At 72.0% G+C, this 111,796-nt stretch carries 104 protein-coding genes, 2 tRNA genes, 2 pseudogenes and 1 riboswitch (1 of these 109 cut by a window edge); of the genes and pseudogenes, 67 read left to right on the top strand and 41 right to left on the bottom strand.

Going from position 1 to position 111,796, the window contains the following annotated elements:
• The 5 genes from AC069K_RS32035 to AC069K_RS32015 form a co-directional block, all read left to right on the top strand.
• Nucleotides 1–265, top strand: partial view of an ATP-dependent DNA helicase UvrD2 gene (locus AC069K_RS32035; RefSeq protein ID WP_478622062.1) — the 3' portion only. 1,919 nt of this gene lie to the left of the window's left edge; 265 of the gene's 2,184 nt are visible here — the last part of the coding sequence; its start codon lies beyond the left edge, outside the window; it ends in the stop codon at nt 263–265.
• A gap of 180 nt (nt 266–445) precedes the next feature.
• Nucleotides 446–787: a hypothetical protein gene (locus tag AC069K_RS32030; RefSeq protein ID WP_406554554.1), complete on the top strand. Its 342-nt coding sequence runs from the start codon at nt 446–448 to the stop codon at nt 785–787.
• 159 nt (nt 788–946) lie between these two features.
• Nucleotides 947–1,315 (top strand): WhiB family transcriptional regulator, encoded by a 369-nt coding sequence (locus AC069K_RS32025; protein WP_358837513.1) that lies wholly within the window; start codon nt 947–949, stop codon nt 1,313–1,315.
• Complete coding sequence (locus AC069K_RS32020) at nt 1,312–1,635, top strand: hypothetical protein (protein WP_365108383.1); 324 nt, start codon at nt 1,312–1,314, stop codon at nt 1,633–1,635. The genes AC069K_RS32025 and AC069K_RS32020 overlap by 4 nt, the downstream gene beginning before the upstream one ends.
• Nucleotides 1,636–1,756: 121 nt before the next feature.
• Complete coding sequence (locus tag AC069K_RS32015) at nt 1,757–1,942, top strand: hypothetical protein (RefSeq protein WP_358837511.1); 186 nt, start codon at nt 1,757–1,759, stop codon at nt 1,940–1,942.
• Nucleotides 1,943–2,003: 61 nt separating this feature from the next.
• On the opposite strand, the gene AC069K_RS32010 is transcribed toward AC069K_RS32015, so the two are convergent.
• Both AC069K_RS32010 and AC069K_RS32005 read right to left on the bottom strand, forming a co-directional pair.
• Nucleotides 2,004–3,440, bottom strand: coding sequence for an ABC1 kinase family protein (locus AC069K_RS32010; RefSeq protein ID WP_478622058.1), 1,437 nt, complete (start codon nt 3,438–3,440; stop codon nt 2,004–2,006).
• Nucleotides 3,433–4,653, bottom strand: a complete 1,221-nt coding sequence (locus AC069K_RS32005) for a ThiF family adenylyltransferase (RefSeq protein ID WP_478622057.1) — start codon at nt 4,651–4,653, stop codon at nt 3,433–3,435. The genes AC069K_RS32010 and AC069K_RS32005 overlap by 8 nt, the downstream gene beginning before the upstream one ends.
• A gap of 237 nt (nt 4,654–4,890) precedes the next feature.
• On the opposite strand from AC069K_RS32005, the gene AC069K_RS32000 reads away from it, so the two are divergent.
• The 4 genes from AC069K_RS32000 to AC069K_RS31985 all read left to right on the top strand — a co-directional run bounded on the left by AC069K_RS32000 (nt 4,891) and on the right by AC069K_RS31985 (nt 8,778).
• Nucleotides 4,891–5,487, top strand: a complete 597-nt coding sequence (locus AC069K_RS32000; RefSeq protein ID WP_358832412.1) for a M48 metallopeptidase family protein — start codon at nt 4,891–4,893, stop codon at nt 5,485–5,487.
• Between the two features lie 115 nt (nt 5,488–5,602).
• The gene (locus AC069K_RS31995; RefSeq protein WP_478622055.1) at nt 5,603–7,312 is read left to right on the top strand and encodes a TerD family protein; all 1,710 of its coding nucleotides are present in this window, start codon (nt 5,603–5,605) and stop codon (nt 7,310–7,312) included.
• A gap of 13 nt (nt 7,313–7,325) precedes the next feature.
• Nucleotides 7,326–8,006 (top strand): AIM24 family protein, encoded by a 681-nt coding sequence (locus AC069K_RS31990; protein ID WP_358832410.1) that lies wholly within the window; start codon nt 7,326–7,328, stop codon nt 8,004–8,006.
• 16 nt (nt 8,007–8,022) lie between these two features.
• On the top strand, nt 8,023–8,778 hold the full coding sequence (locus tag AC069K_RS31985; protein ID WP_478622052.1) for an AIM24 family protein: 756 nt from the start codon (nt 8,023–8,025) through the stop codon (nt 8,776–8,778).
• 90 nt (nt 8,779–8,868) lie between these two features.
• Here AC069K_RS31985 and AC069K_RS31980 read toward each other — a convergent pair whose 3' ends face one another.
• Together AC069K_RS31980 and AC069K_RS31975 are read right to left on the bottom strand one after the other, a co-directional pair.
• A complete protein-coding gene (locus AC069K_RS31980; RefSeq protein ID WP_365108398.1) occupies nt 8,869–9,390 on the bottom strand; it encodes an NUDIX hydrolase in 522 nt (173 codons plus the stop codon).
• Nucleotides 9,387–10,805, bottom strand: coding sequence for a zinc-dependent metalloprotease (locus AC069K_RS31975; protein WP_358832407.1), 1,419 nt, complete (start codon nt 10,803–10,805; stop codon nt 9,387–9,389). Before AC069K_RS31975 ends, AC069K_RS31980 begins: the two co-directional genes overlap by 4 nt.
• Nucleotides 10,806–10,995: 190 nt before the next feature.
• On the opposite strand from AC069K_RS31975, the gene AC069K_RS31970 reads away from it, so the two are divergent.
• The 4 genes from AC069K_RS31970 to AC069K_RS31955 all read left to right on the top strand — a co-directional run bounded on the left by AC069K_RS31970 (nt 10,996) and on the right by AC069K_RS31955 (nt 14,190).
• Complete coding sequence (locus tag AC069K_RS31970) at nt 10,996–12,102, top strand: SDR family oxidoreductase (RefSeq protein WP_365108403.1); 1,107 nt, start codon at nt 10,996–10,998, stop codon at nt 12,100–12,102.
• 78 nt (nt 12,103–12,180) lie between these two features.
• The gene (locus AC069K_RS31965; RefSeq protein WP_478622049.1) at nt 12,181–12,645 is read left to right on the top strand and encodes a molybdenum cofactor biosynthesis protein MoaE; all 465 of its coding nucleotides are present in this window, start codon (nt 12,181–12,183) and stop codon (nt 12,643–12,645) included.
• Nucleotides 12,646–12,822: 177 nt separating this feature from the next.
• Nucleotides 12,823–12,993, top strand: a complete 171-nt coding sequence (locus AC069K_RS31960; protein WP_365108409.1) for a hypothetical protein — start codon at nt 12,823–12,825, stop codon at nt 12,991–12,993.
• 108 nt (nt 12,994–13,101) lie between these two features.
• Nucleotides 13,102–14,190 (top strand): YlbL family protein, encoded by a 1,089-nt coding sequence (locus tag AC069K_RS31955; RefSeq protein WP_365108412.1) that lies wholly within the window; start codon nt 13,102–13,104, stop codon nt 14,188–14,190.
• A gap of 48 nt (nt 14,191–14,238) precedes the next feature.
• Here AC069K_RS31955 and AC069K_RS31950 read toward each other — a convergent pair whose 3' ends face one another.
• On the bottom strand, nt 14,239–14,805 hold the full coding sequence (locus AC069K_RS31950; protein WP_358832402.1) for a PPA1309 family protein: 567 nt from the start codon (nt 14,803–14,805) through the stop codon (nt 14,239–14,241).
• 126 nt (nt 14,806–14,931) lie between these two features.
• Between AC069K_RS31950 and AC069K_RS31945 the strand changes: the two genes are divergently transcribed.
• From AC069K_RS31945 to AC069K_RS31930, 4 genes are all read left to right on the top strand, one after another.
• Nucleotides 14,932–17,853 carry a UPF0182 family membrane protein gene (locus tag AC069K_RS31945; protein ID WP_478622086.1) on the top strand — a complete coding sequence of 974 codons (2,922 nt, stop codon included), beginning with the start codon at nt 14,932–14,934 and terminating at the stop codon, nt 17,851–17,853.
• A gap of 69 nt (nt 17,854–17,922) precedes the next feature.
• Nucleotides 17,923–17,996 (top strand) — tRNA-Met (locus AC069K_RS31940).
• 172 nt (nt 17,997–18,168) lie between these two features.
• The gene (locus AC069K_RS31935; protein WP_478622046.1) at nt 18,169–19,983 is read left to right on the top strand and encodes an SEL1-like repeat protein; all 1,815 of its coding nucleotides are present in this window, start codon (nt 18,169–18,171) and stop codon (nt 19,981–19,983) included.
• Between the two features lie 72 nt (nt 19,984–20,055).
• Nucleotides 20,056–20,132: transfer RNA gene (locus tag AC069K_RS31930), tRNA-Met, on the top strand.
• A gap of 158 nt (nt 20,133–20,290) precedes the next feature.
• Here the strand turns inward: AC069K_RS31930 and AC069K_RS31925 are convergent.
• Nucleotides 20,291–20,707, bottom strand: coding sequence for a Fur family transcriptional regulator (locus AC069K_RS31925; RefSeq protein WP_365108418.1), 417 nt, complete (start codon nt 20,705–20,707; stop codon nt 20,291–20,293).
• 125 nt (nt 20,708–20,832) lie between these two features.
• Here AC069K_RS31925 and AC069K_RS31920 point away from each other — a divergent pair, with 125 nt between their 5' ends.
• Entirely contained in the window at nt 20,833–22,302 is a 1,470-nt protein-coding gene (locus AC069K_RS31920) for a catalase (RefSeq protein WP_365108421.1), read from the top strand.
• Between the two features lie 134 nt (nt 22,303–22,436).
• Here AC069K_RS31920 and AC069K_RS31915 read toward each other — a convergent pair whose 3' ends face one another.
• Together AC069K_RS31915 and hisN are read right to left on the bottom strand one after the other, a co-directional pair.
• Nucleotides 22,437–22,838: a CBS domain-containing protein gene (locus tag AC069K_RS31915; RefSeq protein ID WP_190090052.1), complete on the bottom strand. Its 402-nt coding sequence runs from the start codon at nt 22,836–22,838 to the stop codon at nt 22,437–22,439.
• 212 nt (nt 22,839–23,050) lie between these two features.
• A complete protein-coding gene (gene hisN, locus AC069K_RS31910) occupies nt 23,051–23,851 on the bottom strand; it encodes a histidinol-phosphatase (RefSeq protein WP_478622042.1) in 801 nt (266 codons plus the stop codon).
• Between the two features lie 153 nt (nt 23,852–24,004).
• Here hisN and AC069K_RS31905 point away from each other — a divergent pair, with 153 nt between their 5' ends.
• A complete protein-coding gene (locus AC069K_RS31905) occupies nt 24,005–24,643 on the top strand; it encodes a TetR/AcrR family transcriptional regulator (protein ID WP_478622040.1) in 639 nt (212 codons plus the stop codon).
• 42 nt (nt 24,644–24,685) lie between these two features.
• Here AC069K_RS31905 and AC069K_RS31900 read toward each other — a convergent pair whose 3' ends face one another.
• The 4 genes from AC069K_RS31900 to AC069K_RS31885 form a co-directional block, all read right to left on the bottom strand.
• Nucleotides 24,686–25,009, bottom strand: a complete 324-nt coding sequence (locus tag AC069K_RS31900; RefSeq protein WP_358832395.1) for a DMT family transporter — start codon at nt 25,007–25,009, stop codon at nt 24,686–24,688.
• 69 nt (nt 25,010–25,078) lie between these two features.
• On the bottom strand, nt 25,079–26,092 hold the full coding sequence (gene rsgA / locus AC069K_RS31895; protein ID WP_365108430.1) for a ribosome small subunit-dependent GTPase A: 1,014 nt from the start codon (nt 26,090–26,092) through the stop codon (nt 25,079–25,081).
• Nucleotides 26,093–26,107: 15 nt separating this feature from the next.
• Nucleotides 26,108–27,433, bottom strand: coding sequence for a 3-phosphoshikimate 1-carboxyvinyltransferase (gene aroA, locus AC069K_RS31890; RefSeq protein ID WP_365108433.1), 1,326 nt, complete (start codon nt 27,431–27,433; stop codon nt 26,108–26,110).
• 26 nt (nt 27,434–27,459) lie between these two features.
• Nucleotides 27,460–28,164, bottom strand: coding sequence for a M50 family metallopeptidase (locus AC069K_RS31885; protein WP_365108436.1), 705 nt, complete (start codon nt 28,162–28,164; stop codon nt 27,460–27,462).
• 49 nt (nt 28,165–28,213) lie between these two features.
• Between AC069K_RS31885 and AC069K_RS31880 the strand changes: the two genes are divergently transcribed.
• From AC069K_RS31880 to def, 8 genes are all read left to right on the top strand, one after another.
• A complete protein-coding gene (locus AC069K_RS31880) occupies nt 28,214–29,035 on the top strand; it encodes an SOS response-associated peptidase (RefSeq protein ID WP_478622036.1) in 822 nt (273 codons plus the stop codon).
• A gap of 132 nt (nt 29,036–29,167) precedes the next feature.
• Nucleotides 29,168–29,803, top strand: coding sequence for an alpha/beta hydrolase family protein (locus tag AC069K_RS31875; protein WP_478622035.1), 636 nt, complete (start codon nt 29,168–29,170; stop codon nt 29,801–29,803).
• Between the two features lie 239 nt (nt 29,804–30,042).
• Nucleotides 30,043–30,687, top strand: a complete 645-nt coding sequence (locus tag AC069K_RS31870) for a sigma-70 family RNA polymerase sigma factor (RefSeq protein WP_180357259.1) — start codon at nt 30,043–30,045, stop codon at nt 30,685–30,687.
• On the top strand, nt 30,684–30,977 hold the full coding sequence (gene rsrA, locus AC069K_RS31865; RefSeq protein ID WP_358832388.1) for a mycothiol system anti-sigma-R factor: 294 nt from the start codon (nt 30,684–30,686) through the stop codon (nt 30,975–30,977). The genes AC069K_RS31870 and rsrA overlap by 4 nt, the downstream gene beginning before the upstream one ends.
• 253 nt (nt 30,978–31,230) lie before the next feature.
• Nucleotides 31,231–32,613 carry an HD-GYP domain-containing protein gene (locus AC069K_RS31860; RefSeq protein ID WP_478622033.1) on the top strand — a complete coding sequence of 461 codons (1,383 nt, stop codon included), beginning with the start codon at nt 31,231–31,233 and terminating at the stop codon, nt 32,611–32,613.
• A gap of 17 nt (nt 32,614–32,630) precedes the next feature.
• Nucleotides 32,631–33,926: an HD-GYP domain-containing protein gene (locus tag AC069K_RS31855; protein WP_478622084.1), complete on the top strand. Its 1,296-nt coding sequence runs from the start codon at nt 32,631–32,633 to the stop codon at nt 33,924–33,926.
• Nucleotides 33,927–34,039: 113 nt separating this feature from the next.
• Nucleotides 34,040–35,029 carry a tetratricopeptide repeat protein gene (locus AC069K_RS31850; protein WP_358832386.1) on the top strand — a complete coding sequence of 330 codons (990 nt, stop codon included), beginning with the start codon at nt 34,040–34,042 and terminating at the stop codon, nt 35,027–35,029.
• A gap of 59 nt (nt 35,030–35,088) precedes the next feature.
• Nucleotides 35,089–35,721, top strand: coding sequence for a peptide deformylase (def, locus tag AC069K_RS31845; RefSeq protein ID WP_358832385.1), 633 nt, complete (start codon nt 35,089–35,091; stop codon nt 35,719–35,721).
• Between the two features lie 66 nt (nt 35,722–35,787).
• Here the strand turns inward: def and AC069K_RS31840 are convergent, their stop codons facing one another.
• The 5 genes from AC069K_RS31840 to AC069K_RS31820 all read right to left on the bottom strand — a co-directional run bounded on the left by AC069K_RS31840 (nt 35,788) and on the right by AC069K_RS31820 (nt 42,439).
• On the bottom strand, nt 35,788–36,801 hold the full coding sequence (locus AC069K_RS31840; RefSeq protein WP_478622030.1) for a ribonucleotide-diphosphate reductase subunit beta: 1,014 nt from the start codon (nt 36,799–36,801) through the stop codon (nt 35,788–35,790).
• On the bottom strand, nt 36,801–39,179 hold the full coding sequence (locus AC069K_RS31835; protein ID WP_478622028.1) for a ribonucleoside-diphosphate reductase subunit alpha: 2,379 nt from the start codon (nt 39,177–39,179) through the stop codon (nt 36,801–36,803). The genes AC069K_RS31840 and AC069K_RS31835 overlap by 1 nt, the downstream gene beginning before the upstream one ends.
• Before the next feature lie 130 nt (nt 39,180–39,309).
• A riboswitch (cobalamin riboswitch) is annotated at nt 39,310–39,449 on the bottom strand.
• A gap of 233 nt (nt 39,450–39,682) precedes the next feature.
• Nucleotides 39,683–41,290 carry a monocarboxylate uptake permease MctP gene (gene mctP, locus AC069K_RS31830; protein ID WP_365108477.1) on the bottom strand — a complete coding sequence of 536 codons (1,608 nt, stop codon included), beginning with the start codon at nt 41,288–41,290 and terminating at the stop codon, nt 39,683–39,685.
• A gap of 20 nt (nt 41,291–41,310) precedes the next feature.
• The gene (locus AC069K_RS31825) at nt 41,311–41,565 is read right to left on the bottom strand and encodes a DUF3311 domain-containing protein (RefSeq protein WP_358832381.1); all 255 of its coding nucleotides are present in this window, start codon (nt 41,563–41,565) and stop codon (nt 41,311–41,313) included.
• A 109-nt stretch (nt 41,566–41,674) separates the two neighbouring features.
• Nucleotides 41,675–42,439 (bottom strand): GntR family transcriptional regulator, encoded by a 765-nt coding sequence (locus tag AC069K_RS31820; RefSeq protein ID WP_358832380.1) that lies wholly within the window; start codon nt 42,437–42,439, stop codon nt 41,675–41,677.
• Between the two features lie 283 nt (nt 42,440–42,722).
• On the opposite strand from AC069K_RS31820, the gene AC069K_RS31815 reads away from it, so the two are divergent.
• From AC069K_RS31815 to AC069K_RS31800, 4 genes are all read left to right on the top strand, one after another.
• Nucleotides 42,723–44,006 carry an extracellular solute-binding protein gene (locus AC069K_RS31815; RefSeq protein WP_478622025.1) on the top strand — a complete coding sequence of 428 codons (1,284 nt, stop codon included), beginning with the start codon at nt 42,723–42,725 and terminating at the stop codon, nt 44,004–44,006.
• A gap of 81 nt (nt 44,007–44,087) precedes the next feature.
• Entirely contained in the window at nt 44,088–45,083 is a 996-nt protein-coding gene (locus tag AC069K_RS31810; protein WP_358832378.1) for a carbohydrate ABC transporter permease, read from the top strand.
• 5 nt (nt 45,084–45,088) lie between these two features.
• Entirely contained in the window at nt 45,089–45,946 is an 858-nt protein-coding gene (locus AC069K_RS31805) for a carbohydrate ABC transporter permease (protein WP_365114602.1), read from the top strand.
• A 9-nt stretch (nt 45,947–45,955) separates the two neighbouring features.
• Complete coding sequence (locus AC069K_RS31800) at nt 45,956–47,587, top strand: glycoside hydrolase family 3 N-terminal domain-containing protein (protein ID WP_478622023.1); 1,632 nt, start codon at nt 45,956–45,958, stop codon at nt 47,585–47,587.
• A 531-nt stretch (nt 47,588–48,118) separates the two neighbouring features.
• Here AC069K_RS31800 and nagB read toward each other — a convergent pair.
• Nucleotides 48,119–48,904, bottom strand: a complete 786-nt coding sequence (gene nagB / locus AC069K_RS31795) for a glucosamine-6-phosphate deaminase (protein ID WP_478622021.1) — start codon at nt 48,902–48,904, stop codon at nt 48,119–48,121.
• A 204-nt stretch (nt 48,905–49,108) separates the two neighbouring features.
• On the opposite strand from nagB, the gene AC069K_RS31790 reads away from it, so the two are divergent.
• Nucleotides 49,109–50,182: an SIS domain-containing protein gene (locus tag AC069K_RS31790; RefSeq protein WP_365114344.1), complete on the top strand. Its 1,074-nt coding sequence runs from the start codon at nt 49,109–49,111 to the stop codon at nt 50,180–50,182.
• Between the two features lie 330 nt (nt 50,183–50,512).
• Nucleotides 50,513–51,979: a sensor histidine kinase gene (locus AC069K_RS31785; RefSeq protein ID WP_365114358.1), complete on the top strand. Its 1,467-nt coding sequence runs from the start codon at nt 50,513–50,515 to the stop codon at nt 51,977–51,979.
• Between the two features lie 155 nt (nt 51,980–52,134).
• Here the strand turns inward: AC069K_RS31785 and AC069K_RS31780 are convergent, their stop codons facing one another.
• Together AC069K_RS31780 and AC069K_RS31775 are read right to left on the bottom strand one after the other, a co-directional pair.
• Nucleotides 52,135–52,392, bottom strand: coding sequence for a WhiB family transcriptional regulator (locus AC069K_RS31780; RefSeq protein WP_004937597.1), 258 nt, complete (start codon nt 52,390–52,392; stop codon nt 52,135–52,137).
• A 316-nt stretch (nt 52,393–52,708) separates the two neighbouring features.
• Nucleotides 52,709–53,677, bottom strand: a complete 969-nt coding sequence (locus AC069K_RS31775; RefSeq protein WP_365114347.1) for a diacylglycerol/lipid kinase family protein — start codon at nt 53,675–53,677, stop codon at nt 52,709–52,711.
• 104 nt (nt 53,678–53,781) lie between these two features.
• Between AC069K_RS31775 and AC069K_RS31770 the strand changes: the two genes are divergently transcribed.
• Nucleotides 53,782–54,237: a hypothetical protein gene (locus AC069K_RS31770; RefSeq protein ID WP_365114349.1), complete on the top strand. Its 456-nt coding sequence runs from the start codon at nt 53,782–53,784 to the stop codon at nt 54,235–54,237.
• A 127-nt stretch (nt 54,238–54,364) separates the two neighbouring features.
• Here AC069K_RS31770 and AC069K_RS31765 read toward each other — a convergent pair whose 3' ends face one another.
• The 3 genes from AC069K_RS31765 to AC069K_RS31755 form a co-directional block, all read right to left on the bottom strand.
• Complete coding sequence (locus tag AC069K_RS31765; protein ID WP_358833054.1) at nt 54,365–55,312, bottom strand: RNA polymerase sigma factor SigF; 948 nt, start codon at nt 55,310–55,312, stop codon at nt 54,365–54,367.
• A gap of 14 nt (nt 55,313–55,326) precedes the next feature.
• Nucleotides 55,327–55,740, bottom strand: coding sequence for an ATP-binding protein (locus AC069K_RS31760; protein WP_067163834.1), 414 nt, complete (start codon nt 55,738–55,740; stop codon nt 55,327–55,329).
• Between the two features lie 303 nt (nt 55,741–56,043).
• Nucleotides 56,044–56,304: a UBP-type zinc finger domain-containing protein gene (locus tag AC069K_RS31755; RefSeq protein WP_358833055.1), complete on the bottom strand. Its 261-nt coding sequence runs from the start codon at nt 56,302–56,304 to the stop codon at nt 56,044–56,046.
• A gap of 40 nt (nt 56,305–56,344) precedes the next feature.
• On the opposite strand from AC069K_RS31755, the gene AC069K_RS31750 reads away from it, so the two are divergent.
• A complete protein-coding gene (locus tag AC069K_RS31750; RefSeq protein ID WP_478622017.1) occupies nt 56,345–57,943 on the top strand; it encodes a Na+/H+ antiporter in 1,599 nt (532 codons plus the stop codon).
• Nucleotides 57,944–57,978: 35 nt separating this feature from the next.
• On the opposite strand, the gene AC069K_RS31745 is transcribed toward AC069K_RS31750, so the two are convergent.
• A complete protein-coding gene (locus AC069K_RS31745; RefSeq protein WP_478622015.1) occupies nt 57,979–58,887 on the bottom strand; it encodes a 1-aminocyclopropane-1-carboxylate deaminase/D-cysteine desulfhydrase in 909 nt (302 codons plus the stop codon).
• Between the two features lie 51 nt (nt 58,888–58,938).
• Nucleotides 58,939–59,529: an N-acetylmuramoyl-L-alanine amidase gene (locus AC069K_RS31740; protein ID WP_365114356.1), complete on the bottom strand. Its 591-nt coding sequence runs from the start codon at nt 59,527–59,529 to the stop codon at nt 58,939–58,941.
• A 376-nt stretch (nt 59,530–59,905) separates the two neighbouring features.
• Between AC069K_RS31740 and AC069K_RS31735 the strand changes: the two genes are divergently transcribed.
• From AC069K_RS31735 to AC069K_RS31725, 3 genes are all read left to right on the top strand, one after another.
• Nucleotides 59,906–61,303 (top strand): family 2B encapsulin nanocompartment shell protein, encoded by a 1,398-nt coding sequence (locus AC069K_RS31735; RefSeq protein WP_478622013.1) that lies wholly within the window; start codon nt 59,906–59,908, stop codon nt 61,301–61,303.
• Between the two features lie 140 nt (nt 61,304–61,443).
• On the top strand, nt 61,444–62,475 hold the full coding sequence (locus AC069K_RS31730) for a family 2 encapsulin nanocompartment cargo protein polyprenyl transferase (protein ID WP_365111498.1): 1,032 nt from the start codon (nt 61,444–61,446) through the stop codon (nt 62,473–62,475).
• Nucleotides 62,476–62,614: 139 nt separating this feature from the next.
• Nucleotides 62,615–63,241 carry a GNAT family N-acetyltransferase gene (locus AC069K_RS31725; protein WP_478622011.1) on the top strand — a complete coding sequence of 209 codons (627 nt, stop codon included), beginning with the start codon at nt 62,615–62,617 and terminating at the stop codon, nt 63,239–63,241.
• Between the two features lie 29 nt (nt 63,242–63,270).
• On the opposite strand, the gene AC069K_RS31720 is transcribed toward AC069K_RS31725, so the two are convergent.
• Nucleotides 63,271–63,843 (bottom strand): TetR/AcrR family transcriptional regulator, encoded by a 573-nt coding sequence (locus tag AC069K_RS31720; protein ID WP_478622009.1) that lies wholly within the window; start codon nt 63,841–63,843, stop codon nt 63,271–63,273.
• A gap of 113 nt (nt 63,844–63,956) precedes the next feature.
• Between AC069K_RS31720 and AC069K_RS31715 the strand changes: the two genes are divergently transcribed.
• Nucleotides 63,957–64,532 carry a dihydrofolate reductase family protein gene (locus AC069K_RS31715; RefSeq protein ID WP_478622007.1) on the top strand — a complete coding sequence of 192 codons (576 nt, stop codon included), beginning with the start codon at nt 63,957–63,959 and terminating at the stop codon, nt 64,530–64,532.
• A gap of 58 nt (nt 64,533–64,590) precedes the next feature.
• Complete coding sequence (locus AC069K_RS31710; protein WP_478622005.1) at nt 64,591–65,034, top strand: DUF6304 family protein; 444 nt, start codon at nt 64,591–64,593, stop codon at nt 65,032–65,034.
• Between the two features lie 112 nt (nt 65,035–65,146).
• Here AC069K_RS31710 and AC069K_RS31705 read toward each other — a convergent pair whose 3' ends face one another.
• A complete protein-coding gene (locus tag AC069K_RS31705) occupies nt 65,147–65,554 on the bottom strand; it encodes a VOC family protein (protein ID WP_365111510.1) in 408 nt (135 codons plus the stop codon).
• Between AC069K_RS31705 and AC069K_RS31700 the strand changes: the two genes are divergently transcribed.
• Entirely contained in the window at nt 65,553–66,233 is a 681-nt protein-coding gene (locus AC069K_RS31700; protein WP_478622003.1) for a diadenylate cyclase, read from the top strand. The genes AC069K_RS31705 and AC069K_RS31700 overlap by 2 nt on opposite strands.
• A 152-nt stretch (nt 66,234–66,385) precedes the next feature.
• Here the strand turns inward: AC069K_RS31700 and AC069K_RS31695 are convergent, their stop codons facing one another.
• Nucleotides 66,386–66,919, bottom strand: a complete 534-nt coding sequence (locus AC069K_RS31695) for an NUDIX domain-containing protein (RefSeq protein WP_478622001.1) — start codon at nt 66,917–66,919, stop codon at nt 66,386–66,388.
• A 1-nt stretch (nt 66,920) separates the two neighbouring features.
• Nucleotides 66,921–68,276 (bottom strand): tetratricopeptide repeat protein, encoded by a 1,356-nt coding sequence (locus AC069K_RS31690; protein ID WP_478621999.1) that lies wholly within the window; start codon nt 68,274–68,276, stop codon nt 66,921–66,923.
• Nucleotides 68,277–68,496: 220 nt separating this feature from the next.
• Here AC069K_RS31690 and AC069K_RS31685 point away from each other — a divergent pair, with 220 nt between their 5' ends.
• The 4 genes and pseudogenes from AC069K_RS31685 to AC069K_RS31670 form a co-directional block, all read left to right on the top strand.
• Entirely contained in the window at nt 68,497–69,246 is a 750-nt protein-coding gene (locus tag AC069K_RS31685) for a hypothetical protein (RefSeq protein ID WP_478622081.1), read from the top strand.
• An 80-nt stretch (nt 69,247–69,326) separates the two neighbouring features.
• Nucleotides 69,327–70,237: pseudogene (locus AC069K_RS31680) on the top strand (phosphotransferase family protein).
• 1 nt (nt 70,238) lies between these two features.
• A complete protein-coding gene (locus tag AC069K_RS31675) occupies nt 70,239–70,931 on the top strand; it encodes a class I SAM-dependent methyltransferase (RefSeq protein WP_478621997.1) in 693 nt (230 codons plus the stop codon).
• 31 nt (nt 70,932–70,962) lie between these two features.
• Nucleotides 70,963–71,493 (top strand): annotated as a pseudogene (locus AC069K_RS31670) (HAD domain-containing protein); the annotation flags it as partial.
• A gap of 152 nt (nt 71,494–71,645) precedes the next feature.
• Here the strand turns inward: AC069K_RS31670 and sodN are convergent.
• Entirely contained in the window at nt 71,646–72,041 is a 396-nt protein-coding gene (gene sodN, locus AC069K_RS31665) for a superoxide dismutase, Ni (protein WP_067163856.1), read from the bottom strand.
• A 166-nt stretch (nt 72,042–72,207) separates the two neighbouring features.
• On the opposite strand from sodN, the gene sodX reads away from it, so the two are divergent.
• On the top strand, nt 72,208–72,633 hold the full coding sequence (sodX, locus tag AC069K_RS31660) for a nickel-type superoxide dismutase maturation protease (RefSeq protein WP_358833073.1): 426 nt from the start codon (nt 72,208–72,210) through the stop codon (nt 72,631–72,633).
• Here sodX and AC069K_RS31655 read toward each other — a convergent pair.
• The 4 genes from AC069K_RS31655 to AC069K_RS31640 all read right to left on the bottom strand — a co-directional run bounded on the left by AC069K_RS31655 (nt 72,537) and on the right by AC069K_RS31640 (nt 76,092).
• Nucleotides 72,537–73,166 (bottom strand): CGNR zinc finger domain-containing protein, encoded by a 630-nt coding sequence (locus tag AC069K_RS31655; protein WP_365111515.1) that lies wholly within the window; start codon nt 73,164–73,166, stop codon nt 72,537–72,539. The genes sodX and AC069K_RS31655 overlap by 97 nt on opposite strands.
• Nucleotides 73,167–73,357: 191 nt before the next feature.
• Nucleotides 73,358–74,119: an amino acid ABC transporter ATP-binding protein gene (locus AC069K_RS31650; RefSeq protein ID WP_358833075.1), complete on the bottom strand. Its 762-nt coding sequence runs from the start codon at nt 74,117–74,119 to the stop codon at nt 73,358–73,360.
• Nucleotides 74,119–75,057, bottom strand: coding sequence for an amino acid ABC transporter permease (locus AC069K_RS31645; RefSeq protein WP_365111519.1), 939 nt, complete (start codon nt 75,055–75,057; stop codon nt 74,119–74,121). Before AC069K_RS31645 ends, AC069K_RS31650 begins: the two co-directional genes overlap by 1 nt.
• 72 nt (nt 75,058–75,129) lie before the next feature.
• Entirely contained in the window at nt 75,130–76,092 is a 963-nt protein-coding gene (locus AC069K_RS31640; RefSeq protein ID WP_365111522.1) for an ABC transporter substrate-binding protein, read from the bottom strand.
• Between the two features lie 544 nt (nt 76,093–76,636).
• Between AC069K_RS31640 and AC069K_RS31635 the strand changes: the two genes are divergently transcribed.
• From AC069K_RS31635 to AC069K_RS31625, 3 genes are all read left to right on the top strand, one after another.
• Nucleotides 76,637–77,851, top strand: coding sequence for an NAD(P)-dependent malic enzyme (locus AC069K_RS31635; RefSeq protein ID WP_358833078.1), 1,215 nt, complete (start codon nt 76,637–76,639; stop codon nt 77,849–77,851).
• A gap of 894 nt (nt 77,852–78,745) precedes the next feature.
• Nucleotides 78,746–79,711: a zinc-binding dehydrogenase gene (locus AC069K_RS31630; RefSeq protein ID WP_468903752.1), complete on the top strand. Its 966-nt coding sequence runs from the start codon at nt 78,746–78,748 to the stop codon at nt 79,709–79,711.
• Between the two features lie 64 nt (nt 79,712–79,775).
• Nucleotides 79,776–81,137 carry a cellulase family glycosylhydrolase gene (locus AC069K_RS31625; protein ID WP_478621992.1) on the top strand — a complete coding sequence of 454 codons (1,362 nt, stop codon included), beginning with the start codon at nt 79,776–79,778 and terminating at the stop codon, nt 81,135–81,137.
• A 6-nt stretch (nt 81,138–81,143) separates the two neighbouring features.
• Here AC069K_RS31625 and AC069K_RS31620 read toward each other — a convergent pair whose 3' ends face one another.
• The 4 genes from AC069K_RS31620 to AC069K_RS31605 form a co-directional block, all read right to left on the bottom strand.
• Nucleotides 81,144–82,010: an MBL fold metallo-hydrolase gene (locus AC069K_RS31620; protein WP_478621990.1), complete on the bottom strand. Its 867-nt coding sequence runs from the start codon at nt 82,008–82,010 to the stop codon at nt 81,144–81,146.
• Nucleotides 82,011–82,251: 241 nt separating this feature from the next.
• On the bottom strand, nt 82,252–83,217 hold the full coding sequence (locus tag AC069K_RS31615; protein ID WP_478621988.1) for a PadR family transcriptional regulator: 966 nt from the start codon (nt 83,215–83,217) through the stop codon (nt 82,252–82,254).
• Nucleotide 83,218: 1 nt separating this feature from the next.
• Entirely contained in the window at nt 83,219–84,082 is an 864-nt protein-coding gene (locus AC069K_RS31610) for a DUF4097 family beta strand repeat-containing protein (protein ID WP_358836626.1), read from the bottom strand.
• Between the two features lie 676 nt (nt 84,083–84,758).
• Nucleotides 84,759–84,941: a DUF6104 family protein gene (locus AC069K_RS31605; protein ID WP_101390066.1), complete on the bottom strand. Its 183-nt coding sequence runs from the start codon at nt 84,939–84,941 to the stop codon at nt 84,759–84,761.
• Between the two features lie 134 nt (nt 84,942–85,075).
• Between AC069K_RS31605 and AC069K_RS31600 the strand changes: the two genes are divergently transcribed.
• The 17 genes from AC069K_RS31600 to AC069K_RS31520 all read left to right on the top strand — a co-directional run bounded on the left by AC069K_RS31600 (nt 85,076) and on the right by AC069K_RS31520 (nt 108,392).
• Complete coding sequence (locus AC069K_RS31600; protein ID WP_478621986.1) at nt 85,076–85,474, top strand: CU044_2847 family protein; 399 nt, start codon at nt 85,076–85,078, stop codon at nt 85,472–85,474.
• Entirely contained in the window at nt 85,467–87,440 is a 1,974-nt protein-coding gene (locus AC069K_RS31595; RefSeq protein ID WP_478621984.1) for a VMAP-C domain-containing protein, read from the top strand. The genes AC069K_RS31600 and AC069K_RS31595 overlap by 8 nt, the downstream gene beginning before the upstream one ends.
• A 232-nt stretch (nt 87,441–87,672) precedes the next feature.
• Nucleotides 87,673–88,674 (top strand): AAA family ATPase, encoded by a 1,002-nt coding sequence (locus AC069K_RS31590; RefSeq protein WP_365111541.1) that lies wholly within the window; start codon nt 87,673–87,675, stop codon nt 88,672–88,674.
• A 4-nt stretch (nt 88,675–88,678) separates the two neighbouring features.
• Nucleotides 88,679–92,122 (top strand): SAV_2336 N-terminal domain-related protein, encoded by a 3,444-nt coding sequence (locus AC069K_RS31585; protein WP_478621983.1) that lies wholly within the window; start codon nt 88,679–88,681, stop codon nt 92,120–92,122.
• Nucleotides 92,119–92,391, top strand: coding sequence for a hypothetical protein (locus AC069K_RS31580; RefSeq protein WP_365111548.1), 273 nt, complete (start codon nt 92,119–92,121; stop codon nt 92,389–92,391). Before AC069K_RS31585 ends, AC069K_RS31580 begins: the two co-directional genes overlap by 4 nt.
• Nucleotides 92,388–93,626, top strand: a complete 1,239-nt coding sequence (locus tag AC069K_RS31575) for an FxsB family cyclophane-forming radical SAM/SPASM peptide maturase (protein WP_365111550.1) — start codon at nt 92,388–92,390, stop codon at nt 93,624–93,626. The genes AC069K_RS31580 and AC069K_RS31575 overlap by 4 nt, the downstream gene beginning before the upstream one ends.
• Before the next feature lie 94 nt (nt 93,627–93,720).
• Complete coding sequence (gene fxsT, locus AC069K_RS31570) at nt 93,721–96,708, top strand: FxSxx-COOH system tetratricopeptide repeat protein (protein ID WP_478621980.1); 2,988 nt, start codon at nt 93,721–93,723, stop codon at nt 96,706–96,708.
• A gap of 351 nt (nt 96,709–97,059) precedes the next feature.
• Entirely contained in the window at nt 97,060–98,313 is a 1,254-nt protein-coding gene (locus AC069K_RS31565; RefSeq protein WP_365111555.1) for an acyltransferase family protein, read from the top strand.
• A gap of 60 nt (nt 98,314–98,373) precedes the next feature.
• On the top strand, nt 98,374–99,084 hold the full coding sequence (locus AC069K_RS31560) for an SDR family oxidoreductase (RefSeq protein ID WP_478621977.1): 711 nt from the start codon (nt 98,374–98,376) through the stop codon (nt 99,082–99,084).
• Nucleotides 99,085–99,138: 54 nt separating this feature from the next.
• On the top strand, nt 99,139–99,597 hold the full coding sequence (locus AC069K_RS31555; protein ID WP_365111558.1) for a carboxymuconolactone decarboxylase family protein: 459 nt from the start codon (nt 99,139–99,141) through the stop codon (nt 99,595–99,597).
• A gap of 158 nt (nt 99,598–99,755) precedes the next feature.
• The gene (locus AC069K_RS31550; RefSeq protein ID WP_358835030.1) at nt 99,756–100,634 is read left to right on the top strand and encodes a sigma-70 family RNA polymerase sigma factor; all 879 of its coding nucleotides are present in this window, start codon (nt 99,756–99,758) and stop codon (nt 100,632–100,634) included.
• A gap of 410 nt (nt 100,635–101,044) precedes the next feature.
• Complete coding sequence (locus AC069K_RS31545; protein WP_365111560.1) at nt 101,045–102,565, top strand: MFS transporter; 1,521 nt, start codon at nt 101,045–101,047, stop codon at nt 102,563–102,565.
• A gap of 146 nt (nt 102,566–102,711) precedes the next feature.
• Nucleotides 102,712–103,128 carry a pyridoxamine 5'-phosphate oxidase family protein gene (locus AC069K_RS31540; RefSeq protein ID WP_365111563.1) on the top strand — a complete coding sequence of 139 codons (417 nt, stop codon included), beginning with the start codon at nt 102,712–102,714 and terminating at the stop codon, nt 103,126–103,128.
• Nucleotides 103,129–103,333: 205 nt separating this feature from the next.
• Nucleotides 103,334–104,821: an FAD-dependent monooxygenase gene (locus tag AC069K_RS31535; RefSeq protein WP_478621974.1), complete on the top strand. Its 1,488-nt coding sequence runs from the start codon at nt 103,334–103,336 to the stop codon at nt 104,819–104,821.
• Nucleotides 104,822–104,935: 114 nt separating this feature from the next.
• The gene (locus AC069K_RS31530; protein ID WP_478621972.1) at nt 104,936–105,772 is read left to right on the top strand and encodes an NAD(P)H-binding protein; all 837 of its coding nucleotides are present in this window, start codon (nt 104,936–104,938) and stop codon (nt 105,770–105,772) included.
• An 88-nt stretch (nt 105,773–105,860) separates the two neighbouring features.
• A complete protein-coding gene (locus AC069K_RS31525; protein ID WP_478621971.1) occupies nt 105,861–106,850 on the top strand; it encodes an alpha/beta fold hydrolase in 990 nt (329 codons plus the stop codon).
• A gap of 75 nt (nt 106,851–106,925) precedes the next feature.
• Complete coding sequence (locus AC069K_RS31520) at nt 106,926–108,392, top strand: FAD-dependent monooxygenase (protein WP_478621970.1); 1,467 nt, start codon at nt 106,926–106,928, stop codon at nt 108,390–108,392.
• A gap of 163 nt (nt 108,393–108,555) precedes the next feature.
• On the opposite strand, the gene AC069K_RS31515 is transcribed toward AC069K_RS31520, so the two are convergent.
• The 3 genes from AC069K_RS31515 to AC069K_RS31505 form a co-directional block, all read right to left on the bottom strand.
• Entirely contained in the window at nt 108,556–108,690 is a 135-nt protein-coding gene (locus AC069K_RS31515; protein ID WP_478621969.1) for a hypothetical protein, read from the bottom strand.
• 94 nt (nt 108,691–108,784) lie between these two features.
• The gene (locus AC069K_RS31510; RefSeq protein WP_358835022.1) at nt 108,785–109,606 is read right to left on the bottom strand and encodes an AfsR/SARP family transcriptional regulator; all 822 of its coding nucleotides are present in this window, start codon (nt 109,604–109,606) and stop codon (nt 108,785–108,787) included.
• Between the two features lie 88 nt (nt 109,607–109,694).
• A complete protein-coding gene (locus tag AC069K_RS31505) occupies nt 109,695–110,528 on the bottom strand; it encodes an AfsR/SARP family transcriptional regulator (RefSeq protein WP_478621966.1) in 834 nt (277 codons plus the stop codon).
• 563 nt (nt 110,529–111,091) lie between these two features.
• Here AC069K_RS31505 and AC069K_RS31500 point away from each other — a divergent pair.
• Entirely contained in the window at nt 111,092–111,553 is a 462-nt protein-coding gene (locus AC069K_RS31500; protein WP_067163869.1) for a carboxymuconolactone decarboxylase family protein, read from the top strand.
• The last annotated feature ends 243 nt before the right edge of the window (nt 111,554–111,796 follow it).

Below are 111,796 nucleotides of genomic sequence, written 5' to 3'. Positions count from 1 at the left end.
GGACTGCCCCTCCGACATGGACGAGGGTCTGTACGAGCGCCTTCGCGAGTGGCGGGCGGGGCAGGCGAGCCTGCTGGGGCAGCCGCCCTACTGCGTCTTCACCGACAAGACGCTGATGGCGATCGCGGAGGCCGTGCCGTCCAGCGGCGGCGAGCTCGCGGTGATCTCGGGCGTCGGCGCCCGCAAGCTGGACCGCTTCGGCGCCGATGTCCTGGCCATCTGCGCTGGTCAAGAGGTTGGTGGGAGCGGGGACGAGCCGTCGTGAAAACTCGTGGGAAAAATAGTTTGCGCCCGCCCGGGCAAGCCCCATAGGTTCTTAACCACGGAAACAGCGGCTTCTCAGAGGCCCTGCGTCCGTGCTCTACTTGCTGTACTTATCCGAATACGCATGGGATCAGGGCCCCCGGGCCCCAGCTCCCCGAGACGCCGAGAGGAGGCGAGACCAGTGACCAGCTTCATGAACTTCACCAGCATCAGCACCACCAAAATGACCGATCGCTCGGTCGTCGCCACCTGCCCGCTCGGCTCCTCGTTCCAGGGCACCGGTCTGTCCACCGGTGTCTCCGGTCTGCTCGGCCTCTCGGTCGTCATTCCGTCCTCCCTGGCGAGCTTCCCCGTGCGGACCGGCAATGAGCGACCGACCCAGGCACCGGAAGCAGTGGTGGCGAAGGGACAGGCCCAGGCCTATGCCTTTGCGGCTGCCGGTGCCGGAGCCGAGAAGCAGACGACGCAGCACCACACCATGTGGGCCTTCCGTGGGCTCGAACCCTGGAGCGATCCAGCCTGATCCAGGATCAGGCAGGCGCCTTCAGGGCCGCGGAACCCCACCAGGGATCCGCGGCCCTTCTGTTTGCCCTGAACAGGGAGAACAGCGCGAAGGGGTCTCGGTACCAGCCGAAACCCGGCCGACCGGCCGGACCGACAACAAGACGAGGAAGAAAACACCGTGCAACTCGAAGCGCACGCCCCGTCCGTACCGCCCGCCCAGACGATCCCCCCGCCCGGTCTCACGGAGGACCCCGCCTTGACTCCCCTCACCGCGCTCACCGCGCTCGACGACGCCATCGAGAACCTCGGCGTACCCGTCCCCTGCCGCTCGTACGACCCGGAGGTCTTCTTCGCCGAGTCCCCGGCCGATGTCGAGTACGCCAAGTCCCTCTGCCGTACCTGCCCGCTGGTCGAGGCCTGCCTCGCCGGAGCCAAGGAGCGGCGCGAGCCGTGGGGCGTCTGGGGCGGCGAGCTCTTCGTCCAGGGCGTGGTCGTGGCCCGCAAGCGGCCCCGCGGCCGCCCGCGCAAGAACCCGGTCTCCGCATGAACCGCCCGGGAACCATCGACCGCCCCCTCACGAACGACCCCCAGAAGCAGGCCCCGATGACGACGTCCACCAGCGAGCCCAAGGGCTCCGCGACCCCAGACTTCACCACCACCGGCGCGAACGCCTCGCGTCAGAACAGGACCCACGAAATGCAACTCATGCCAGAAGCCCTCGCCCGTGCCCATATGCACGAGCGCATGCGCGAGGCCGAGGCCGAGCGGCAGGCCATGCGCCTGATCGCCGCCCGGCGGATGCAGCGCCGCGCCGAGCGCGTGTCGATGCGTGCCCGCCGCGCCCTGGCCATGGCCGTCATGCAGTGACGACCGCACCGCCAGACCGCGGGTGAAGTGACGAATCAGCTCCCCGGGGGCCGGTCCGAACGGACCGGCCCCCGCGGTGCGTTGTGCCCGCAACCCCCGGCCTTGGCGGTATCGTCACGAAATGGACGACCCGACTCAGCCGACTGCCGAGACCGTTGTGTGCTCGCGCTGCGGCACCCCCGCCGAGAGCACTCCGCCCACGTGGACCTACTCCGTGGAGAACGGCCACCGTCTCTACTTCTGCGACGCCTGCGCGCGCGCCAACATCCGGGCGATCGAGAGCAGACTCGACTCCGTGTGGTGGTGACCGGTGGGGGGCGCCCCCCGCCCCCGCCCCCCCGCCCCCCCCGCCCCGCCACCCCTGGACCTCACGCCCCGGCGGGCTGCTCGTCCACCTCGTTCTCCGGCTCCCCGGCCCCCAGGGTCTCCCCGGGCTCCATGGCAGCCGCTGCTCCCGGCCCGACGGGCTCCTCGTCCCCGGGCAGGAATCCGGGCACCCACCGCTCCAGCTCGTCCCGCAGCCGGACCGTCGCGGCCAGTTGGCACAGCACCCCGATGGTGGAGAGCGTCACCCGGTGTATCAGCAGATACGCGGGCGGCAGGTTGAGCTGCTTGCCCAACTGGTGCGCGGGGGAGCGCGGGTCCGCTATCCGCGCCGCCTGCCCGCGCATCCAGGCGCGCGTGAAGGTGAACTCCTCCGCCTGCGCGGGCTCGATGATCGGCAGCAGATAGTCCAGGACGGCATCCGGGTCGAGGTCTATGGTCTCCTTCACGAAGCCCTCCTCGCACAGCAGCGCGTAGACCGCTTCCGCGTCGCCGTCGAGCGTCATCCGCAGCGATTCGCCGATCGTGCGGGGCAGCCCGCCCGGCAGCCGGTCCACCGTCCCGAAGTCCAGCACGCCGAGGCGCCAGGGACCGTCCTCCTTCTCCGGCGGCAGCAGCCGGAAGTTGCCCGGATGGGGATCCGCGTGCAGCAGCCCGGTCCGCGCCGGACCCGAGAAGAGGAACCGCGCCAGCAGCTGGCCGGCCCGGTCGCGCTGCTCCTCCGTACCGTCCGTGATCACCTCGGAGAGCGGGGTGCCGTCGATCCACTCGGTCACCAGGACCTGGTCGCGCTGGTGCACCACATCGGGCACCACCACATCGGGGTCGTCGGCGAACTCCGCCGCGTGCGCCCGCTGGGCCCGTGCCTCCAGCTCGTAGTCCAGCTCCTCCGAGACCCGGTCGCGCAGCTCCGAGATGAGCGGCTTGATGTCCATGCCGGGGATCAGCGGCCCGAGCAGCCGCGCGAACCGGCTGAGCTGCGTCAGGTCGGAGAGCAGCGCCTCCCCGGCGCCCGGGTACTGCAGCTTGACCGCCACGTCGCGTCCGTCGTGCCAGACCGCCCGGTGCACCTGCCCGATGGAGGCCGCGGCGGCGGGCTTCTCGTCGAACTCCAGGAACAGCTCGCGCCACTCCTCGCCGAGCCGCTCGGCGAGCACCGTGTGCACGGTCCGGGTCGGCATGGGCGGGGCCGCTTCCTGGAGCTTGGTCAGCGCGGCCCGGTAGGGTCCGGCGACCTCCTCGGGCAGCGCCGACTCGAAGACGGACATGGCCTGTCCGAACTTCATCGCCCCGCCCTTGAGTTCCCCCAGGACCTTGAAGAGCTGCTCGGCGGTGCGCTGCTGGAGCTCGCGGCCCACGATCTCGGCGGACTTGCCGCCGATCCGCTTGCCCAGGCCCCAGGTGGCACGTCCGGCGAAACCAAGTGGCAGCGCGGCCAACTTGGCGGTCCGGGTGACCGCCTTCCGGGGAAGATCAGACATGCGCCCCTCCAATTCCCAGCCGGCCGTGCCGCGCGCCTCGCGGCAGTGCGTCGTCGACAGCGGATACCGGGGCCATTGTGTCCTGCGTCCGGGCGCCCCCGGAGGTGTCCTCCCTCTCACTGTCGCCGGCGGCGCCGCAGGGACAGTCGAGCCGGGCCGCCAGACGCCGCGGCCGCCAGTCGAGTGTGGGCAGTGACGCCTCCCACCGCGTGCCCGTGCTCGCCGGGAGGTCGCCGTCGAGGAAGGCCAGCGCGTGCGCGGCGGCCAGGCCCGCCACGGCGGTCGCGAGCGAGAGGTCACAGGCGGGGACCGCGACCCGGCGGCGGCCCGAACGCCACTGCGCCAGCATCCGGGGCCAGCCGGGATCGCGCTCGGCCCGCTCCAGTGCCAGACAGCCCGCGCACCCGGTGCCGCCGGGCAGGACCAGCGGCCCCACCAGTCCGGTGGTCTCCAGGACTCCCGCGTACAGGTGGGGGACGCCCGCCGCCACCCACTCGGCGCCGGTCACCGGATCCGGCGCGTACACATCGAGGCCGTCCCTGGGGGCCACCACGATCAGTGACAGCCCTGTCGGCTCGTCGGCCTCGCCCGCCCGGGGCGGACGGGCCGGGGCCGCGCCCCGGACGAGCTGCCGGGCCGCCGGGCCCCGGCGCTCACCGACCGCCCGGCCGGGCAACCCGCCGGGCGCCACGTCCCAGGGCCGCACCGTCCCGCCGTCCAGCACCTCCACCCGTCCGACGCCCGACGCGGCCAGCACCGAGGCGATCGTCGCGCCGACCCGCCCGGCGCCCCGCACCTGCACCCGCAGGGACCGACGGGCGGCCAAGCGCCGGGCGCCGGCGCCCGGTTCGGGGTGGACCAGGCAGAGCGAGGCCAGGTCGGGCCCGGTCCGGTCGGACGCCTCGGTCCGCCCGCGCGCCGCCCGCGCCGCGGGGCCGCCTGCCGTGGCGTCGTCGACCACCCCGGCCTCGGTCAACCGCCCCACCAAGGCGTCCACTTGGCCGGGTGAGAGGCCCACCGCCCGCGCCTCCTCGTACAGCAGCGGCAGGCCGCGGGTGCCGTCCAGGAGCTCCAGGAAGCTCCCGGTCGCCGTGTCCACCGGCGAGAGCACCACCGCCCGTGCCGGAGTCACCCCGAACTGCACGGTCTGCCGGTCCCGCCATGCCCGGCGCAGTGCCGGTTTCAGCATGGGATGGGCGTCAATCGGATGCATGTCGATCCCCCGTCGTTCCGCGTGTGCGCGGCCGGGCGCGGGCCGTGTGGTGGCCGCCCGCCCGGTCGCGTCCCGTCCTGCGATCCGTTGCCAGAATGCCCGGTGCGGCGGACGCGTGCGGAAAGTTGTCCACAGGCGCGGGCGTTAGTCGTACTAATGGTGCAAGCGCCGAATGGATCATGGGCGAACCCTTCCGGAGGCGGGACTTCCCCCACTGACAGCGGGTAACGTCGGGGCGTGCCCGCCGACCCACTGCAGAGTGCCGGAAGCCCGCCCCGCAGTCCGACAAGTCCGCCGCCCCGCGGTCATGCGACGAGCGCGGTCGAGGTGCGCAGAAGCGCCCGGCGCAGCAGGACGGTCAGCGCGTACCGCGAGGGCGACCGCACCATCGTGCTGATCCCGGCCCGGATGTCCGAGGCGGAGGAGCAGCGCTGGGTGAGCGTGATGCTCGACAAGCTCGCCGCCCAGGAGAGCAAGCGGATGCTGGGCGACGCGGAGCTCACCGAGCGTGCCGAGCGCCTGTCCGACCTGTACTTCGAGGGTCGCGCGCGTCCCGCATCGGTGCGCTGGGTGACCAACCAGAACACGCGCTGGGGCTCGTGCACCCCGGCCGAGGGCAGTATCCGGCTCTCGCACCGGCTCCAGGGCATGCCCGAGTACGTCGTGGACTACGTCCTGGTCCACGAGCTGGCGCATCTGCTGGTGCCGGGCCACGGACCGCGCTTCTGGCGGCTGCTGGAGGCCTATCCCCGTACGGAACGCGCGCGGGGATACCTCGAAGGGGTGGTGGCCGCCGAGCGGCTGCCGCATCTGCCCGCCGCTCGCGGAGAGTGATCTCGGCGATCGTGTACCGAATGCGTACCGGTGCTTCCCGGCTTGGGTGATTGTCGCAGGCAGCCGTTAGCCTGGCGCGACCAATCACACTCGGGATGGGGGACGGTCGTTACGCATGGCCAGGGAATTCCAACGCGGCCACAAGGCCAAGATCAGTGACCTGACACCGGGGACGGATCTGTATGTAGGCGTGCAGATCGGCGCCCCCGGGCTGTCCTTCGACATCAGCTGCTTCGGCCTCGACGCCAACGAGCAGCTGTCCGACGACCGGTACTTCATCTTCTTCAACCAGCCCAAGTCACCCGAGGAGTCCGTCCAGCTGCTGGGCGCCCAGGCCGGTGACACCGAGTCGTTCCGCGTCACCCTGGACCGCCTCCCCGCCCACATCCACAAGCTGTCGTTCACCGCGACGATCGACGGCGCGGGCCAGATGTCGCAGATCGGCCCCGGGTACATCAGAGTCGTCGCCGGTGGCGAGGAGGTCGTCAGATACTCCTTCACCGGCGCCGAGTTCAGCACCGAGCGCGCGGTGATGCTGGGCGACTTCTACCTGAAGGACGTCTGGCGCTTCGCGGCCGTCGGCCAGGGCTTCGACGGTGGCCTGGAGGCGCTGCTGAAGAACTTCGGCGGCGAGGTCGCCGAGGAGGAGCCCGCGCAGCCGCAGCAGGCGCAGCAGCCGCAGGGCGCCGCCCCGGGCTTCGCCCCGCCCGCGCAGACCGCCCCCGCGCCCCAGTTCGGCGCGCCGGGGACGCCGCAGCAGCCCCATCCGCCGCAGCCGGCCCCCCACTTCCAAGCCCCGGCCCCGGCCCCCGCGCAGCACTACGCGCCGCCGCCGCCCGGGTCCACGCCGCCCCCGGCCCCGGCCCCCGCGCCCAGCCCGCAGATCCACGCGGCGCCGACCATCGTCGCGCCCCTGAACATGCCGCCGGGCACCGTGCCGCCCCCGGCCGCCCCGGCGCCGCCGTACGGGCAGCCGCCCCAGCAGCCCTCGTACGGCCAGGTCCCCGGCCAGTACCCGGGCCAGGTCCCGCCCCCCGGCGCGCCCGCCCCGTACGGCGGTCCAGCCCCCTACGGTCAGCCGGCGCCGTACGGTCAGCCCGCCCCCTACGGTCAGCAGCCCGGGCTTCCCCAGGGGATGCCGCCGCAAGGGATGCCGCAGTCCGGCGGCGGACTCGCGGGTGCCATCCAGCAGTACCGCGAGCTGCCCACCGGACAGCGCTGGACCCCGCAGAACAAGCAGCTCGTCCGGGTCGATCTCGGCGCCGGCGGCTCCCCGGTGCTGGCCCGTCAGGGCAGCATGGTGATGTACCAGGGCAAGGTCGACTTCGGCTACAAGGGCGCCGGGTTCGCCGGCCGGATCGTCGGCAACGCGACCGGCCAGGAGATGCAGCTGATGCGCTGCAGCGGCCGCGGCCAGGTCTTCCTCGCCGAGAACAGCGCCCATCTGCACCCCATCGAACTCCAGGGCGACGGCATCTGCGTCTCCGCCGAGCACGTCCTGGCGTTCGACGAGTCGCTCCAGTACGAGGTGCGTCGCATCGAGGGCCACGGCATCCCCGGCGGCGCGCTGTTCACCATGCAGTTCCAGGGCACCGGCACCCTCGTGGTGATGACCCACGGCACCCCGGTCGTGCTGCCGGTCACCCCGACCACGTTCGCGGACAGCGACGCGATCGTGGCCTGGTCGTCGGCCTCGCAGGTGATCGTCTCCAGCCAGGTCAGGCTGCGCCGCAACGCCTACCCCGGCCACAGCGGCGAGTCCGTCAACCTGCAGTTCCGCGGCGCGCCCGGGAACTTCATCGTCGTCCAGCCGTACGAGGTCTGAGGGAGCCGGGACCATGAACCAGCAGCTCGCGGGCTACGCCCCCGCCCCCGTCACCGCCCGGATGGAGAACCACGGCAGCGCCATGCTCAAGGTGGCCATGGCCACCGGGCAGGACCTCTTCGCGCGCGTGGGCTCGATGGTCGCCTACGAGGGCTTCATCCAGTACGAGCCGAACCCGCCGGCCGTGCGCCAGATCGCCCGTGACTGGATCACCGGCGAGGGCGCCCCGCTGATGAAGTGCACCGGCGACGGACTGCTCTACCTCGCCGACTACGGGGCCAACGTGGTCGTCGTCCAGCTCAACAACGACGCGCTGTCCGTCAACGGCACCAATGTGCTCGCCTTCGACGCGAGCCTCCAGTGGGGCGTCGAACGGGTCAAGGGCCTCGCCAAGTTCGCCGGCCAGGGCCTGTTCAACGTGAAGATCACCGGCACCGGCTGGGTCGCCCTGACCTCCCGCGGCACGCCGGTCGTCGTCGACTGCGGAAGCGGCGAGGACGAGACGTACGTCGACCCGGACGCCCTGGTGGCGTGGTCCCCGAACCTCAAGGTGAAGGGCAAGCGCAGCTTCAAGGCGTCCTCGCTGATCGGCCGGGGCAGCGGAGAGGCGTACCAGATGGCCTTCTCGGGCCAGGGGATCGTCGTCGTACAGCCGAGTGAGGACAGCACCGACCGCCTGCGGGCCCGGGGCTGAGGGGAGCGAGAACACCATGCAGAGCCCGCTTTTCAGCTACACCGAGCAGCAGTCCCCGGAGCGCTACAGCGCGCAGAACGCGCAGCTGCTGCGCGTGGTGCTCACCGGCCACGACGACATCCTCGCCCGCAAGGGCTCGATGGTCGCCTACCAGGGGCTGATGGAGTTCGACGGCGAGTACCAGTCGCGCGGCAACCAGAACGCCCGCGTCCGCACCGGCGAGGGCCTGGACCTGATGCGCGTCTCGGGCCAGGGCACGATCTACCTCGCCAACCTCGCGCAGTACGTCCACGTGGTGGACGTGGACCGGGACGGGCTGACCGTGGACAGCGGCTACGTCCTGGCGATGGACTCCTCGCTGCACTACGAGGTCGTCGCCGTGGACAGCCAGTACGGCATCTCCGGCACCGGCAAGTTCCAGCTCAACATCACCGGCACCGGCAAGGTCGTCCTGATGACCTCGGGGCAGCCGCTGATGCTCCAGGTCACCCCGGACAAGTACGTCAACGCCGACGCCGACGCGATCGTGGCCTGGTCCACCTCGCTGCGGGTGCAGATGCAGGCGCAGACGCACTCCACGGGCGTGTGGCGGCGCCGCGGCAACACGGGCGAGGGCTGGGAGCTGAGCTTCCTCGGCCAGGGCTTCGCGCTGGTGCAGCCCAGCGAGGTGCTGCCGCCGCAGAACGCGGTGATCGGCCAGGGCCTGCGGGCCCAGTACGGCGTGGGCCAGCAGGGCGCCCACGCGCAGAACCAGGGCAACGCCTGGAGCTGACCGGGCGTCGGTCATCGGTAAGGGGCGGCAGCCATGGGCGACCGCCCCTTACCCGTCCTCTCGTTCCCGGCCGGCCGGGGTGTCAGCCCGTCACAGCCGGGCCCGCGCGCCCTCCAGCAGCCGCACCACCGAGTCGTCGGCGACCCGCGCCACCTCGTCGTAGTCGAACCAGCGCAGGTCCAGCGACTCGTCACTGATCGCCTCGACCGCACCGGCCGGGGCCAGCGCCGCGTACTGCACGTCCAGGTGCCAGTTGCACGGCGAGGGGATCGGGTGCCGGTCGAGCCGGACGGGCCCGCCCGGCAGCAGGGTGAGACCGGCCACACCGGACTCCTCGGCCGCCTCGCGCAGGGCCGCCGCCGTCAGCGAGGTGTCCTGCGGCTCGCAGTGCCCGCCCATCTGCAGCCACATGTTCAGCTTGCGGTGCAGCGTCAGCAGTACCTGGCCGCGCTCCGGGGCGATCACCAGCGCGCTCGCCGTGAGGTGGCCGGCCTCGCAGGCCTTCCACATCCCGTCCGGGTGCGCCGAGAGATGGTCGAGGTAGGCCCGGCGCAGCTCGGGCTGGTCCTCGTACGCCTTCAGGACGAGGACCGCGTCGTCGTGCAGACTCACTTGCCGTCGTCGTCCTTGTCCTCGTCGCCCTTGGCCGCGGGGCCGTCCTGGGGCTCGTCCTTGCGGGAGGCGGCCTCGCCGAGCATCTTGTCGAGCTCCGAGAAGTCCAGCTGCTCGCGGTGGACGAAGCCGTCCGGGTCGTCCAGGTCGGAGGCGGTCGGCAGCATGTCCGGGTGCTCCCACAGGCCGTCGCGGCCGTCGACCCCGCGCGCGTCCGTGAGCGAGGCCCACAGGCGCGAGGCGTCCCGCAGCCGGCGCGGGCGCAGCTGGAGGCCGATCAGGGTGGCGAAGGTCTGCTCGGCCGGACCGCCGCTCGCGCGGCGCCTGCGCAGGGTCTCGCGCAGGGCGTCCGCCGAGGTCAGACGCGGCTTGGCGGCCTCGTGCACCACCGCGTCCACCCAGCCCTCGACCAGCGCGAGCGCCGTCTCCAGACGGGCCAGGGCGGCCTTCTGCTCCGGGGTGTCCTCCGGCTGGAACATGCCCTGCTGAAGCGCTTCCTGGAGCTGCTCGGGGTTGGACACGTCGAGCTGGCCGACCGCGTCCTCCAGCTTCGCCGTGTCGACCTTGATCCCGCGCGCGTAGCCCTCGACCGCGCCGAACAGGTGCGAGCGCAGCCACGGCACATGGGCGAAGAGGCGGTGGTGGGCCGCCTCGCGCAGCGCCAGGTAGAGCCTGATCTCGTCCTTCGGGACGCCCAGGTCCTTGCCGAACGCCTCGATGTTCAGCGGCAGCAGCGCGGCCTTGCCGGCCGGGCCGAGCGGCAGCCCGATGTCGCTGGAGCCGACGACCTCGCCCGCGAGGACGCCGACGGCCTGCCCGATCTGCTGGCCGAACATGGCGCCGCCCATGGAGCGCATCATGCCGATCAGCGGGCCCGCCATGGCCTGCATCTCCTCGGGCAGCACCCCGCCCATGGCCGCGCCGACACGCTCGGCCACCGGGTCGACGAGCTCCTTCCAGGCGGGCTGGGTCGCCTCGACCCACTCCGCGCGGCTCCACGCCACGGCCGTCGACGCGCCCGAGGGCAGCGACGTCACCCCGTCCAGCCACAGGTCGGCCAGGCGCACGGCCTCCTGGACGGCGGCGCGCTCGGCCGGCCCGACGCTCGCGTCCTTGCTGCCGTCCGCGGTGCCCTGGGCGACCGTCTGCCGCGCGATCTGCTTGGCCATGTCCCAGTTCACGGGACCGCCCTCGTAGCTGAGCATCTGGCCGAGCTGCTGGAAGGCCGCTCCCAGGTCGTTCGGGTTCAGCGAACCGAACATCGCCGCGAACGGGTTGTCCGCGCCACCGGCCCCGCCGCCGAACCCGAACGGATTCGCCGGGCCGCCCTGGTTGCCCTTGCCCTTCTCCTTGCCCTCGTCGCCGTTCTCCGGCTCCTCCGGCGGAAGGCCGAATCCGAATGGGTTGTCACTCACGGGTTTCCTCGGCTCCTAGGGCCGCCGGCTCCTGCCGACGGCGACTGCGCGACCAACACCACCAGCGTAGACATCCGCGCCGGATAAGGGCTCGGTGCTCCGCCGACTCCCGGCCTGCGGCAGGATGGACGTCACCTGGTCCGTACGCGTCATTCGTGTACGTACTGAAGACAACCGCTGGAGACGCCCGGTGAGTTCCCCAGATCCGCAGGTTCGCGCAGCGCGAAACCCTTCCCCCTCCGCAGCGCGGGGTCCCGTCGTCGCGGTCACCGGTGCCGCGGCGGGGATCGGCGCGCTCCTCACGGCGCGGCTCGCCGCGTCCGAGGAGATCAAGCAGGTCATCGCCATCGACGAGCGCCGGGGCGAGGTGACCGAGGCCACCTGGCACATCCTGGACGTCCGCGACCCGGCGATCGCCGAGAAGCTGCGCGGCGCCGACGTCGTCGTCCACCTGGCGCTCGACCTCGACCTGGAGTCCGACGCGGCCGCCCGCACGGCCTACAACGTACGCGGCACGCAGACGGTGCTCACGGCCGCCGCGGCGGCCGGGGTCCACCGGGTCGTGCTGTGCACCTCGGCCATGGTCTACGGGGCGCTGCCCGACAACGACATCCCCCTCTCCGAGGACGCCGAGCTGCGCGCCACCGCCGAGGCGACCGGTGTCGGCGACCTCCTGGAGATCGAGCGGCTTGGCCGCCGCGCCCCGCGCGCCCACCCCGGCCTCAACGTCACGGTGGTAAGGCCCGCCGTCCTGGTGGGCGGTACTGACACCGCCCTCACCCGGTACTTCGAGTCGCCCCGCCTCCTGGTGGTCGCCGGATCGCGTCCGACCTGGCAGTTCTGCCATGTCGAGGACCTGTGCAGCGCTCTGGAGTACGCGGCGCTGGGGAAGGTCGACGGGGAGTTCGCGGTCGGCTGCGACGGCTGGCTCGAACAGGAGGAGGTCGAGGAGCTCAGCGGCATCCGGCGCATGGAGCTGCCCTCGGCGGTCGCGCTCGGAGCCGCCGCCCGGCTGCACCGGATCGGGCTCACCCCGTCCCCGGCGGGCGACCTGGCGTACACGATGCACCCCTGGGTGGTCAGCGTCGGGCGGCTGCACGACGCGGGCTGGCGGCCGCAGTGGACCAACGAGGAGGTCCTCGCGGAGCTCCTGGAGGAGGCCGCCGGGCGACACACCGTGGCGGGCCGCAGGCTCGGCCGGAAGGACGCGACGGCAGCCGGGGCCGCCGGAGCGACGGTCGCCCTGCTGGGAGCGGCCGCGGCGATCCGCCGGGCCCGTAAGCGCCGGGGCCTGTAGGACCCTCCTACGGGGGGCGCCGGTGACGGGGTGAAAGAGCTATACCGCGATGTCAGTGCGGTACGGCACGATGGGGCCATGGCACAGACCCCTCAGGAGCACCCCGGCGAGCAGGGGGCGGACGACCCGATCCGGCTGCTCGAGATCCGTGACACCCCGCTCTCCCTGGACGAGGTGTTCCGCGCCGTGGGAGACCCCTCGGCCGGCGGCACCGCGCTCTTCGTCGGCACCGTCCGCGACCACGACGGCGGTGCCGACGTGGCGGCCCTGGGGTACTCGTGCCATCCGACGGCCGAGGCGGAGATGCGCCGAGTGGCCGACAAGGTCGTCGCCGAGTTCCCGGTCCGCGCGCTGGCGGCCGTCCACCGAGTGGGCGAACTGGGTGTGGGCGATCTGGCGGTCGTCGTGGCGGTCTCCTGTCCGCACCGCGGGGAGGCGTTCGCGGCCTGCCGCAAGCTGATCGACGACCTGAAACACGAGGTCCCGATCTGGAAGCACCAGCGTTTCTCCGACGGCACGGACGAATGGGTCGGCGCTTGCTGACCGCGGGGGCCGCCCCCCAGGGGTGAACGGTCCGCCCGAGGGGTGAGGCTGAAACCCTGTCGGGGGGATCCGCCCCGATTTGCGTAACCGCACCCCTGCCGCGAGCGTTGATCTCGCAGATGGTTAATCTGCTGATCTGTCAGTTGCGGTCGCTCATCTAGGGGACGGGAGGACGGAATGGCTGCGCTCACCTGGTTGCTGATTCCGCTTTTCGCTGCTGTCGGCGCGGCGATATGGGCGAGCTGGGCCGCCCGCAATCGCACGTCCGGCGACGTCGCTGAACTCGCCGGTTACAGCCGGTTCCGAGAAGCCATGGAGAAGTCCCAGGCCGGAACCGAGCCCGCCTGACCCCCTTCGGCGCGCCTCTCGCGCCCCCGGATGTACGCGGATGTCCACCCTCCCCGTACGGACCGGCCCCGGCGGTGCACCGACAGGCACGTCCCGTACTGTCGTTCCATGCCACGCCGCACCGCGACGATGCTCGCCTCCACCTTGATCCTGATCGCGCTGCTCTGCGCAGGCGTCCTCATCAAAGTGCCCTACTCGGAGATGTCGCCCGGCCCCACGGTGAACACGCTCGGTGAGGCGCGCGGCGAGCCCGTCCTGCAGATCTCCGGGCACAAGACGTACCCGACGACCGGCCACCTCAACATGACGACGGTCAGGGTCACCGGTGCGGACTACAACATGAACCTGGTCGAGGCCGTCTACGGCTGGCTGGCCCACGACAACAAGGTCGTGCCGCACGACACGCTCTACCCGGACGGCAAGACCGAGGAGCAGTCCTCGCAGGAGAACGCCGAGGAGTTCAGCCAGTCCCAGGAGAGCGCCAAGGTCGCGGCCCTGAAGGAACTGAAGATCCCGGTGAAGTCCCGGGTCGTCGTGGCGTCCGTGGTCAAGGGCAGCCCGGCCGAGAACAAGCTGCACGCGGGCGACGTGGTCAGGTCCGTCGACGGCTCGCCCGTCAAGGAGCCGGCCGACGTGGCGAAGCTGGTCACCAAGCACCGCCCGGGCCAGAACGTGGTGTTCTCCGTCGTCCCCGCCAAGGAGGCGGCCGCGGCGGAGAAGGCGGGCAAGGAGCCCGAGGGCGGCGAGAACGTCACGATCACCACGGAGAAGGCCAAGGACGGCGACCGGGCGATCGTCGGCATCCAGGCCGGGACGGACCACACCTTCCCGTTCTCCATCGACATCAAGCTCGCCGACGTCGGCGGCCCGAGCGCGGGCCTGATGTTCGCCCTCGGCATCGTCGACAAGCTCACCCCCGGCGATCTGACCGGCGGCAAGTTCATCGCCGGTACGGGGACGATCGACGACGCGGGCAAGGTCGGCCCGATCGGCGGCATCGAGATGAAGCTGATCGGCGCGCGCGGCGCGGGCGCCCGGTACTTCCTGACGCCCGCCGAGAACTGCGCGGCGGCCGCCTCGGACACCCCCAGCGGGCTCACCCTGGTGAAGGTCTCCACCATCGACGACGCCACCAAGGCGCTGGAGAAGCTCCGCAAGGGGGACACGGCCGGTCTGCCGAGCTGCTCGGCGAAGTGACCGGCCGCGTCCACGCGCGCGTGGACGCACCCCGCGCGTAGCGGTCCGCTACTCCGCGAAGGTCGCGGCGAGCGCCTCGGCCAGGCCCGGGACGAGCCCGGCGCCGGTGAGCACCTCGGTCGGCGAGTCCTTCTCGCGCAGCCGTACGGCCGAGTCGCGGGCGCCGTCGCGCAGCACCGCGACCGTCATCCGCACCTCCTGGCGGTCGGGGTGCTTGGCCACCCACTTCGCCAGCTGCTTCTCGCTCAGGCCCTCGGGCACGGACGCCTCGGCCGACGGCGGCAGCATCAGGCGCTCCACGGTCAGCGCGCAGCCGACCACCGCGTCCGGCCAGGCGATGGTGCCCAGGAACTCGTCGAGGGCCTGGCCGGCCGGGATCTCGTCCTGTTCGATCGGGGTCAGCGGGGCGGCCGCGTCGCCCTGGTCGAGGCCGAGCTGGGCGGCGAGCCCGGGCTCCTGGGTACGGAGCTTGGCGGTGTCGACGAGGGCGAACAGCCGGGCCGGCTGGTCCCAGCCGAGGCCGGAGGCGTACTCGTCGATTTCCAGCACTGCGCGGGTGAGGGGGCTCGCGGCCATCGGGGGGCCGGAGGGGGAAACGTTGGACATGAGCAACATCCTGCCCTCTTTCACCCCGGAATCGGGAACTGAGTAAAGCCTCAGTAAGTTGCATGAGTGGGCTCTACGATCGCGGGGCCTGCTCAATCGACAGCGAACTTCGAGGTGCGCACCTTGGCTTTCCAGATGCCGGACCGCGGCGGAGGCCCGTCCGGGCCACGGATCAGAGTCGGCCGGCCGTCCCGCCGGGTCCGGACCCTGCTCATGACATTGGGCATCCTGGCCGTACTGGCCATGGCCTTCGTCATGTTCGCCGGGTTCTGGACGGACTGGCTCTGGTACCGCTCGGTGCACTATTCGTCCGTCTTCACCACCACCCTGTGGACCAAGATCGGCCTGTTCTCCTTCTTCGGCGTCCTGATGGCCGTGGCCGTCGGGCTCAACATCTGGCTGGCGCACCGGCTGCGGCCGCCGCTCAGCGCGATGTCGCTGGAGCAGCAGAGCCTGGACCGCTACCGGATGGGCATCGCCCCGTTCAAGAAGTGGCTGCTCCTGGGCATCACCGCGCTCGTCGGCCTGATCGCCGGAGCCTCCGCCTCCGGGCAGTGGCGCACCTGGCTGCTGTGGGTCAACGGAGTGCCGTTCGGGCAGAAGGACCCCCAGTTCCACCTGGACGTGTCGTTCTACGCCTTCGACCTGCCCTGGTACCGGTTCCTGGTCGGCTTCGGCTTCGCGGCGACCGTGCTCTCCCTGATCGCCGCGGCCCTCACGCACTACCTCTACGGCGGGCTGCGGATCACCAGCCCCGGCGCGCGGGCCACCGGCGCCGCCACCGGGCACCTGTCGGTGCTGCTCGGTGTCTTCGTCGCCCTGAAGGCCGTGGCGTACTGGCTGGACAGATACGGCCTGGCGGTGAAGTCCAGCGACTTCAAGGCCAGCAGCAACTGGACCGGCCTGCGGTACGTGGACGCCAACGCCTATCTCCCGGCGAAGACGATCCTGTTCTGCATCGCCGTCATCTGCGCGCTGCTCTTCTTCGCGACGCTGTGGCGCCGCACCTGGCAGCTCCCGGTGATCGGCTTCGGCCTGATGGTCCTCTCGGCCATCCTGATCGGCGGGCTCTACCCGGCGATCGTGCAGAAGTTCCAGGTCCAGCCGAACGAGCAGGCCAAGGAAGCGCCGTACATCCAGAAGAACATCGACGCCACGCGCAAGGCGTACGGCATCGACCGCACCGAGGTGCGGGACTACCAGGGGACGACGGCGGCGGAGGACAACGCCAAGCTGCGCGCCGACGCCGACACGGCGGCCAGCTACCGTCTGATCGACCCCAATGTGGTCACCCCGGCCTTCCAGCAGCTCCAGCAGGAGCGCAAGTACTACCAGTTCGCCGTACCGCTGGACGTGGACCGCTACACGGACAAGGACGGCAAGGAGCAGGACACGGTCGTCGGTCTGCGTGAGCTGAACCTCAACGGCATCGACAAGCGCAACTGGATCAACGACCACTTCACCTACACCCACGGCTACGGAATGATCGCGGCCAAGGGCACCAGCGTGGACTCCACGGGCTCCCCGGACTTCACCGAGTCCGGCCTGCCCACCCGGGGCCAGTTCGACAAGAACACGTACGAGCAGCGGATCTACTACGGCGAGAAGACCGAGCAGTACTCGATCGTCGGCGGTCCGCAGAAGGAGCTCGACTACGAGGCCGAGGGCAAGGGCCAGAAGACGACGAGCTTCGCCGGCAAGGGCGGCGTCAGCCTCTCCAACCCGTTCAACCGCGCCGCGTACGCGGTGGCCTTCAGCGAGCCGCAGATCCTCTACTCGGGGGCCATCGGCGAGGGCTCGAAGATCCTCTACAACCGCACCCCGAAGCAGCGGGTGGAGGCGGTCGCCCCGTGGCTGACCATCGACGGCGATCCCTACCCGGCCAAGATCGGCCACCGGATCCAGTGGGTCGTCGACGCGTACACCACGACCAACGGCTATCCCTACGCCTCGCGCACCACGCTGGGTGAGACGACCGCCGACTCGCTGACCACCCGCCAGCGCGCGGTGGTGGCCCAGCAGAACCAGGTCAACTACATCCGCAACTCGGTGAAGGCCACCGTCGACGCCTACGACGGCACGGTCACGCTGTACCAGTGGGACACCCAGGACCCGGTCCTGAAGACCTGGATGAAGGCGTTCCCGCACACGGTGAAGCCGAAGGCCGCCATCCCCGAGGACCTGCTGGCCCATCTGCGGTACCCGCAGGACATGTTCAAGGTCCAGCGCGAGCTGCTGACGCGGTACCACGTCACGGAGCCGGTGCAGTTCTACAGCGGCAGTGACGCCTGGCAGGTGCCGGACGACCCGACCAACAAGGACGGCGTCGCGGTCCCGCCGTACTACCTGTCGATGAAGATGCCGGGCGCCGAGAAGGAGGGCAACAAGTTCTCCCTCACCACGACGTTCACGCCGAACGGACGGCCCAACCTGGGCGGGTTCATGGCGATCGACGCGGACGCGGCCAGCAAGGACTACGGCACGATCAGACTGCTCAGGGTCACGGACAACGTCCAGGGCCCGCAGCAGGTGCAGAGCAAGCTCAACGGCCTCCCCGAGGTCGCCGAGTTCGTCCGCAACCTGCGGGGCAGTGACTCCGAGATCGACTACGGCAATCTGCTCACCGTGCCCCTGGGCGGCGGGTTCCTGTACATCGAGCCGGTGTACGCGCGCGGTGGCTCCGCCAACTACCCGCTCCTGAAGAAGGTCGGCGTCTCCTACGGGGACAAGACCGTCTTCAAGGACACCCTGGCGCAGGCGCTGAACGCGGTGTTCGGCGTGGACGGGGCCGAGCCGCCCGCCACCAAGCCGCCGACGGACACCACCAAGCCGCCGGCCACCGGGACCGACGCCACGGTGGAGCAGGCCATCAAGGACGCCCAGAAGGCGTACGACGACGGCCAGAAGGCGCTGCAGAAGGGCGACTTCGCGGCGTACGGCAAGGCCCAGCAGGAGCTCCAGGCGGCGCTCCAGCGGGCCGCCGAGGCCGAGGCCAAGGCGAAGGGGTCCGCCCAGGGAGCCCCGGCCGGCGGCTCCGGCGGGGGAGGAAGCGGCTGAGCACCGGGCCCGGCCGGACGATTATCCGGTCGGGCTCCGCTCCGTGTCGTGATACGTTGTGTTCACCGACGCGGGGTGGAGCAGCTCGGTAGCTCGCTGGGCTCATAACCCAGAGGTCGCAGGTTCAAATCCTGTCCCCGCTACTCACGGACGAGGGCCCGGATCCATCAGGATCCGGGCCCTCGTCGATTTGCGCTGTCCGGATGTGCCCCTGCTGCGTTTGGCTTATCTCTCTGTGGGCATGTCGACAAAACGCCGAAGTGACCTCACTGGCTGCGGTATACCAGGTGTACGCGGGTAGCGGGTGGTGCGACGATGGTATTTATGGGGGACAGGGCAACTCTGTTGGAGACAGGGCGGTTTGCGCAGATGCGCTCCGATGACGCCGCCGATGCCGAGACCGAGGCACGGCACCGGCGTGCTGCCGACGGCGGCGACGCCGCGTCCATGAGCGTTCTCGGCTCCCTGCTGCTGCGCCGCGGCGACCTCGACAGCGCCGAGCCCTACCTGCGCGGCGCCACCGCCGAGGGCGACCGCGCCGCGGCCAACAACCTCGGAGTCCTGCTGCACCAGCGCGGCTACGCCGACGAGGCGGCCGGGTGGTGGCGCATCGCGGCCGTCGCGGGCTCCGCCGCCGCGGCCCACGCACTGGGCCGCCACTACCGCGAGCGCGGCGACGAGCCGGCGGCCGAGTACTGGCTGCGCCAGTCCGCCGAGCAGGGCCACGCGCTGGGGGCCTACGCCCTGGCCGACCTGCTGGAGCACCGCGGCGACGTGGGCGCCGAGCGGTGGCTGCGCGCCGCCGCCGAGCAGGGCCACCGCGAGGCCGCGTACCGCCTCGCCCGGCTCATCGACCAGCGCGGCGAGCGCGACGGCGCCGAGCCTGACATCGCTGTCGAGCCCGAGGCGGACGCCGGGGCCGGGAGCACCGAGGCCGAGCAGTGGTACCGCCAGGCCGCCGCGCGCGGACACCGCAGGGCCGCGCTGCACCTCGGCGCGATCCTGGAGAAGCGCGGCGAGCTGAAGGAGGCCGGGCGCTGGTACCTCACCTCGGCCAAGGACGGCGAGGCCAAGGCTGCCTGCGCGCTCGGCTTCCTGCTCAAGGACGCGGGCGACGAGGAGAGCGCGGCCGTGTGGTGGCTGCGCGCCGCCCAGGACGGCGACGGCAACGCCGCCAACGCGCTGGGCGCCCTGCACGCGGCCCGGGGCGAGACGCAGACCGCCGAGCGCTGGTACCGGGCGGCGATGGACGCCGGGGACGACAACGGGGCGTACAACCTGGCGCTGCTCTGCGCCGCCCAGGAGCGCACCGCGCAGGCCGAGCAGTGGTACCGGCGCGCCGCGTACGCGGGCCACCGCGAGGCGGCCAACGCGCTCGCCGTCCTGCTGCTCCAGGCCGGCGACGCGACCGGCGCCGAGCCGTGGTTCTCCAAGGCGGCCGAGGCCGGCAGCGTCGACGCGGCCTTCAACCTCGGCATCCTCTTCGCCAGCCGCGACGACGACCGGACCGCCCTGAAGTGGTACGAGCGGGCGGCGGCGGCCGGGCACACCGAGGCGGCCCTCCAGGTCGGCATGGCGCTGCTCCGGGACGGCGAGGAGGCCGCGGCCGAGCGGTACCTGCGCTGCGCCGCGGGCGGCGGCAGCGCGGAGGCGGCGTTCCGGCTCGCCACGGTCCTCGACGCGCGCCAGCCGCCGGCCGGCGCGCCGGTGCTCGGCGAGCCGGTGGCCGAGAAGACGGAGTGCGAGGAGTGGTACGAGCGTGCCGCCTCCCAGGGGCACCGGCGCGCCCAGGTCCGGGTGGGCATGCTCGCGGCGGCCCGGGGCGACCAGGAGGGCGCCGCGCGCTGGTACCGGGAGGCGGCCGAGGCGGGCAGCCGCAACGGCGCCTTCAACCTCGGGCTGCTGCTGGCCCGCGAGGGCCGCGAGCGGGAGGCCGCCCTGTGGTGGGCCCGGGCCGCCCAGGCGGGCCACGGGCGCGCCGCGCTGCGGCTCGCGCTGCTCGCCGCCCGGTGCGGGGAGCTGGCGGAGGGGCAGCGCTGGTGCGCGCGGGCGGTGGAGCTCGGTCCGGCCGAGGTGGCGGAGCGGGCGGCGCGGCTGCGGGAGGCGCTGCACCAGGAGCTGACGGCGTAGCGCCGCGCGAGCGGGGGGCGGCCGATCGGGTTTGCGCTGGTCCGCGCGGTGACGTACTGTTGGGTTCACCGACGCGGGGTGGAGCAGCTCGGTAGCTCGCTGGGCTCATAACCCAGAGGTCGCAGGTTCAAATCCTGTCCCCGCTACCACGTACTCAGGGCCCGGATCCATTGGATCCGGGCCCTGAGTCGTTTGCGTGTGAGGGGTACGGAGGACCGTGCGGCCCGGGCGGCGCGGTCTGCGGCCGGAACCGGTCTGCGACCGGAACCGGGCCACGCCGGGCCGTGGGCCGCGGCCCACGGCCGCCCTAGGCCTTCGCGCAGTCCGGGCAGAGGCCCCGGTAGGTGACCTCGACGTCGGAGACCGTGAACCCGAAGCGCTCCCCGGCGGGGAGGTCCGCCAGCGGGTCGCCCGTCGGGTGGACGTCGCGGATCGCGCCGCACAGGGCGCAGACCAGGTGGTGGTGCGGCCGGTGCGCGTTCGGGTCGTACCGCTTGGCGCGGCGGTCCGTCGAGACCTCGATGACCTCACCGAGCGTGACCATCTCGCCCAGCGTGTTGTAGACGGTCGCGCGGGAGATCTCGGGCAGCTTGGCCACCGCGCGCGCGTGGACCTCGTCCGCCGTCAGATGCGTGTGGTCCCCGTCGAGGACTTCGGCCACGACGCGTCGCTGAGCCGTCATGCGCCAGCCGCGTCCGCGGAGTCGTTCCAGCAGGTCACTCATAAGGGCCAGCCTAACAGTCGGGGGACCGTGTCCCGAACGGGTGTGACTTTGGATGCTTGCTTGACTTGGACAAAGTCCAATGTAGGATCGGAATCGGCACAGGCCAAGGGACAGGACTCGCAGGAATGACGCAGGAGGCGCACGTGACGCAGGGACCGCTCACCACGGAGGCCGGCGCGCCGGTGGCCGACAACCAGAACAGCGAGACCGCGGGCGTCGGCGGCCCGGTGCTTCTCCAGGACCAGGCGCTCCTGGAGAAGCTCGCGCACTTCAACCGGGAGCGCATCCCGGAGCGCATAGTCCACGCCCGCGGCGCGGGCGCCTACGGCACGTTCACGGTGACCCGGGACGTCACTCAGTGGACGCGCGCGAAGTTCCTCTCCGAGGTCGGCAAGCAGACCGAGACGTTCCTGCGCTTCTCCACCGTGGCCGGCAACCTCGGCTCGGCCGACGCCGTGCGCGACCCGCGCGGCTTCGCGCTGAAGTTCTACACGGAGGAGGGGAACTACGACCTGGTCGGCAACAACACGCCCGTCTTCTTCATCCGGGACGCCATCAAGTTCCCCGACTTCATCCACACCCAGAAGCGCGACCCGTACACGGGCTCCCAGGAGGCCGACAACGTATGGGACTTCTGGGGCCTGAGCCCCGAGTCGACGCACCAGGTCACCTGGCTCTTCGGCGACCGCGGCATCCCGGCCACGCTGCGCCACATGAACGGGTACGGCTCGCACACGTACCAGTGGAACAACGAGGCGGGCGAGGTCTTCTGGGTCAAGTACCACTTCAAGACCGACCAGGGCATCAAGAACCTCACCCAGGCCGAGGCCAACAAGCTCGCCGGCGAGGACCCCGACAGCCACCAGCGCGACCTGCGCGAGGCCATCGAGCGCGGCGACTTCCCGTCCTGGACCGTGCAGGTGCAGATCATGCCGGCGGCCGACGCGGCGACCTACCGCTTCAACCCGTTCGACCTCACCAAGGTGTGGCCGCACGCGGACTACCCGCCGATCGAGATCGGCAAGCTGGAGCTCAACCGCAACCCGGAGAACATCTTCGCCGAGGTCGAGCAGTCGATCTTCAGCCCGGCGCACTTCGTGCCCGGCATCGGGCCGTCCCCCGACAAGATGCTCCAGGGCCGCCTCTTCGCGTACGGCGACGCGCACCGCTACCGCGTCGGCATCAACGCCGACCACCTGCCGGTCAACCGCCCGCACGCCACCGAGGCGCGCACCAACTCGCGTGACGGCTATCTCTACGACGGCCGCCACAAGGGCGCGAAGAACTACGAGCCGAACAGCTTCGGCGGACCGCGGCAGACCGGCCGCCCGCTGTGGCAGCCGGTCCCGGTCACGGACGTGACGGGCAACCACCCCGCCCCGCTGCACGCCGAGGACGACGACTTCGTCCAGGCGGGCAACCTGTACCGGCTCTACTCCGAGGACGAGAAGACCCGGCTGATCGAGAACCTGTCCGGCTTCATCGCCAAGGTCTCGCGCGACGACATCGCCGAGCGCGCGATCGAGAACTTCCGCAAGGCGGACGAGGACTTCGGCAAGCGGCTGGAGGCCGCGGTCCAGGCCCTGCGCGGCTGAACAGCACTGGACCGCTTGCCGTGGGCAGTCGGAGGGCCGGTTCCCCCGGGGGGCCGGCCCTCCGCGCGTGCCCGGGTGCGGGTGCGTGCCCATGTGTGTGCCCGTGCGCGGTGCCGGTGCGCGCCCGTGGCGGTTCAGCCGACCAGTTCGGCCGGATGGCGCCGGGTGGGCGCCCAGCAGCGGATGATGTCCCGGACCGAGACCACGCCGACCGGGCCGGCCCCGTCCAGGACGATCAGGTGCCGGAAGCCGCCGTGGGACATCGCGTCGGCCGCCTCGTCCAGGGTCCAGCCCGGCGCCGCGAAGACGACGTCGGTCGTGGTGTGGGTGCTCGCGGTCTCCCGGTCCGGGTCCTGGCCCTGGCCGAGGGAGTTGAGGATGTCGCGCTCGGTGAGGATGCCGAGCCCGCTGGTGTCGGGGTCGAGGACGACGGCCGCTCCGACGCGGCGCGCGGCCATCAGCCGGGCGGCCTGACGGAGGGTGTGCGCGGGTCCGATGGTGAGGACCACCGTGCTCATGGCGTCACGGACGAGCATGGATGGAGCCACCTCCTTGGTGAACCCCCGTGGTCCCGTACGGAAGTACGGGAAACGAGAACGGTTTCACAAGTTCACAAGTGGGGGGACTCCTAGAGTCGCATCGGGGACGCGCGTCAACAAGAGGGTGGTAGAGGTCAGTTGAGGGGCGCGTAAAAGTACGACCCACGCCGCTCTCGCGCCCCAGGCGCGCGGCCGCGCCGGGCCGCGCCTCAGTCCGCGGTGCCCACGTGGTTCAACAGCTCGTCGTGGAGCAGCCCGTTGGAGGCCGCCGCGCTGCCGCTGTGCGGGCCCTCCTCGCCGTCCAGACCGGTGAAGACGCCGCCCGCCTCCTGCACCACGATGACGTTGGCCGCCATGTCCCACAGCGAGAGCTCCGGCTCGGCGCAGATGTCCACCGCCCCCTCCGCGACCATCATGTACGGCCAGAAGTCGCCGTACGCGCGCGTACGCCAGCACGCCCGGGTCAGGTCCAGGAAGTCGTCGAGCTTGCCCCGCTCCTCCCAGCCGCTCAGCGAGGAGTACGCGAACGAGGCGTCCGCCAGCCGGGAGACGTTGGAGACCCGCAGCCGGGACGCCTGCGACAGGCTGCGGCCGGTGTACGCGCCGTGCCCCTTCGCCGCCCACCAGCGGCGGTTGAGCGCGGGCGCCGACACCACGCCGACCACCGGCCGGTAGCCGCCCTCGCCCGCCTCCATCAGCGCGATCAGCGTCGCCCAGACCGGCACCCCGCGCACGTAGTTCTTCGTGCCGTCGATCGGGTCGATCACCCAGCGGCGCGGACCCGTGCCCTCCAGGCCGTACTCCTCGCCCAGGATGGCGTCCCGGGGCCGCGCCCGCTGGAGGTGGCCGCGGATCAGCTCCTCGGCGGCCTTGTCGGCCTCGCTCACCGGCGTCATGTCCGGCTTGGTCTCGACCTTGAGGTCGAGCGCCTTGAACCGGTCCATCGTGGCGGCGTCGGCGGCGTCCGCCAGGACGTGGGCGAGCCGCAGATCATCGTGGTAGTCGGGCATGGCCACACCGTATCGACCGGCACCCGCGGGGACCACATGGCCCGGGATGCGGACACCGGCCATGGTCCCCCTCCCGCCCGCCGCGGCTCTTGACAGTGCCGGGGCACGCGTCAACCCTGAGGACGGCCCGCTCGCACGGCCCGGGGAGGCGCGATGCCCACAGCGCGGGAAGCCCTACTGGACGCCGCCGTCTCGGCGCTCACGGCACGGCCCTGGTCGGCGGTGCGGATGGTGGACGTGGCCGCGGCCGCCGGGGTGTCCCGGCAGACGCTCTACAACGAGTTCGGCAGCAAGGAGGGCCTGGCCCGCGCCCTGGTGCGGCGCGAGGCCGACATCTATCTGCGCGGCGTCGACCGCGTCCTGGCCGAACGGGTGGGCCCGGCCGACCGGCTGGTCGCGCTAGTCGAGTGGACCGTGCGCTCGGCGCGCACCAGTGCGCTGATCCGGGCGCTGCTCACCGGCTGCCGGGACGAACGGCTGCCCGCCCCCCGCGCGCCCCGCACGCTGGGCGCGCACTCTCCCGTACCGGCGCAGCGGCGCGCGGACGCCGGGGTTCCGGGGCCGTCCGAGCTGGTGGCGACGGTACGGGACCGCTCGCTCGCGGCGCTGGAGAAGGAGCTGCCCGGGGTGGAGCCGGGGGAACTCGCGCGCTGCTGCGAGACGGTGGTGCGGCTCGCCCTCTCGTACGTGATGGCGCCGGATCCGGGGCCGCCCGCGGGGCCCGGCGGGACCGGCCACGCGGCCCATGTCCGGGCGGTCCTGGCCCGCACACCGGTACGGCCCGCGCTCTGAGCACGGGCGCCGGGGCGGGCAGGCGCGCGCCCGGCGCGGGCCTCAGTGCGCCGAGCCCGAGATCTGGAGGCCGATCACGCCCACGATCACCAGCGAGATGGACACCAGTTTCAGCGTGGAGACCACGTCGCCGAGGAAGACCATGCCGTAGATCGCGGTGCCGGCCGCGCCGATGCCCGTCCACACCGCGTACGCCGGGCCGACGTCCAGCTTCCTCAGGGAGAGGGTCAGCAGACCGAACGAGCCCAGCGCGAAGGCCGCGAAGGCGATGGTCGGGGCGATCCGGGTGAAGCCGTGCGACAGTTTGAGGCAGACGGCGAACCCCGTCTCCAGGATTCCGGCGACCACCACCAGCAGCCACGCCATGTCCAAGCCCTCCCGCAACACATAGGTGACTGCTCGTCATCGCTAGGGCGATTATGCACGCGGCGCCCGTCAGTCGCCCTCGTGGCGCTCCCGGGTGGCGAGCAGCCGGCGCAGCGAGTAGAGCCGCGCCGGGTCGGCGTGCCCCTCCGCGACCCAGGCGTCCAGCGCGCACTCCGCCTCGTCGTGGCTGCACGCGCGCGGGCAGTTCTCGGTGCCCGGCACCAGATCGGGGAAGGCCAGGATGACCCGGGACGGGTCGACGTGGTGCAGGCCGAACGACCGTACGCCCGGGGTGTCGATCACCCAGCCGCCGTCGCTGCTCGCCAGCGGCAGCGCGAGCGCCGAGGTGGTGGTGTGCCGGCCGCGGCCGGTGACCGCGTTGACATGGCCGGTGATGCGTCGGCGGTCCTCCGGGACCAGCGCGTTGACCAGCGTCGTCTTGCCGACACCGGAGTGGCCGACGAACGCGGTGGCCTTGCCGCCGAGGTGCGCGCGCACCCGGTCCGCCGCGTCGCCGCTGTAGAGCTCATCGCGCGAGGTGACGACGTGCGGGACGCCCAGCGCCCCGTACATCTCCAGGAGTTCGTCCGCCGGGGCCAGGTCCGACTTGGTGAGCACCAGGAGCGGGGTGAGCCCCGCGTCGTACGCGGCGACCAGGCAGCGGTCGATCAGCCGCGGGCGCGGCTCGGGGTCGGCGAGGGCGGTGACGATCGCCAGCTGGTCCGCGTTGGCGACGATCACCCGCTCGAAGGGGTCGTCGTCGTCCGCCGTGCGGCGCAGCACCGAGCTGCGCTCCTGGATGCGGACGATCCGCGCCAGGGTGTCCTTCTCGCCCGAGAGATCACCGACGATCATGACGCGGTCGCCGACCACCGCGGCCTTGCGGCCCAGCTCGCGGGCCTTCATCGCGGTGACCGTGCGGCCCTCGACGAGACAGGTCAGCCGGCCCCGGTCGACGGTGAGGACCATGCCCTCGCAGGCGTCCTCGTGCTTGGGGCGGATGGTGGTGCGGGGACGGTTGCCCTTGCGGTTCGGGCGGACCCGGATGTCGTCCTCGTCGGGGTTCTTGCCGTAGCGGCGCATCTGCTCAGGCCCCGCTCAGTTTCCGGCCCCGGTCAGCATCCCGGTCCACATCCGCGGGAAGTCGGGCAGCGTCTTGGCGGTCGTCGCCACGTTCTCGATCCCGACGCCCTCCACGGCGAGGCCGATGATCGAGCCGGCCGTGGCCATGCGGTGGTCGTCGTACGTGTGGAAGACACCGCCGTGCAGGGCGCGCGGGCGGATGTGCAGACCGTCGGCGGTCTCGGTGACGTCACCGCCGAGCTCGTTGATCTCCTTGGTGAGGGCCGCCAGGCGGTCCGTCTCGTGCAGGCGCAGATGGGCGACGCCGCGCAGCGTCGAGGGCGAGTCGGCCAGCGCCGCCACCGCCGCGATGCCCGGGGTGAGCTCGCCGACCTCGCTCAGGTCCACGTCGATGCCGTGGATCGCGCCCGAGCCGGCGAAGACCAGGCCCCGCTCGGTCAGCTCGCAGGAACCGCCCATCTCGGTGAAGATCCGCCGCAGCTGGTCGCCCGGCTGGGTGGTGCGCTCGGGCCAGTCCGGGATCGTCACCTTGCCGCCGGTGATCAGGGCGGCCGCCAGGAACGGCTGGGCGTTGGAGAGGTCCGGCTCGACGGTGAGGTCGCGGCCGAGCAGCGCGGACGGCGAGACCCGCCACACGTTCGGCTCGCCGCCGGTCTCCGGCTCGTCCACCTGCGCGCCGACCGAGCGCAGCATGTCGACGGTCATCCGGATGTGCGGCATGGACGGCAGGGTGGCGCCGGTGTGCCGCACCTCGACGCCCTGGTTGAAGCGGGGCGCGGAGAGCAGCAGCGCGGAGACGAACTGGGACGAGGAGGAGGCGTCGATCCGGACCCGCCCGCCGTCGAGGGCGCCGCTGCCGTGCACGGTCAGCGGGAGCGCGCCCCGGCCGTCGTCGTCGATCCGCGCGCCGAGCGCGCGCAGCGCGTCGATCACGCCGTTCAGGGGCCGTTCGTAGGAGCGGGGGTCGCCGTCGAAGCGGACCGGGCCGTCGGCGAGGGCGGCGACGGGCGGCAGGAAGCGCATGACCGTACCGGCGTTGCCCACGTCGATGGTGGCCGGGCCGTGCAGACCGGCCGGGATCACGCGCCAGGCCTCGCCCGAGCCGTCGGGGCCCACGCCCTCCTCGATGCCGACGCCGAGGGCGCGCAGCGCCTCGGCCATCAGCAGGGTGTCGCGGGAGCGCAGGGGGCGGCGCAGCCAGCCGGGCTCGGCGGCGAGGGAGGCCAGCACCAGCGCCCGGTTGGTGACCGATTTCGATCCGGGCACGGTGACCGTCGCGTCGACGGCTCCGCTTGCGACGGGGGCGGGCCAGAGGGCGGGGTGCACGGGCGTTTCGGTCATGGCTCTCACTTTAGTGGGGGGAGAACCTAGAGTCCGAGCAGCCACCGTCCGCCGCCGATGAGCGAGCAGACCGAGACGGCGTGGAAGAGGAAGAGCCAGAGCGCCGGTGGTACGGACGTGAGCCGCGCCAGCTGGTCGGCGTCGGAATCACCGCTGTTGTGCCGGCGCCGCTTGGCCTGGAGCTCGAAGGCCGGCCGGACGCCCCCGAGCAGCAGGAACCACACCACCGCGTACGCGAACGCGGACTGCACGTCGGGCGAGGTCAGCCAGGACACCAGCAGGAAGGCGGCGCCGCTGAGGACCACGGTGAGCACGCCGTACGCGTTGCGGATCATCACCAGCATCACGAGCAGCAGGGCGGTGGCGATCCAGAGCAGCAGGGTGACGCGGTGGGCCGCGAGCAGCCAGGCGCCGCCGAGGCCGAGCAGCGGGGGAGCGGTGTAGCCGGCGGCGGCGGTCAGGATCATGCCGAGGCCGGTCGGGCGGCCCCGGCTGACGGTGAGGCCGCTGGTGTCGGAGTGGAGCCGGATGCCGTCCAGCCGGCGGCCCGTGAGCAGGGCGACCAGGCCGTGGCCGCCCTCGTGGGCGATGGTGATCGCGTTGCGGGACAGCCGCCAGACGCCGTGCGGCAGCACGACGGCGAGGGCGGCCACGGCGGTGGCGACCACCAGCCACTGGGCGGGGGCGGCCTGGGTGTCGAACACGTGCAGATCGGGCAATGCGTCGGCCATTTCCGGGACGGCTCCTCGTGGTGGGCTGCCGCGTGGCAGGGTGACGGTCATGTGTGGGAGGTATGCGGCGAGTCGTGGCCCCGAGGATCTCGCGGACGTCTTCGGGATAGAGAAGTGGGACCCCGATCCGGGCGGGGCGCTGGCGCCCGACTGGAACGTGGCCCCGACCAAAGAGGTCTACGCGGTCCTGGAGCGTCCACTGAAAGACGCGGACGACCCGCGTCCGGTTCGCCAGCTGCGCAAGCTCCGGTGGGGGCTGGTGCCGTCCTGGGCGAGGTCGCCGGACGGGGCGGCCCGGATGATCAACGCACGGGCGGAGACGGTGCACGAGAAGCCGTCCTTCCGCCGCCCCTTCGCCGCCCGCCGCTGCGTCATCCCGGCGGACGGCTACTACGAGTGGGTCACCGGAGCGGACGAGCGCGAGCTGGAGGTCGAAGGGAAGCGGAAGCGGCCGCGCAAGCAGCCGTACTTCATCTCCCCGGCGGACGGGTCGGTGTTCGCCATGGCCGGGCTCTACGAGTTCTGGCGGGACCGGTCGCTGCCGGAGGACCACCCGGGCGCGTGGTGGGCGACGTGTTCGGTGATCACGACGGAGGCCGAGAAGGGGCCGCTGGGGGTGGCCCCGGCGGAAGGGCCGTCCACCCTCTACGCGATCCATCCCCGGATGCCGCTGATGCTGCCGCCCTCGCGCTGGGACGCGTGGCTCGACCCGTCCACGACGTCCCTTGAGGAGCTCCGGGGGCTGCTGGCCCCTCCGCCGGAGGGGCTGATGCGGGCGTACGCGGTGTCGACGGCGGTCAGCAATGTGCGGAACAACGGGCCGGAGCTGCTGAAGGAGCTGGCGGGCCCGGAGGAGGGGACGCTGTTCTAGGGGGCCTCGCCCCCGCCCCCGGGATGGGTTTCCTGGTCATCCCGGGCCGTCCGCCGCCGGTCGTGGGATGACCCGCGCCCCCGGGGGGGCCGGGAACGCCGTGGAGGTCGCGGCGCCCGGCAGGATGGGGGCGTGACCTCCACCGATCTTGTCGAGACACCCGCCGGGGACGCCCGGATCACCTGGCACCGCGCCCGTACCCCGCGGCTCCTCCTCGCCCTCGGCCACGGCGCGGGCGGCGGCATCGAGGCGCGGGACCTCGTCGCGCTCGCCGGTGCCCTGCCCCCGCTCGGCGTCAGCGTCGCCCTCGTGGAGCAGCCCTGGCGTGTCGCCGGGAAGAAGGTGGCGCCCGCGCCCAGGACCCTGGACACGGGGTGGCGGGCCGTGTGGCCCGCCCTCGCCGCCGCGGGGGTGCCCGTCGTCGCCGGAGGGCGCAGCGCCGGGGCGCGGGTCGCCTGCCGGACCGCGCGCGAGCTGGGCGCGCACGCCGTGCTCGCGCTCAGCTTCCCGCTGCACCCGCCCGGACGCCCCGAGAAGTCCCGCGCCGGGGAGCTGCTCGGGGCCGGGGTGCCCACCCTCGTCGTCCAGGGCGGCAACGACCCCTTCGGGCGGCCGGAGGAGTTCCCCGAGGGCGCCTACGAGCGGGTGGAAGTGCCGTCCGGGGACCACGGGTTCGCCGTGCCCAAGCGGGGCTCCCTGACCCAGGAGGAGGCCCTCGGGATCATCACCGACGGCGTCGGGCGCTGGGTGGGCGCGCTGCGGGAATGACACGTACCGGCCCGCTGTTGTGACGGACGTAAACATCCGCAGGGCCGTTATTTCGTGGACAGGGAGTCCGTCGCATGGGTTCGACCATCTGCCCCAGCCGCTCACGCGCCGCTGACCTGGACTGGACGGTGCTGTCGGCGCCCAAGACCGCTCCTATTGGAGCGGCGGCCGGACCGGATCGTCGTCTATTCTCCGATTCGAGCGGGTCCGGTTTCGGACTCGTCACACCGTTCGAGGAGGTGGGTCCGGTCACAGGGACCGACGACGGCCACGTGGAAGAGTCGACCGCCGAGCGCAACGCGCGCTTCGAGCGGGATGCCCTCGGCTACCTCGACCAGATGTACTCGGCCGCGCTGCGCATGACGCGCAACCCCGCGGACGCCGAGGACCTGGTGCAGGAGACCTACGCCAAGGCATACGGCTCCTTCCACCAGTTCCGGGAGGGGACGAACCTCAAGGCTTGGCTCTACCGGATTCTCACCAACACCTTCATCAACTCGTACCGGAAGAAGCAGCGCGAACCCCAGCGCAGCGCCGCCGAGGAGATCGAGGACTGGCAGCTCGCGCGCGCGGAGTCGCACATGTCGACCGGACTGCGGTCGGCCGAGTCGCAGGCGCTGGACCACCTGCCCGACTCCGACGTGAAGGAAGCCCTCCAGGCGATCCCCGAGGAGTTCCGCATCGCCGTCTATCTGGCGGACGTGGAGGGCTTTGCGTACAAGGAGATCGCGGACATCATGGGTACACCCATCGGTACGGTGATGTCCCGGCTGCACCGGGGCCGCCGCCAACTGCGCGGAATGCTGGAGGACTACGCCCGTGACCGCGGGCTCGTCCCGGCCGGCGCCGGCGAGTCGGACGAAGCGAAAGGCTCGGGCTCATGAGCTGCGGAGAGCCGCACGAGACGGACTGCTCTGAGGTCCTGGACCATCTCTACGAGTTCCTCGACCACGAGATGCCCGACAGCGACTGCAACAAGTTCGAGGTGCACTTCGAGGAGTGCTCCCCGTGCCTGGAGAAGTACGGTCTCGAACAGGCCGTGAAGAAGCTGGTGAAGCGGTGCTGCGGGTCCGACGACGTCCCCGCCGACCTGCGCTCCAAGGTCATGGGCCGGATCGACCTGATCCGCTCCGGCCAGGCCGTGCCGGACCAGGACATCGTCACCGAAGGCTGAACCGGGAACCGAACCGGGAGCCGTCCCCGGTTCCCTGACGTTCCCCGCGCGAAGAAGGGCCGCTGCCACGGGCGCGGCCCTTCTTCCGTGCCGCGGGGTCCCGCGCGATCGTGTCCCGCGAGATCCTTTCCCGCGCGCCTGTCACCCGAAGGTGCTAATCCACCGGGACCTGAACGGTTCAATCCGACAATGCGCCTACCCGCCGTCCCGCGCGGGCCTATCCTCCCGATCCGGAGCAGGAGGGAGGCGCGCCATGGACCGACCGCGGCGGCGGACCCTGCCCTGGGGGGCGCGTGCCGTTCTCCTGGGCGCGGTGGCGGGCGCGGGGGCGTGCGCCCTGCCCGTGGTGCGCGCGGACGTCCCCTGGGGCGCGCTGGGCCTGCTCGCCGGGCTGTACGCGCTGTGCGAATGGCCCGCGCGCTGCCCGTTCCTCGCGGGGCGCCTCACCGTCCCGAGCGCCTCCGGCTGCTTCTTCCCCGTGCTGCTCGCCGCCGCGTTCCTGCTGCCGCCCGCCGCGGCCGCGCTGGTCGCCGTCCCCGGCGCGCTCCTCACCAGGGCCGAACAGGAGCCGCGGTCCCTGCGCCGCCTGTGGCGCGCCGCTCAGCTGGCGCTCGCCGTGGGCGCCGCCGCCGAGGCGCACGCACGGCTCGGCGGACGCGCCCTGCTCGGCGGCACCCCGGCCGCCCCGGCCCCCGACTTCCCGTCCGTCCTGCTGCCCGCCGGGGCCGCCGCCCTGGTCTTCTGCGCGGTCCTGGCCGCCCTCGACGGGCTGATCCTGTGGACCGCCGAGCGGCTGCCCGCCCGGACCGCCTGGCGCGGGCTGCTGCTGCGCTCCCTGGGCCCGTACTGCGTCCACGGCCTCGCCGGGCTGATGATGGCGGTGCTCTGGCGCAGCCCGTACGGGCCGCCCGCCGCCCTGCTGGTGCTGCTCCCGATGTACGTCTCCTGCTGGGTCTTCGCGCAGTACCACCGCGAGCACGCCGCCCACCAGGCCACCATCCGCGCCCTGGTGCAGGCCGTCGACATCAAGGACGCCTACACGCGCGGCCACAGCGAGCGCGTCGGGCTCGCCTCGGTGCTCATCGCCCGCGAGCTCGGCATGGACGAGAGCCGCCTGGAGGTGCTGCGGTTCGCCGGGATCCTGCACGACGTGGGCAAGCTGGGCGTGCCCACCCGGCTGCTGCGCAAGGACGGGCCGCTCACCCCGCAGGAGCGCGCGGTGATCGAGCTGCACCCCGAGTACGGGCACGAGATGGTGCGCGGGATCGGCTTCCTCGGGGAGGCGCGCGCCGCGATCCTGCACCACCACGAACGGCTCGACGGCAGCGGCTACCCCTACGGCCTCGCCGGACCGCAGATCCCCGAGTTCGCCCGGGTGGTCGCCGTCGCCGACGCCTTCGACGCGATGACCTCGACGCGCTCCTACAGCCGCGCCCGGCCGGTGCGGACGGCGGTCGAGGAGCTCCAGCGGTGCGCCGGACGCCAGTTCGACCCGGCGATGGTGCGGGCCCTGGTGCGCGCCCTCGACCGGCACGGCTGGCACCCCGCGGTGACCGCGGACGAGCCGGACCGGGGCGCGGGAGGGGCGCGCGGAAACGTCTCGGCGTGCGACTCCGCCCCGGCCGGGCGCCCATGAGCCCGGGGCGGGCGCCCATGGGCCCGGCGCGGGCGCGCGCGGTGCCCTCCACCGTCGCCGGGGTGTACGGGGCCGCCGCGGCCCTCACCGCCTGGGCGCTGGCCGCCACCTTCTGGTCCGGGGTCGACGAACCGCGGGTCGCGCTCGCCTTCGGGGCCCTGGTCGCCGTCGGGGAGCTGGCCCGCTGGGGGGACGGGACGGACGGGGCCGACGGGGACACCGTCCGCGAGTGCGCGCCGCTCGGCTCGGCGGGCGCCCTCGCGTACGCCCTGCTCGGCCGGAACGCCGGGCACGCCACCCACCACGGCGTCCTTCAGGCCGTCGCCGTGGTGCTCGCCGCCGCCCTGGTCGGCGCGGTGCCGCACGTGGCACTCGGCCGCGGCCCGAGCCTGGACCAGATGGCCCGGCGGGTGCTGACCGTCGCCTTCGCCGCCGCCTGCTTCCAGCCGCTGTACAACTCGGGCGCGCTGGAGCTGTGGGTCGGGCACGGCCCGTACTACGCGCTCTTCCTGCTGCTCGTCCTGGTGCTCACCGCCCTGTGCGACGCGGTCCTCGCCGCCGCGCTGCTGCGGGCCCGCACCTCCTTCCCGTACGGTCCGCTGCTCCGCGACGAGCTGCGGGCGCTGCTCGGCGTCGGCTCGGCGGTCTGCGCCACCGGCGCCGTCATCGCCCTCGCGGTCGCCGTGGCGGGGCTGTGGGCGCTGCCGGTGTTCTGTGTGCCGCTGCTCCTGACCCAGCTGGCGTTCCGGCGGTACGCGGCGGTGCGCACCACCTACCGGCAGACCATCACCTCGCTCGCCCGCGCCACCGAGATCGCCGGCTACACCCAGCCCGGCCACGCCCGCCGGGTCGCGGTGCTCAGCCGGGCCGTCGGGCGCGAGCTGGGGCTCAGCGAGTCCGAGCTGACCGTCCTGGAGTACGCGGCGCTGATGCACGACATCGGCCAGCTCTCCCTGGTCGACCCGGTGCCCGCCGGGGCGACCGCGCCGCTGCCCGCCGCCGAGCAGCGCCGGATAGCGCTCCTCGGCGGGGCCGTGGTGCGCCAGACCGGGGTGCCCGCCGAGGTCGCGGTGATCGTGGAGCGGCAGGCCGACCCCTACCGCGAGCAGCCGCTGCCCGCGAGGATCGTGCGCGCGGTCAACGCCTACGACGACCTCGCGGGCTCTCCCGGCGGCCCGGGCGGCTCCCTGAGCTCCCTGAGCGCCCTGGAGCAGCTGCGGCTGGGCACCGGACGGGACTATCAGCCCGAGGTCGTCGAATCCCTCGCACGCGTCCTGGCCAGGGGCTGTCTGACCCTGGCGGCACCTGGGTAACCCAGGAGTAATGAGCGGCCTTCCGGCCGGGCATGGTTGGATGCGAAAGAACCCAGAAAACTGGGAGACCGAAGACCGGCTCGGAGGCAGGTCGGTCTGGGCAGGCGGGAATCGTGAGGATCTTCGGCAAGGGACGGCACCGGCCCTCCGCCTCGTGGCGGCAGGCCACGGACCGTGCGTTCACGCTGATCGGCGACGGCAGGTACGAGGACGCCGGCGCGCTGCTGACGCGCGCCGCGGACCTGGAACCGTGGCTCTCCGAGTCCTGGTTCAACCTGGCGCTGCTCCACAAGTTCCGGCACGACTGGGAGCAGGCGCGGGCCGCGGGCCTGCGGGCCGTGGCGCTGCTGGACAAGGAGACGGGCGCCCCCGACTGGTGGAACGTCGGGATCGCCGCCACGGCGCTCCAGGACTGGCCGCTGGCGCGGCGGGCCTGGCAGGCGTACGGACTGAAGGTGCGCGGCTACCAGGAGAGCGCCACCGGCACCGGTGAGCCGCTCGGGATGGAGCTGGGCAGCGCGGCCGTACGGCTCTCGCCCGAGGGCGAGGCCGAGGTGGTGTGGGGACGCAGGCTGGACCCGGCGCGGATCGAGGTCCTGTCGATCCCGCTGCCGTCCTCCGGGCGGCGCTGGGGCGAGGTGGTCCTGCACGACGGGGTGCCGCACGGCGAGCGCACGGTCGCGGCCGGGCCCTCCTTCCCCGTCTTCGACGAGATCGAGCTGTGGGCGCCCTCGCCGGTGCCCACCTGGGTGGTGCTCCTGGAGGCCGCCACCGAGGCCGACCGGGACGCCCTGGAGCGCCTCGCGGCCGACGCGGGCTTCGCCGCCGAGGACTGGTCGTCGTCGGTGCGGCTGCTGTGCCGGGCCTGCTCGGAGTCGACGATGCCCAGCGACGAGGGCGACGGCGAGCACCTGGACCCGCACGACCACAGCGAGCCGGGCCACCCGGGCCCGCTGGGCCACCGCACGGCCGGCGACCTGTGGGTGCCCGAGCGCGAGTGCGGGATCGCGGCGCCGCCCGGACTGGTGCGCGGACTGCTCGACGGCTGGGTCGCGGACAGCCCCGACAGCCGCGAGTGGCGGGATCTGGAGGAAGTCTGCTGACCGCCCCCGTAGGCTGTACGGGTTCGGAATCGGGTTTTTGAGGAAGGCGTACGGCGGACATGTCGCAGCAGGAGACGGACCAGCAGGTCGGACACGACGGGTTCGTCGTCGACACGGAGGACTGCGAGGAGCGCGAGCAGGCGTACCGCGCCCGGGGCACGTCCCGGCCCATCACGGTCGTCGGCAACCCGGTGCTGCACAAGGAGTGCAAGGACGTCACCGCGTTCGACGACGAGCTCGCCGCGCTGATCGACGACATGTTCGCCAGCCAGCGCACCGCCGAGGGCGTGGGCCTGGCCGCCAACCAGATCGGCGTGGACCTGAAGGTCTTCGTCTACGACTGCATGGACGACGAGGGCGTGCGCCACGTCGGCGTCGTGTGCAACCCGGTCCTGGAGGAGCTCCCCGCCGACCGCCGGGTCCTGGACGAGTCCAACGAGGGCTGCCTCTCGGTCCCGACCGCCTACGCGGAGCTGGCCCGCCCCGACTACGCGGTGGTCCGCGGCCAGGACGCCCAGGGCAACCCGATCCGAGTGCGCGGCACCGGCTACTTCGCCCGCTGCCTCCAGCACGAGACGGACCACCTCTACGGCTACCTGTACATCGACCGCCTCTCCAAGCGCGACCGCAAGGACGCGCTGCGGCAGATGGCGGAGAACACCCCGCGGTACGAGGTCGTCCCGAACGACTAGCGGTTCGCCCGTACGGCGAAGGGCCCCGCGCCACGGACGGTGCGGGGCCCTTCGCCGTATCCGGACCTAGAACTCCTCGTCGAAGCCCACCGAGCCCTCGACCGCCACCTGGTAGGCGGACGGGCGGCGCTCGAAGAAGTTCGTGAGCTCCTGGACGCCCTGGAGCTCCATGAACGAGAACGGGTTGGCGGAGCCGTACACCGGCGCGAAGCCCAGGCGCGTCAGACGCTGGTCGGCGACGCACTGGAGGTACTCGCGCATCGACTCGGTGTTCATGCCCGGCAGACCCTCGCCGCACAGGTCGCGCCCGAACTGGAGCTCCGCCTCGACGGCCTCCTTGATCATGTCGGTGACCTGCTGCTGGAGCGCCTCGTCGAAGAGCTCCGGCTCCTCCTTGCGGACGGTGTCCACGACCTCGAACGCGAAGTTCATGTGCATCGTCTCGTCGCGGAACACCCAGTTGGTGCCGGTGGCGAGGCCGTGCAGCAGACCGCGCGAGCGGAACCAGTACACGTACGCGAAGGCGCCGTAGAAGAACAGGCCCTCGATGCACGCCGCGAAGCAGATCAGGTTCAGCAGGAAGCGGCGGCGGTCGGCCCGGTTCTCCAGGCGTTCCAGCTTCTCGACCTCGTTGATCCACTTGAAGCAGAACTGGGCCTTCTCGCGGATGGAGGGGATGTTCTCCACCGCGTCGAACGCCGCCGCGCGGTCGTCCGGGTCGGGCAGGTAGGTGTCGAGCAGCGTCAGATAGAACTGGACGTGCACGGCCTCCTCGAAGAGCTGGCGGCTCAGGTACAGCCGCGCCTCGGGGGAGTTGATGTGCTTGTACAGCGTCAGGACCAGGTTGTTCGCCACGATCGAGTCGCCCGTGGCGAAGAACGCCACCAGCCGGCCGATCATGTGCTGCTCGCCCGGCGAGAGCTTGGCGAGGTCGGCGACGTCGGAGTGGAGGTCGACCTCCTCCACCGTCCAGGTGTTCTTGATCGCGTCCCGGTAGCGCTCGTAGAAGTCCGGGTAGCGCATCGGACGCAGGGTCAGCTCGAAGCCCGGGTCGAGCAGGTTCTTCTCGGTGGAGCTCATTACTGGCAGGCCTCGCAGGACTCGGGGTTCTCAAGGGAGCAGGCGACCGCGTCGGCGTCGGGGGCGGCCTGCTGGACGGGGATGGGGGCGCTGGCCTGCGCGGCGCGGGCGATGCGCGTGGCCGGGCGCGAGCGCAGGTAGTACGTCGTCTTCAGCCCCTGCTTCCAGGCGTACGCGTACATCGACGACAGCTTGCCGATGGTGGGCGTCTCCAGGAACAGGTTCAGCGACTGCGACTGGTCCAGGAACGGGGTGCGGGCCGCGGCCATGTCGATCAGGCCGCGCTGCGGGATCTCCCACGCCGTGCGGTAGAGCGCGCGCACGTCGGCGGGGATCCAGCTGAAGTCCTGGACCGAGCCGCTCGCCTCGCGCAGCGCCTCGCGGGACTGCGCGTCCCACACGCCGAGCCGCTTCAGGTCCTCCACCAGGTAGCCGTTGACCTGGAGGAACTCACCCGAGAGCGTCTCGCGCTTGAAGAGGTTGGAGACCTGCGGCTCGATGCACTCGTACACACCGGCGATGGAGGCGATGGTCGCGGTCGGGGCGATCGCGAGGAGGAGCGAGTTGCGCATGCCCACCGCGGCGATCCGCTCGCGCAGCGCCGCCCAGCGCTCCGGCCAGTTCAGCTCGACGTCGTAGTGGTCGGGGTGCAGCACACCGCGGGCCGTCCGCGTCTTCTCCCAAGCGGGCAGCGGGCCCGAGCGCTCGGCGAGGTCGCAGGACGCCTCGTACGCCGTGAGCATGATCCGCTCGGCGAGCTTCGTCGACAGGGCCTTCGCCTCGGGGGAGTCGAAGGGCAGGCGCAGCTTGAAGAAGACGTCCTGGAGGCCCATCGCGCCCAGGCCCACCGGACGCCACTTGGCGTTGGAGCGGCCGGCCTGCTCGGTCGGGTAGAAGTTGATGTCGACGACGCGGTCGAGGAAGGTCACGGCGGTGCGGACGGTCTCGTCCAGCCGCTCCCAGTCGATCTCGCCGGAAGCCAGCACGAAGGCGCCGAGGTTCACCGAGCCGAGGTTGCAGACGGCCGTCTCGCCGTCGTCGGTGACCTCCAGGATCTCGGTGCAGAGGTTGGAGGAGTGGACCGTGTGGCCGGGCTCCGCCGTCTGGTTGGCGGTGCGGTTGGAGGCGTCCTTGAAGGTCATCCAGCCGTTGCCGGTCTGCGCCAGGGTGCGCATCATCCGGCCGTACAGGTCCCGCGCCGGCATCGTCTTCTGGGCCAGACCCGCGGCCTCGGCCCTGCGGTAGGCGGCGTCGAACTCCTCGCCCCACAGGTCGACCAGCTCGGGCACGTCGGCGGGGGAGAACAGCGACCAGGTGCCGTCCGCGTCCACCCGGCGCATGAACTCGTCCGGGATCCAGTGCGCCAGGTTCAGGTTGTGCGTGCGCCGGGCGTCCTCACCGGTGTTGTCGCGCAGCTCCAGGAACTCCTCGATGTCGGAGTGCCAGGTCTCCAGGTAGACCGCCGCCGCCCCCTTGCGCCGGCCGCCCTGGTTGACCGCCGCCACCGAGGCGTCCAGCGTCTTCAGGAACGGCACGATGCCGTTGGAGTGGCCGTTGGTGCCCCGGATGAGCGAGCCGCGCGAGCGGATGCGGGAGTACGAAAGGCCGATGCCGCCGGCGTGCTTGGAGAGCCGCGCCACCTGGTGGTAGCGGTCGTAGATCGAGCCCAGCTCGTCCAGCGGGGAGTCCAGCAGGTAGCAGCTGGACATCTGCGGGTGGCGGGTGCCGGAGTTGAAGAGCGTGGGGGAGGACGGCAGGTAGTCGAGCCGGCTCATCAGCCGGTACAGCGAGGCGACCTCGTCCAGCGCGCGCACCGAGTCGTCCTCGGCCAGGCCCGCCGCGACCCGGAGCATGAAGTACTGCGGGGTCTCGATGACCTGGCGGGTGATCGGGTGGCGCAGCAGATAGCGCGAGTAGAGCGTGCGCAGGCCGAAGTAGCCGAAGCGGTCGTCGGCGCCGTCCGCGAGGGAGGTCTGGACCAGCGCGTCGAGCCGGGCCGCGTGCAGCCGCACGAAGTCGGCGGTGCGGTCCGCGATCAGCCCCTCGCGGTGGCCGACCTCGACCGACTCGGAGAACGAGACCGAGCCCTGGCCCGCGGCCTCCTCGGCGATCGTGAGCGTCAGCAGCCGGGCGGCGAGGCGGGAGTACGCCGGGTCCTCGGAGATCAGACCCGCGGCGGCCTCGGTGGCGAGCCCACGCAGCTCCGCCTCGTCCGAGCGCGCGTTGCGGCCGCGCAGCGCGGCGGCGGCGACACGGCCGGGGTCGGTGTCCGGCAGGTCGGCGGTGAGGTCGGTCAGGGTCCGCAGCAGGGCGGTCCCGGGGGCATCGACCGACTCCTCGGCGATCGCTGAAGCGGGATCCGCAGGGGCGATGGTCACGTGGGGGCACTCCTCGCTCGGCACGGGGCCTCGGGGAAGTGCGCGGGCACACGGACACACCCCCTCGGGGGTACGCCGCGTCCACTGCCCATTCCGCGAGGCCCGGACGTCTCGGCGCCCGGACCGGACGGTCAGGGCGGGCTGTTCGGCAGGTCCTCGGACTGAACACGTACGCAAACGCGTACGAGTACACCGTTGCGGGACAGTTCCGGATTTGCACCGGATTCCCCTGCGGCGACAGCGAGCACGAGCATACATCTTGTGCCGGGCGGTCGTGGCGCCCCCACATGTTGTGTCGCATCCGTACCGGAGTGTGTGTGCTGGGTAGTTGCTTCACCGCGGGCCGGTGGCGGCCTGTCGCGCGGTTCCCCGCGCCCCCGAGGGGGTTGCGGAGGCCGTGGGGCGGAACCGCGAGGCGGTCGTGGACATTCCCCGGAGCAGTCCCGGGAGCCACGAAAACGGGCCGCCGGGTTTCCCCGGCGGCCCGTCCCACGCTGTGCGGCTCAGTGCGCCGAGCCCGCCGTCGCCGGCGGCAGTTCGACCTCCACGCCCGGGTCGCCCGCGTCCGCCGTGTAGTCCTGCGGGGACGTCTCGTCGACCCCGTCGGGGGCCTTCACGGCCCGCAGGACGAGCGTGAGGACGACGGTGACGGCGACGTTCAGGACGAACGCGGTGAGGCCGATGTAGCCGATCTCACCGATGCCGGGGATGTTCTTGGAGCTGCCGCCGAAGTGCTTCTGGGTGGGGGAGGCGACCCCGTACGCGGCGAGCGTGCCGTACGCCATGCCGGCCGCCCAGCCCGCGAGCAGCGCCCAGCGGTGGAACCAGCGCGTGAACAGACCGCCCACCAGGGCGGGGAAGGTCTGGAGGATCCAGATGCCGCCGAGCAGCTGGAAGTTGATCGCGACCGTCTTGTCCATGGTCAGGACGAAGACCAGCGCGCCCACCTTCACCAGGAGCGAGACGATCTTGGAGACCTGCGCCTCCTGCTTGGGCGTGGCGTCCGGCTTGATGAAGTCCCGGTAGATGTTGCGGGTGAACAGGTTCGCGGCCGCGATCGACATGATGGCCGCGGGGACGAGCGCGCCGATGCCGATCGCCGCGAAGGCCACGCCCGCGAACCAGTCCGGGAACATGTCCTCGAAGAGCTGCGGGATGGCCAGCTGGCCGTTCTTGACCTTGACCCCGGCGGCGATCGCCATGAAGCCGAGCAGCGCGAGCAGGCCCAGCATCAGCGAGTACAGCGGCAGGATCGTGGTGTTGCGGCGGATGACCTCGCGGCTGCGCGAGGAGAGGGTCGCCGTGATGGAGTGCGGGTACATGAACAGCGCGAGCGCCGAGCCGAGGGCGAGCGTGGCGTAGGTCCACTGGCCCGCGTCGCCGGGCACCAGTGCGCCCGTGGGCTTGCCGGCCGCGTTGGGCGTCTCGAACTTGTGCCGGGCCGCCGCGAAGATGTCGTCGAAGCCGCCGAGCTTGATCGGGATGTAGATGATCGCCACCAGGATGACGATGTAGATCAGCGTGTCCTTCACGAACGCGATCAGCGCGGGGGCGCGCAGACCCGAGGAGTAGGTGTACGCGGCGAGCACCGCGAACGCGATCAGCAGCGGCAGGTCCTTGACGAACCAGTTGCCCGAGCCGCCGATGCCCATCACGTCGAGCACCGCCTGGATGCCGACGAGCTGGAGCGCGATGTAGGGCATCGTGGCGAGGATGCCGGTGACCGCGACCGCGAGCGAGAGGCCCTTGGAGCCGAACCGGCCGCGGACGAAGTCCGAGGTCGTCACATAGCCGTGCTTGTGCGAGACCGACCAGAGCCGCGGCAGGAAGGTGAAGATGAGCGGATAGACGAGGATCGTGTACGGCACCGCGAAGAACCCGGCCGCGCCCGCCGCGTACACGGCCGCCGGGACCGCGACGAAGGTGTACGCCGTGTAGAGGTCGCCGCCGAGCAGGAACCAGGTGACCCAGGTCCCGAAGGAGCGGCCGCCCAGGCCCCATTCGTCGAGGCTGTGCTCGTTCTCGGCGCGGCGCCAGCGGGCGGCCATGAAGCCGACGACCGTGACGGCGAGGAAGAAGAAGATGAAGACGCCGAGCGCGACGCCGTTCACCCCGTCGCCTGCTGCGAGAGTCACTTGCCCTCACCCGCCTTGCGGCCGTGCTGGTCGCGCTGCCACAGCTTGTACGCGAGCATCGTGAGCGCGGTCGAGATGACCACCCACAGCATCTGGTACCAGTAGAAGAAGGGGATCCCGGCCAGGGCCGGGTCGGCCTTCGCGTACGAACCGACCCACAGCATCGCCACGAAGGGCGCGATCAGGCAGAGCGCGATGACCACGCGCACCGGCGTGATCACCGCTCTCGGCGTTTGCGTTGTTTCCGGCATGGTGGCTCCGTCCCCTCGCTGTGCTCACCTGATGCAATGCGCACGAAATCTAGGGGACGGAATCCCGCCATGGAAGCCCTGTACCGGATACCGGACGGCGGATCGTGTGTCAGTCGGTGGGCCGCTTCAGCCGCGCGACGAACTTGTACCGGTCGCCGCGGTAGACCGAGCGCACCCACTCCACCGGCTCGCCGTCGCCGTCCAGGGAGTGCCGGGAGAGCATCAGCATCGGCAGGCCCACGTCCGTGCCGAGCAGTCCGGCCTCGCGCGGGGTGGCCAGCGACGTCTCGATGGTCTCCTCGGCCTCGGCGAGCCGCACCCCGTACACCTCGTTGAGGGCGGTGTAGAGAGAGGTGTACTTGACGAGCGAGCGGCGCAGCGCGGGGAAGCGCTTGGCCGACAGGTGCGTGGTCTCGATCGCCATCGGCTCGCCGCTCGCCAGCCGCAGCCGCTCGATGCGCAGCACCCTGCCGCCCGCGGCGATGTCGAGCAGCCCGGCGAGCGTGTCGTCGGCCGTCACGTAGCCGATGTCCAGGAGCTGCGAGGTGGGCTCCAGGCCCTGGGCGCGCATGTCCTCGGTGTACGACGTCAGTTGCAGGGCCTGGGAGACCTTGGGCTTGGCGACGAACGTCCCCTTGCCCTGGATGCGCTCCAGGCGCCCCTCGACCACCAGCTCCTGGAGGGCCTGGCGCACGGTGGTGCGGGAGGTGTCGAACTCGGCGGCCAGGGTGCGCTCGGGGGGCACGGGGGTCCCCGGCGGCAGGGTCTCCGTCATGTCGAGCAGATGCCGCTTGAGGCGGTAGTACTTGGGCACGCGAGCGGTCCGGGCGCCGGGGCCCGCCTCTGTCTCCGTACCGCTCCCGTCGGTGGCCATGGCCCGCCTTCCCGAGTGCTGCGCTGCTGCCGTCACCGGCTCCTCCGTCTGTCGCGGCTCACATGGTGGCACGGACCGGTCACGGGTCGTCGCCCTCCCTCAGGTGTCGGTCCGATAACGGACGCGACAGCCCTTCTTATACACCCTTGACACCCCTAAAGGTCTAGGCCAAGCTCCGGGTACTGGTCTAAACCATTAAAGACCAGGTCCCAGCCCCACAGGCAGTACACGTCGTATGGCTTCGCGGTGGGCGGGGGGTTGCAGCATCCCTGAGGAGGGTGGCGTGAAGCGCAAGCTCATCGCGGCGATCGGCGTCGCGGGCATGTTGGTCAGCATCGCGGCGTGCGGCGACGACGACAAGAAGGACGACGGCGCCAAGGGCGGCGACGCCAAGTCGCTGACGGTCTGGCTGACGGTCGACGCGCAGAAGAACTGGCCCGACCTGGTCAAGGCGGCCGACGACGCGATCGTGGCCAAGCACCCCGGTCTGAAGATCAACCACGAGTACTACGGCTGGCCGGACAAGAACGCCAAGCTCGACGCCGTGCTCGCCACCGACAAGGCCCCCGACGTGGTCGAGATGGGCAACACCGAGATGCTCGCCTACTCGGTCAAGGGCGCCTTCGCGGAGATCGACCCGTCGAAGTTCGACAACTCCTCGGCCTGGCTCGACGGCCTCAAGGCCTCGGTCACCTACGACGGCAAGACCTACGGCGTCCCCTACTACGCCGGTGGCCGCACCGCCACCTGGCGCAAGGACATCGCCGCCGAGGCCGGCGTCACCGCCGCCCCGAAGACGTACACCGAGCTGACCGCCGACCTGGACAAGATCCAGGCGAAGAAGGGCGACAAGTTCAGCGCCTGGTACCAGCCGAGCCGCGACTGGTACGCGGCCATGTCGTACGTGTACGACGCCGGCGGCTCCATCGCCAAGGAGGACGGCGGCCAGTTCAAGGCGAACCTGTCCTCGCCGGAGTCCCTCAAGGGCCTGAACGAGTACAAGAACATCCTCGGCAAGTACATGCACGGCGACAAGACGAAGGACGAGGCCGACCGCCCGATCGTCTACGGCCAGGGCAAGTCCGCGCTGATCTTCAGCGCCGCGTGGGAGGGCGGCAGCGCCGCGCTCCCCGAGAACGACAAGGTCGGCAAGCTCGCCGACAAGCTGGAGTCCTTCGTGATGCCCGGCCCGTCCGGCAAGGCCATGCCGGTCTTCCTCGGCGGCTCCGACCTCGCCGTCCCGGTCAAGTCCAAGGCGCAGGCGCTCGCCGCCGAGTGGATCAACGCGTTCACCGGCACCCAGGGCCAGAAGGGCCTGATCGCCAAGCAGAACCTGCCCAACAACAAGACGGCCCTCGCCCCGCTGAAGTCGGACCCGGAGACGGCCGTCCCGGCGACCGCGGCCGAGTCCAGCTGGTTCGTGCCCATGGCGCCGGGCTGGGGCCAGGTCGAGAAGGCCAAGGTCCTCCAGGACATGCTCCAGGCCATCGGTACCGGCAAGAAGTCGGTCGAGCAGGCCGCGAAGGACGCGGACGCCGCGATCGACAAGGTCATCAACACCAAGTGACCTGTGGGCGAGGGCCCCGTCGGAAGAGCGACGGGGCCCTCGCCCGGCCAGTGCCGAAAGAGGGACCGCTAGGAGCGCGCGATGAGTGCCGCAGAGACAACCACCGCCAAGGTGCCGCCGGCGCGGCGCGACCCACTACCGGGTGGGGGACCCGGAAAGCCGAAGAGGCCGGTCAGCAGACGCGGAGCGGGACAGGCGGCGGTGCCCTGGGCGCTGCTCGCCCCGTGCCTCCTGGCCCTCGCCCTGGTCCTCGGCTATCCGCTGGTACGCCTGGTCACCCTGTCGTTCCAGAAGTTCGGCCAGCCGCAGCTGTGGGGCTTCAAGGACCCGGAGTCGGTCGGCTTCGACAACTTCACCAAGGTCCTCGGCGACAGCGAGTTCTGGACCGTCGTCGTGCGGACCGTGCTGTTCGCCTTCACCGCGGTCGTCCTGACCATGGTGCTGGGCATGCTGATCGCCCTGCTGCTCCAGCGGGTCTCCGGCTGGGTCAAGACCCTGGTCAACATCGCCCTGGTGGCGAGCTGGGGCATGCCGATCGTCGTCGCCATCACCATCTTCAAGTGGATGTTCGACAGTGACTTCGGCGTACTGAACTGGCTGCTCAGCCAGGTGCCCGGGGTCGACATGATCGGCCACAACTGGTTCGCCAGCGGCACCCAGGGCCTCGCCGTGATCATGCTGCTCGTGGTCTGGGGGGCGGTGCCGTTCGTGGTCATCACCCTCAGCGCGGGCCTCACCCAGGTCCCCAAGGAGCTGGAGGAGGCCGCCCGGCTCGACGGGGCGGGCTCCTGGGGCGTGTTCCGGCACGTCACGCTGCCGATCCTCAAGCCCATCATCGTGATGCTGGCGACCCTGTCGGTCATCTGGGACATGGGGGTCTTCCCGCAGGTCTTCGTGATGCGCGGCAACCACCCCGAGCCGGAGTTCCAGCTGCTCACCACGTACTCGTACGACAAGGCGTTCGTGGTCAACGACTACTCGCAGGGCTCGGCGATCGCGCTGCTGACCGTTCTGCTGCTGCTCGGTGTGATCGCCGTGTACATGCGGCAGATGCTGAAGATCGGAGAGGTGGAGTAACAGAGATGGCTGCCTCCAACGCGCAGGCGCTCGCCCGCCCCCGCAAGAAGAAGTCCAAGCTCGGCTGGAACCTGCTCGGGCTGCTGGTCTTCGCCACCGCCGGCTTCCCGGTCTACTGGATGCTCAACACCGCGCTCAAGCCCGCCAAGGACGCGATCGACCCGGACCCGCACTTCTTCCCCCGGACGCTCACCACCGAGAACTTCCGCCGGGCGCTGGACATCGGGGACTTCTGGGGCGCGATCGGCCGCTCGCTGATCGTCTCCGTCGTGGTCGTGGTGATCGGCATCGCGGTCGGCCTGCTGGCGGCCCTCGCCATCTCGCGGTTCGCGTTCCGGGGCCGGAAGATCGTGATCATCGGCATCCTGGCGGTCCAGATGGTCCCGCTGGTCGCGATGATCATCCCGGTCTTCCTGCTCCTCAACGACCTGGGGCAGTACGACAAGCTGACTGGCCTGATCCTCACCTATCTGACCTTCATCCTCCCCTTCACGGTCTGGACGCTGCGCGGCTTCATCGTCAACGTCCCCAAGGAGCTGGAGGAGGCGGCGATGGTCGACGGGTGCAGCCGCACCGGCGCGTTCGTCCGCGTGGTCTTCCCGCTGCTGGCGCCCGGCATGGTGGCCACCTCGGTTTACGGCTTCATCCAGGCGTGGAACGAATACCTCTACGCCCTCATGCTGATGAGCCAGAACCACCAGACCGCCACCGTGTGGCTGTCGAACTTCACCACCCAGCACGGCACCGAGTTCGCCCCCATGATGGCCGGCTCCACCATGATGGCCGTCCCCATCGTGGCTCTCTTCCTCCTCGTCCAGCGCAAGATGGCCGCGGGTCTGACGGCCGGCGCAGTGAAGGGATAACGCCGCCCCATGACGACGATCGCACGCACCACCGACACACTCACGCGCGACGCCCTCACCGTCCTCCAGCCCGGCTTCGTCGGCACCACCGCCCCCGACTGGCTGCTGCGCCGGATCGGCGAAGGCCTCACCTCGGTGGGCCTGTTCGGCCGCAACATCGCCACGGCCGGCCAACTGGCCGCCCTGACGTCCCAGTTGCGGTCCGAGCGGGACGACGTCCTGGTGGCCATCGACGAGGAGGGCGGCGACGTCACCCGTCTGGAGGTCCGTACGGGCTCGTCCTTCCCCGGCAACCTGGCGCTCGGGTCGGTCGACGACACGGACCTGACCCGGGCGGTGGCGCACGAGCTGGGCCGCCGGCTGGCGGCCTGCGGGGTGGACCTCAACTGGGCCCCCTCCGCCGACGTCAACTCCAATCCGGGCAATCCGGTCATCGGGGTACGGTCGTTCGGCGCCGACCCGCACCTGGTGGCGCGGCACACCGCGGCGTACGTCGAGGGGCTCCAGTCCGCCGGGGTCGCCGCCTGCACCAAGCACTTCCCCGGCCACGGGGACACGGCGGTCGACTCGCACCACGCGCTGCCGCGCATCGACGTGGACCTCGACACCCTGCACGCCCGTGAGCTGGTGCCGTTCCGCGCGGCGATCGCCGCGGGTTCCAAGTCGGTCATGAGTGCGCATATCCTGCTTCCCGCGCTCGACCCCACCCGCCCGGCGACGCTGAGCCCGCGTGTCCTGACCGGACTGCTGCGCGAGGAACTCGGCTACGACGGGCTGATCGTCACCGACGCCGTGGAGATGCAGGCCATCGCCTCGACGTACGGGATCGAGCGCGGCTCGGTCCTCGCGATCGCGGCCGGTGCCGACGCGCTGTGCGTCGGCGGCGGTCTGGCGGACGAGGACACCGTGCTGCGGCTGCGCGACGCCCTGGTCGCGGCGGTACGCGACGGGGAACTGCCCGAGTCACGCCTGGCCGACGCGGCCGAGCGGGTACGCGCGCTCGCGTCGTGGACCCGGCGGGCCAGGGGGGATGGGGCGGGGCCGGGCGCGGAGATCCAGGAGGGGACCGCGCCCGGCACCGCCCTGGGTTCCGGCGCGGGCGCCGCTTCCGGCGTCGGCACCGGCTCGGGCGCCGCCTGCGGCTCCGGCTCGGGCACCGGTACAGGCTCCGGCTCCGGCTCTGCCCCCGGCGCCGATATTGGGCTTGTCGCGGCGCGGCGGGCGCTGCGGGTCACCGGGGACGCGCTTCCGCTGACCGCGCCGCCCCATGTGGCCGCCTTCACCCCCGTCGCGAACATCGCGGTCGGGGACGAGACGCCGTGGGGGCTGGGGGCGGAGCTCGTGGCGCTGCTGCCGGGGACGTCGACGGGCACCTACGGCCCGTCCGTGGACCCGTCCTCGGTGCTGGCCGCGGCCGGGTCCCGCCGGATCGTGGCGGTCGTCCGGGACGAGCACCGGCATCCGTGGATGGGGGCGACCCTGGACGCGCTGCTGTCGGCGCGGCCGGACACGGTGGTGGTGGAGATGGGGGTGCCGCAAGCCGCTGTGCGGGGGGCGGTGCATATCGCTACGCACGGGGCGGCGAGGGTGTGCGGCCGGGCGGCGGCAGAGGTTTTGTCCCCCACCCCGCCCCTCCCCTGAACCCCTCCGGCGGGGAGCCTTCTGGGCCGGGGGTCCGCCTGCGGCCCGGTGGGTGGCTGATCGCGCAGTTCCCCGCGCCCCTTCAGGGCCCGGACTTCGGCGGTCGGTCGTGGGTGGCTGAGCGCGCAGTTCCCCGCGCCCCTAGGTACTCAGGGGCGCGGGGAACTGCGCGAGCAACCCTCCACGGTCCGCAGGCGAAGGGGGGTTTGGGGGCGCGGGGAACTGCGCGAGCAGCCCTCCACGGTCCGCAGGTGAAAGCGGGTTTAGGGGCGCGGGGAACTGCGCGACCAGCCCTCCACGGCCGGTAGACGAAAGCGGGTTTTGGGGGCGCGGGGAACTGCGCGACCAGCCCTCCACGGTCCGCAGGTGAAAGCGGGTTTGGGGGCGCGGGGAACTGCGCGAGCAACCCTCCACGGTCCGCAGGTGAAAACGGGGTCAGGGGCGCGGGGAACTGCGTGGGCAGACCCGCTCGGCCGACCGTCGGCGGGGACGGGGGACGGGGTGCGCGCATCCCCGGGGGTGCGGTAGGGGCTACAAGCCCTGCCAGGCCGGCTTGTTCGCGTACGTGTGGCGGAAATAGTCCGCCAGCTTCAACTTCGACGCCGCCCCCTCATCCACCACCACCGTCGCATGCGGATGCAACTGAAGCGCCGACGCCGGCACCACGGACGCCACCGGCCCCTCCACGGTCTGGGCCACCGCCTCCGCCTTGCCCTCGCCCGTGGCGAGCAGCACCAGGTGGCGCGCCTCCAGGATCGTGCCGATGCCCTGGGTGATGACGTGGTGCGGCACCTGCTCGATGTCGTCGTCGAAGAAGCGCGCGTTGTCCACCCGCGTCTGCTCCGTGAGCGTCTTGATCCGGGTCCGGGAGGCGATGGACGAGCACGGCTCGTTGAAGCCGATGTGCCCGTCGGTGCCGATGCCGAGGATCTGGAGGTCCACGCCCCCGGCCGCCACCAGCGCCCGGTCGTACGCGTCGCACGCGGCCTGGACGTCCGCCGCCGAGCCGTCCGGCCCGATGAACGAGTCCGGGCTGAGCCCGAGCGGCTCCACGACCTGGCGGATCACGGTCGCCCGGTAGGACTCGGGGTGCCCGGCCGGCAGCCCGACGTACTCGTCGAGCTGGCACACCCGCGCCCGCGAGACATCCACCGCGCCCGCCGCGACCTTCGCCGTCAGCGCGTCGTAGATGGGCAGCGGGGTCGAGCCGGTGGCCACGCCGAGCAGGGCGTCGGGCTTGCGGCGCCACAGCGCCGCGATGGTTTCCGCGATGAGCTCGCCGCCCGCCTTGGCGTCCGGGACGATGACAACTTCCACGTGGGCCTGCCGATCTGGAGAGGACGTAACTGACCAGGGTGGTATAGACCAATCTAGCAGAGCGGGCGCCGCTCCCGCTGGCGGTCGGTCGACCAAGCGCCGGCCCGGCGGGCGCCGCCTCCGCTGGCGGTCGCACCGTCCGCCATGGTCGACTTGAGAGGTTGCGGCACCGCGTACAGAGACCGCCCCTGGGAGGCATTCCGTATGGCGTCGACACAGACCGGAGCACCCCACAGCGAGCAGCCCGGCCGGATCATGCGCGGGGAGATGGCCGAGCAGCCGGCCGTCCTGCGGCGCATCCTCGCCGAGGGCGCCCCGCGCATCCGCGAGGTGGCCGCCGCCATCGCCGCTCGCGCCCCCCGCTTCGTCCTGCTGACCGCCCGCGGCACCTCCGACAACGCCGCCCTGTACGCGAAGTACCTGCTGGAGATCCGGCTCGGGATGCCGTGCGGGCTCACCTCGATGTCCACGACCACCGCGTACGGTGCCAGCCCCGACCTCAGCGACGTCCTCGTCATCACCGTCAGCCAGTCCGGCGGCTCACCCGACCTCGTCGACTCCACCCGGGCCGCCCGCCGCGCGGGCGCGATCACCCTGGCCGTCACCAACAACGCCGACTCACCGCTCGCCGCCGTCTCCGAGTACCACATCGACATCCTGGCGGGGCCGGAGAAGGCGCTGCCCGCGACCAAGACGTACACCGCCTCGCTGCTCGCCCTCTACCTCTTCGTGGAGGGGCTGCGCGGCGGCGACGTCTCGGCGGCCGAGGCGCTGCCCGGGCTCGCGGACCGGGTCCTGGCGCGCCAGAGCGAGGTGCGCCGGCTCGCCTCCCGCTACCGCTTCGCCGAGCGCATGGTCATCACCTCGCGCGGCTACGGCTACCCCACGGCCAAGGAGGCCGCCCTCAAGCTGATGGAGACCAGCTACATCCCCGCCCTGGCGTACTCCGGAGCCGATCTGCTGCACGGTCCGCTCGCCATGGTCGACAACATCTCGCCGGTGATCGCGGTGGTCACCGACGGCCGGGGCGGCCAGGCGCTCCAGCCGGTGCTCGACCGGCTGCGCGGCCGGGGCGCCGACCTCTTCGTCGTCGGCCCCCAGCCGCAGGTGGAGGCGGCCTCGGCCGGGTTCGTGCTGCCGGTCGAGGGCGTCCCCGAGGAGCTCCAGCCGGTCCTGGAGATCCTTCCGCTGCAACTCCTCGCCTACGAGGTGACCATCGCCCGCGGCCAGGACCCCGACGCCCCGCGCGCCCTGGCGAAGGTGACCGAGACCCGCTGACCGTCCGCGAAGAGGGCCGAGGAGTGGAACGGGCTAGGCGTAGCGGCCCGCGCATGGCAGGCTCTACCCGCCTGGAGCAGGGCCGGCAAACGGATGGACAGCGATGAATGGTCTAGTCCACAATGGCCCAGCAGGCCCCCGGCCTCCCCGCACAGGAGGCCGGACCGAGGAACCCGGCGCTCTCTGCCCTGACAGCGCCGAGGACCTCCCGTAAGGCCGAGGGGCACCGCACACCCGTCGGCCGGCAGTTCCGGGCTGCGGTGCCGGACGGGCCGAGGGTCCCGCCCCGGCGCCGTAGCCCGCGCGGGTACCCTCGCTGACGTGCCCTCCATGAACGACCTCGTACGTCAGCACACCGCTCTCAGTGAATCCGACCTGGAGTGGCTCCATCTGCTGGTCTCGGAGTGGCAGCTGCTCTCCGACCTCTCCTTCGCCGACCTCGTGCTGTGGGTGCCCACCCTGGACGGCACCCGGTACGTCTCCGTGGCGCAGATGCGGCCCAACACCGGGCCCACCTCCTACCAGGACGACATGGTCGGCCACCTGGTCCCGCGCGGCCGGCGCCCGCTGCTCGACGCGGCCCTCGACGAGGGCCGGATCGTGCGCGAGGGCGATCCGGAGTGGCGCGAGGAGGTGCCGGTGCGGGTGGAGTCCATCCCCGTACGCCGCGAGGGCCGCGTGCTCGGGGTGATCGCGCGCAACACCAACCTGCTCACTGTGCGTACACCTTCGCGTCTGGAGCTCACCTACCTCCAGTCCGCCTCCGACCTCGCCCAGATGATCGCCGCCGGGTCGTTCCCCTTTCCCGGGCAGCAGGTCGACATGGACGCCTCCCCGCGTGCCGGGGACGGGCTGATCCGGCTGGACGCGGACGGCATCGTCCAGTACGCCTCGCCCAACGCGCTCTCCGCGTACCACCGTCTGGGGCTCGCCTCCGACCTGGTCGGCCAGCACCTGGGCGAGCTCACCGCCCAACTCGCCCCCTCGCGCGGCCCGGTGGACGAGGCCATCGCCAAACTGGCCAGCGGCTACGCCCCGCGCGAGACCGAGGTGGAGGGCAGCGGCGGGGTCATCCAGCTGCGCGCCATCCCGCTCAAGCCCAAGGGCACCCGGATCGGTTCGCTGGTGCTGCTGCGGGACGTGACGGAACTGCGCCGCCGCGAGCGCGAGTTGATCACCAAGGACGCCACCATCCGGGAGATCCACCACCGGGTGAAGAACAACCTCCAGACGGTGGCGGCCCTGCTGCGCCTCCAGGCCCGGCGGATCGACTCCGCCCAGGGGCGTGAGGCGCTGAACGAGGCGGTACGGCGGGTCGGCTCGATCGCGATCGTGCACGAGACGCTCTCGCAGAACCTGGACGAGCGCGTCGAGTTCGACGAGATCGCCGACCGGGTGCTCGCGATGGTGGCGGAGATCTCCCCGGGCAAGGTCGCCTGCCGCCGGACGGGCCGCTTCGGCATCCTGGACGCCGAGGTCGCCACCCCGCTGGCGATGGTCCTCACCGAGATCCTCCAGAACGCCCTCGAACACGCCTTCGCCCAGGGGGAGCAGGGCACGGTCGACGTCTCGGCGGTGCGCGGCGGCACCCGCGAGGACGCCCGGCTGCTGATCACGGTGCGCGACGACGGCCGGGGCCTGCCCGAGGGCTTCGACCCCCAGACGGCCGGGAACCTGGGCCTCCAGATCGTCCGCACCCTGGTCGAGGGCGAGCTCGGCGGATCGTTCGACATGGTGGCGGCGCCGGAGCGGGGCACCCAGGTGGTGCTCGACGTACCGGTCCGGGCCGACAAGTAACGCGCGGCCGCGCCGCACAGAGCAGCGAGCCCCGGACCGCGAACGGTCCGGGGCTCGAATGCTGTGGGTTACTTCTTCTGCTGCGCGCTGCGGCTCGGGGGGCGGTAAGTGCGTACTCGCTGTACGCGCCGCGCGGGCCTAGGCAGGAGGGGGGATCAGGCGGTCGCGTTGCGCGCCCGGTTGCGAGCGGCACGGCGCTTCATCGCGCGGCGCTCGTCCTCGCTGAGGCCACCCCAGACGCCGGAGTCCTGGCCGGACTCGAGCGCCCACTGCAGGCACTGCTCCATGACGGGGCAGCGGCGGCAGACGGCCTTGGCTTCCTCGATCTGCAGCAGCGCAGGACCGGTGTTGCCGATGGGGAAGAACAGCTCGGGGTCTTCCTCACGACAAACGGCGTTGTGACGCCAGTCCATGGCTGCTACCTCTCTTGGTGGTACGTATGGGTGCTTGTGAATGTGAACGCTTTCACGAATCCCCCCGCAAGGGAAGGGCCGACTTCCAGTTGGACTGGTTGTGGTCCGGAGTTTGAGGAGGGGTTCTGGCTTTCATGGAGGCTGGTGTTGCGGGCCGTCCCGATCGCCATGTAGAGATTCGCAAACCTCGGCGGCGGATACAACCCCTTCCGGAAAGTTTTTTTTGATTCCTCGGTGTCGACTGGGTCACAGTCGTACTTCTATGGGGTGGGGCCCAGCCCAAACGTTCGAGTTAAAGGACTTTCGGCCCTTCCACTCACACAATCACACGCAGTGCACGGCGTACGCCTGTGAACGTCACGCTCGTACGCAGACCCAGGTGGTCGCCGTCCATCTGGAAGGGCAGCGGGGCCTTGGAATGCAAGGTGAAGGCGGTGAGGTCATGCAGTGAAACCGCGTGTTTGCCGTGTGGACCCTTCTCGGGGGTCGAGGTCAGCAGCTGGGTGGCGTAGCGGGCCGCCGACGAGGTCGAGAGTCTGGAGAGCGAGAGCACGTCCAGGGCCGTCTCGAAGGATGCCTCCGGGGTGGCGTACACCGGGCGATTGCCCAGGTAGGTCCAGGGGGAGGTGTTGCAGACTATGGACATCACCAGGTCCTCGACCGGGTCCTGCCCGGGCCGTTCCAGGGTGATCGTGCCGTGCCTGCGGTGCCGCTCGGCGAGGAACTGCCGGGCCACCTGGCGCAGGTACAGGCTGTGGGTGGAGCGTCTGCCGCGCTCGCGCTGCTGTTCGACCCGGCCGACGACGCCCGCGTCGAACCCGAGTCCGGCACAGAAAGTGAACCAGCGGTCCGGGACGCCCTCGTCCTCGGTGCCCGCAGTGCCGGCCGCCAGGCCCAGGCTCACCGTGCGGCCGCGCCCCTCGCGCAAGGCGTCCAGCAGTATGCCGGTCGCCTCCACGGGCTCGTTCGGCAGCCCGATCGCGCGGGCGAAGACATTGGTGGAGCCGCCGGGGACCGCCGCGAAGCTCGGCAGGTTCTCCGGGTCGGGTCCGTTGTGCAGCAGTCCGTTGACGACCTCGTTGACCGTGCCGTCCCCGCCGAGCGCCACGACCAGGTCGATGTCGCTGCTCTCCGCCGCCCGCCGCCCGAGGTCGCGGGCGTGCCCCCGGTACTCCGTGGTCACGGCCTCCAGCTTCATCTCACTGGCCAGCGCGTGGATGAGGACATCACGGGTGCGGGCACTGGTGGTGGTAGCCGCCGGGTTGACCACGAGAAGTGCACGCATGGTCGCCAGAGTACCTACCGGGCGGTACCGGGCACAGTCCAGCCCCCTCGCCGCGGCCCCCCGGGGCCGGGAGGCGGGAGGGCGGCGAGGGCTACCCTGCTGGGGTGAGTACTGAGCAGCACCCTGACAGCGGGACCGGCACCGGCGCCCCCGAGGGGCCGCGTCCCCGGCGGCTGACCGCGGCCGCCGCGATCGCCGCGATCGAGGGCCTGGCCCTGGTCGGCGGCGGCGTCTTCATGTTCGTGATGGGCCTCACGGGCAAGCCCGACCAGCCCCGGCAGGCCGTGACGGGCGGCGTGACGCTGATCGTCCTCGGGCTGATCCCGCTGATCGCCGCGCGCGGGCTGCTGCTGCGGCGCCGCTGGAGCCGGGGGCCCGCGCTGATCACCCAGATCCTGGCGCTTCCGGTGGCCTGGATGTTCCTGACCTCGAACGGCCCGGCGATCCCGGTGGGGATCGTCATGGCCGTGCTCGCGGTGACCGGCCTCGTCCAGCTCGTCAACCCGGCCACGGCCGAGGCGCTCGGCGTGAGCGGGGCGGGCGGGACGCGCCAGCCGTAGGGGCCGCCGGCCCGGCTGCGACGCCGACCGGGAGCACCGACCGCGGGCTGCGGGCTGCGGCCGGGGCCTCGGGCGCCCGGCTCCTCGGCCGGACGCCGGGCGCGCGCCCCGGGGCGGGTCCGGCCGCCTACTCCTCCACCAGCAGCTTCTCCCGCAGCTGTGCCAGCGTCCTGGCCAGCAGCCGCGAGACGTGCATCTGCGAGATGCCGACCTCCTGCGCGATCTGCGACTGGGTCATGTTGCCGAAGAAGCGCAGCAGCAGGATCCGCTTCTCGCGCGGCGGCAGGTCCTCCAGGAGCGGCTTCAGCGACTCCCGGTACTCCACGCCCTCCAGCGCCTCGTCCTCCGCGCCCAGGGTGTCCGCGACGGCCGGCGACTCGTCGTCGGTGTCCGGGACGTCCAGGGAGAGCGTCGAGTAGGCGTTGGCCGACTCCAGGCCCTCCAGGACCTCCTCCTCGGAGATGCCCAGGCGCTCCGCCAGCTCGTGCACCGTGGGCGAGCGGCCGTGCTGCTGGGAGAGCTCGGCCGTGGCCGTGGTGAGCGCGAGGCGCAGCTCCTGGAGGCGGCGCGGCACCCGGACCGCCCAGCCCTTGTCGCGGAAGTGCCGCTTGATCTCGCCGACGACCGTGGGCGTCGCGTACGTCGAGAACTCGACCCCTCGCTCCGGATCGAACCGGTCGACCGACTTGATCAGGCCGATGGTGGCGACCTGGGTCAGGTCGTCCAGGGGCTCGCCGCGGTTGCGGAACCGCCGGGCCAGGTGCTCGACCAGCGGCAGGTGCATCCGGACGAGCCGGTTGCGCAGCTCGGCCTTCTCCGGCGAACCGTCGGGGAGCTTGCGCAGCTCGATGAACATCGCCCGCGCCCCGCTGCGGTCCTGCGGATCGTGCTGGTGGTGCGTGTGCTCGATGTGCTCGCTCATGTGGGCCGCCCGCTCTGCCTGCCGCGTCTGCTCCGCCACGGCCTCAAGGCCGTCAAGTCCGTCCACCGGGTGCGGCCGGGCCTGCTGCTCCGGGATACCGATGGAGAGCGGCTCCTCCGGGTGCGACTCGGGGATGCGCCTGTCGTCCCGCACCGGACCGTCCCCGCTCACGCCGGTCCGGGTCCCGCGCCGCGCTGTTTGTACAGGCTGATGGAGACCGTACGGTCGTCGGCGACCGAGGAGTCGACCTTGCCGGCGAGCGCGGAGAGCACCGTCCAGGCGAAGGTGTCGCGCTCGGGCGCCCGGCCGTCCGTGGTCGGGGCCGAGACCGTGACCTCCAGGGAGTCGTCGACGAGACGGAAGACACAGCTCAGCACGGAGCCGGGGACGGCCTGCTGGAGCAGGATCGCGCAGGCCTCGTCGACCGCGATACGCAGATCCTCGATCTCGTCGAGGGTGAAGTCCAAACGTGCCGCGAGACCGGCCGTGGCCGTACGCAGCACCGACAGGTAGGCACCCGCGGCCGGCAGCCGGACTTCCACGAAGTCCTGGTTCCCGGGCTCGCCTGCGATCTGGGACACCCTCACCTCCAAGGTGCACAAGCTCTCTCGGGCCCCGGCGGAGGGGACGCCTCCGGGGCCATGCGGTACGAAATGCGGTGATCGTGCGTCGTCCACGCGATCGTGGTGCTCGGAAGGGCGACGCTATCGCGATCCATGGTGCCGTGTCGCCGGGACCCCTCCCGGCAGGTGTCACTCATGGTAAGCATATGAGCACGGACAGTGGCTAGAGGTGTGCGGTGCCCAATTGCTGTGAACCGGCGCCGGGTTGACGTACCCAGCCCGAAGGGTGCCGAACCGTCCGGATTCCCCCGGCCTTCCTCCTCACACCAGCGCGTTGTCCACGAAGCACCAGCGCCAGTCCTCGCCCGGCTCCAGCGTGCGCATCACCGGGTGCCCGGTGGCGAGGTGGTGGGCGGTCGCGTGCCGCATCGGCGAGGAGTCGCAGCAGCCCACATAGCCGCACACCAGACAGAGCCGCAGCTGTACGTGATGGGTGCCCGCGGCCAGGCACTGCGGGCAGGTGTCCGTCAGCGCGGGGGGCTCGGGGCGCGGCAGTTCGGCAACGTGGGGGCACTCGCTCATGATTGCCAGGTTACGACGGTCGGGTTGTGAGGTGGCTGGGATGGACGCGTTGCCGCTGGTGGCACTGGTCGCGGGGAGCGCCGTGGTGGCCGGGGCCGCCCGCCGCACCCCGGTGCCGGCCCCTCTGCTGCTGGTCGCGGCGGGGCTCGCCGCCGCCTATGTGCCGGGTGTCCCGGACTACACGCTCGACCCGCACATCGTGCTGCCCCTGCTGCTGCCCCCGCTGCTGTACACGGCCGCCGTCGACAGCTCGTACCTGGACCTGCGGGCCAATCTGCGGCCCGTCGCGCTGCTCTCGGTCGGGTACGTCCTGTTCGCGACGGTGGCCGTCGGCTGGCTCGCCTATCTGCTGGTGCCCGACCTGCCGCTCACCGCCGCCCTGGTGCTCGGCGCGGTGGTCGCGCCGCCGGACGCGGTCGCGGCCACCGCGATCGCCCGGCGCCTGGGCCTGCCGGGCCGCATCACCACCATCCTCCAGGGCGAGTCCCTGGTGAACGACGCGACCGCCATCACCGCCTACAAGGTGGCGCTTGCGGCCGCGGTGGGGGAGGGGGCGACCTGGGCGGGAGGAATCGGGGAGTTCGCGCTGGCCTCGCTCGGCGGGGTCGGGATCGGGCTCGTGCTGATGGTGCCGATCCACTGGCTGCGCACCCGTCTGACGGAGGCGCTGCTCCAGAACACCCTCTCGCTGCTCATCCCCTTCGTGGCGTACGCGGCGGCCGAGGAGGTCGGGGCGTCCGGGGTGCTCGCCGTGGTGGTCGTCGCGCTCCATCTGGGCCACCGCTCCTGGCAGGTGGACTTCGCCACCCGGCTCCAGGAGGCGGCGGTCTGGAAGATGGTCGCCTTCGTCCTGGAGTCGTCGGTGTTCGCGCTGATCGGGCTCCAACTGCCGGTGGTGCTGCGGGGGCTCGGGGAGTACCGGGTGGGGGAGGCGGTGCTGTACGCCACCGGCGTCTTCGCCGCGGTCGTCGCGATGCGGTTCGTCTGGGTCTTCCCCGCGACCTTCCTGCCGCGCGTCCTGTCGGAGCGGATCCGCACCCGCGAGGCGGACACGGACTGGACGGCTCCGGTGATCGTGGGATGGGCCGGTATGCGCGGGGTGGTCTCGCTCGCCATCGCCTTCTCCATCCCGCTCACCACGCACGACGGCACCCCCTTCCCGGCCCGCAACCTCGTCCTGTTCCTGACCTTCACCACGGTCATCGCCACCCTCGTGGTGCAGGGCCTGACGCTGCCGCCGCTGATCCGGGCGCTGAAGCTGCCCGGGCGCGACGCGCGGGCCGCGACGCTGGCCGAGGCGCAGGCCCAGAGCGACGCCTCGCTGGCCGCCGAGCGCCGGCTGGAGGAACTCCTCGCGGACGAGGCGAACGCGCTGCCGCAGCCGCTGGTCGACCGGCTGCGCACGGTCCTGGAGCGGCGCCGCAACTCCCCGTGGGAACGGCTGGGCGGGGTGAACGCGGTGACCGGCGAGTCGGCCGACACCACCTACCGCAGGCTCTCGCGCGAGATGATCGGCGCCGAGCGCGAGGTGTTCGTGCAGCTGCGGGACGCGCGCCGGATCGACGACGAGATGCTGCGCACCCTGCTGCGCCGGCTCGACCTGGAGGAGGCGGCGGCGTACCGCGAGAGCGAGTCCTGAGCGCCCCCGGCGGCCCTACGGCCGCAACGGCGGCCCTACGGCCGCAACGGCGGCCCGGTGACGACGGCGGCGACCGAGCTCCCCTCGGGGAACGCGCCCTCCTGGGCGAGCGTCACCAGCCCGTACAGCATCTTGGCGACATACAGCCGCTCCAGCGGCAGACCGTGGCGGGCCTCGAAGTCGTCGGCGAAGGCGTCGAGCGCGGGGGCGGTACGGGCGTAACCGCCGCAGTGGAAGCGCTCGTCCAGCGACCAGTTGTCCCCGGCCGCGCCGAAGGCCTCCTCCTGCGAGCGCCGTATCTCGCGCGCGAGGAAGCCGCCGCGCAGCACCGGGAACCCGAGCGCGCGCCGGTCGCCCGTGAGTCCGGCGGCGAGTCCGGCCAGGGTGCCGCCGGTCCCGCAGGCCACCGCCACCACGTCGGCGCGGCCGTCCAGCTCGCGCCCCAGCTCCGCGCAGCCCCGCACGGCCAGGGCGTTGCTGCCGCCCTCGGGGACGGTGTAGGCGCCGGGCCCGAAGCGCTCGCGCAGCGCGGCCAGCACCTCCGGCTCGGCCTTGCGCCGGTAGGTCGCGCGGTCCAGGAAGTGCAGCCGCATGCCGTCCGCCGCGCACCGGGCGAGCGAGGGGTTCAGGGGCCGGTGGGCGAGCTCGTCGCCGCGGACCACGCCGATGGTGGGAAAGCCCAGGAGGCGGCCGGCCGCGGCGGTGGCGCGCAGATGGTTGGAGTAGGCGCCGCCGAACGTCAGCACCGGGCGCCCGGCCGCCTCGCGCAGGTTCAGCGCGAGTTTGCGCCACTTGTTGCCCGGCAGGGCCGGGTGGATCAGATCGTCGCGCTTGAGCAGCAGCCGGAGGCCGTGGCGGGCGAAGCGCTCGTCCTCGACCGGTTGCAGAGGCGAAGGGATACGCGGCCGCAGGGCGGTGGTGGGGTCGAGCGCTTCTTCGGTCACCTGTCCATTGTGACCGGGGCCGTCACTTCGGCCCGCTTCACTTCGGCCGCCTCACTTCAGCCGCTCGTGGACCCGCTCCCGCAGCCACTCCATGCCGAAGCCGCGCGGGTCGACCTTGCCGGGCTGCCACTCCCGGTGGCCGATCACCGACCGCTCGGTCCAGCCGTAGTGCCGGCAGACGGCTGCGGCGGCCTTCTCGATCGCCAGGAGCTGGGCCGGTGGCCAGGGGTCCTCGCCGTCGCCGAGGTTCTCGCACTCGAACCCGTAGAAGCGCGGGTTGCCGTCGGTGTCGGCCTTCTGGCACAGCGGCAGGCGTTTCTCCGCGATGACCGCGCGCAGCACGTCGCCGTCGCCCGCGCCGGCGTGGTTGGCGCGGCCGTTGCCGACCATGTGGACGGTGCCGTCCTTGGTGATCACGCCGTGGCAGAGCGGACCGGGCAGACTGTCGTAACCGTCGTAGCAGATGCGAACGGTCGCGTCCGCGCCCCGGGTGACGGTGTGGTGGATCATCACCCCGTTGAGGGGCCCCCAGGCGCCGTGCCCGGCCCGGTTGTGGGTGCGCCAGCCGTCGACCTCGACGACATGGAGTCCTTCGGCGCGCAGCGCGGAGAGGATCTGGTCAGCCGACATGGGTGGGGCCATGGCCGACTCCTTCGATGAGCGGTACCCCGGTTTGCGGTACCTGGTGCGGTTGAGCCGGAATGTGCTCTACCCGCTTCTACCGGAACTTCCCACTATGGGCGATCTGTTCGGGCCGCGTGCGAGCCGATCCGGACAGAACGCCCGATGACGGACAGTGCTGCGTGAGCCAGAGGTCGGCGCCGAACGCCTCGTACACGCAGGGGTGTCGGCGGGCGCGACGCCCCCGGCGAGGAGCCGGGTGCCGCGTGGGAGAGCGCAACCTGCCCCGCCGTGCGGGGTTCTAGTCCCACTCATTTGTGTAATGGCGCGCACACCGTCCGTGCTGGAAGGCTTCTCGCGCAGGTCAGCTCATGATCGGAAGATCGAGGGGAAACACATGTCGGTCGAGGCAGGGCCCGAGAACCGCGCGCAGCAGAGTCTTGGCACCGCCGCCGCGCGGAATCTGGCGACCACCACCAAGTCCGCCCCGCAGATGCAGGAGATCACCTCCCGGTGGCTGCTGCGCATGCTGCCGTGGGTGCAGGTCAAGGGTGGTACGTACCGGGTCAACCGGCGACTGAGCTACTCGGTGGGCGACGGCAGGATCACCTTCGTGCAGACCGGCCAGCGGGTGGCCGTGATCCCCGCCGAGCTGGGCGAACTGCCCGCGCTGCGCGGCTTCGAGGACGAGTCGGCGCTGACCGAGCTGGCGAACCGCTGCGAGCAGCGCGAGTACGCGGCGGGGGAGGTCCTCGCCACCGCCGGGGACCCGGTGGACACGGTCTATCTGATCGCCCACGGCCGCGTCGAGCGCATCGGCACCGGGCCCTACGGCGACGAGGCGGTGCTCGGCGTCCTCGCCGACGGGGCGCACCTGGGCGAGCAGGCGCTGGTCTCGGGCGATGCCACCTGGGACGACACCGCCCGCGCCGCGACCGCCTGCACCGTCCTGACGCTCAGGCGCGCGGACGTGCTCAACCTCGCCGAGCGCGCCACCTCCCTGGACGAGCACCTCACCGCCTTCGCGGCGATCCCGGAGCAGCGGACGAACAAGTACGGCGAGGCGGCCATCGACCTGGCCGCCGGCCATGTCGGCGAGGCGGTCATCCCGCACACGTACGTGGACTACGAGGGCGCGCCGCGCGAGTACGAACTCTCCGTCGCGCAGACGGTGTTGAAGGTCCACAGTCGGGTCGCGGACCTGTACAACCAGCCGATGAACCAGACCGAGCAGCAGTTGCGGCTCACCGTCGAGGCGCTGCGCGAGCGCCAGGAGGACGAGCTCGTCAACAACCGCGAGTTCGGCCTCCTCGCCAACTGCGACTACGGCCAGCGCCTCCAGCCCCACGACGGCGTGCCCAGCCCCGACGACATGGACGAACTGCTCGCCCGCCGCCGCGGCAGCAAGCTCTTCCTCGCCCACCCGCGCGCCATCGCCGCCTTCGGCCGCGAGTGCAACAAACGCGGCCTGGTCCCCGAGAGCATCGACGTCGCCGGCACCCGCATTTCGACCTGGCGCGGGGTGCCCATCTTCCCCTGCAACAAGATCCCGGTCAGCGACGCCCGTACGACCTCGATCCTCTGCATGCGTACCGGCGAGGACGAGCAGGGCGTCATCGGCCTCCAGCAGAGCGGCATCCCCGACGAGATCGAGCCGAGCCTGTCGGTGCGGTTCATGGGGATCGACGAGCAGGCGATCATCTCGTACCTGGTCACCGCCTACTACTCCGCCGCGATCCTCGTCCCGGACGCCCTCGGTGTCCTGGAGAACGTGGAAGTCAGCCGCTGGCGCTGACCCCCGGCCCCGGGCGGGCGGCCGGCGGTCGGGGAGGTCCCCCGGCCGCCCGTCCGGAAAAGACCCCCACCGCGCGCGGCGGGCCACGACGCGGGAGGGGCCGCGCAGTCGGACACGGCGAGAGGAGTGACGAGTTGGTCATGGGGGAAGCCGTCGAGGGACGCGAGGCCGTGGACCTGCTGGAACGGACCCGGGCGGCGGTGAACCCGATGCTGCGGGACACCGTGGAGTCGCTGCCCGGATCGATACGGCGGGTCGCGATGTACCACTTCGGCTGGGAGCACGCCGACGGCACCCCGGCCGCCGGACAGGCGGGCAAGGCGATCCGGCCCGCGCTCGTCCTCGCGGCCACCGCGGCGCTGGGCGGCGACCCGGGGCGGGCGCTGCGGGCCGCCGCGGCCGTCGAGCTCGTCCACAACTTCACCCTGCTGCACGACGACGTGATCGACGAGGACGCCACCCGGCACCACCGGCCCACCGCCTGGACGGTGTTCGGCACCCCGGACGCGATCGTCGTCGGGGACGCGCTGCTCGCGCTGGCGCTGCGGCTGCTCGCCGAGGACCCCCACCCGGCGGCCCCGGCCGCCTCCGCCCGGCTCGCCTCCTGCGTCATCGAACTCTGCGCCGGACAGCAGGCCGACTGCGCCTTCGAGCAGCGCGGCCCCCAGGAGGTCTCCCTGGAGGAGTGCCTGGACATGGCGATGGCCAAGACCGGGGCGCTGCTGGGCTGCGCCTGCTCGCTGGGCGCGCTGTACGCGGGCAGCGGGCCCGACGAGGTGTCCGCGCTCGACGCGTTCGGCCGCGAGGCGGGGCTGGCCTTCCAGCTCATCGACGATCTGATCGGCATCTGGGGCGACCCCGGCCGTACCGGCAAACCCGCCGGGGCCGACCTCGCCTCGCACAAGAAGTCGCTGCCGGTGGTGGCCGCCCTGACCTCGGCCACCCCGGCGGCGGCCGAACTCGCCGAGCTGTACCGGGGCCCGATGGGGGCGGCCGCGGTGCGGCGGGCGGCGGGGGCGGTGGACCGGGCGGGCGGCCGCGACTGGGCGCAGATCCACGCGGCCGACCGGATGGCCCGGGCGGTCGGCGAGCTGTCCCGGGCGGTCCCGGACCTCGCCGCGGCGGGCGACCTGCTGGCCCTGGCGGAGTACGTGACCCGGCGCTCCCACTGACAGCGGCCCGAGGGGGGGGCGGGCGCCGAGGGGTCCCGGGGCTGCCACCGGGGACCCCTCGCGCCCCGACTCGGGGAGAGCCAACCCTAGGATCGTCGCGGTCAGTTGAGGATCGACGGAACGCGACAAGGGTGGCGACATGGGCGGCGACATGGGTACGGGACCGGGCACGGGCATACGGCGGGTCGCGCGCGACGACGAGAAGGCGGTGGAGGCGGCGGTGCGCCTGCTCGACGAGGCGTTCCAGGACGACCCGGTGAGCAGCTGGGTCTTCCCGGACCCGGCGCACCGCCGCGAGAGGCACCCCCACCTGATGCGCGCCTTCCTGGAGATCGCGCTCGACGAGGGGCATGCCGACCTCGCCGAGGACGGCACGGCGACCGCCCTGTGGCTCGACGTCCCCGCAGAGGCGGAGGAGGGCGAGGGGGAGGGCCCGGCGCAGCTGCGGGCGGCCGTCGACCCGGAGAACGAGCGGGTGGAGCTGATCGGCCGCCTCACCGCGTCCATCCACCCGCACGGCCGCGCGCACCGGTACCTGCTGCTGATCGCGGTCGCCCCGGACCGCCAGGGGCAGGGGGCGGGGGCCGCGCTCATCGCTCCCGTCCTGGCGGAGTGCGACCGCGAGGGCATGCCCGCCTATCTGGAGGCCAGCAGCGCGCGCAGCTCCGTGCTGTACGAACGGCTCGGCTTCACGCACCTCGGTGAGCCGCTGCGGCTGCCGGACGGACCGCCGATGTACCCGATGTGGCGCGAGCCGCGCGGCTGAGCAGGCACGTCGCCGTACGGGACCGGGGCTCAGCCGCCGAGCACCCGGTCCACCATCAGCCCCACCAGCCGCTCCGCGGTGTCCTCGCCGAGCAGGTCCGGCAGGGTGAGGTGGTCGACCAGCAGGCCGGTCATGGCGAAGTAGAGCAGCCGTACCGTGTCCGCGTCGCCCGGGAGTCCCGCGTCCAGATGGAACGCGATGTTCGCCTCCAGCTCGGCGCGGACGGCCTCCGTCAGCGCCTCCCGGAGCTCCGGCCGGCGGGTGGCCTCCAGCCGGAGCTCCAGCATCGCGAGGTAGCCGGTGCGCTCCCCCGCGACGCGCCGCAGCAGCCAGCGCAGCAGCGTGGCCACCAGCTCCCGCGAGGGCGCGGCCCGCATCGCCTCGCTCACCTCGGCCGGATCCGGTGCCATCCGTACGTGGATGTGCCGTCCGGCCTGGGTGAGCAGGTCGTCCCTGCTGGTGAAGTAGTTGGACGCGGTGCCGGGCGGCACCTTGGCCTCGGTGTCCACCGCGCGGAAGGTCAGCCCGCGCGCCCCCTCGCGCGCCAGCACCTCGATCGCCGCGTCCACGAGAGCGGTTCTGCGTTCCGGGTTCCTGACCATCCGCGTCCCTCTTTCCGTGAAGGCCGTAAAGGCCTTGCGCAACCACTACACACAAAGTACTTTACCTGAAGTGGTTGATCGCCCGACCGCCCCCCGATCCAGAAGAGGCCGGCTTGCGCAAGCTCTCGTACTACATCGCCCTCACCCTCGACGGCTTCATCGCCGCCCCGGACGGGTCATTCGACTTCTATCCGCTGAGCGAGGAGTTCGTCGGCTTCCTGGCGGGCGAGTTCCCCGACACCCTGCCCACCGCCGCCCGGCGGGCCCTCGGCGTCGACGAGGCGCCCCCCTCGCGGTACGACACGGTGGTGATGGGCCGCGGGACGTACGAGCCCGCCCTCAAGGAGGGCATCACCAGCCCGTACGCCCATCTGCGCCAGATCGTCTTCTCGCGCGGCCTCGGCGACTCCCCGGACCCGGCGGTCGAGGTCGTCTCCGGCGACCCGGTGGCGTACGTGCGCGACCTCAAGCGCGAGGACGGCCTGGACATCTATCTGTGCGGCGGCGCCGACCTCGCCGGACAGCTCATCGACGAGATCGACGAGCTCGTCATCAAGAGCTATCCGATCGTGGCGGGGGCCGGAATCCCCCTGTTCCGGGCGGAGTTCGGGCCTCGCTCGTTCGTGCCGACGGACAGCCGTTCCTTCGAAAACGGTACAGTCGTCACCACTTACACAAGGAAGCGCTAACTCCCATTTCGGTCACGCCCTGTGACGAACGGCAGGCCGCGCCGCTAATCTCCCGCCCATGACCACACAGTCCTGGGCGGGCTGGTACCGAGACCGCCATGGATCCGAAGCGCTGACGATCACCGCCGACGGGACCCAACTGCACACCCGCATCAGGGGAGTCGACTTCGCCGGGACGGGGTTCGACTCGCTCGGCCCGGTACCGGGGATACCGCCGGAGGGCTCGTTCGTGCTCGACGGCGGCACCCTCCGCGACTTCGTCCTGGAATGGGACATGCCGGTACCGGTCGCCTCCCCCGACGGCGCCCTCCACCAGGCGACGCTGAGCTGCCTGCTCTCCCTCAAGCCGCCCGAGCCCGACCTGGGACTCGCCCTGCACCTGGGGGGAGCGGTGTACGCCTCGGGCCGCGCCGAACTGGACTTCGCCTCGGTGCTGGACGACATCCGCCGCCAACTCCCGCACGGGGCCGAGCTCCGGCCGTCCGTCCTCGAAAACATCTGACCCCGGGCGCGGCCGCATACGACGGCCGCGCCCCCTTCCGTATCCGGGCGGTCGGCGAGCCCTTAACGGGGTGAGTCGCGACCGTCCGCACCGGCCTGCTTTCCGAACCGGTTCAGTACGTCTGCAACTCCACCAGGTTGCCGTCCGGGTCGTGCAGATGGGCGGCCCGCATCGTCGGGCCCCACTGCGGCCGGTCCTGGGCCGGGGCGATCACCGTGGCGCCGGCGGACGCGCAGAGGTCGACGGCGGCGTCGAGTGCCTCGGGCCCGTCCACCCGGATGACGACGGAGGCCCCCACGGGCACGTTCTCCTCCCCGACGGCCGCGGTCATCGCGGCCCGCGAGAACACCGCGAACGCGGTGCGCCCCTCGCAGTCGTCCCAGCTGGCGTACCCCGACGCCTCGGTGCCGCGCGCCAGCGAGCACCCGGTCAGCTTGGGCAGGACGGCCGTGTAGAAGCGGAAGGTCGGCTCGTAACGCTCCACCAGGAGCCGTGTGTAAGGGGGTTCGAGAGGTGACATGCCGCGAATCTACCGCGCGACCTCGACGCGACCGACCGACGTATGCGGCCTCGTGGCCCGGCCCGGGACGGGAAAGGGACCCGGGACGGGAAGAGGCCCGGCCGGGGATCCCGGTCGGGCCTCTTCTCCGACATCGGCCCGCCTATCGCCACAGTCGTGGTCTATCGAGCCGACTCGGCTGACAACTGAGCTATTGACACAGCTGACAGACATGGATGGTGCGGTGCTCGTTGACCCGCAAGGTCGGTGTCATGCTATCGGTGTAATTCTCGATGGCACTGCCCATGGTCGGGGTGATCCAGCTCGAGGCAGTCGGTTTAACAATGCCATTCGGTATCTCGACAGTGATCGGCCTCCGGCGATTGTCGTTGTCTACAGCTCGGACGGCGTAATTAATATTCTGCCGCAACTGCACCCACGTATTGAGAAGCGGATCGTGACCGATGCCGTTGAGCGATATCTTGCTGCCGCTTCGGCGGAGTCGCTCAATTTCAAAGGGTGTAACGAGGCTTGGGATGCAGTGAAATCGTTGCGTTTCTACTTGTCGAGTGCTCAGTGTGAAGCGCTGAATCGCGCCCGAGTGCGAGTTGACGAGTGGGAAAAGCGGAATCGCGCCTTGCGAATTATCAAGTCGGATCTGGGGCCGGATCCGGATATGAACGATTCATACTGGCTATGACCTTGTCGAGGTGTGTCACGCCCTAGATCAGGGCTGCTGCCGTCCATTGCTAATCCATGCTCTGTTGCGAACGGGAGCGCTGCCTTGTCGGGATTCTGGCCCTATTGAAGCGAAGGGAGGCTCTGGCGGCCGGTCGGGTCGCAGGTGACCTTCTAGTGCCAGCCGTTGAGGGATACCTCTGAGCCCCCCGTGAGGTATCGGCGAAGGGCGCTTGAAGTAGTGTCGACGAAATTCTCGGGTACTGCGTCGGCGCCGACCCACCGGACCTGGGAGTGCTTGCGGGGTTCGCGGTTTTCGGGTTCGCCAGTCCATTCATGGGCGGCGAAGACGACCGTGAGGAAGCCGTTGGGGGCTTCGACGCCCCAGGCGCCGTGGATGATGTGGGCGACCTTGAGCGCTTCCGGCTTGACGGTCAGACCGGTCTCTTCGTACAGCTCGCGGATGGCCGTCTTGGTGATCGGCTCGCCGGGTTCACTCTTGCCGACCGGGAGGTCCCACATGCCCTGCGCGAATTTGGCCTGGTCGCTGCGCTGGAGGAGGACCACGCGGTTGGTGGCCTTGTCGTGGACGATGACGGCGGCGACCAGCAGGGTCATGGATTCCAGGGCGGGCTTGAGCGTCTTGGGCTGGTCATCGGTTGTCGGCTGAGCCACGGGGGTCCCTTCGTCGGCCGGGTTGGTGGGCATGTTAGGCGAGCGCCTCTCGGGCGCGGCGCGCGAGTTCGGCGGCGCCGGGTACTTTGCGCCGCTGGTAGACCGCCAGGGTGGAGCGGATCGACGTGATCGCCTTGCGGGTGCGGTCGGAGGTCATGCCGTCCATCAGAGTGAGAGCCTCGCTCCACGCGGCGACCGCCTCATCGGCGCGGGCCTGGGCGGCGAGGCTGTCGCCGAGGTCGGCGTAGGTGAGGGCGTGGACGCGCTTGTACTTCACAGGATCCCAGCGGACGAGCGCGTCGCGGTGCTGTTGCTCCGTTCCGACGTGATCGTCGAGGTCGGTGAGGGTGCGGGCCGTGTGGCTGGCGACGGTGCCGGCGGGGGGTCCGCTGACGAGGGAGAAGCTGGGTTGTGGGCCGTCGTCGCGGAGCAAGGCGTCTTCGGCGGCGAGGAGGGCGCGGGCCGCTGCGGCTTTCTCGTTGACTGCGGCGAAGGCACGGGCATGGGTGATGTGGAGGAGGGCCTCGGTCTGGCCGTCGACGTGGCCGAGACCTGCGCGTAGGGCGCCTTCGACAAGGTTGACGCAGTGGTGGGGCTGCTTGAGGCTCAGCGCCTGGTGGGCGAGGGCGCGCATCATCCAGGCGGCGTGGCCGTGCGGGTCGCCTTCGCAGGAGAGCTGGTAGCCGACCTGGTAGTAGCGCTGGGCGGCGCCTTCCTGGCCGAGGTCGTGGTGTTTCCACCCTGCGAGGTAGGCGAGTTCGGCGACGGCGCCGAAGGCGGCCCGGCGCAAGGCTTCGCCGGGGAAGCGTCCGCGCAGCATGGGGGCGGCTGTGTCGGCGAGGTACGCGGTGACGGTGGTCAGGCCATGCCCGCCACCGAGGCGTTCGTCGGCGGCGCTGAAGGCAGCGGTGATCTCCCGTACGACGTCGACGTCCTCCGCCCCGACCAGGGACGTGCCGGTGCGGGCACGGAGCATGCGGGCGGTGGCCTCGTGGTCATAGCCGAGCGGCATGGCCACCCCGGCTGTGGTGAAGGCCGCGATGGCGAGGAAGCGGCGGCGCTCGACGTCGGCGCGGCCCAGGTGGGTGGCCGCAAGGACGGGATCGGGTTCCGTCGGCTCCTCGGCATCACCGACGGGCAGGCTGATTTCGGTACGGGTGACCGGGCGCCCCGCACGGCGGGACAGCGCCTCGACCAGGTACTCGCCTACGCGGCCCGAGGGGGCGCGGGTGCCGTTCACCCAGTGCGAGATGGCCGACTTGTTGGTCCGAAGGATCTCGCCGTTCTCGGCGGCGATGCGCCGCACGTCTCGGGCGAGGGCCTCGTAGGTGCAGCCCGTCGCCTCGATGACGTCGCGTAGACGGGAGTTGGGGTTCCTCTGCGCCGCCACGATCGCCTCCATCCCAGGAGCTGTAAACCGCGTATACCACTTCAGCTGCCTCCCACCGTAGCCACTCAGCGTGACCAACGGTTCACTTATCAGCAGCCGCCCAGATGACGTGAGCGTGATCCAGGCTCCCTCTCTGTCCGGGCGGCGCCCCGAAGTTCCGTACGCCGCGAGGCTCGGGCATTCCTGTGCCCGAACCCGGCCGATCAGAGACGGAGACATGGTGACCACCATCGACACCACGGCCATCACGGTCGAGCTGCCCGAGACGTTCGACCCGCGCTGGAGCCGTTTGTCCGGCATCCAGGTCGACGGCCGACGCATCACGATCGACCCGGCCGAGTACTTCTTCCGCTTCGAGTCGAACACCTGGCTTGTCTCCGACTGGGAACTGGTCAAGTCCCAGCTCCTGGACGCCAAAGAGACGACCGAGAGCGCGGTCGAGCAGCTCGCGCTCGACTTCATCAAGCAGCACAGCGAGTCCACCTCCGACGCGGCCCGCGTCCTGGCCACCGCGTACGAGGTGTATGCGTATCTGTTCCGCGACGAGCACCTGGCCGGCCTCGGCCTGCCGCAGATTACCGCCGAGCACCTGCGGATGCTCCGCGAGGCGGCCACACTCATGGCGCTGAACAAGGTCGAGCTCGACGGGCACATCTCCAACGTCGGCCCGTGCTGGTTCTTCCCCGCCGCTACCTCCGTCGTCTTCGACCTGGACGACGAGACGGGCGGGATGCTCGACGAGGTCTACCACGGTGGATGGTTCAACGAGCACCGTCGGATCGAGTCCATCAAGGCCCACGCCGCGCTCGGGGGTCGGCTCGTGCACGGTTGCCAGTCCGTGCCGGACCAGTCCGGCGGCGTGGTCGCGCCCTACGGCGCCTCGATGGCGAACTTCCGCGATGACCTCGCCGCGTTCAAGGCGGGCTGGATCGAGCAGGTCTACGCCCACCGCGTGAACCCCGCCGCCTAACCCCACCCGATCAGGCTCCGGGGGCGGGCGGACACCCCTCGCCCGCCCCCGGCGCCACCAGCCTTCGCCGGAGCTCTCACGTGACCACGAACCCCAGCGCCGAACTCCTCGACCATCTGCTCACCGCGACCGGCCAGACCACCGCCGTACGGGAGGAGGTACGCGTGTGGTCCATGTCCGGCGTCGAGCGCGTCACCTTCTCCGACGGCGCCGCGGCCATCTTCAAGTACGCCCAGAAGCCCTTCGACAGCGAGGACCAGGCCCTCCGACTGGCCCGCACCCTCGGCGTACCCGTCCCCCAGGTCCACGCCTCCGCCGTCCTGGACGGCTGGCTCGGCATGCTCATGGAGGACCTCGGACCGTCCGTCCGCGAGGCCGACGACCTCGACGGCGTCACCGCGGCCGTGGTCCTGCACGGCACCCGCACCGCTCTTCCCTTGCCCTCCTGGACCAAGACCGGCTGCGCAAGCTCCCGTCCCGGGCGCTGGAGCACCTCGAACGGCTCCGTAAGGCCGACCGGTGGCAGAACGCCGACGACGTCGAGGACGCGCTCGACCGGATCGCCCGGGCCGCCGAGTCCCGCTCGGCCGGAACGACACTAGCGCCCTTCGGCTGGGTGCACTCCGAGTTCCACCCCACCAGCCTCCACATCGGCCAACACGGCTGGCGGTTGTTGGACTTCGCCCGCGCCTTCACCGGCCCCGGCCTGCTCGACCTCGCCAGCTGGCACGGCACCATCGAACCCCCACACCCCGTGCGCCTGCGCGTCTTCCTGGAGCAGTACGTCACCGCTGGCGGCACCCCCGACGCCCTCGTCCCGCGCGGCGGGCTCACCGCCGAGAACTGGGCCCTGGGCTGGCACCGCATGTGGGCCGTCGAGTGGTTCATGGAGCAGGCCATCCGCTGGATCAACGACCCGGCCACCGACCCCGCCTACCTCAAGGCCGTCCGCCGCCACCTCACGGACGTCCTCCACCTCCTGGAGATCTGACGTGCTCGCCCAGGCATCCCCATGGCACGCCCACGCCGCTCAGCGCACCGCCACCGGACTCGCCGAACCCCTGGCCGTACCCGCCCGGATGGAATGGACCACGAGACCCGGCCACGGTCCCGGGGCCGAGGTCCTCGGCCCCGACCTGCGTGGCAAGCGGCTCCTGGAACTCGGCAGCGGCCCCGGCCACAACGCCGCCCACCTCGCCACCCGCCACGCCGCCCGCGTCACGGGCGTCGATCTGGTCGGCCTCCAGATCCGCCGCGCCCGCTCCCACTACGGACGGCTGAACAACCTCGCCTTCGTCGCCGGCCACGCCCTGCACTACCTGCACGCTTCCGACGAGCAGTTCGACGCCGTCTACTCCGTCTTCGGTGCCGTCGGCCTCATCGCCCCTGAGCTCCTGCTCCCAGCCATTGCCCAGCGCCTCACACCCGGCCGGGTGCTTACCTTCTCCGTCCCGCACCCGCAGCGCGGCGGCCGAAGCCCCTCGGGCGACGACCGGCCCCGCCGTGACTACGTCACCCTGCCCGACCGCACTCGGCTCCCCATCGTCCGCTGGGAGTTCGCTACCGACCGTTGGGAGAGGCACCTCGGGCGGGCGGGCTTCTGGCTCACTTCGGCCCAGGAGTTCAACGACCCCCGCATGGGCCGCTGGCCCACCACCTTGCTGATCCGCGCCCGCAAGCTCTGACCGCCGCGTTCATCCGGCCCATGGAGGACCGATGCGCCCGCCCTACCTGCTTCTCGACATCGACGGCGTCCTCATCCCCTTCCCCGACCAACACGGCTCGATCCCGTCCACCCACGTCCGCCACGACGTCGTCCCGACCGGTCGCAGCGCGGACAATCCAGTCCCCGTCTGGCTCAACCCCGCGCACGGTCCCGTCCTCCTGAACATGATCCGTACCGCCTTGGTCACCCCGGTCTGGTGCACCAGTTGGCGTGAGGGTGCCACCACTTTGATCGGACCACTCCTCGGACTTCCGCCGTTGCCCCATGTCGACCTGCCGCACCTCGACATCACCACCAGTCACCCTGACGGCTACCTGTGGAAGCGCGACCACGTCGACACCTGGCTCGGCGACGCCCCGGCGGTGTGGATCGACGACGACTTCACCGATCTCGACCACGCCTGGGCCGTGGAGCGCAACGCCCGTGGCGCGGCAGTCCTGCTCATCCAGCCTGATCCCCGTGTCGGGCTCCGGGCCGAGCACTTGGCGGAAGTCCGAGCGTGGGCGGAGGCCATGGCCGTGCCGACCGGGCGCGTCCGCGCCCGGCAGGTGAAGCGCGGCAGCCCGCTGGGCACGCTGTGTCATGCGCGAAGGAGTCCTGAGACGCCAACAGCACCCGGCTCCGCGCGGATGCCGGGTGCTGTCCGTGATGCTGCCGGAAGGGCGAAGGGGCGTTAGGCCTTCTTCGTCTCCCAGAAGATCCGGTCGATCTCGGCGATGAGCTCCAGCGCCTTCTCGCCCGTCTTCGGGTCCGTCGACGCCTTGGCGGCCGAGAGGGCCTTCAGGGTGTCGTTGACCAGCTGGTGCAGCTGGGGGTACTTCTCGAAGTGCGGGGGCTTGAAGTAGTCGCTCCAGAGCACCGAGACGTGGTGCTTGGCGAGCTCCGCGCGCTGCTCCTTGATGACCACGGCACGCGCACGGAAGTGCGGGTCCTCGTTGGCCTGGAACTTCTCCTGCACGGCCTTGACCGACTCGGCCTCGATACGGGCCTGGGCCGGGTCGTACACGCCGCAGGGGAGGTCGCAGTGGGCGCTGACCTTCACCTTGGGGGCAAACAGGCGGGAAAGCATTCAGCTGTCCTTCCTCGTGATCGTCTTCTCAGGTGGGACATTACTCGGTGGAAGACGCGATTTCGCGAGTGCCCCCGGGGGCTTAGGACAAAAGTCCAGGGTCACCATGGGACTCGTGGCGGAACGTACCGTGGGAGTGCACCGGGTACCGGGAGGTGGGTGGCGGATGACGGATCAGGGGCGGGAGCCGAGGGTGCCGTTGGGGATCGCGGAGGTGACCGGGACCTCCATGGTGCCGACGCTGCTCCACGGGGATCAGCTGCTCGTGCACTACGGGAGCGAGTTCCGGGCGGGGGACATCGCGGTGCTGCGGCATCCGCTCCAGCAGGATCTGCTCATCGTGAAACGGCTGATCGAGCTGCGCGAGGGCGGCTGGTGGGTGCTCGGGGACAACCCGGACGACGAGGTCGTCGACAGCCGGGCCTTCGGCGCCGTCCCCGGCGAGCTGGTGCTCGGGCGGGTGCGCGCCCGCTACCGGCCGCTGACGCGCGGGCGTCAGCGCTCGGTCGGGGTGCTGCTGTCCTGGGCGGTCTCGGCGCTGCGGCCGGTGTTCGCGGACCGGTCGGTCTCCAGGCGCTTGCGCGCCCGGTAGGCGGCCACGTTCGCCCGGGTCGCGCACCGGTCGGAGCAGTAGCGCCGGGAGCGGTTGGTGGAGGTGTCGAGGTAGGCGTTGCGGCACGGGGCCGCCTGGCACAGGCCGAGGCGGTCCACCCCGTACTCCGTCAGATGGAACGCCAGGCCCATGGAGGCGAGCGCCGCGTAGCCCGCAGTGGCGTTCGAGGTGTGGTCCGCGAGGTGCATGTGCCACAGCGGGCTGCCGTCCTCGTCCCGGTGGTCGTGCCCGGAGATCTGCGGGCTGACCGGGAACTCCAGGAGGAGGGAGTTGAGCAGGTCCACCGCCCGGACCTCCTCGCCCGCGTCCGCCGCCTCGAAGACCGCGCGCAGCCGCGCCCGGACCGCCCGCAGGCGCGGTACGTCCGCCTCGGTCGCCCGGCGGGCCGTCGTCGACTCCGACGTGAAGAGCTCGCGGATCACCTCGACGGACGTCAGGGTGTCCTTGCCCCGGGCCGGCTCCTCGGTGTTGACCAGGCGCACGGCGTAGTCCGAGTAATAGGCCAGTTCCACGTGTGATCCTTACGGCGGCAGTAGCGGCGTCAGTAACGGCTGGGCGCGCTTCGAGGGTATTACGCGGACGCGTCCGGCGGGTACGAGGCGGGTGCGCGGCCGGTACGAAGTCAGCCAAGGGCGAAAGGGGCGGTACGGGCCGAGTCGACCCGTACCGCCCCTTTCGTGTGCTACTCCTGGCTCGCCGGCGCCTACAGCACCTTGGAGAGGAACGACTTCGTCCGGTCGTGCTGCGGGTTGGTCAGGACGTCGCGCGGGTTGCCGGACTCGACCACCACACCGCCGTCCATGAACACCAGCGAGTCGCCGACCTCGCGCGCGAAGCCCATCTCGTGGGTCACCACGATCATGGTCATGCCGTCCTCGGCCAGGCCCCGCATGACGTCCAGGACGTCACCGACCAGCTCCGGGTCGAGCGCGGACGTCGGCTCGTCGAAGAGCATCAGCTTCGGCTCCATGGCCAGCGCGCGGGCGATCGCCACACGCTGCTGCTGGCCGCCGGAGAGCTGCGAGGGGTAGTTCCGCGCCTTGTCGGCCAGACCGACCCGGTCGAGCAGCTTCTCGGCGCGCTCGCGCACCACCGCCTTGGCCTCGCCCCTGACCTGGATCGGCGCCTCCATGACGTTCTCCAGCGCCGTCATGTGCGGGAACAGGTTGAAGCGCTGGAAGACCATGCCGATGTCACGGCGCTTGAGCGCGACCTCGCTGTCCTTCAGCTCGTAGAGCTTGTCGCCCTTCTGGCGGTAGCCGACGAGCTCGCCGTCGACGGACAGGCGCCCGGCGTTGATCTTCTCCAGGTGGTTGATGCACCGCAGGAAGGTCGACTTGCCGGAGCCGGACGGGCCGATCAGGCAGAACACCTCGCCCTCGGCCACCTCCAGGTCGATGCCCTTGAGGACCTCGACGGCGCCGTAGGACTTGTGCACGCCTTCGGACTTCACCATGGCGGTCATCAGCTCACCACCTTGGGGGTGCTGCGGAGCGAGGTCAGGGTGGCCCGGACCCGCTGGAACGGAGTGGGCGGCAGCGCACGCGTGGAACCGCGCGCGTAGTACCGCTCCAGGTAGTACTGGCCGATCGAGAACACCGTGGTCAGGATCAGGTACCAGGTGGCGGCCAGGAACAGCATCTCGACCGAGGCGCCGGAGGTCTGGCCGATGTCCTGGGCCTGCCGCAGCAGCTCGTAGAACTGCACCGCCGAGACCAGCGAGGTGGTCTTCAGCATGTTGATGACCTCGTTGCCCGTCGGCGGCACGATCACGCGCATCGCCTGCGGGATCACGATCCGGCGCAGCGTCTTGCCGTGGCTCATGCCCAGCGCGTGGGCGGCCTCGGTCTGGCCCTCGTCGACCGCGAGCAGACCGGCGCGGCAGATCTCCGCCATGTACGCGGCCTCGTTCAGGCCGAGCCCGAGCAGCGCCGTGAGCAGCGGCGTCATGAACGAGGACCAGTAGTCCTTGTAGATCGGCCCGAGGTTGATGTACTCGAAGACCAGGCCCAGGTTGAACCAGACCATCAGCTGGACCAGGACAGGGGTGCCCCGGAAGAACCAGATGTAGAACCAGGCGATGGAGGACGTCACCGGGTTCTTCGACAGGCGCATCACCGCGAGCATGATGCCGCCGACGATGCCGATCGCCATGGACAGGACGGTCAGCAGCAGGGTCTGGCCGACACCGTCGATGATGCGGTCGTCGAAGAAGTAGTCCGGGATGGCACCCCAGTTGATCTTGCCCTGGGCGAACGCGTAGATGATCGCGGCGAGCAGGGCGATCGCGATCACGGCGGAGACGTACCGGCCGTAATGGCGGACCGGGATCGCCTTGATGCTCTCCGGAGCGGCGGGAGGCGGGGTGTCCGCCGGCTCCGTCTTGTTGACGTCAACAGTCACGGGTGTTGCCTTTCAGAAGCCTTCAGGCCCTCCGCCCGGGGACGGGGCGGAGCGCGCCTGGAGCGGGGAGGTTCAGACGCCGCCGTTGATCTTGGCTTCCTTCACGGCGCCGGCCTCGACGCCCCACTTCGCGATGACCTTGTCGTAGTCGCCGCTCTTGATGATCGCGTCGAGCGCCTCCTTGAGGGCGTCGCGCAGCTGGGTGTTGTCCTTGGCGACCGCGATGCCGTACGGAGCGGCCTCGACCTGCTCGCCGACGATCTGGAAGTCCTTGCCGCCGCCGGAGGTCTTCACCGCGTACGCGGCGACCGGGAAGTCGGAGGAGCCGGCGTCGGCGCCGCCGGAGCGCAGCCGGGTCTGGGCCTGCTGGTCGGTGTCGAAGGCCTCGATCGAGATCTTGCCCTTGTCGCCGCACTTCTCGGACTGCTTCTTGGCGAGGTCCTCGGAGACCGTGCCGCGCTGCACCACGATCTTCTTGCCACAGAGGTCGTCCCAGGTCTTGATGCCCTGGTCCTTGCCCTTCGCAGTGTAGATCGACACACCGGCGGTGAAGTAGTCCACGAAGTCGGCGCCCTCGCCGACCTTCTTCTTCGTCTCCGAGTCGACGCCGTTCTGGCGGTCCTTGGTGTCCGTCATGGCCGACATGGCCATGTCGTACCGCTTGGCGCGCAGACCGGTGACCAGGGTGTCGAAGGTGCCGTTCTCGAACTGGAACTTCACGCCCAGCTGCTTGCCCATGGCGTCGGCGAGGTCCGGGTCGATACCGGCGGTCTTGCCGTCCTTGTCCTTGAATTCGACCGGCGCGTACGCGATGTCCGAGCCGACCTTGATGACGCCCTTGTCCTGAATGGCCTTGGGCAGCTTCGAGAAGAGCGGGGCCTTGCTGGTGCCCGCGGAGCTGGCACCGCCGCTGTCCTTGCTCTTCGTCTGGTCTCCGCAGCCGGTGAGCAGAAGGGCGCCGGCGACCGCGATCGCGCCGACCGCGGCAATCCGGGACGAGGCGGCGGTCGTACGACGGGTGGTGCTTGCGGTCATGGTCGGGTTCCTCCGGCGGGTGATGGAGTGGCCAGTGAGTGAACAGTGGGCCGCGGTGCCCGTCCTTGGGCGACACGACCGTGTTGTGTCGGCATCTTGCCATTCGGACCTGCGGATTCAGGGGGGCGCGCATGTCAAAATCGGATAACGGGTCACCCCCGAACCCGAACGGGCCGGTCCACCAAGGCCGGACCATGTGCGGATTTCCCTTCCGGCGGCCGGAAAATCTGCGGTTCATCTCGCGTTGTGGACACGTTTCAGGCCGCATAGCTCACTTGTCCCGACATGCCGCTATGAGTCGTGTCACCACGGCGTTCCGCAGTCGAAATGGACTACTCGGCGCACCCCTCCGTCCGGTAAGAAGGATCCTTACACCCCTCATCCGGGGCTCAGGGCGCGTTGTGCGGCGTGCCCGCGCGTACGTACCTCCTCCCCGCGGGGCGGGCCAACCGCTTCCGCGGGGCACGTACGTGGTGCCCACCCACCCCTCCTCAACAAGGAGTGGCCACCCTCAACTGATGAAGACTTAAGGGGTCAAATCAACATGGCAGCGGAGATCGTCAATCCTCGCAGCGACAGCAGTACCGACGGAGCCTCCTCGGAGGAGCCCTTCGATCCGGCCTTCGCCCTGCACCGGGGCGGCAAGATGGCCGTGCAGGCCACCGTGCCCATCCGGGACCGGGACGACCTGTCCCTGGCCTACACGCCCGGCGTCGCGAAGGTGTGCACCGCGATCGCGGAGAACCCGGAACTGGTCCACGACTACACCTGGAAGTCCCAGGTCGTCGCCGTGGTCACGGACGGTACGGCCGTGCTCGGGCTGGGTGACATCGGCCCCGAGGCATCCCTCCCCGTGATGGAGGGCAAAGCCATCCTCTTCAAGCAGTTCGGCGGGGTCGACGCGGTGCCCATCGCGCTCGCGACCACCGACACGGACGAGATCATCGAGACGGTCGTGCGCCTGGCGCCGTCCTTCGGCGGAGTGAACCTCGAGGACATCTCCGCGCCGCGCTGCTTCGAGATCGAGCGGCGGCTCCAGGAAGCCCTGGACATCCCGGTCTTCCACGACGACCAGCACGGCACCGCCGTGGTCACCCTCGCGGCGCTGCGCAACGCGGCGAAGCTCACCGGGCGCACGCTCGGCGAGCTGCGGGGCGTGATCTCGGGCGCCGGGGCGGCGGGCGTGGCCATCGCCAAGTTCCTCCTGGAGGCGGGGCTCGGCGACGTGGCGGTCGCGGACCGCAAGGGCATCGTCAGCCGGGACCGTACGGACCTGACCGACGTCAAGCGCGAGCTCGCGTCGATCACCAACAAGGCGGGTCTTTCCGGCTCCCTGGAGACCGCGCTGGCCGGGGCGGACGTCTTCATCGGCGTCTCCGGCGGTACGGTCCCGGAGGCCGCGGTGGCCTCGATGGCGCCGGGTGCGTTCGTGTTCGCCATGGCCAACCCGAACCCGGAGGTCCACCCGGACATCGCGCACAAGTACGCGTCGGTGGTCGCCACGGGCCGTTCGGACTACCCGAACCAGATCAACAACGTGCTGGCGTTCCCGGGGATCTTCGCGGGCGCCCTCCAGGTGCGGGCCTCCCGGATCACCGAGGGGATGAAGATCGCGGCGGCAAACGCGCTGGCGGATGTGGTCGGGGACGATCTGGCCGCGGACTACGTGATCCCGTCGCCCTTCGACGAGCGGGTCGCGCCGGCCGTCACCGCGGCGGTCGCGGCGGCGGCGCGGGTGGAGGGTGTGGCTCGGCGGTGACGGTACGGGGGTGCTGCCGCGCCACCACGCAACCCGCAGCAGCACCCCCCGCCGGGCAGCACCCCCCACCGGGCTGCGCCCCACCCCACCGGGCCACGGCCCACCCCGGGGCGGCGCCCCCGCCCCACGGGGCTGCGCCCTCGCCCGACGGGGCTGCGCCCTCGCCCCACCGGGCTGCGCCCCGCCTTCGGTCCCGGCTCTGCCGATCGGCCTGCGTCTGCGGACCGTGGGTGGCTGGTCGCGCAGTTCCCCGCGCCCCTAAAAGCCCATGCCCGAGGCAACCGCCCCGGCGACGGCGTACCCCCCAGGGGCGCGGGGAACTGCGCGAGCAGCCCACGACGGCCGGCAGGCGACCGCCGACCTAGGGGCGCGGGGAACTGCGCGAGCAGCCCACGACGGCCGGCAGGCGACCGCCGACCTAGGGGCGCGGGGAACTGCGCGACCGGCCCTCCACGGTCCGCAGGCGGGTACGCACCTAGGGGCGCGGGGAACTGCGCGACCGGCCCTCCACGGTCCGCAGGCGGGTACGCACCCAGGGGCGCGGGGAACTGCGCGACCGGCCCTCCACGGTCCGCAGGCGGGTACGCACCCAGGGGCGCGGGGAACTGCGCGACCGGGCCTCCACGGTCCGCAGACGGGTACGCGCCCAGGGGCGCGGGGAACTGCGCGACCGGGCCTCCACGGTCCGCAGACGGGTACGCACCCAGGGGCGCGGGGAACTGCGCGGCCAGCCCACTACGGGCCGCAGGCAAGCACGCAGCCCCGTCCGCAGTCGCACAGCGCCCCCAGGGTGCGGGCCACCCCCGGGAGATTCGCCGCCCGCAGGGCAAGGTGCGGCGTGTCACACCCGGGGGCGGTTCCGGGCGGGGCGCGGGCGCCCCTATCGTCGGGGCCATGTTCGCCGCCTACGCCGCACGCATCGACCGTGACCAGCCGCTCTCCGGTCTGGAGTTGGGGGAGCGCCCCGCCCCCGAGGTACGCCCGGGCTGGTCCCTCATCGACGTCCGGGCGGCCTCGCTCAACCACCACGACCTGTGGTCGCTGCGCGGGGTCGGCCTGGGCGAGGACAAGCTGCCGATGATCCTGGGCTGCGACGCGGCCGGCGTCGACAGCGACGGCAACGAGGTCGTCCTGCACTCCGTCATCGGCCAGACCGGTCACGGCGTGGGCCCCGCCGAGGGCCGCTCCATCCTCACCGAGAAGTACCAGGGCACCTTCGCCGAGCAGGTCGCCGTGCCGACCTGGAACGTGCTGCCCAAGCCCAAGGAGCTCAGCTTCGCCGAGGCCGCCTGTCTGCCGACCGCCTGGCTCACCGCGTACCGCATGCTCTTCACCAACGCGGGCGTCCGGCCCGGCGACTCCGTTCTCGTGCAGGGGGCGGGCGGCGGCGTCGCGACCGCCGCGATCGTGCTCGGCAAGGCGGCCGGGCTGCGGGTCTTCGCGACCAGCCGGGACGAGGCCAAGCGCAAGCGGGCCGTGGAGCTGGGCGCCCTGGAGGCGTACGAGCCGGGCGCGCGGCTGCCGCAGCGGGTGGACGCGGTGATCGAGACCGTCGGCGCCGCCACCTGGTCGCACTCCGTCAAGTCGCTCAGGCCCGGCGGCACCCTGGTGATCTCGGGCGCCACCAGCGGCGACCGGCCCGCGCACGCCGAGCTGACCCGGATCTTCTTCCTGGAGCTGAAGGTGGTCGGCTCGACCATGGGCACCAAGGAGGAGCTGGAGGACCTGCTGGCGTTCTGCGCGGCCACCGGGGTGCGGCCGGTGATCGACGAGGTGCTGCCGCTCGACCGGGCGCGCGAGGGCTTCGAGAAGATCGCCTCGGGGGACCTCTTCGGGAAGATCGTGCTGACGACCTCTTGATGGTTCGTCAGAATCCCTGATCTGATCTCCGGCATGTTCACCGACGACATGCCGGAGGTGTTCCATGCGTACGAGCAAGTCCCTGGCGGCCGCGGGGTGTTGCGCGGTCCTGGTGGCCGGCGCGACCGCGGCCCCCGCCGCCCACGCCCGTGACGCGTCCGCCCCGCCCCGCCTGACCGACGAGCAGGGGCGCACGCTCACCCTGCGCGGCTGGAACGTGGAGGACAAGACGCACCGGGGCGACCAGGCGCTCTCCGCGATCACCGAGCGCACCTTCCGCGACCTGCGCGCCCACGGCTTCGGCTTCGCCCGGCTGCTGGTCTTCTGGGACGACCTGGAGCCGGTGCGCGGGCAGTACAGCCAGGCGTACCTCCGCACGATCGAACGGGTCCTGGACTGGGCGCACCGCTACGACGTCCGCGTACTCATCGACGCCCACCAGGACGTCTTCGGTCCCGCGTTCGGGCACCGGGGCATCCCCGCGTGGGCGACGCGGACGGACGGGCTGCCCTTCACCCCGCACCCGGACGACTGGTTCTCCGAGTACTACGAGCCCGCCGTGCAGCGGGCCTTCACCCATCTGTACGAGGACGAGGACCTGCGGCGGGCGCAGGCGGGGATGTGGCGGGTGCTCGCCGCGCGGTTCGCCCGCCATCCGGCGGTCTTCGGCTACGACCTGATCAACGAGCCGATGGGCGAGTTCCGGCCGGGCGAGGACCCGGCGACGGCGGCCCGCCGTATCGAGGCCGAACAGCTCACCCCGATGTACAACCGCCTCGCCCGGGCCGTGCGGGCGGCGGACCGGCGGCACTGGGTGTTCGTGGAGCCGACTCCGGCGGTGGGGGAGGGCGTGCCGACGGGCCTGGGCCGGATCAAGGACCCCCGGACGGTGTACGCGCCGCACTTCTACAACACCGCGATGGAGGCGGGCGCGGACTACGACCCCTCGGCGGGGTGGATCGAGGCGTACGAGTCGGCCGTGACCGCGTATCCGAAGAAGTACCGGGTGCCGGTGGTCGTCGGCGAATGGGGGCCGCTCAACGGCGAACTGCCGCACATGGGGCGGTTCTACACCGACGCCCTGGCCTCGCTGGCCCGCTACACCTCCGGGTGGGCCGGCTATGTGTGGTGCTACGGCGGCGGCTACTGCGCGGCCGACGCGGACGGCCGCCTGCGCGGCAACAAGAAGCTCATGGCCACGCCCTACGCGCGCGCGGTCGCGGGACGGGTGCGCGCGCAGACGTACGACCCGGCGACGCGGACGTACCGGCTCGGATACGTCGCCGACGGCGGCACCACCCGGCTGTCGCTGCCGACGGAGGCGGGGCGGTGGCGGATCACCGTCGCCGGGGCGCGGGTGCGGGGCCTCGACGTGCGGGCGCGGGCGGGCGCGACCGTGACCGTGACGGTCGCGCCCCGTGCCTGACGGCCGCTACTCCCGGTGGATGAGGACGAAGTCCCCGTACGGGTGCGCGCCCGGACGGCCCGCGGTCTCGGCGAGCGCCCGGCGCAGGGTGTGCAGATGCGCGGCGGTGAGCTGGAGCGGCGGCTCGTCGGGCTGGTGGGTGGTGCCGCGCGGATAGTCCTCGTCCGGGGTGGTGGTCATCTCGATGTGGCAGCCCAGGACATGGCTGACCGGCCGGGTCGCGCAGAAGCCGATCAGCCGGTCGGCGGTCTCGGCGTACGCGGCGGCGTCGTCGACGTAGAGCCGTCCCGGGTACAGCGAGTCACCGGTCAGCAGGAGGCCCGTGTGCCGGTCGTAGAAGACGACCGCGGCCGGGTGGTGGCCCGGTCCCGGCACCAGGTCGAGCACCCGGCCGCCGAGGTCGAGTTCGACGGCGCGGTGCGGCCAGTCGGTGAAGCCGAAGTGGCGGGTCACGTCCGCGAGTCCGGGCGGGACGACGGTGGTGGCGGGCCGGTCCGCGAACTGCGCGTCGGCGGCGATGTGGTCGCCGTGGCCGTGGGTGTGGGCGACCAGCAGCTCGTACCCGGTACGGGGGTGGCGGGCCAGCCACTCCTCGATCAGGGCGTCCACGGTGGCGCGCAGCGGGAAGTGGGCCGGGTCCGGGCTCGCCCCGGTGTCGAGGAGCAGGGCGCGCTCGTTGCCGAAGAGGAGGAAGAGGAACGGCGCCTCGAAGTGCACGGACATGTTCTGCCGCAGGAGCACGGTGTGCTCGGTGTACGCGTGGACCTGGATCTCGGGGGCGGGGTCGTGCTTGGGGGAGGGCCAGCCGGCGTGCCAGTGGGAGGGGAGGGTGCCGGGGGTGGGGTCGGGGGTGGTGCCGAGGAAGTCGATCACGGGGTCAGTGTGCAGGGGCGTGGGTCTGCCTGGGGGTGGGGGGTGCCCCCGGCCCCCGTTGTTTGTCCTCGGGTCGGTGGGGGTTGCTCGCGCAGTTCCCCGCGCCCCTGGGGGTTCGTTTGTCTGCGGGTCGGTGGGGGCTGGTCGCGCAGTTCCTCGCGCCCCTAGGGCGGGGGTGCTTTCCCGTGTTGGAGTGTTCTGCTCGGGTCCGGGGTTTCGGGGGCGCGGGGCACCGGGGCCGTTATTCCGTTCCGCCTCGCAGGATCGCTCCGATGTGGGCCGCCGCCGTCGACAGGTGGCGGCGGCTTTCGCGGAGTTGGGTCTCCGTGACGCCGTGGTCGCGGGCCGCGTCGCGGATGTCGTCGCGGAAGCGGTCCAGGAGGCGGTCGAGGTCGCGGGCCGGGTTGCCGGTCGCCGGGTCGTCGGCCCAGGCCGGGGGCGCGGGCTCCTTCACGTCGGCGGCCCACCCGGGGGCGGCGGACTCCGTCACGTCCGGAGTCCACCCGGGGGCGGCGGGCTCCTTCGGCTGGGGGCGGGTGAAGCGGCCGAGCTCCTTGGTGATCTCGGCGAGACCCTCCCGTACGCCCGTCGGCCAGTCGCCGCGCGCGAAGTGGTCCTGCACCTGCTCCGCCACCCGCTGCATCTGCTCCCGCGCCCTCTCCTGGGCCTCCCTGGCCTGGCGGCGCGCCTGCTGGGCGTCCTCGCGGGCCCGGCGCGACTCGTCCTTCGCGCGGCGCGCCTGCTCCTTCCACTCCTGCTTGGCCCGCTTGAACTCCTCCTTGGTCTGGTGCCAGGACTCGCTCTCCACCGGGCCGGACGCCCGCGCCTCGCGCGCCTGGCGGCGTACGTCGTCGCGCAGGTCGCCCGCGGCGCCCCGGACGTCGGCGCGGATCTCGGCGGCGAGCTCGGAGACCGAGTCGCGGATCTCCAGCTCCAGGTCGGCCAGTTCACCGCTGCGGCCCGCGAGCTCGGCGCGGCCCGCGTCGGTGATCGAGTACACCTTGCGGCCGCCCTCGCTGGTGTGGGTGACCAGCCCTTCCGCCTCCAGCTTGGCCAGCCGCGGGTAGACCGTGCCGGCGCTCGGGGCGTACAGGCCCTGGAAGCGCTCCTCCAGCAGGCGGATCACCTCGTACCCGTGGCGCGGGGCCTCGTCGAGCAGCTTGAGGAGGTAGAGGCGCAGCCGGCCGTGGGCGAAGACGGGGGGCATGTCAGAGCACCTTCTCGTCGGCCGGGGCGGCAGGGCCCGCCGTGTCGTGCGGCTCGGGACGGCGCAGCAGCGCGATCGAACCCGAGACGGTGGTGGCCCGCAGGGTGCCGGTGCCCGCCCCGAGCGTTCCGGTGATCTTCTTCGCGCCCCACTGCCCGGTGACCCGGAGGTCGTCGAAGGCGTTGGAGACCGCGCCGCTGGTGGTGTTCGCCTCGACCCTGGCGTCCGCGGCCGGGTGTTCGAGGCGGATGGCGATCTCGCCGGACACCGTGGTCAGCCGGACGTCGGCGGGCTTGCCCGACGGGTCGAGGTCCAGCACCATGTCGCCGCTGACGGACTCGGCCTTCACGGAGGTGGCCGCGCCCTCGATCACCGTCAGATCGCCGGAGACCGACTGGAAGCGGAGGTCGCCGGTGACGGCCTGCGCCTCCACGTTCCCGGAGACGGTCTCCGCGCGGACCTGTCCGGACAGACCGACCAGCGTGGTGTCGCCGGTGACGCCGCGTACGTCGGTGCGGCCCCGGATCCCGGAGACCACCGCGCCCGCGCCGACCACGCCCACCTCGACCCCGCAGCCGGACGGCACCGCGAGCGAGACGACGGCACTGCGCCGCCAGCCCTTGCGGTCGAACCACTTCAGGAAGCCCTTCCAGGGCAGGTCCTCGTAGGCGACGGTAAGGGTCGGGCCGTCCTGGGTGACGATCAGTGGCGGGCCGTCGATGGCCGAGACCTCCAGGCGGGCGGAACCTTCCTCGGTTCCCACGACGTTCACGGTTCCGTTGACGACCCGCACGCTGAGCGCGGTCACCGGAGCGTCGAAGGTGAGTGTGCGCGGCTCGGAAACGGTCCACGTCGACTCGGCCATGGCTCTGCCCTCCCTGGGCGCGGTCATACGCATCATACGCAACATATCGCGTCTGCTGATAGACACGATATATCGCGGGTGGGGGAAGTCAAGGGAAGGCCTCGCGGGGCGGGCCGGGTGTGCAGGCGTGCGGGGCGGGCCCCGGCCGGGGCTGGACTCCGCCCACTGGCTACGCAGTCCCCGCGCCCCTACGGGCTGCGCCCTCGCCCCCGGTTCCGGTTTCGCCGGTCGGTTTGCGGCTGCGGGTGGTGCGTGGCTGGTCGCGCAGTTCCCCGCGCCCCTCAAAGCCTGTGGCCGAGCCGAACAGTCCAGCTGCTGCGGCCCCGCCAGGGGCGCGAGGAACTGCGCGGGCAACCCGAGACGGTCCGCAGACGGGCGATCCCCCGGGCGCGCGAGGAACTGCGCAAGCTACCCGCGACGGTCCGCAGGTGGGGAAGGACGGGGGATCCCTCAGGGGCGCGGGGAACTGCGCGAGCAACCCACCACCCACCCGCAGACGAAATCCCAACCCATTCAGGGGCGCGGGGAACTGCGCGACCAGCCCACCACCGGTCCGCAGCCGAAAAAACACCCCGGGGCGCGGCCCCGTGCGGTGGCGGCCCCGTGCGGCGGAACCGGGGCCGGCGGGGTCGGGGACGGTGGGGCCCTGAGGGGCCCCGGCCGAGGGGGGAGGGGGTTACTCGTCCTCGTCCTCGTCGTCGAGGCGGGCCAGCCACGTGGCGAGGCGTTCGACCGGGACCTCGAAGTCGGGGTTCAGGTCGACGAACGTGCGCAGCTGGTCGGCGAGCCACTCGAAGGTGACCTCCTCCTCGCCGCGCCGCTTCGCCAGCTCCTCGATGCCGCGGTCGGTGAAGTACACAACGTGCTCCTGAACGTACGGGGATGTTCCCCTCCAGGGTATCCGGCGCTCTGAAGGGGTCCCCTGCAACCGCCGGGCCGATTACCCTCGTCATCTCAAGTCAGGGGAGCTTGCGACTGGTTCAGGGGGCGGCCATGGCGCACGTACGGGAGATCGAGCTGCCGGGCGGGGCCGTGGTGCTGGCCCGGGTGTCCGCCGCCGGGGGGTACGCGGCGGACGACGACGACGTCGGCGTGATCGAGAACGCCGTCGCCAGGGTGGAGCGGCTGGGCGAGCTGATCGCCGGGGTCGGGCGGTCCGTGCTGGACGCGGCCGCCGCCGCGCGGCCCGACGAGGCGACCGTCAGCTTCGGCGTCGAGCTGGCCGTCAGGGCCGGGGCGGCCGTCGCCGTGCTCGCCGACGGGGAGGCGAAGACGTCCCTCCAGGTCACGCTGGTGTGGCGGCGGGAGGACCAGCCCGCGCCCCCGGTCCCCCCGCCGCCGCCGGACCCGCCGCACGTGCCCCCGGCCCCCGGCGGCCCGGCCGATGCCTGAGCACGCGCACGACCCCTTCATCGACGACCTGGCGCGCTCGGCCACCGTCCACCTGCTCCCGGGCGGCGGCGGCACCATGTGGGGCAGCGGCTTCTTCGTCGCCCCCGGTTGGGTGCTGACCTGCGCGCACGTCCTGCGCCCGCATCTGGCCCGGGACCGCGAGCGGGTCTTCTACGTCGGCAGCGACCGGCTCGGCGAGGACCCGCTGCCCGCCCGGCTCGCCGCCTGGCTGGTCGACGACGACCTGCGCGGCGACACCGTGCCCGTCGAGCAGGACCTGGCGCTGGTCCGCCTGCTCGAAGAGGACGTGGAGCACGAGTGCGTCTGGCTCAGCGACTGCGCCGAGCCGCCCGGCGCCAGCAGTGCGGTGGTCTACGCCTTCCGGCCCGAGGAGGGCCCGCAGCGCTGGCAGACCGCCATCGACATCCGTACGTACGACGGCAGTTACGGGTTCCGCTTCCACACCACCGAGTTCCCCAAAGGGGTCTCCGGCGGGCCCGTCGTCGATCCGCACACCGGCGCCGTGGTCGCCGTGATGAAGTCGCGCCAGGTCGAGCGCGGCGGCGGCCGGGCCATCGCGCTCCCGGCGCTGCGCCGCTTCGGCGACCTCTACCGGGCGGTGCTCGCCGAGCACGACCGGTGGCACGGCGGCGAGCCGAGGCTCAGCGGCTACAACACCTGGATCGACCGGCAGCAGCAGTTACCGGCCGCCGGACTGCACCGCACGCCCGAGCAGTGGAGCCCGTACGACCGGCGCACGGCCCTCCATCTGCTCGCCGCCGTGCCCGGGCCCGGCGGGGTGCCGCCCGTGGCGAAGCTGGCGCGCAAGGCCCGGGGCGGGATCGCGCCGCCCGGCGGCCTGCCCGACCCGCGCACCTGGCGCGACGGCCACGGCCTGCTCTACGAGGCGCACCGCCCGATGCCCGCCATCGCCTTCCTGCACTACCTCAAGCTCGTCGTGGAGTACGAGCGCGGGCGCGGTGGCGACCCGGCGCCGCTCGCCGCCTGGGTGAACGAGCGGCTGCGCGGCATCCCGCCGGTGGTGCACACCGTGGTCACCGAGGCCCGGCTGCCCGAGGGGCTGCTGCCGGTGCTCGGGCCCGGGGCGCCCGAGGAGATCCTGAGCGTCCTGCCGTATCCCACGCCCGAGCGCGGCGGCGCCGTCGTCACCGTCGAGCTGGAGCCGCTCTCCGACGCGCCCGACCGGTTCTACTGGCGCATCCGGGTGCACGACGGCGACCGGGAGGGTTCCCGGCCGGTGGCCGAGGAGTGCCAGGGCGACGGCGTGGCCCCCGCCGAGCTCATCCGGCGGCTGCGCCGGTCGCTCGTCACCGCCTTCGAGAGCGTCGACACCGACGACTGCCCGGCCCCCCTCGAAGTCGCCCTGCCCGCCGACCACTTCGACACCGCCGTGCACCGCTGGCAGCTCACCGAGATCGGGCGCCTGTACCGGCCTCCCTACCTCGGGGTGCAGCGGCGGGTGGTGCTGCGCGACCTCGACCGGCGCGGCGGGCCCGACCCGGAGTGGCGGGAGCGGTGGGACGCGCTGATGGCCGCCGAGGAGCTGACGGCGGTGCCGACCCCGCAGCCGGGCCGGGCGCCCCGGCCGCACCACTTCGCAGAGATGGAGCCGGGCGCGGTGCCGGTGCTGTGCCGGCCCGCCGGGCGCGGGGTCGGCGGCGCGGCCATGCGGATGGCGCTGGAGGCCGGCCACGGGGTGGCGCTCTGGCACACCGACGCTCACCCCGAACAGGGCTGCCACGACCTGTGCGTGGCCGTGCGCGCCGGGGCGGCCGACCTGCTCGGCCAGGCGAAGGACCCCACTGAGCTCCCGGACCGGCTGCGCCGTATCAGGGAGGAGATCAGCGATTCCAAGGATGCCCAGCACTGGGCGGAGGGTGTGGCGATGCTCTACGACGACCCGGACCGGCCGCTGCCGGACCTCCAGCGGCTGGACGCGCCGTGACCCGCCGTGGCGGGGTGCCCGCGTCGGGCACGCCGCGCGCCGCCGTGCGCCCGGACAAGCGCCGCTGTGACCGCCTGTGCGTCCGCCCGCCCGGACCGGGCGGGGCAAACGCCTTTCGGCGGCCCGGGAGTGGGTACGTTCCGACTGGACCTCGACTCGCAACGAGACTTCGACCCGCAACGACACGTGGCCAAGAAGTGGTGCCCCGCCGACCGTCGACGAGGAGCGAGCGATGGACGACTGGCTGATCTACCGAGGTTTCGGGGCACCGGATCCCGAGCGGATCCGCGCCCTGCCCCCGCCGCCCCGCTGGCGCACCTTCGGCGGCGAGCCGCGCCCGTACACGGTGCCGGACATCGACATCGCCTCCCGGCGCAGGCTCGGCGACCGCGTCTCGGAGCTGTCCGCGCACGACACCGAGACCCTCCAGCTGATCAACGCGGCCCTCTATCTGCGCCGCCCGCTGCTGATCACCGGCGAGCCGGGTTCGGGCAAGTCGACGCTGGCGCACTCGATCGCGTACGAACTGGGCCTGGGCCGCGTCCTGCAATGGCCCATCACCAGCCGGGCCGAGCTCAAGGACGGGCTCTACACCTACGACGCCATCGGGCGGCTGCACGACGCGCAGCTCGCCGACGGCCAGGCCGACGACATCGGCCGCTACATCCGCCTCGGCCCGCTCGGCACCGCGCTGCTGGCCGCCGCGCGCCCGCGCGTCCTGCTCATCGACGAGCTCGACAAGAGCGACATCGACCTCCCCAACGACCTGCTGAACGTGCTGGAGGAGGGCGAGTTCCCGATCCCCGAGCTGGAGCGGATCGCCGACCGGCCGGGCCGCGACGTGGTGGAGGTCCTCACCGACGACGGCCTGCGGGTCGCGGTGCCGGGTGGCCGCGTCCGCTGCCGCGCCTTCCCCGTCGCCGTCCTGACCAGCAACGGCGAGCGCGACTTCCCGGCGCCGCTGCTGCGCCGCTGCATCCATCTGCATCTGGACCCGCCGCGCGAGGAGCGCCTCGCGGCCTTCGTCCAGGCCCACTTCGGGGCCGGCGCCGACGAGCGCAACATCGATCTGGTCAGCCGCTTCACCCGCGACGACGGCGACGGCGAGCTGCGCCCCACCGACCAGCTCCTGAACGCCATCTTCCTCACCCAGCAGGTGAGCGAGGAGGGGCCGGAGCGGCGCGAGGAGATAGCCGAGCTGCTGCTGCGCCCGCTGGACACCAGGCAGCGGTGACCCGATGACCGCCGCCCGGGGCCCGCGCCGCGCCGCCAGCGCCGTGACCTCCACGCTGACGGCCCTGGTGGCGCGCCTTCGGGAGGCGGAGATCCAGCCGACCGCCCAGGAGCTGGCGGACGCGCTGTGGCTGGCGCAGTTCGCCGGGCCGCTCGCCCGGCCCCGGCCCCAGGTGTCCGAGGCGGTGCCGCCGGTCGCCGGCGGCCCCGGCGTCAAACCGCCGGACCCCGCCGAGGGGGCGGGCCCCGCCCCCGCCGAACACCTCCTCGACCAGGGCGTTCCCGGCGGCCCCACGGCCTCGCCCGGGTACGGGGACAGGACCGATCTGTTCACCCCCGGACCCGGCACCGGCCCCGGCCGGGACGCCGAGGACGCGCACCCGAGGGCCTGGTCGGACGGGGTGCGGGTGGCGGCCCCCGCCGCCGCCACCCTGCCCGAACCGCTGGCCCTGCAACGGGCGTTGCGCCCTCTCCAGCACTACCGGCCGCCCGCCCGCACCACCGGCCGCCACCTCGACGAGCAGGCCACCGCCGACCGGGCGGCCGAGACCGGGCTGATCCTGCCGGTGCTGCGGCCCGACCGCCGCCGCCAGGCGCGGCTCGCCCTGGTGATGGACGTCTCCTCCTCGACCGTGGTGTGGGAGCAGACCCTCGACGAACTGCGCCAGGTCTGCGAGCGGGCCGGGGCCTTCCGCGAGGTGCGCACGCACTTTCTGCACGAGGGCGAGGACGGGGAGCCGCGGGTGGGCGGCGGCGTCGCCGACCAGGACCACCTCGTCGACCCCTCCCAGCTCTGGGACCCGGGCGGCCGCCGGCTCACCCTGCTGCTCAGCGACTGCGCGGGCCCCATGTGGCGCAGCGGCCGGCTCCAGCGGCTGCTGTACGGCTGGGCGCGCACGGCCCCGCTGGCGGTGGTCCAGCCGCTGCCGCAGCGGATGTGGCGCTCCACCCATCTGCCCACCCGGCAGGGGGTGCTGCGGCGCCGCGAAGGCCCGGCCGGGCGGCTGGAGTTCCAGCCGCGCAGGCCCGAGCGGGGCCGCGACGCCCGGGGGCTGCCGGTCCCGGTGCTCGCGCTGCGCCAGTCGTCGTTCGGCGCCTGGGCGCGGCTGGTCAGCGGCTCCGCCGAGCAGACCATGGAGGCGGCCGTCGGCCGGGTCCGCGCCGACCACGCCCCCGCCGCCGGGAGCGCCCGCGCCGAGCAGGACCTCACGCCCGCCGAGCGGGTCGCCGCGTTCTGCGCCACCGCCTCGCCCGACGCCGCCCAGCTCGCCGCGTGCCTGTCGGCGGCGCCGCTGGTGCTGCCGGTGATGCAGCTGGTCCAGCGGGCGATGCTGGTCGACAGCGGCCCCGAGGTGCTGGCCGAGGTGCTGCTCAGCGGGCTGCTGCGGACCGACGAGGAGGAGAGCGGACCGGGCCTGCCCGGCTACGCCTTCCTGGACGGGGTCCGCGAGGAACTGCTCGAACTGCTCGGCGCCGGAAGCGCGATCCTCGTCCTGAAGCACTGCTCGGAGTACGTGGAGCGGCGCTACGGGCGGACCGTGCGCAACTTCCCCGCGCTCGCCGCGGCCGTCCTCGCCGGCTCGGTCGACCCCGGCGGCAGCGCGCCCGCCGGACCCGCCGACGACTCCCGGCTGCGGGTCTTCGCCCGGGTCTCGGCGCAGGTGCTGCGGCGCTTCGGCCGGCCCGACCAGTTCGTCCAGCCGGGCGGTGGCGGCGCCGGGCCGCGCGAGCTGTCCGACCGGGCCCGCGACTGCCTCGACCGCTTCCGCTCGTACGGCACGGTCCGCGACCTCGACATGGGCGTCCAGCTGCTGGGCGCCGCCGTGCGCGCCGAGAAGCGCGTCGCCGAACGGGCCTTCCTGTACGGCGAGTTGGCGCAGGCCCTGCTGCTGCGCTGGGAGCTGCGGCGTCTCGGCGAGGACCTGGGCGAGGCCCTGTCCGCCGTGGAGAACGCCCTGCCGCACGAACGCCGCGCCCATCTCACCCTCGCCCGCGTCCTGGAGGCGATGGCGGACGAGGCGGAGTCGGGCCGGGCGGGGGCGGACGAGGCGTGGTGGCTGCGGGCGCTGACCGAGCCGCAGGGGCCGCCGGGACGGCCGGGCGAGACCTGGCGGCTGCCCGTGGCCCCGGACGCGTCCGCGGCCGTCCCGGAGACCGGGACCGAACCGCGCCGCCAGGAGGCGCGTTCGCCGCACGAGGTCGCCCTGTACCTGCTCAACCGCGCCCACAGCAGCCTCGCCCTGATCAGCGGCATTCCCCCGGCATCCGCCGCCCAGCGCGCCGACTGGCGGGCCGCCTCGCTGGCCCGGGTGCGGGTGCTGCGGCGGCTCGCGGAGCTGGAACCGGCGTGGGCGGGCGGCTGCCTCGACAACGCCGTCCAGGTGACCGACGCGCTCCTCACGGAGGCCCGCACCGGCGACGTACTGCTGCTGCGCGGCGCGCTGCTGCTCGCCCTCGCCCGCCGCGCCGCCGCGGGCGGGGGCGAGGAGCCCGCGCTCACCGCCCGCGCGTACGCCGAGCGCGCCGCCACCGACCTCTACGCCGGGTTCGAGACCCTGGCGCCGGGCTCGGTGGGCGACGCCGAGGTCAGCCGCGCCTGGCTGGACGTCGCCGACGCCGTGGAGCTCTCCCGGACCGAATCCGACGACTCCGCCCGGCTCACCGTCCTCCAGGCCCTCGACCAGGCCCGCCGCTACGCGGGCCCCGACCGCGAGGCCCGGACCGTGTGCCTGCTGCGGATGGCGAAGGTGCTGCGCGAGCGGTACGAGTCGACCCGCAGCCGCACCCACCTCGACTCGGCCGTGGTCGCCTGGTCGGAGGCGCTGGAGCTGATGGGCCCGGACGACCCGCGCCGCCCCGCCGCCTTCACCGAGCTCGGTGACGCGCTCACCGCCCGCGCCCGCGCCAAGGACTCCGTCGAGGACGCCCGGGGCGCGGTGCGCGCGCTGCGCCGGGCGCTGGACGAGACCTCCGAGTCCGACCCCGAACTGGCCCGGCGCCGCTATCTGCTGGGCGCCGCGCACGTCCGGCGCTTCCACACCGAGGAGGTCCTCTCCGATCTGCACGAGGCCCACTGGATCCTGGGCGCGGCCGCCCGGGCCACCGACCGCAGCACGGTCCTCGCCCGGATCTGGCTGCTGCGTGCCGAGGTGCTGCGGCTGCTGTCCGAGCGGACCGGCTCGCCCGCCCGGCTCGGCGAGGCGGCCGACCACGCGCTGCGGGCCGCCCAGGAGAGCCGCACGGCCGGGGAGCCGCTGACCGAGGCCGCGGCACGCCAGGCGCGGGCGCTGCTCCTGGAGCGGACGGCGGGCCCGGCCCGGGCGCGGGAGGAGCACCGCGAGGCGCTGCGCGTCCTGTCCGCCGCGCCCGCGAGCGCGGCGCGCGACGAGGCGGAGGCCCTGAGCCGGGCGGAGACCGACCGGCTCGACGGCGAGCCGGGAGCGTCGTGACGGCGACCGCGACCGACGGGGGAAGGGCGCTGCCGGACCCCGCGGCGCTGCCGGTGCTGCGCCCCCTGGCGGCCCGCGCCCCGCACGAGTGCGCCCACCCCGTCCTGGCCGCCGTCCTCGCCGACCTGCGCGGGCGGCCCGGGACCGGCGGGGCCTACTTCAGCGACGCCCCGGCGGTCTCCGGGGCGCCCCCGGACACCGCCGGGGCGTACTTCGCGGACACGCCCTCGGCCCGCCCCGGCGACGACGGCACCGGGCAGGCGCCGTGACCACCGCCGAGGAGCCCCGCTGGCCGCACCGCGAACTCGACCCGGACGCCGTGCGGCCCGTCCCGCTGCGCCAGTTCGTCCTGAAGGTGCACAGCCGGTGCAACCTCGCCTGCGACTACTGCTACATCTACCGCGGCCAGGACGCGAGCTGGCGCGAGCGCCCGGCCCGGGTCCCGGAGGCGACCGTGCGCCGCACCGCCCGGCGCATCGCCGAGCACGCCGCCGCCCACCGCCTCACCTCGCTCCGTATCGACCTGCACGGCGGCGAGCCGCTGCTGGGCGGTGCCGGGCCCGTCCTGGCGTACGCGGCGGAGGTGCGCCGGGCCGTGCGCGAGGCGGTCCGGGGCGTGGTGCCCGGCGGCTGCGAGGTCACCGCGACCGTGCAGACCAACGGCACCCTGCTCACCCCCCGCACCCTCGACCGCCTCGCCGCCGCCCGCGTCCGGGTCGGGCTCAGCCTGGACGGGGGCGCGGCCCGGCTCAACACCCGCCGCACCGACCGCCGGGGCCGCTCCTCCTGGCCCGCCGTCGCCGAGGCCGCCCGGCTGCTCGCCCGCCGCCCCGGCGCGTACGCGGGCATCCTGTGCACGGTCGACCTCGCCGCCGACCCGGGGGACGTCTACCGCTCGCTGCTCGCGCTGGGCCCGCCCGGCATCGACCTGCTCCTGCCGCACGGCAACTGGGCCGCCCCGCCCCCGGGGATCGCCCCGGCCCCGGCGCCCGGGCGGCGCCCGCGCCCCACCCCGTACGGGGACTGGCTGGTGCGGGTCTTCGACCTGTGGTGGCAGGAGGACCGGATGCGGACCGGGGTGCGGCTCTTCCAGGAGATCGTGGCGCTGCTCCTCGGGGCGCCGAGCACGGTCGAGTCGGTGGGGCTGTCCCCGATGGTGGCGGTGGTGGTGGACACCGACGGCGCGATCGAGCAGACGGGCGCGCTGCGCTCGGCGTACGAGGGCGCCTCCGCGACCGGCCTGGACGTCTTCCGCCACTCCTTCGACCGGGCCCTGCGCCACCCCGGCCTCGCCGCCCGCCAGTTGGGGGTCGCCGGACTCGCCCGCGACTGCGCGGTGTGCCCGGTACGGGAGGTGTGCGGAGGCGGCAACTACGCGCATCGCTACGCCCCCTACAGCGGGTTCCTCCACCCCAGCGTGTACTGCGCCGACCTGGAGCGCCTCATCCGTCACATCGCGGCCCGGCTCGCGGACGCCGACGGGGCACCGTGGGGAGGCCCGTGACCGTCAACTCCTGCTCAACCTCCTTTCCTTGACGCACAATTGAGGGTGCGCGCACATCCAGCAGCTTCCGGCCCGAGCCGAGGGAGTCCGCCGCATGTCCGACCACGAGGGCGCCGTGGAGCCCACGCCGCCCGAGCCGGCCGAGGAGTCACCCCGTGTCACGGTGCTCTTCGCCGGGCAGAGCCAGGCCTGGGCCGACTGGATCGGGCAGCAGCTGGAGCGGGCGGGGCACCCCGCCGTGCTCATCAGATGGGATCCGCTGCACCTCAAGCCCGCCGACTCCGCCCTCGCCGACCTGCTGGAGCCGCCCGGCCGCATCCTGGTCGTCCTGGACGACTGGTATCTGCGGTTCGACTCGGAGAAGTACCAGGGCTGGGCCCGGCTGCTGCGCGACACCCTGCCCCAGCACCGCGACCGCGTCGCCGCCGTCAGCGTCACCGCCAGACCGCTGCCGCCCGCCGCCGCCACCCTGCGCCCGATCGCGCTGCGCGGGGTCGGGCCCGACGAGGCGCGCCGCCGGGTCCTGGAGTGCGCGGGTCCGGCCGGCCGGCCCGACGGGGTGGTCCTGGAGCGGCCGATCCGCTTCCCCGACGACCGCCCGGCGATCTGGAACGCGCCGCGCCGCAACCGCCAGTTCACCGGCCGCGAGGACGCCTTCGAGCGCATCCACGACATCCTGGCCGCCGCCGGCGAGGACGGCGGCCGGGTGGTGGTGCACGGGCTGAGCGGGGTCGGCAAGACGCAGGCCGCGATGGAGTACGTGCACCGGTTCGCCGGTGAGTACGACATCGTCTGGTGGGTCGGCGCCGCCGCCAAGGCCAGCGCCCGAGAGGGGTTCGCGGCGCTCGCCCCGGCGCTCGGCCTGCCCCAGGGCAGCCGCCTCGGCGAGGTCATCACGGCCGTGCGCGGCGCGCTGGAGACGTCCTGCCGCCGCTGGCTGGTGGTCTTCGACGGCGCCGAGAGCCCGGAGGCGGTCGGGGAGCTGGTCCCGGACGGCCCCGGGCACGTCCTGGTCACCGCCAACTCGCCTGAGTGGCCGGGCCTCGGCGCCCAGCTGGTGCAGCTGCCGCCCTTCGACCGGGAGGAGAGCGTCGCCTTCGCCCGGCGCCGCGCCGAGCGCCTGGGCGAGCAGGAGGCGGACCGGCTCGCCGAGGCCGTTCAGGACCTGCCGCTGCTGCTCGACCAGACCGCCACCTGGATCGCCAACAACCCGGCGGCCTCCATCGCCGACTATGTCCGCGGGATCAGCCAGGACGACCCGCACACCGTCTCCACCATGCCCTCGCGCGAGTACCCGGCGAGCTTCCAGGCCGCCTGGTCCAGGACGCTCAACAGCCTCAACGAGACCTCCGCGGAGGCGTGGGAGCTGCTCAAGCTCCTCGCCCACTTCTCGCCGGACTCCGTGCCGCTGCGCCTGCTCCAGAACGCCCGGGTCAGCGATCTGCCCCAGCACCTCGCCATCCTGGTCACCGACCCCAGCAGCTGGAACTCGGCGCTGCGCACGCTCTCCCGGGTCACCTCCACCCCGCTGGAGTACGACGACCCCGGCCGGCTCGGCACCCGTACCGTCGGCTCCCTGCGCATCCACCGGCTGCTCCACCGCTTCGTGCGGGCCAGCCTGCCCGAGCAGGAGCACGAGCGGGCCACCGCCACCGCCTGCCGGGTGCTGGTCGCCGCCGATCCGCGCGATCCGGCCGGCTCCCACAACTGGCCGCGGTACGCCGAGCTCATCCCGCACCTGGAGCCCTCCGGCGCGCTCACCTCCACCGACCCGGACGTGCGCCGCCTGGTCCTGAACTGCGTCGAGTACCTGCGGGTGCGCGGCGAGTTCCGCGAGGGGCGCCGGCTCAGCGGCCTCGCGGTGGAGTCCTGGCGTCCCGTGTCGGGCCCCACCGACGGCCTGGTCCTGGTCGCCACCCACCAGCTCGCGCACAACTTCCGCCAGCTCGGCGAGTACGGGCGCGCCGAGGAGCTGGGCCGCGACACGCTCCGGCGGCTGATGGCCGAGGGCCGCGGCGGCATCGAGGTGGTCCGCGCCAAGAACGGTCTGGGCGGCACGCTGATGGTGCTCGGCAAGTACGCCGAGGCGCGCGCCTTGTTCGAGGAGGCGGCGGGGGAGACCGCGGCCCTGCTGGGCGACTGGAAGGTGCCCCGGCTCCTCGCGATCCGCCACAACCTGGCGGTCACCCTGGCCCTCCAGGGCCACTACGCCAAGTCGCTCTCGCGCCACGAGGAGGTCCTGGAGGAGTGCATCTCCGTCCTGGGCGGCAAGGACCACCTCACCCTCCAGTGCGGCTCCTTCACCGCCCAGATGCTCCGGCTGATGGGGCGGTACGGGGAGGCGCTGACCATCCAGGAGTACAACCACCGGCTGCACCGCCAGGTGCTGGGCGCCGACCACCCGCAGACCCTGATGGCCCAGCACAACCTGGCCCTGTGCCTGCGCCGCGACGGCGAGCCCGAGCGGGCCAGGGGGCTGCTGCACGAGGCCCGCGAGGCGATGCTCCGGCGCGCCGAGGCGACCGCCTACACCTGCGACTACGCCATGCTCCTGCGCGAGCTCGACCGCCACGACGAGGCGCACCGGCTGGCCTCGGAGGCGGCCGCCGGATACGAGCGGCTGCTGGGCCCGGACCACCCGTACACGATCGGCGCGTACGACAACGTGGCCCTGGTGCTGCGCGAGCAGGGCGAGCACGGACCCGCGCGCGAGCTGGCCGAGCGCAATCTGCGGGCCTTCACGCGGGTGCTGGGCCATGTCCATCCCTGGACGCTGGGGTGCGCCCTGAACACCGCGTCCGCGCGGGCGGCCGACGGCGATCTGCCGGGCGCGGCCGAGCTGGGGCGCTCCGCGCTGGTGCGGGCGGTCACCTCCGTCGGCCAGACGCACGTCCTCGCGGTCAACCTCCAGGCGGGCCTCGCCCAGGACCTGCGGGCGCTGGGCCGCCGGGCCCAGGCCGCCGAGCTGCTCCGGGACGCGGTGACGACCCTGACGGCGACCCTGGGGGAGGAGCACCGCCAGAGCGCGTACATGAGGAGCGGGGCGCGGCCGTACTGGGACTTCGAGCCGATGCCCGTGTGAGGGGCCGGCACCGGTGTGACGGGAACGGGCTCGGGCGGCGGGGGCGGACGACCCGTGCCCGGGGTGTGTGAGCAAGGCCACGCTTGGCCGGGATATGACGCTTTTCTGACACACCTCTGACGTGGAGCTGCCGATTCCTGTACGTGGACGGGCTGTTCCTGTGGTTCGTGGCCGAACTCCGCGCTGTCCCGCCCGGCCCCGCCTTGAAGCGGAGCCCCATCATCAAGATCCTTGATGGGGCCCGGGACGCCGCTCAAGGGCCGCTCCCTCGCGGTGGGCGACGATCGGACGTGCCGGACCTCTCTCCTGCCGGGGAGAGGCCAACTCCCCATGCCCCCAGGAGGGTGAGCCATGACTCAAGGCGACACGATCGGCGCCGGGCCGCCGGGCGCGGCGGCCGGAGCACCGGGCCGGGCCCGGACCGGACGCCTGGGCAGAGCGACCGGGTTACGCACGGTCGCCACCCGCGACGGCTGGCTGCGCCCGGAGACGACCCGGCTGCCGTCCCTGACGGGACTGCGCTTCCCCGCGGCCCTCCTGGTCTTCCTCAACCACACCGGACTGCCGTTCCCGTTCCTGCGCCTGGTCGAGGACAACGGGGCGGCGATGGACTGGTTCGACGTCACCCGCAACGCGGGCGCCCTCGGCGTCACGTTCTTCTTCGTCCTCAGCGGATTCGTCCTCACCTGGGCCGTCCGGGAAACGGACACCGTCCGCGCCTTCTGGCGCCGCCGGCTCGTGAAGATCTACCCGAACTACGCCCTCACCTGGCTGCTGGCGATGGTCCTTTTCGCCTCCGCCTATACGCCGACCCGCACCGCAATCCTGAACCTGCTCATGGTGCACGTCTGGGTCCCGAAGTTCGACGTGTTCTCCAGCGTGAACCAGCCGAGCTGGTCGCTGGGCTGCGAATTGCTCTTCTATCTATCCTTCCCCCTGCTGCACAAGGCATTCCGCCGCATCCGGGCCGGTCACCTCAAGTACTGGATATCCGGAGTGACGGCGGCCATCATCGCGACGCCGTTCTTCACCTACCTGCTGCTGCCGGACGACCCCAACTTCCCCGGCGGCCTCGCGCTCGGCGCGCGCGCCTCCACCAACCAGTACTGGTTCGCGTACAACTTCCCGCCGATGCGGCTGCTCGACTTCGCGCTCGGCATGCTGGTCGCGCAGGCGGTGCTGAACGGCCGCTGGTGGAACATCGGTATGACCTGGTCGGGCCTGCTGCTCGCGGGCAGCTACGTGTGGGCCTCCCACGTGCCGTTCCTCTACTCGCAGCGGTCCATGACCATCATCCCGATCATCTTCCTGATCGCGGCCGCCGCCACCGCCGACGCGAGAAACGAGTTCACCCTCTTCCGCAATCGCGCGATGATCTGGCTGGGAGAAGTGTCGTTCGCCTTCTACCTCGTCCACTTCGTCGTCCTCGCCTATGTGCGCAAGTGGCTCGGCCACGACCTGTACTCGGTGCCGCAGACCGTCGGCATCGTCCTCGTGGAATTCACGATCGCCCTGCTCGCCTCCTGGGCGCTGTACGCACTGATCGAGCGCCCCATCACCCGTAACTGGTCAAAGCCCCGGCGCCCCAAAGCCGCGGCGAGCTGACCCGCTCCGAACCACTTGCATTCAAGTGGAGTTCAAGATTCGACTGTAAGGATTCCCCCCATGAAGACCATCGCCCTCATCACAGGTGCCAACAAAGGAATCGGATTCGAGATCGCGCACCAGCTCGGCGAGCTGGGAATCACCGCGATCGTGGGCGCACGCGACGAGGAACTCGGCAAGGCCGCGGCCGAGAAGCTCGGCCAGCCGTTCGTGCAGATCGACGTGACCGACCCGGAGAGCATCAAGAAGGCCGCCACCTATATCGACCTGGCCTACGGCAAGCTCGACATCCTGGTGAACAACGCCGGCATCACGGTCTCCCACGAGGACGGAAAGCCCAGCGTCACCTCGCTGGAGACCATGCGCTCGGTGTACGAGACGAACGTCTTCGGCGTGGTCGCGGTGACCAACGCGTTCCTGCCGCTGCTGCGCAAGTCGCCGGCGGGCCGGATCGTCAACCAGTCCAGCGAGATGGGCTCGCTCACCAACGTGCTCGACCAGGACCACCCGATCTGGCACGTCAACAACCTGCCGTACAACTCCTCCAAGACCGCGCTGAACATGATCACGGTGTCCTACGCCAAGGAGCTGTGGGACACCCCGATCAAGGTCAACGCGGTCGACCCGGGCTGGTGCCGCACCGACATCACCGGGGGCGAAGGCTACAAGTCGGCCGAGCAGGGCGCGGCGATCGCCGTGAAGCTCGCCACCCTGGACGCGGACGGCCCCACCGCCACCTTCGTCCAGGACCAGGGCGACCTGCCCTGGTAGGGCGTCCCCCCACTCCCTCCCCTCCCCACCCGCACTGCTGAAGGAAGACCAACGATGTCCACCCCCCGGATGAACAACCCGGCGCAGGTGCTGCCCGAGGCCATGACGGCCATTCTGGGTCTGATCAAGTCGATCCGTAAGGCCGGTGTCGAGGACGCCACCCTCGAACTGGTCCATCTGCGCGCCAGCCAGATCAACGGCTGCGGGCCCTGCCTGGACGCCTCGGCGAAGGCCGCGCGGAAGGCGGGCGTCTCCGACGAGCGCATCTTCTCGGTGGGCGCCTGGCGCGAGACGCCGTTCTACAGCGACGCCGAGCGTGCGGCCCTCGCGCTCGCCGAGCACGTCACGCGGCTCGCCGACCGCGAGGACGCCGTGCCGGACGCCGTGTGGAACGAGGCGGCGGCGCACTACGACGAGGGCCAACTGGCCGCCCTGGTCCTCCAGATCGGCGTGGTCAACCTCTTCAACCGCCTCAACGCCGCCACCCACCAGCAGGCGGGCCAGGCCTGGTAGCGGCCTCGCGCGCCGCCGGGGACCCGGTCCCCGGCGGTGTGCGAGAGTTGGCCGGCGCAGGGACCGGCGAACGAGCCCGCCGGCGGCGGACGTTGTCACATTTGCCGGGGTCGGTTCGTCAGGGGATTGACGGAACGCGAACCAGAAGGATGTGACCGATGGACGAGCGCGAGTGGCTGGCGCGGCGATTCGAGGAGAACCGGAGCCATCTGAGAGCGGTGGCCTACCGGATGCTCGGCTCGCTGAGCGAGGCCGACGACGCCGTTCAGGAGGCCTGGCTGAGGCTCAGCCGCGCCGACACGGACGACATCGAGAACCTGGTCGGCTGGCTCACCACGATCGTGGGCCGGGTCTGCCTGGACATGCTGCGCTCGCGCCGGGCCCGGCGCGAGGACCCGCTGGAGGCGCAGGTCACCGAGCCCGCCCTGGACCCGGAGGACGGCGCCGACCCCGAGCACCAGGCGCTCCTGGCCGACTCGGTGGGCCTGGCCCTGCTGGTCGTCCTGGAGACGCTCGACCCCGCCGAGCGCCTGGCGTTCGTCCTGCACGACATGTTCGCGGTGCCCTTCGAGGAGATCGCGCCCATCGTGGACCGCAGCCCCGCGGCCGCCCGGCAGCTGGCCAGCCGGGCCCGCCGCCGCGTCCAGGGCGTGAACACCCCGCCCGCCCCCGACCTCACCCGCCAGCGCGAGGTCGTCGAGGCGTTCCTCACCGCCGCCCGCGGCGGCGACTTCGACGCCCTGGTCGCCGTGCTCGACCCCGATGTCGTGGCCCGTTCGTACGCGGCGGACCGCCCCGGCGGCACGGTGCTGCGCGGCGCCGCCTCGGTGGCCCGGCAGGCGCTCACCTTCGCCCGGTTCGCCCAGTCCGCCGAGCCCGCCCTGGTGGACGGTTCACCGGGGGTGGTGGCCGACCGCGGCAAGCCGACCTTCCGGGTGATGGGCTTCGGCTTCGGCGACTCGGTGATCACCGAGATCGAGGTCATCACCGACCCGGCGCGCCTCGACGCGCTCGACCTGGTGCTGCTGGACGCCTGAGCCCCGCGCCCGAAGGGGGCCGTACATGGGCGCGAACGGCCCGGGACCGCTGCGGCGGACCCGGGCCTTCGTACGTATAGGGGGGTCATCGCCGCAGGTCAGATGCCGTTCTAAAACTGTTTTCCGTCCAGCGGTCACATTCCTTGTGCGCGATCCGTCATATCAGTGACGGACGAGTCCGGGCCGGTGAGCCGAGGGGGGCAGCGCCGGCGGGGCGTCCGTCGCCCTCGTTGGGGGGCGCCCGTACGACAAGCCCCCGATGGAGAGCAGCCTTTGACACGTTCGTCCCGCGTCCGGAACAGAACTCTCGGGCGGCGTTCGGTACCCGACCGCGGTTGTGTCCGGCAGCCACCCGGCATCGCCGGGGGCGCTCTCACCTACTCGATCCTGCATAGTTTAGGAGTCTCGTAATGGCTGCCGCCGACTCACTCGCGCGGTCGGGACCCGGGGCTGGTTTCAAGCCCGGTGCGATCCTGGCGTTTGTGTGCCTGGGCCAGTTCATGGTCTTCATCGACGTGTCGATCGTGAACCTCGCCCTGCCGTCCATCCAGGACGGCCTCGACATGTCCGATGTCAGTCTGAACTACATCGTCACCGCCTACTCGACCGTGCTCGGCGGCTTCCTGCTGCTCGGGGGACGGCTCGCCGACACCTTCGGCCGGCGCAAGTTCCTCATGAGCGGCTTCCTGATCTTCGCTCTCGCCTCCCTCACCTCGGGTCTGGCGCAGAACGCCGCCATGCTGATCACCTCCCGCGGCTTCCAGGGCCTGGGCTCCGCGATGATCGCCCCCGCGGCGCTGTCGATCCTGACCAACACCTTCCCCGAGGGCGCCGAGCGCAACAAGGCACTCGGTGTGTGGGGCTCGCTCGCCGGTATCGCCTCCATCCTCGGTGTCATCCTCGGTGGCGTCCTCGCCGACGGCCCGGGCTGGGAGTGGATCTTCTGGATCAACGTGCCGATCGGCGTGGTGCTGGCCATCCTCGCCCCGAAGATCGTCCCCGAGTCCAAGTCCGACGCCCCGCGCCAGCGCTTCGACTTCGCGGGCGCCGCGACCCTGACCGCCGGTCTGCTGCTCCTCATCTTCACCCTCGGTGAGGCCATCAACGTCGGCTGGGGCACCACCCGCACGATCGGCAGCCTGGTCGGCGTCGCCGTCCTGCTCTCCGCCTTCCTCGTCATCGAGACCAAGGTCGAGGCGCCGATGATGCCGCTGCGCATCTTCCGCCTCAAGACGATGCGCGTCGCCAACATCTCCGCGATCCTCGTCTTCGGTACGTTCGGCGCGCTGTTCTTCTTCGCGAGCCTCTTCATGCAGCAGGCGTTCGGCTACTCCCCGATGAAGGCCGGCTTCGCCTACGTGCCGCTCGCCGTCTCGGTGGCCTTCGGCGCCGGTGCCGCCTCCGGCATCATCGCCAAGGTGGCGGCCCGCCCGGTGCTCGCCGTGGGTCTGACCCTCACCACCAGCGGTCTGCTCCTGCTGTGGCGCGCCCCGGCCGACGGCTCCTACGTCGTCGACCTGCTCCCCGCGTTCATCCTGCTCGGCCTCGGCTGCGGCATGGTCTTCGTGACCCTCCAGATCGCCGCCTTCGTCGGCATCCCGGACGAGGAGGCGGGCGTCGGCGCCGGTCTCATCAACACCAGCCAGGAGGCCGGTGGCGCCCTCGGTCTCGCCGTGATCGCGACCATCGCGTACAACGGCCTGGAGGACAAGCTCGCCAAGACCGGCGGCGACGCCGGCAAGATCCACGACATCCAGGCGACGGCCAACCACCACGCCTTCCTCTCCGCCGCGATCCTCTGCTTCGCCGCTCTGCTCGTCGCGCTGTTCTTCATGCCGAAGGGCGCCCAGTCGATGAGCTCGGCGCACGCGCACGGCCCCATCGACCCGGAGGCCGCGGGCACGCCCGAGACCGCCGCCGTCGAGAAGTGATGACCCCTGTGAACCGCCCGCTCGCCGCATAGGGCTGGGCAGGCCGTGGCGCTCCTCCGACCTCTCGGGGGAGCGCCACCGGTCGGTAGGGGGCCGGTCCGCCCGGGCCGCGCCCGGCGAGGAACGCCTGGAAGGACGTGTCCGCGATGTCGCTGCCCCAGGGGCGTACGAGCGCAGTGGAGGTCTCCGCCTCGGTGGAGGCGTTCCTCACCGAACCCCTCGTCGCCACGCTGACCACCCTGCGCCCCGACGGCTCGCCGCACGTGGCGCCCGTCCGGTTCACCTGGGACGCGGCGTCGGGGCTCGCGCGGGTGATGACGGTGGCCACCTCGCGCAAGGCCCGCAACGTACTGGCCGCCCCCGGCGGCCGGGCCGTCCTGTGCCAGGTGGAGGGGTTCGCCTGGGTCACCCTGGAGGGCACGGCCACGGTCTCGGACGACCCGGAAAGGGTGGCCGAGGGAGTGCGCCGCTATGCCAAGCGCTATTGGTCGGCGCCGCCGAATCCGCCCGGCCGGGTGGTTCTGGAGATCGCCGTCGACCGGGTCATGAACCTCAATACGTAATTCCCCTCCCGTAATTCACCGCACGTTCCGCGAGCGCGGCACCGCCGGACCCTTGAATCCGGCGGCGCCGCGTTTTCTGTTTCCTCCATGTGTCGCGTCGCAACTTCCTCGCTCCGTACGCGACTTGAGTCGTACTCAGGTAGTGGCTGCCAGCATCGGCCATATCGGCTGATCCATGTCATCCATCTGCACGAGGAGTGCGCACATGACCCAGGGCGCAATTGTTGTCGGGGCCGGTCCGGTAGGACTCATGCTCGCCGGAGAACTCCGCCTTGCCGGTGTGGAGGTCGCCCTCTACGACAAACTTCCGGCTCCCAGCGGAGAATCGCGCGGACTGGGATTCACCGGCCGTACGGCCGAAGTCCTCGACCAGCGCGGCCTGCTGACGAAGCTCGGTGACATCCGCTGGGGCAAGCAGGGCCACTTCGGCGGCGTCCGTATCAACTTCGACCAGCTGGACGAGAGCCACTACGGCATCATGGGCCTGGCCCAGTCCCGTACCGAGGAGACCCTCGGCGCCTGGGTCGAGGAGCTGGGCGTCACCGTCCGCCGCGGATACGAGGTCACCGGCTACCGGGAGACCGAGGACGGCGTCGTCGTCGCGTACGAGGGACCCGACGGCCCCGGCGAGGAGGCGGCCCAGTACCTCGTCGGCACCGACGGCGGCCGCTCCACCATCCGCCGCCTCGCCGGCATCGACTTCCCCGGCGAGCCCGCCACCCGCGGCATGTACCTGGCCGACGTGGTCGGCGCGGGCCTGCGGATGCGCCCCATCGGCGAGCGCATCGAGGGCGGCGGCATGGTCCTCTCGGTCACCCTGGAGCCGGGCGTCGACCGCATCGTCATCCACGAGCCCGGGGTGCGCCCGCACCACGGCGAGGGCGAGCTGAAGTTCTCCGAACTCGCCGACGCCTGGGAGCGCATGACCGGCGAGGACATCCACGGCGCGAGCGCCCGCTGGATGTGCGCGCTGACCAACGCCACCGGCCAGGCCACCGACTACCGCAAGGGCCGGGTCTTCCTCGCCGGCGACGCCGCCCACGACCACGCCCCGCTGGGCGCCCAGGGCGTCAGCGTCGGCCTCCAGGACGCCGTCAACCTCGGCTGGAAGCTGGCCGCCGCCATCAAGGGCCAGGCCCCCGACGACCTGCTCGACACCTACCACGCGGAGCGGCACCCGGTCGGCGAGCAACTGCTGCGCAACACGCTCGCCCAGTCGCTGATCTACCTCAGCGGCGAGGAGATGGAGCCGCTGCGCGCCGTACTGCGCGAGCTGGTGCAGATCCCGGACGCCGCCCGCCACCTGGCCGGCCTGGTCAGCGGTCTGGACGTCCGGTACGACGTCGACACCGACGGCACCGGCCATCCGCTCCTCGGGCTGCGCCTGGCCCCGGGCCGCGAGATCGAGCGCGCCGACGGCGGCCGGGTCCGGGTCGCGGAGCTGCTGCACAGCGCCCGCGGTGTCCTGATCACCACGGGTGACACACGGGAGGCCGCCGAGCTCGCCGAGGGCTGGGCGGACCGCGTCGACGTCGTCACCGGCAGCTGGGTGCCCTCCGCGACCGCCGCCGACCAGGACCCCGAGGCCGTCCTCGTCCGCCCCGACGGACACGTCGTCTGGGCCGCGCCCGACGGCGGCAAGCTCCGGGACGCGCTTGAGCGGTGGTTCGGCGCGGCTCAAGTGGCCGGATAGAGGCTGAAGCCGCAGGACCGGCCGCCACCCTGCCGAGGGCCTGTCCGGCGCCCACCCGCCGGACAGGCCCTGGCCGCACGCCCACCCCCAGCACCGTCCGAAAGGGAACCCACCATGACCGTCCTCGTCACCGGCAGCAGCGGCAAAGTCGGCTCGCACCTCGTGCGGCTGCTGGCCGCCCGGGGCGTCGCCGTACGCGCCGGCTCGCGCAGCCCCGAGAAGCTCACGCTGCCCGAGGGCGTCGAGTCCGTGAAGCTGGCGCTCGACGAGCCCGCCGACTTCCCCGCCGCGCTCGCCGGGGTCACCTCGGTCTTCCTGTACTGCGAGGCCGCCGCGATCGGCGAGTTCGTCGAGCAGGCCGAACAGGCCGGTGTCGAGCACGTCGTCATCATGTCCGCCGACGCGGTGCTGCGCCCCGACGCCGCCGTCAACCCGATCGCCGCGCCCCACCTCGCCGTCGAGCAGGCGCTCGCCGCCTCCTCGATCACCTCGACCCCGCTGAACTGCGGTGCCCTCGCCAGCAACGCCATGCCGTGGGCCTGGCAGCTCAAGGCGCGCGGCACGGTCGGCCTGCCGTATCCCAACAGCTACGCCGACCCGGTCAACGAGCGGGACGTCGCCGAGGCGGCGCTCGCGGTGCTGACCGACCCGTCGCTGCGCGGCCGTTCGTACCACCTCACCGGCCCCGAGGCGCTCACCTTCACCCAGCACATCGCGGCCATCGAGGCGGCCGCGGGCCGGTCCATCCCGGTCACCGAGGTCCCCCCGGCCGTGTGGCGCGCCAACAAGCCCGACTTCATGCCGGGCGACATCGCGGACGCGCTGCTCGACCTGTGGGCGGCCAGCTCCTCCCCGGTCCCGCTCACCGGTGACGTCGAGAAGCTGACCGGCCACCCCGCGCGGCCCTTCACCGAGTGGGCCGAGGAGTACGCGGGCCCGTTCCGCGGCTGACGGCCGTAAGGGCCCGCACACCTGCCACCCCCCACAGGCACCGGCACGTCCCCCCATGCAGGCACACGTAGGACAGGTAGGACGCAGCATGTCGCTGGACCGCAGAAAGATGATCAGCCTGGGCGCCGGGTCCGCCGCCCTCGCCATGGCCGGCGGTGTCGCCGCCGCCGAACCCGCCGGGGCCGCCCCGAGGCACCGCGTTCCCACGGACGCCGCCCTGGCCAGGTCCCTGCCCGGCGGTTTCCGCAGCCACCACGGGTACGGAGACGGCGTGCGGCTGCACTACGTCGCCGGAGGCACGGGCGAACCGGTGGTCCTGCTCGCGGGCTGGCCCCAGACCTGGTGGGCCTGGCGGCACGTCATGCCGGAGCTGGCCCGCGGCGGCCACCGCGTCATCGCGGTCGACATCCGCGGCATGGGCGGCTCCGAGAAGCCGCAGGGCGGCTACGACAAGAAGACGATGGCCCGCGATGTGTACGAGCTGGTGCGCTCGCTCGGCTACAGCCGGGTCAACGTCGTCGGCCACGACATGGGCGCGATGGTGGCGTACAGCTTCGCCGCCAACCACCCGGCGGCCACCCGCAGGCTCGCGCTCGTCGACACCCTGCACGTCGACGAGACCCAGTACGACATCCCGCTCCTGCCCCGGCCCGGCCAGGGCTTCAACCTCTGGTGGTGGGCGTTCAACCAGGTGCAGGGCCTGCCCGAGCAGCTGGCCGCAGGCCGGATGCGGCACATCATCGACTGGCTCTTCGCCCACTCCCTGCCCGACCAGAGCCTCGTCCCCGACTTCGACCGGGCGGTCTACGCCCAGCGCTACGACTCGCCCGACGCCGTCCGGGCCGGGGCCGCCTGGTACAAGGCGGCCCACCAGGACATCGCGGACCTGAAGACCTACGGCAAGGTCACCGCGCCCGTGCTCGGCGTCGGCTCCCAGCTCACCTACGGCCAGTTCCGGCAGGTCCTGCCGACGCTGGCGCCGGACGTCCGCGTGGTCCACGCGGACCGGTCCATCCACTACATCCCCGAGGAGCAGCCCGAGCTGCTCACCCGCGAGCTGCTCACGTTCCTCGCCTGACCGGCCCGATCCGGGGCGGACCGGTCAACGGCACCTATCCCAAGGCCTGTTCAACATGTGTACGAGGAGAGTGACATGACTCAGGGCGCAATCATCGTCGGGGCCGGACCGGTCGGGTTGATGCTCGCCGGTGAACTCAAGCTCGGCGGCGTGGACGTGGCCGTGTACGACCGGCTGCCCGGCCCGAGCGGCGAGTCCCGGGGCGTGGGCTTCACCCGCCGCGCCGCCGAGGTCTTCGACCAGCGCGGTCTGCTCGCCCGCTTCGGCGACGTCGAGTGGGCCCAGGGCCACTTCGGCGGGGTGCGCATCGACTTCTCCAAGCTGGAGGACAACCACTTCAGCGTCCGGGGCGTCCCCCAGTTCCGTACCGAGGAGATCCTGGAGGCGTGGCTGGGGGAGCTCGGGGTCACCGTCCACCGCAACCACGAGGTGACGGGGTTCCGGGAGACCGAGGACGGCGTCGTCGTGTCCTTCGAGGGCCCCGGCGGGCCGGGCGAGGAGGAGGCCCGGTACCTCGTCGGCTGCGACGGGGCGCGCTCGGTCGTCCGTAAGACCGCGGGCATCGACTTCCCCGGCTGGGAGGCCACCCGGGGCATGTACATGGCCGACCTGGTCGGTGCCGGGGTGCGCCAGCGGCCGATCGGGGAGCAGGTGCCCGGCGGCATGGTGATGGCGTTCAACCTGGAGAACGGCGTCGACCGGATCGTCATCCACGACGAGAAGCTGCGCCCCCACGAGGACAAGAGCCAGCTCACCTTCGAGGTCGTCGCCGACGCCTGGCAGCGGATGACGGGGGAGTCCCTGCACCACGCCGAGGTCCGCTGGATCAGCGCCTTCACCGACACCACCCGCCAGGCCTCCCAGTACCGCAAGGGCCGGGTCTTCCTGGCCGGCGACGCCACCCACATCCACATGCCGGCCGGCGCGCAGGGCATGAGCGTCGGCGTGCAGGACGCGGTGAACCTGGGCTGGAAGCTGGCCGCGGCCATCAACGGCTGGGCGCCCGAGGGCCTCCTCGACACCTTCCAGTCCGAGCGCCACCCGGTCGGCGAGCAGCTGATGCGCAACACCCGCGCCCAGACCCGCCTCTACCTCACGGGCGAGGAGATGGAACCGCTGCGCGCGGTGATGCGCGAGCTCGTCGAGTCCCCGGACGTCGCCCGCCATCTGGCCGGGCAGGTCAGCGGCCTGGACGTGCGGTACGACATGGGCGCCACCGGCCACCCGCTGCTGGGCCTGCGTTTCTCGCCGGACCGCGAGGTCGAGGTCGCCGGGGGCGGCCGGGTCCGGATCGCCGAGCTGCTGCACAGCGCGCGCGGCGTTCTGATCACCACCGGAGACTCCCGCGAGGCCGCCGAGCTCGCCGCGGGCTGGGCGGACCGGGTGGACGTGGTCACCGGCGCCTGGGTCCCGGCCGAGAAGGCGGCGGACGGCGACCCCGAGGCCGTCCTGCTGCGCCCCGACGGGCACGTGGCCTGGACCGCGCCCGACGGCGGCAAGCTCCGCGAGGCGCTGGAGCGCTGGTTCGGCACGGAGAACTAGCCGCGCCCGCCCGGGGGGCCGGAGCTCCCCCGGGGCCGGACGGACGAAGGCGCCCCCTGCCGGCGGGGGCGTCGTTCGCCGCGGCACCCGCGGCCGGTGGTGCCGTACGGGACGGCCGTCTCGCCCGATGAGCGGGCGGCCGTTCCCGTCGCGGACGGGGCGGTCAGTCGATCCCCCGGATGATGTTCAGCTCGTCACCGTCCTCCTCCGCCCCGGCGAGCCGGAGCGGAGGAGCGACGGAGGCGAGGTCACCCGGCCGAAACTCATGATCTTCCCGGTCTTCCCTGTTCTCGTACATCTGCTCCCCCTTCGCATGGATACGAGCACGGGCTGTTCGAGCATGGCCGTGCGGGGGCGGCACGGCGAGCCGCCCGGGTTGCACACGGCCGGGATCAGGCCGCGTACAGGTCGAAGGTGGAGGTGCGGCGCGGGCCCGCGACGACGTCGAGCTGGGGGTCGACGGCGAGGATCGCCTGGTGCAGCCGCTGGAGCTGCGGGGAGGGCTCCACGCCGAGGTCCTCGATGAGCCGCCCGCGCAGCTTGCGGTACACGTCGAGTGCGGTGGCCTGGCGCCCGGAGCGGTAGAGGGCCACCATGGCCTGCGAGTGCAGCCCCTCGTGCTGGGGATGACGCGCGATCAGATCGGTCAGCTCGGCGGTGAGTTCGGCGTGCCGGCCGAGGCGTAAGTCGGCGTCGATCCGGCGCTCCCTCACCACCAGCCGGCTCTCCTCCAGGCGCATGACCTCGATGTCGAGGATCGGCCCGACCCGCACGTCCACCAGCGCGGGACCCTCCCACAGGTCGAGCGCGCGCCGGAAGCAGTCCGCCGCCCGCTCGTTGTGGCCCTCGTCGAACGCCAGCTGGCCCTCCGCCGCCAACTGCTCGTACGTGTGCACGTCGACGGCCTCGGACGGGATCTGGAGCAGATAGCCGCCGTAGCGGGTGGCCAGAACATCCTTGGCCGAAAGTCGTGCGTCGGGCCCCATGGCCCCGGCCAGCCGCCGCCGCAGCTGGAGGATGTACGTCTGGAGGGTGGTGAGCGCGCTCTGCGGCAGCTCGGTGCCCCAGATCTCCTCCATCAGGGTCGGTACGGGGATGACGCGCCCCGGGTACAGGGCGAGCAGCGCGAGGATCTGACGGGGCTTGCCCGCCGTGGGGACGACGGAGACTCTGTTCACTTCGGCACTCAAGGGGCCCAGGACCTGGATTTTCACGGCTTCCTCTCGGGTAAAAGGCGGGGGTGCGCCGGGACATCGTTGTCTCCCCCCGGGGCCGGGCCGCCGGGGGAGGGTGCGTACGGGGTCAGCTCGCGCGGGCGGCGAGCCGCTCGGTGACGGGGGCGCCGTCGGGCACGGCCGAGCCGGGCCGGGCCGCGAGGATGGCCATCTGGAGCCGGCCGAGTGCGGCCGAGGGCTCGATCCCCGCCCGGGCGACGAGGGTCGCGCGCAGCCGCTGGTAGGCGCCGAGCGCCTCGCTGCGCCGCCCGGACCGGTGCAGCGCCAGCATGTACTGGCCGTGCAGCGCCTCGTGCAGGGGATAGCGGCTGACCAGGACGGTCAGTTCGGAGAGCAGTTCGCGGTGGCGGCCCAGGCGCAGATCGGCCTCGATGCGCCGGTCGAGGGCGGCGAGCCGGGCCTCTTCGAGCCGCTCGGCCTCGGTGCTCAGCCGGCTGCCCTGGTGGACACCCGTCAGGGCGGGCCCGGTCCACAGGGCGAGCGCCTCGCGCAGCAGCCGGGCGGCGCCCTCGTGGTCACCGACGTCCATGGCGCGGTGGCCGGCCGTGGCGCGCCGCTCGAACTCGCGGAAGTCCACGGTGCCTTCGCCGTCCTCGGTCTCCAGGCGGTAGCCGCCGGGCAGGGTGACGAGGACGTCCTTGGCGGTGCGGTGCTCGCCGTCCCGGCGGGCCAGCGCCTCGCCGATGAGCTCGCGGAGCTGCATCACATACGTCTGCACGGTGGTACGGGCACTGCGCGGCGGGGTGTCGTCCCAGAGCTCTTCCGCCAGCGTCGCCAGCGGCACCACCTGGTCGGAGTGGAGCGCGAGGAGGGCCAGCACCTGCCGCGGCTTCGGGGCAGTGGGCGCGATCGATAACCCGTTCTTCCGCACCGACAGTGCACCCAGCACTTCGATGTCCATGTTTCTCCCCTGAGTCGGGAAATACGGGGGGTAAGGGGTATGCGGGTCGGAAGTGTCCGCGCGGCTGGCAGGCCCTCGGCGGCAACCCGCTTTGATCATGTGCTCGAACCCACCCGTCGCGGCAAGCCCGCCTGTGGCTGCTCTGACGTACCTGTCAAAGAACTGACCGCGGTGTCAAAATCCTGTAGCAATCGCGAATTCTGCTCGGATTGAAGCCACTCGACTCTGGGTAAAGAACCGCCGGATGTGGCGGATTTTCCGGGCCTCGTGCCCCGCCCCCGCCCTGCTCCCGCTCCCGCTTCCACCCCGTACCTCTGGTGCCCCGGGATCTGGATCTTACGCCGTCCTTAGACAAGCGCCCAGCACACGGACGTCCCCGCCGCACCGATGTGGCGTGGGTCACACCTGACTCCCGTCACATTCACGCGCCACGTTTCGTCATAGCTGTGACGGAGGAAGCCGACCGGTGTGGATGTTCTGGCAGGGCCGGTCGGCGTCCGACGTCGCGGTTTCCCGTATGAAGTGTTCGGCGTTTACGTGAATCTTTTTGAGGAGAGCAAATCATGACCGCTCGGGCCAAGCACCCTGCTTTTGTCGTTCCCGGTGCCATTGACGCTCTGGTGGCGCTCGGAAAGGCCAGCAAGGAAGTTCCCGGCGTCGATGTGAAGCTGCTTGAGCTGCTGCATCTGCGGGCGAGCCAGATCAACGGCGACGGCGCCAACGCGGACCGTCACCCGCGTCTGGCGAAGGCCGCCGGCGAGACCTCGGACGAGCGTCTGTTCGCCGTGGCCGCCTGGCGCAACACCCCCTACTTCACGGACGCCGAGCGCGCGGCCCTGGCGCTCTCCGAGGCCGTGACCCGCCTCGCGGACCGTGAGGACGCGGTCTCGGACGAGGTGTGGAACGACGCGGCGAAGCACTTCAACGAGCAGCAGCTCGCGGCGATCGTCCTCTCGGTCGCCACCGCGAACCTGTGGAACCGTCTGCACGTGGCCATCGGCCAGGTTGCCGACCCCAACAGCTGATCACCCCCGTACAGCTGCTGGTGCCGGCCGACACCCCCGACGGCCGGCGGTCGGGCGGACGGCTCGACGGCGGACGGCCCGCTCACCGCAAGGACGTTGCGGTGAGCGGGCCGTTTTCGCGTGGGGAGGAGAGGGAGGGCGGGGGGGGGGGGGGGGGGGGGGGGGGGGGGGGGGGGACCCCCCCCCCCCCCCCCCCTTCCCCCTCCCCCTCCACCCGGCGCCGCAAGAAGAGGAAGACGTGAA

Source organism: Streptomyces sp. NPDC043908, from assembly GCF_056435525.1.
The sequence above is the reverse complement of the archived record's forward strand: the minus strand, read 5'-3'. Positions and strand labels throughout refer to the sequence as shown.

Bases quoted from the DNA above. Each gene is read 5' to 3' on its own strand.
- AC069K_RS31545 (WP_365111560.1), top strand. From the start codon at position 101,045: ATGGCTGCCGCCGACTCACTCGCGCGGTCGGGACCCGGGGCTGGTTTC.
- def (WP_358832385.1), top strand. From the start codon at position 35,089: ATGTCGCAGCAGGAGACGGACCAGCAGGTCGGACACGACGGGTTCGTC.
- AC069K_RS31640 (WP_365111522.1), bottom strand. From the start codon at position 76,092: ATGACCGCAAGCACCACCCGTCGTACGACCGCCGCCTCGTCCCGGATT.
- AC069K_RS31585 (WP_478621983.1), top strand. From the start codon at position 88,679: ATGACCGCCGCCCGGGGCCCGCGCCGCGCCGCCAGCGCCGTGACCTCC.
- AC069K_RS31880 (WP_478622036.1), top strand. From the start codon at position 28,214: ATGTGTGGGAGGTATGCGGCGAGTCGTGGCCCCGAGGATCTCGCGGAC.
- AC069K_RS31720 (WP_478622009.1), bottom strand. From the start codon at position 63,843: ATGGTCAGGAACCCGGAACGCAGAACCGCTCTCGTGGACGCGGCGATC.
- AC069K_RS31905 (WP_478622040.1), top strand. From the start codon at position 24,005: ATGCCCACAGCGCGGGAAGCCCTACTGGACGCCGCCGTCTCGGCGCTC.
- AC069K_RS31700 (WP_478622003.1), top strand. From the start codon at position 65,553: ATGCCGCGAATCTACCGCGCGACCTCGACGCGACCGACCGACGTATGC.
- AC069K_RS31710 (WP_478622005.1), top strand. From the start codon at position 64,591: ATGACCACACAGTCCTGGGCGGGCTGGTACCGAGACCGCCATGGATCC.
- AC069K_RS31535 (WP_478621974.1), top strand. From the start codon at position 103,334: ATGACCCAGGGCGCAATTGTTGTCGGGGCCGGTCCGGTAGGACTCATG.
- AC069K_RS31540 (WP_365111563.1), top strand. From the start codon at position 102,712: ATGTCGCTGCCCCAGGGGCGTACGAGCGCAGTGGAGGTCTCCGCCTCG.
- AC069K_RS31525 (WP_478621971.1), top strand. From the start codon at position 105,861: ATGTCGCTGGACCGCAGAAAGATGATCAGCCTGGGCGCCGGGTCCGCC.
- AC069K_RS31550 (WP_358835030.1), top strand. From the start codon at position 99,756: ATGGACGAGCGCGAGTGGCTGGCGCGGCGATTCGAGGAGAACCGGAGC.
- AC069K_RS31530 (WP_478621972.1), top strand. From the start codon at position 104,936: ATGACCGTCCTCGTCACCGGCAGCAGCGGCAAAGTCGGCTCGCACCTC.
- AC069K_RS31810 (WP_358832378.1), top strand. From the start codon at position 44,088: ATGAGTGCCGCAGAGACAACCACCGCCAAGGTGCCGCCGGCGCGGCGC.
- AC069K_RS31825 (WP_358832381.1), bottom strand. From the start codon at position 41,565: ATGCCGGAAACAACGCAAACGCCGAGAGCGGTGATCACGCCGGTGCGC.
- rsgA (WP_365108430.1), bottom strand. From the start codon at position 26,092: ATGCGCCGCTACGGCAAGAACCCCGACGAGGACGACATCCGGGTCCGC.
- AC069K_RS31725 (WP_478622011.1), top strand. From the start codon at position 62,615: ATGGGCGGCGACATGGGTACGGGACCGGGCACGGGCATACGGCGGGTC.
- AC069K_RS31755 (WP_358833055.1), bottom strand. From the start codon at position 56,304: ATGAGCGAGTGCCCCCACGTTGCCGAACTGCCGCGCCCCGAGCCCCCC.
- AC069K_RS31915 (WP_190090052.1), bottom strand. From the start codon at position 22,838: ATGCTCGTCCGTGACGCCATGAGCACGGTGGTCCTCACCATCGGACCC.
- AC069K_RS31705 (WP_365111510.1), bottom strand. From the start codon at position 65,554: ATGTCACCTCTCGAACCCCCTTACACACGGCTCCTGGTGGAGCGTTAC.
- AC069K_RS31695 (WP_478622001.1), bottom strand. From the start codon at position 66,919: ATGCCCACCAACCCGGCCGACGAAGGGACCCCCGTGGCTCAGCCGACA.
- AC069K_RS31925 (WP_365108418.1), bottom strand. From the start codon at position 20,707: ATGAGTGACCTGCTGGAACGACTCCGCGGACGCGGCTGGCGCATGACG.
- AC069K_RS31935 (WP_478622046.1), top strand. From the start codon at position 18,169: ATGGTATTTATGGGGGACAGGGCAACTCTGTTGGAGACAGGGCGGTTT.
- AC069K_RS31790 (WP_365114344.1), top strand. From the start codon at position 49,109: ATGGCGTCGACACAGACCGGAGCACCCCACAGCGAGCAGCCCGGCCGG.
- AC069K_RS31505 (WP_478621966.1), bottom strand. From the start codon at position 110,528: ATGGACATCGAAGTGCTGGGTGCACTGTCGGTGCGGAAGAACGGGTTA.
- AC069K_RS31560 (WP_478621977.1), top strand. From the start codon at position 98,374: ATGAAGACCATCGCCCTCATCACAGGTGCCAACAAAGGAATCGGATTC.
- AC069K_RS31950 (WP_358832402.1), bottom strand. From the start codon at position 14,805: ATGTTGCTCATGTCCAACGTTTCCCCCTCCGGCCCCCCGATGGCCGCG.
- rsrA (WP_358832388.1), top strand. From the start codon at position 30,684: ATGAGCTGCGGAGAGCCGCACGAGACGGACTGCTCTGAGGTCCTGGAC.
- AC069K_RS31610 (WP_358836626.1), bottom strand. From the start codon at position 84,082: ATGGCCGAGTCGACGTGGACCGTTTCCGAGCCGCGCACACTCACCTTC.
- AC069K_RS31650 (WP_358833075.1), bottom strand. From the start codon at position 74,119: ATGACCGCCATGGTGAAGTCCGAAGGCGTGCACAAGTCCTACGGCGCC.
- AC069K_RS31965 (WP_478622049.1), top strand. From the start codon at position 12,181: ATGGCACAGACCCCTCAGGAGCACCCCGGCGAGCAGGGGGCGGACGAC.
- AC069K_RS31885 (WP_365108436.1), bottom strand. From the start codon at position 28,164: ATGGCCGACGCATTGCCCGATCTGCACGTGTTCGACACCCAGGCCGCC.
- AC069K_RS31740 (WP_365114356.1), bottom strand. From the start codon at position 59,529: ATGGCCCCACCCATGTCGGCTGACCAGATCCTCTCCGCGCTGCGCGCC.
- AC069K_RS31735 (WP_478622013.1), top strand. From the start codon at position 59,906: ATGTCGGTCGAGGCAGGGCCCGAGAACCGCGCGCAGCAGAGTCTTGGC.
- fxsT (WP_478621980.1), top strand. From the start codon at position 93,721: ATGTCCGACCACGAGGGCGCCGTGGAGCCCACGCCGCCCGAGCCGGCC.
- AC069K_RS31780 (WP_004937597.1), bottom strand. From the start codon at position 52,392: ATGGACTGGCGTCACAACGCCGTTTGTCGTGAGGAAGACCCCGAGCTG.
- AC069K_RS31820 (WP_358832380.1), bottom strand. From the start codon at position 42,439: ATGGCCACCGACGGGAGCGGTACGGAGACAGAGGCGGGCCCCGGCGCC.
- AC069K_RS31730 (WP_365111498.1), top strand. From the start codon at position 61,444: ATGGGGGAAGCCGTCGAGGGACGCGAGGCCGTGGACCTGCTGGAACGG.
- AC069K_RS31775 (WP_365114347.1), bottom strand. From the start codon at position 53,677: ATGCGTGCACTTCTCGTGGTCAACCCGGCGGCTACCACCACCAGTGCC.
- AC069K_RS31805 (WP_365114602.1), top strand. From the start codon at position 45,089: ATGGCTGCCTCCAACGCGCAGGCGCTCGCCCGCCCCCGCAAGAAGAAG.
- AC069K_RS31900 (WP_358832395.1), bottom strand. From the start codon at position 25,009: ATGGCGTGGCTGCTGGTGGTGGTCGCCGGAATCCTGGAGACGGGGTTC.
- AC069K_RS31595 (WP_478621984.1), top strand. From the start codon at position 85,467: ATGCCTGAGCACGCGCACGACCCCTTCATCGACGACCTGGCGCGCTCG.
- sodN (WP_067163856.1), bottom strand. From the start codon at position 72,041: ATGCTTTCCCGCCTGTTTGCCCCCAAGGTGAAGGTCAGCGCCCACTGC.
- AC069K_RS31800 (WP_478622023.1), top strand. From the start codon at position 45,956: ATGACGACGATCGCACGCACCACCGACACACTCACGCGCGACGCCCTC.
- AC069K_RS31840 (WP_478622030.1), bottom strand. From the start codon at position 36,801: ATGAGCTCCACCGAGAAGAACCTGCTCGACCCGGGCTTCGAGCTGACC.
- AC069K_RS31995 (WP_478622055.1), top strand. From the start codon at position 5,603: ATGGCCAGGGAATTCCAACGCGGCCACAAGGCCAAGATCAGTGACCTG.
- AC069K_RS31515 (WP_478621969.1), bottom strand. From the start codon at position 108,690: ATGTACGAGAACAGGGAAGACCGGGAAGATCATGAGTTTCGGCCGGGT.
- hisN (WP_478622042.1), bottom strand. From the start codon at position 23,851: ATGCCCGACTACCACGATGATCTGCGGCTCGCCCACGTCCTGGCGGAC.
- AC069K_RS31555 (WP_365111558.1), top strand. From the start codon at position 99,139: ATGTCCACCCCCCGGATGAACAACCCGGCGCAGGTGCTGCCCGAGGCC.
- AC069K_RS32020 (WP_365108383.1), top strand. From the start codon at position 1,312: ATGAACCGCCCGGGAACCATCGACCGCCCCCTCACGAACGACCCCCAG.
- AC069K_RS31920 (WP_365108421.1), top strand. From the start codon at position 20,833: ATGACGCAGGAGGCGCACGTGACGCAGGGACCGCTCACCACGGAGGCC.
- AC069K_RS31960 (WP_365108409.1), top strand. From the start codon at position 12,823: ATGGCTGCGCTCACCTGGTTGCTGATTCCGCTTTTCGCTGCTGTCGGC.
- aroA (WP_365108433.1), bottom strand. From the start codon at position 27,433: ATGACCGAAACGCCCGTGCACCCCGCCCTCTGGCCCGCCCCCGTCGCA.
- AC069K_RS32010 (WP_478622058.1), bottom strand. From the start codon at position 3,440: ATGTCTGATCTTCCCCGGAAGGCGGTCACCCGGACCGCCAAGTTGGCC.
- AC069K_RS31785 (WP_365114358.1), top strand. From the start codon at position 50,513: ATGAACGACCTCGTACGTCAGCACACCGCTCTCAGTGAATCCGACCTG.
- AC069K_RS31750 (WP_478622017.1), top strand. From the start codon at position 56,345: ATGGACGCGTTGCCGCTGGTGGCACTGGTCGCGGGGAGCGCCGTGGTG.
- AC069K_RS31615 (WP_478621988.1), bottom strand. From the start codon at position 83,217: ATGCCCCCCGTCTTCGCCCACGGCCGGCTGCGCCTCTACCTCCTCAAG.
- AC069K_RS32005 (WP_478622057.1), bottom strand. From the start codon at position 4,653: ATGCATCCGATTGACGCCCATCCCATGCTGAAACCGGCACTGCGCCGG.
- AC069K_RS31860 (WP_478622033.1), top strand. From the start codon at position 31,231: ATGGACCGACCGCGGCGGCGGACCCTGCCCTGGGGGGCGCGTGCCGTT.
- AC069K_RS31945 (WP_478622086.1), top strand. From the start codon at position 14,932: ATGCCGGACCGCGGCGGAGGCCCGTCCGGGCCACGGATCAGAGTCGGC.
- AC069K_RS31590 (WP_365111541.1), top strand. From the start codon at position 87,673: ATGGACGACTGGCTGATCTACCGAGGTTTCGGGGCACCGGATCCCGAG.
- AC069K_RS31520 (WP_478621970.1), top strand. From the start codon at position 106,926: ATGACTCAGGGCGCAATCATCGTCGGGGCCGGACCGGTCGGGTTGATG.
- AC069K_RS32015 (WP_358837511.1), top strand. From the start codon at position 1,757: ATGGACGACCCGACTCAGCCGACTGCCGAGACCGTTGTGTGCTCGCGC.
- AC069K_RS31625 (WP_478621992.1), top strand. From the start codon at position 79,776: ATGCGTACGAGCAAGTCCCTGGCGGCCGCGGGGTGTTGCGCGGTCCTG.
- AC069K_RS31635 (WP_358833078.1), top strand. From the start codon at position 76,637: ATGGCAGCGGAGATCGTCAATCCTCGCAGCGACAGCAGTACCGACGGA.
- AC069K_RS31955 (WP_365108412.1), top strand. From the start codon at position 13,102: ATGCCACGCCGCACCGCGACGATGCTCGCCTCCACCTTGATCCTGATC.
- AC069K_RS31985 (WP_478622052.1), top strand. From the start codon at position 8,023: ATGCAGAGCCCGCTTTTCAGCTACACCGAGCAGCAGTCCCCGGAGCGC.
- AC069K_RS31565 (WP_365111555.1), top strand. From the start codon at position 97,060: ATGACTCAAGGCGACACGATCGGCGCCGGGCCGCCGGGCGCGGCGGCC.
- AC069K_RS31630 (WP_468903752.1), top strand. From the start codon at position 78,746: ATGTTCGCCGCCTACGCCGCACGCATCGACCGTGACCAGCCGCTCTCC.
- AC069K_RS31855 (WP_478622084.1), top strand. From the start codon at position 32,631: ATGGGCCCGGCGCGGGCGCGCGCGGTGCCCTCCACCGTCGCCGGGGTG.
- AC069K_RS31990 (WP_358832410.1), top strand. From the start codon at position 7,326: ATGAACCAGCAGCTCGCGGGCTACGCCCCCGCCCCCGTCACCGCCCGG.
- AC069K_RS31500 (WP_067163869.1), top strand. From the start codon at position 111,092: ATGACCGCTCGGGCCAAGCACCCTGCTTTTGTCGTTCCCGGTGCCATT.
- sodX (WP_358833073.1), top strand. From the start codon at position 72,208: ATGACGGATCAGGGGCGGGAGCCGAGGGTGCCGTTGGGGATCGCGGAG.
- AC069K_RS31600 (WP_478621986.1), top strand. From the start codon at position 85,076: ATGGCGCACGTACGGGAGATCGAGCTGCCGGGCGGGGCCGTGGTGCTG.